93 protein-coding genes and 5 pseudogenes are annotated in these 101,692 nt (G+C 45.6%); 55 read left to right on the plus strand and 43 right to left on the minus strand.

All coding sequences use genetic code 11. The features are described 5' to 3' along the window. Both GCU85_RS10020 and GCU85_RS10335 read left to right on the plus strand, forming a co-directional pair. A pseudogene (locus tag GCU85_RS10020) lies at positions 1-561 on the plus strand (hypothetical protein); the annotation flags it as partial. A 110-nt stretch (positions 562-671) separates the two neighbouring features. Beyond that, complete coding sequence (locus tag GCU85_RS10335) at positions 672-3,452, plus strand: S8 family serine peptidase (RefSeq protein ID WP_328592816.1); 2,781 nt, start codon at positions 672-674, stop codon at positions 3,450-3,452. Between the two features lie 318 nt (positions 3,453-3,770). On the opposite strand, the gene GCU85_RS07975 is transcribed toward GCU85_RS10335, so the two are convergent. The 5 genes from GCU85_RS07975 to asd all read right to left on the minus strand — a co-directional run bounded on the left by GCU85_RS07975 (position 3,771) and on the right by asd (position 8,594). Further along, positions 3,771-5,033 (minus strand): sensor histidine kinase, encoded by a 1,263-nt coding sequence (locus tag GCU85_RS07975; RefSeq protein WP_152810655.1) that lies wholly within the window; start codon positions 5,031-5,033, stop codon positions 3,771-3,773. 137 nt (positions 5,034-5,170) lie between these two features. Continuing rightward, on the minus strand, positions 5,171-5,848 hold the full coding sequence (locus GCU85_RS07980; protein WP_152810656.1) for a response regulator transcription factor: 678 nt from the start codon (positions 5,846-5,848) through the stop codon (positions 5,171-5,173). Positions 5,849-5,980: 132 nt separating this feature from the next. Then, positions 5,981-7,207 (minus strand): pyridoxal phosphate-dependent aminotransferase, encoded by a 1,227-nt coding sequence (locus tag GCU85_RS07985; RefSeq protein WP_218110619.1) that lies wholly within the window; start codon positions 7,205-7,207, stop codon positions 5,981-5,983. A 30-nt stretch (positions 7,208-7,237) separates the two neighbouring features. After that, a complete protein-coding gene (gene rnhA / locus GCU85_RS07990) occupies positions 7,238-7,687 on the minus strand; it encodes a ribonuclease HI (protein WP_152810741.1) in 450 nt (149 codons plus the stop codon). Positions 7,688-7,700: 13 nt separating this feature from the next. Beyond that, positions 7,701-8,594 carry an archaetidylserine decarboxylase gene (gene asd / locus GCU85_RS07995; RefSeq protein WP_152810658.1) on the minus strand — a complete coding sequence of 298 codons (894 nt, stop codon included), beginning with the start codon at positions 8,592-8,594 and terminating at the stop codon, positions 7,701-7,703. Between the two features lie 247 nt (positions 8,595-8,841). Here asd and tadA point away from each other — a divergent pair, with 247 nt between their 5' ends. From tadA to ubiD, 9 genes are all read left to right on the plus strand, one after another. Further along, positions 8,842-9,300, plus strand: coding sequence for a tRNA adenosine(34) deaminase TadA (gene tadA / locus GCU85_RS08000; RefSeq protein WP_152810659.1), 459 nt, complete (start codon positions 8,842-8,844; stop codon positions 9,298-9,300). 48 nt (positions 9,301-9,348) lie between these two features. After that, positions 9,349-9,990 carry a ribosome biogenesis factor YjgA gene (gene yjgA, locus GCU85_RS08005; RefSeq protein ID WP_152810660.1) on the plus strand — a complete coding sequence of 214 codons (642 nt, stop codon included), beginning with the start codon at positions 9,349-9,351 and terminating at the stop codon, positions 9,988-9,990. Between the two features lie 37 nt (positions 9,991-10,027). Continuing rightward, the gene (gene prmB / locus GCU85_RS08010; protein ID WP_235896266.1) at positions 10,028-10,990 is read left to right on the plus strand and encodes a 50S ribosomal protein L3 N(5)-glutamine methyltransferase; all 963 of its coding nucleotides are present in this window, start codon (positions 10,028-10,030) and stop codon (positions 10,988-10,990) included. Between the two features lie 36 nt (positions 10,991-11,026). Beyond that, positions 11,027-11,923, plus strand: coding sequence for a nucleoside triphosphate pyrophosphohydrolase (gene mazG / locus GCU85_RS08015; RefSeq protein WP_152810661.1), 897 nt, complete (start codon positions 11,027-11,029; stop codon positions 11,921-11,923). Continuing rightward, positions 11,920-12,999 carry a tetraacyldisaccharide 4'-kinase gene (gene lpxK, locus GCU85_RS08020; protein ID WP_152810662.1) on the plus strand — a complete coding sequence of 360 codons (1,080 nt, stop codon included), beginning with the start codon at positions 11,920-11,922 and terminating at the stop codon, positions 12,997-12,999. The genes mazG and lpxK overlap by 4 nt, the downstream gene beginning before the upstream one ends. A 29-nt stretch (positions 13,000-13,028) precedes the next feature. Beyond that, positions 13,029-13,826, plus strand: a complete 798-nt coding sequence (gene kdsB, locus GCU85_RS08025; RefSeq protein ID WP_152810663.1) for a 3-deoxy-manno-octulosonate cytidylyltransferase — start codon at positions 13,029-13,031, stop codon at positions 13,824-13,826. 247 nt (positions 13,827-14,073) lie between these two features. Then, positions 14,074-16,053 carry a transketolase gene (tkt, locus tag GCU85_RS08030; RefSeq protein WP_152810664.1) on the plus strand — a complete coding sequence of 660 codons (1,980 nt, stop codon included), beginning with the start codon at positions 14,074-14,076 and terminating at the stop codon, positions 16,051-16,053. A gap of 51 nt (positions 16,054-16,104) precedes the next feature. Further along, the gene (gene gap, locus GCU85_RS08035; RefSeq protein WP_152810665.1) at positions 16,105-17,121 is read left to right on the plus strand and encodes a type I glyceraldehyde-3-phosphate dehydrogenase; all 1,017 of its coding nucleotides are present in this window, start codon (positions 16,105-16,107) and stop codon (positions 17,119-17,121) included. A 278-nt stretch (positions 17,122-17,399) separates the two neighbouring features. Next, positions 17,400-18,857: a 4-hydroxy-3-polyprenylbenzoate decarboxylase gene (ubiD, locus tag GCU85_RS08040; RefSeq protein ID WP_152810666.1), complete on the plus strand. Its 1,458-nt coding sequence runs from the start codon at positions 17,400-17,402 to the stop codon at positions 18,855-18,857. A gap of 330 nt (positions 18,858-19,187) precedes the next feature. Here ubiD and erpA read toward each other — a convergent pair whose 3' ends face one another. Then, a complete protein-coding gene (gene erpA / locus GCU85_RS08045) occupies positions 19,188-19,535 on the minus strand; it encodes an iron-sulfur cluster insertion protein ErpA (RefSeq protein WP_152810667.1) in 348 nt (115 codons plus the stop codon). 193 nt (positions 19,536-19,728) lie between these two features. Here erpA and GCU85_RS10025 point away from each other — a divergent pair, with 193 nt between their 5' ends. From GCU85_RS10025 to GCU85_RS08080, 8 genes are all read left to right on the plus strand, one after another. Further along, positions 19,729-19,890, plus strand: coding sequence for a hypothetical protein (locus GCU85_RS10025; protein ID WP_218110620.1), 162 nt, complete (start codon positions 19,729-19,731; stop codon positions 19,888-19,890). Between the two features lie 24 nt (positions 19,891-19,914). Then, positions 19,915-20,343 (plus strand): 50S ribosomal protein L13, encoded by a 429-nt coding sequence (gene rplM, locus GCU85_RS08050; protein WP_152810668.1) that lies wholly within the window; start codon positions 19,915-19,917, stop codon positions 20,341-20,343. Between the two features lie 11 nt (positions 20,344-20,354). Beyond that, on the plus strand, positions 20,355-20,741 hold the full coding sequence (rpsI, locus tag GCU85_RS08055; RefSeq protein ID WP_152810669.1) for a 30S ribosomal protein S9: 387 nt from the start codon (positions 20,355-20,357) through the stop codon (positions 20,739-20,741). Positions 20,742-21,065: 324 nt separating this feature from the next. Further along, positions 21,066-21,734: a leucine efflux protein LeuE gene (gene leuE / locus GCU85_RS08060; protein WP_152810743.1), complete on the plus strand. Its 669-nt coding sequence runs from the start codon at positions 21,066-21,068 to the stop codon at positions 21,732-21,734. Between the two features lie 337 nt (positions 21,735-22,071). After that, positions 22,072-30,618, plus strand: coding sequence for an RHS repeat-associated core domain-containing protein (locus GCU85_RS08065; RefSeq protein ID WP_152810670.1), 8,547 nt, complete (start codon positions 22,072-22,074; stop codon positions 30,616-30,618). Beyond that, the gene (locus GCU85_RS08070; protein WP_152810671.1) at positions 30,611-31,012 is read left to right on the plus strand and encodes a hypothetical protein; all 402 of its coding nucleotides are present in this window, start codon (positions 30,611-30,613) and stop codon (positions 31,010-31,012) included. Before GCU85_RS08065 ends, GCU85_RS08070 begins: the two co-directional genes overlap by 8 nt. Before the next feature lie 18 nt (positions 31,013-31,030). Further along, positions 31,031-31,888, plus strand: coding sequence for an RHS repeat-associated core domain-containing protein (locus GCU85_RS08075; RefSeq protein WP_152810672.1), 858 nt, complete (start codon positions 31,031-31,033; stop codon positions 31,886-31,888). Next, on the plus strand, positions 31,885-32,796 hold the full coding sequence (locus tag GCU85_RS08080; RefSeq protein ID WP_152810673.1) for a hypothetical protein: 912 nt from the start codon (positions 31,885-31,887) through the stop codon (positions 32,794-32,796). Before GCU85_RS08075 ends, GCU85_RS08080 begins: the two co-directional genes overlap by 4 nt. Positions 32,797-33,036: 240 nt before the next feature. Here GCU85_RS08080 and GCU85_RS08085 read toward each other — a convergent pair whose 3' ends face one another. The 4 genes from GCU85_RS08085 to ubiG all read right to left on the minus strand — a co-directional run bounded on the left by GCU85_RS08085 (position 33,037) and on the right by ubiG (position 35,792). After that, positions 33,037-33,465, minus strand: a complete 429-nt coding sequence (locus GCU85_RS08085) for a hypothetical protein (protein WP_152810674.1) — start codon at positions 33,463-33,465, stop codon at positions 33,037-33,039. A 63-nt stretch (positions 33,466-33,528) separates the two neighbouring features. Next, positions 33,529-34,341 carry an SDR family NAD(P)-dependent oxidoreductase gene (locus GCU85_RS08090; protein ID WP_152810675.1) on the minus strand — a complete coding sequence of 271 codons (813 nt, stop codon included), beginning with the start codon at positions 34,339-34,341 and terminating at the stop codon, positions 33,529-33,531. 57 nt (positions 34,342-34,398) lie between these two features. Further along, the gene (locus GCU85_RS08095) at positions 34,399-35,052 is read right to left on the minus strand and encodes an HAD family hydrolase (RefSeq protein WP_152810676.1); all 654 of its coding nucleotides are present in this window, start codon (positions 35,050-35,052) and stop codon (positions 34,399-34,401) included. A gap of 20 nt (positions 35,053-35,072) precedes the next feature. Continuing rightward, positions 35,073-35,792 carry a bifunctional 2-polyprenyl-6-hydroxyphenol methylase/3-demethylubiquinol 3-O-methyltransferase UbiG gene (ubiG, locus tag GCU85_RS08100; protein ID WP_152810677.1) on the minus strand — a complete coding sequence of 240 codons (720 nt, stop codon included), beginning with the start codon at positions 35,790-35,792 and terminating at the stop codon, positions 35,073-35,075. 223 nt (positions 35,793-36,015) lie between these two features. Between ubiG and GCU85_RS08105 the strand changes: the two genes are divergently transcribed. The 16 genes from GCU85_RS08105 to GCU85_RS08180 all read left to right on the plus strand — a co-directional run bounded on the left by GCU85_RS08105 (position 36,016) and on the right by GCU85_RS08180 (position 49,175). Beyond that, on the plus strand, positions 36,016-36,849 hold the full coding sequence (locus tag GCU85_RS08105) for an ABC transporter ATP-binding protein (RefSeq protein ID WP_152810678.1): 834 nt from the start codon (positions 36,016-36,018) through the stop codon (positions 36,847-36,849). Continuing rightward, positions 36,846-37,625 (plus strand): lipid asymmetry maintenance ABC transporter permease subunit MlaE, encoded by a 780-nt coding sequence (gene mlaE / locus GCU85_RS08110; protein WP_152810679.1) that lies wholly within the window; start codon positions 36,846-36,848, stop codon positions 37,623-37,625. Before GCU85_RS08105 ends, mlaE begins: the two co-directional genes overlap by 4 nt. Positions 37,626-37,638: 13 nt before the next feature. Continuing rightward, the gene (gene mlaD, locus GCU85_RS08115) at positions 37,639-38,103 is read left to right on the plus strand and encodes an outer membrane lipid asymmetry maintenance protein MlaD (RefSeq protein ID WP_152810680.1); all 465 of its coding nucleotides are present in this window, start codon (positions 37,639-37,641) and stop codon (positions 38,101-38,103) included. A gap of 195 nt (positions 38,104-38,298) precedes the next feature. Further along, positions 38,299-38,919: an MlaC/ttg2D family ABC transporter substrate-binding protein gene (locus GCU85_RS08120; RefSeq protein WP_152810681.1), complete on the plus strand. Its 621-nt coding sequence runs from the start codon at positions 38,299-38,301 to the stop codon at positions 38,917-38,919. A gap of 11 nt (positions 38,920-38,930) precedes the next feature. Beyond that, positions 38,931-39,230, plus strand: coding sequence for an STAS domain-containing protein (locus GCU85_RS08125; protein ID WP_152810682.1), 300 nt, complete (start codon positions 38,931-38,933; stop codon positions 39,228-39,230). Positions 39,231-39,330: 100 nt separating this feature from the next. Next, positions 39,331-39,576 carry a BolA family protein gene (locus tag GCU85_RS08130; protein ID WP_152810683.1) on the plus strand — a complete coding sequence of 82 codons (246 nt, stop codon included), beginning with the start codon at positions 39,331-39,333 and terminating at the stop codon, positions 39,574-39,576. A 212-nt stretch (positions 39,577-39,788) separates the two neighbouring features. Beyond that, entirely contained in the window at positions 39,789-41,063 is a 1,275-nt protein-coding gene (murA, locus tag GCU85_RS08135; protein WP_152810684.1) for a UDP-N-acetylglucosamine 1-carboxyvinyltransferase, read from the plus strand. A gap of 19 nt (positions 41,064-41,082) precedes the next feature. After that, complete coding sequence (gene hisG, locus GCU85_RS08140; protein ID WP_152810744.1) at positions 41,083-41,757, plus strand: ATP phosphoribosyltransferase; 675 nt, start codon at positions 41,083-41,085, stop codon at positions 41,755-41,757. Beyond that, complete coding sequence (gene hisD / locus GCU85_RS08145; protein WP_152810685.1) at positions 41,757-43,058, plus strand: histidinol dehydrogenase; 1,302 nt, start codon at positions 41,757-41,759, stop codon at positions 43,056-43,058. The genes hisG and hisD overlap by 1 nt, the downstream gene beginning before the upstream one ends. Positions 43,059-43,060: 2 nt before the next feature. Continuing rightward, positions 43,061-44,185, plus strand: coding sequence for a histidinol-phosphate transaminase (gene hisC, locus GCU85_RS08150; RefSeq protein ID WP_152810686.1), 1,125 nt, complete (start codon positions 43,061-43,063; stop codon positions 44,183-44,185). A gap of 67 nt (positions 44,186-44,252) precedes the next feature. Continuing rightward, complete coding sequence (locus tag GCU85_RS08155) at positions 44,253-45,056, plus strand: Nif3-like dinuclear metal center hexameric protein (RefSeq protein ID WP_407944981.1); 804 nt, start codon at positions 44,253-44,255, stop codon at positions 45,054-45,056. A gap of 98 nt (positions 45,057-45,154) precedes the next feature. Next, complete coding sequence (gene petA / locus GCU85_RS08160) at positions 45,155-45,769, plus strand: ubiquinol-cytochrome c reductase iron-sulfur subunit (protein ID WP_152810687.1); 615 nt, start codon at positions 45,155-45,157, stop codon at positions 45,767-45,769. Next, entirely contained in the window at positions 45,769-47,163 is a 1,395-nt protein-coding gene (locus GCU85_RS08165) for a cytochrome b (protein ID WP_152810688.1), read from the plus strand. Before petA ends, GCU85_RS08165 begins: the two co-directional genes overlap by 1 nt. Further along, on the plus strand, positions 47,160-47,933 hold the full coding sequence (locus tag GCU85_RS08170) for a cytochrome c1 (RefSeq protein WP_152810689.1): 774 nt from the start codon (positions 47,160-47,162) through the stop codon (positions 47,931-47,933). The genes GCU85_RS08165 and GCU85_RS08170 overlap by 4 nt, the downstream gene beginning before the upstream one ends. Positions 47,934-47,949: 16 nt before the next feature. After that, positions 47,950-48,594 (plus strand): glutathione S-transferase N-terminal domain-containing protein, encoded by a 645-nt coding sequence (locus GCU85_RS08175; protein WP_152810690.1) that lies wholly within the window; start codon positions 47,950-47,952, stop codon positions 48,592-48,594. Then, on the plus strand, positions 48,591-49,175 hold the full coding sequence (locus tag GCU85_RS08180; RefSeq protein WP_152810691.1) for a stringent starvation protein B: 585 nt from the start codon (positions 48,591-48,593) through the stop codon (positions 49,173-49,175). The genes GCU85_RS08175 and GCU85_RS08180 overlap by 4 nt, the downstream gene beginning before the upstream one ends. 61 nt (positions 49,176-49,236) lie before the next feature. Here GCU85_RS08180 and GCU85_RS08185 read toward each other — a convergent pair whose 3' ends face one another. The 5 genes from GCU85_RS08185 to hisB all read right to left on the minus strand — a co-directional run bounded on the left by GCU85_RS08185 (position 49,237) and on the right by hisB (position 53,508). Beyond that, entirely contained in the window at positions 49,237-50,649 is a 1,413-nt protein-coding gene (locus GCU85_RS08185) for a deoxyguanosinetriphosphate triphosphohydrolase (protein ID WP_235896268.1), read from the minus strand. 97 nt (positions 50,650-50,746) lie between these two features. Further along, entirely contained in the window at positions 50,747-51,517 is a 771-nt protein-coding gene (hisF, locus tag GCU85_RS08190) for an imidazole glycerol phosphate synthase subunit HisF (protein ID WP_152810692.1), read from the minus strand. Further along, on the minus strand, positions 51,517-52,254 hold the full coding sequence (gene hisA / locus GCU85_RS08195) for a 1-(5-phosphoribosyl)-5-[(5-phosphoribosylamino)methylideneamino]imidazole-4-carboxamide isomerase (protein ID WP_152810693.1): 738 nt from the start codon (positions 52,252-52,254) through the stop codon (positions 51,517-51,519). The genes hisF and hisA overlap by 1 nt, the downstream gene beginning before the upstream one ends. Positions 52,255-52,272: 18 nt before the next feature. Next, positions 52,273-52,914 (minus strand): imidazole glycerol phosphate synthase subunit HisH, encoded by a 642-nt coding sequence (gene hisH, locus GCU85_RS08200; protein WP_152810694.1) that lies wholly within the window; start codon positions 52,912-52,914, stop codon positions 52,273-52,275. Further along, positions 52,915-53,508: an imidazoleglycerol-phosphate dehydratase HisB gene (gene hisB / locus GCU85_RS08205; protein ID WP_152810695.1), complete on the minus strand. Its 594-nt coding sequence runs from the start codon at positions 53,506-53,508 to the stop codon at positions 52,915-52,917. Between the two features lie 289 nt (positions 53,509-53,797). Between hisB and GCU85_RS08210 the strand changes: the two genes are divergently transcribed. The 3 genes from GCU85_RS08210 to GCU85_RS08220 all read left to right on the plus strand — a co-directional run bounded on the left by GCU85_RS08210 (position 53,798) and on the right by GCU85_RS08220 (position 58,058). Then, on the plus strand, positions 53,798-55,135 hold the full coding sequence (locus tag GCU85_RS08210; protein ID WP_152810696.1) for an aspartate aminotransferase family protein: 1,338 nt from the start codon (positions 53,798-53,800) through the stop codon (positions 55,133-55,135). After that, a complete protein-coding gene (locus tag GCU85_RS08215) occupies positions 55,132-56,019 on the plus strand; it encodes a BKACE family enzyme (protein WP_152810697.1) in 888 nt (295 codons plus the stop codon). Before GCU85_RS08210 ends, GCU85_RS08215 begins: the two co-directional genes overlap by 4 nt. A gap of 65 nt (positions 56,020-56,084) precedes the next feature. Then, the gene (locus GCU85_RS08220) at positions 56,085-58,058 is read left to right on the plus strand and encodes an acetoacetate--CoA ligase (RefSeq protein WP_152810698.1); all 1,974 of its coding nucleotides are present in this window, start codon (positions 56,085-56,087) and stop codon (positions 58,056-58,058) included. A gap of 1,195 nt (positions 58,059-59,253) precedes the next feature. Here the strand turns inward: GCU85_RS08220 and rluD are convergent. The 3 genes from rluD to fumC all read right to left on the minus strand — a co-directional run bounded on the left by rluD (position 59,254) and on the right by fumC (position 62,908). Then, positions 59,254-60,420, minus strand: coding sequence for a 23S rRNA pseudouridine(1911/1915/1917) synthase RluD (gene rluD / locus GCU85_RS08225; protein ID WP_152810699.1), 1,167 nt, complete (start codon positions 60,418-60,420; stop codon positions 59,254-59,256). Positions 60,421-60,426: 6 nt separating this feature from the next. Then, positions 60,427-61,380, minus strand: a complete 954-nt coding sequence (locus GCU85_RS08230; protein WP_152810700.1) for a nitrilase-related carbon-nitrogen hydrolase — start codon at positions 61,378-61,380, stop codon at positions 60,427-60,429. Positions 61,381-61,513: 133 nt separating this feature from the next. Further along, positions 61,514-62,908: a class II fumarate hydratase gene (fumC, locus tag GCU85_RS08235; RefSeq protein ID WP_328592818.1), complete on the minus strand. Its 1,395-nt coding sequence runs from the start codon at positions 62,906-62,908 to the stop codon at positions 61,514-61,516. A gap of 289 nt (positions 62,909-63,197) precedes the next feature. Here fumC and GCU85_RS08240 point away from each other — a divergent pair, with 289 nt between their 5' ends. Together GCU85_RS08240 and GCU85_RS08245 are read left to right on the plus strand one after the other, a co-directional pair. After that, entirely contained in the window at positions 63,198-63,914 is a 717-nt protein-coding gene (locus GCU85_RS08240; protein ID WP_152810702.1) for an MBL fold metallo-hydrolase, read from the plus strand. Between the two features lie 159 nt (positions 63,915-64,073). Beyond that, positions 64,074-66,344 (plus strand): ComEC/Rec2 family competence protein, encoded by a 2,271-nt coding sequence (locus GCU85_RS08245; protein ID WP_152810703.1) that lies wholly within the window; start codon positions 64,074-64,076, stop codon positions 66,342-66,344. A 94-nt stretch (positions 66,345-66,438) separates the two neighbouring features. Here the strand turns inward: GCU85_RS08245 and argF are convergent, their stop codons facing one another. From argF to GCU85_RS08270, 5 genes are all read right to left on the minus strand, one after another. After that, positions 66,439-67,476 (minus strand): ornithine carbamoyltransferase, encoded by a 1,038-nt coding sequence (gene argF, locus GCU85_RS08250; protein ID WP_152810704.1) that lies wholly within the window; start codon positions 67,474-67,476, stop codon positions 66,439-66,441. Positions 67,477-67,678: 202 nt separating this feature from the next. Next, positions 67,679-68,542, minus strand: coding sequence for a serine O-acetyltransferase (cysE, locus tag GCU85_RS08255; RefSeq protein WP_152810705.1), 864 nt, complete (start codon positions 68,540-68,542; stop codon positions 67,679-67,681). 41 nt (positions 68,543-68,583) lie between these two features. Then, on the minus strand, positions 68,584-69,180 hold the full coding sequence (locus tag GCU85_RS08260) for a biotin transporter BioY (protein WP_152810706.1): 597 nt from the start codon (positions 69,178-69,180) through the stop codon (positions 68,584-68,586). A 259-nt stretch (positions 69,181-69,439) separates the two neighbouring features. Next, complete coding sequence (locus GCU85_RS08265; protein ID WP_152810707.1) at positions 69,440-70,174, minus strand: class I SAM-dependent methyltransferase; 735 nt, start codon at positions 70,172-70,174, stop codon at positions 69,440-69,442. 42 nt (positions 70,175-70,216) lie between these two features. After that, entirely contained in the window at positions 70,217-71,287 is a 1,071-nt protein-coding gene (locus tag GCU85_RS08270) for an ABC transporter ATP-binding protein (protein WP_407944980.1), read from the minus strand. A 299-nt stretch (positions 71,288-71,586) separates the two neighbouring features. Between GCU85_RS08270 and GCU85_RS08275 the strand changes: the two genes are divergently transcribed. From GCU85_RS08275 to GCU85_RS08310, 8 genes and pseudogenes are all read left to right on the plus strand, one after another. Next, positions 71,587-71,880 carry a DUF1244 domain-containing protein gene (locus GCU85_RS08275; RefSeq protein WP_152810709.1) on the plus strand — a complete coding sequence of 98 codons (294 nt, stop codon included), beginning with the start codon at positions 71,587-71,589 and terminating at the stop codon, positions 71,878-71,880. After that, complete coding sequence (gene moaA, locus GCU85_RS08280) at positions 71,877-72,866, plus strand: GTP 3',8-cyclase MoaA (protein ID WP_407944982.1); 990 nt, start codon at positions 71,877-71,879, stop codon at positions 72,864-72,866. The genes GCU85_RS08275 and moaA overlap by 4 nt, the downstream gene beginning before the upstream one ends. Positions 72,867-72,916: 50 nt before the next feature. Then, positions 72,917-73,030: pseudogene (locus GCU85_RS10410) on the plus strand (DNA topoisomerase); the annotation flags it as partial. A gap of 490 nt (positions 73,031-73,520) precedes the next feature. After that, a pseudogene (locus tag GCU85_RS08290) lies at positions 73,521-74,955 on the plus strand (amino acid permease). Between the two features lie 53 nt (positions 74,956-75,008). Continuing rightward, positions 75,009-75,920, plus strand: coding sequence for a M14 family metallopeptidase (locus tag GCU85_RS08295; RefSeq protein WP_152810712.1), 912 nt, complete (start codon positions 75,009-75,011; stop codon positions 75,918-75,920). A gap of 189 nt (positions 75,921-76,109) precedes the next feature. Continuing rightward, positions 76,110-77,591 (plus strand): Na+/H+ antiporter NhaC, encoded by a 1,482-nt coding sequence (nhaC, locus tag GCU85_RS08300; protein WP_152810713.1) that lies wholly within the window; start codon positions 76,110-76,112, stop codon positions 77,589-77,591. A 442-nt stretch (positions 77,592-78,033) separates the two neighbouring features. Next, positions 78,034-78,711 carry a phosphoribosylanthranilate isomerase gene (locus GCU85_RS08305; protein WP_152810714.1) on the plus strand — a complete coding sequence of 226 codons (678 nt, stop codon included), beginning with the start codon at positions 78,034-78,036 and terminating at the stop codon, positions 78,709-78,711. 82 nt (positions 78,712-78,793) lie between these two features. After that, on the plus strand, positions 78,794-79,669 hold the full coding sequence (locus GCU85_RS08310; protein WP_152810715.1) for a cation diffusion facilitator family transporter: 876 nt from the start codon (positions 78,794-78,796) through the stop codon (positions 79,667-79,669). Between the two features lie 149 nt (positions 79,670-79,818). Here the strand turns inward: GCU85_RS08310 and GCU85_RS08315 are convergent, their stop codons facing one another. From GCU85_RS08315 to rsgA, 13 genes are all read right to left on the minus strand, one after another. Beyond that, positions 79,819-80,511 carry a hypothetical protein gene (locus tag GCU85_RS08315; protein WP_152810716.1) on the minus strand — a complete coding sequence of 231 codons (693 nt, stop codon included), beginning with the start codon at positions 80,509-80,511 and terminating at the stop codon, positions 79,819-79,821. Between the two features lie 47 nt (positions 80,512-80,558). Beyond that, positions 80,559-81,032: a hypothetical protein gene (locus GCU85_RS08320; protein WP_152810717.1), complete on the minus strand. Its 474-nt coding sequence runs from the start codon at positions 81,030-81,032 to the stop codon at positions 80,559-80,561. A 144-nt stretch (positions 81,033-81,176) separates the two neighbouring features. Continuing rightward, complete coding sequence (locus tag GCU85_RS08325; protein ID WP_152810718.1) at positions 81,177-81,881, minus strand: DJ-1/PfpI family protein; 705 nt, start codon at positions 81,879-81,881, stop codon at positions 81,177-81,179. Positions 81,882-82,046: 165 nt separating this feature from the next. Further along, complete coding sequence (locus GCU85_RS08330; protein WP_152810719.1) at positions 82,047-82,394, minus strand: hypothetical protein; 348 nt, start codon at positions 82,392-82,394, stop codon at positions 82,047-82,049. Between the two features lie 212 nt (positions 82,395-82,606). Continuing rightward, positions 82,607-83,131: a peroxiredoxin gene (locus GCU85_RS08335; RefSeq protein ID WP_152810720.1), complete on the minus strand. Its 525-nt coding sequence runs from the start codon at positions 83,129-83,131 to the stop codon at positions 82,607-82,609. Positions 83,132-83,343: 212 nt separating this feature from the next. Next, complete coding sequence (recO, locus tag GCU85_RS08340) at positions 83,344-84,183, minus strand: DNA repair protein RecO (RefSeq protein WP_152810721.1); 840 nt, start codon at positions 84,181-84,183, stop codon at positions 83,344-83,346. 16 nt (positions 84,184-84,199) lie between these two features. Then, positions 84,200-85,162, minus strand: coding sequence for a polyprenyl synthetase family protein (locus GCU85_RS08345; protein WP_152810722.1), 963 nt, complete (start codon positions 85,160-85,162; stop codon positions 84,200-84,202). Positions 85,163-85,292: 130 nt separating this feature from the next. Continuing rightward, the gene (locus GCU85_RS08350) at positions 85,293-86,048 is read right to left on the minus strand and encodes a sulfite exporter TauE/SafE family protein (RefSeq protein ID WP_152810723.1); all 756 of its coding nucleotides are present in this window, start codon (positions 86,046-86,048) and stop codon (positions 85,293-85,295) included. A gap of 19 nt (positions 86,049-86,067) precedes the next feature. Then, positions 86,068-86,268 carry a hypothetical protein gene (locus tag GCU85_RS10035; protein ID WP_218110625.1) on the minus strand — a complete coding sequence of 67 codons (201 nt, stop codon included), beginning with the start codon at positions 86,266-86,268 and terminating at the stop codon, positions 86,068-86,070. After that, positions 86,243-86,494, minus strand: coding sequence for a YgdI/YgdR family lipoprotein (locus tag GCU85_RS10040; protein ID WP_218110626.1), 252 nt, complete (start codon positions 86,492-86,494; stop codon positions 86,243-86,245). Before GCU85_RS10040 ends, GCU85_RS10035 begins: the two co-directional genes overlap by 26 nt. A gap of 145 nt (positions 86,495-86,639) precedes the next feature. Beyond that, on the minus strand, positions 86,640-87,608 hold the full coding sequence (locus GCU85_RS08360) for a polyprenyl synthetase family protein (protein WP_152810725.1): 969 nt from the start codon (positions 87,606-87,608) through the stop codon (positions 86,640-86,642). A gap of 77 nt (positions 87,609-87,685) precedes the next feature. After that, entirely contained in the window at positions 87,686-87,991 is a 306-nt protein-coding gene (xseB, locus tag GCU85_RS08365; RefSeq protein ID WP_152810726.1) for an exodeoxyribonuclease VII small subunit, read from the minus strand. Beyond that, entirely contained in the window at positions 87,984-88,991 is a 1,008-nt protein-coding gene (rsgA, locus tag GCU85_RS08370) for a ribosome small subunit-dependent GTPase A (protein WP_152810727.1), read from the minus strand. Before rsgA ends, xseB begins: the two co-directional genes overlap by 8 nt. Before the next feature lie 127 nt (positions 88,992-89,118). Between rsgA and GCU85_RS08375 the strand changes: the two genes are divergently transcribed. Together GCU85_RS08375 and purE are read left to right on the plus strand one after the other, a co-directional pair. Then, on the plus strand, positions 89,119-90,243 hold the full coding sequence (locus GCU85_RS08375) for a 5-(carboxyamino)imidazole ribonucleotide synthase (RefSeq protein WP_152810728.1): 1,125 nt from the start codon (positions 89,119-89,121) through the stop codon (positions 90,241-90,243). Positions 90,244-90,267: 24 nt separating this feature from the next. Then, positions 90,268-90,819, plus strand: coding sequence for a 5-(carboxyamino)imidazole ribonucleotide mutase (gene purE / locus GCU85_RS08380; protein WP_152810729.1), 552 nt, complete (start codon positions 90,268-90,270; stop codon positions 90,817-90,819). Between the two features lie 319 nt (positions 90,820-91,138). Here the strand turns inward: purE and GCU85_RS08385 are convergent, their stop codons facing one another. Next, the gene (locus GCU85_RS08385) at positions 91,139-92,152 is read right to left on the minus strand and encodes an amino acid ABC transporter substrate-binding protein (RefSeq protein WP_152810730.1); all 1,014 of its coding nucleotides are present in this window, start codon (positions 92,150-92,152) and stop codon (positions 91,139-91,141) included. Positions 92,153-92,473: 321 nt separating this feature from the next. Between GCU85_RS08385 and GCU85_RS08390 the strand changes: the two genes are divergently transcribed. Next, complete coding sequence (locus GCU85_RS08390) at positions 92,474-92,923, plus strand: universal stress protein (protein ID WP_152810731.1); 450 nt, start codon at positions 92,474-92,476, stop codon at positions 92,921-92,923. Between the two features lie 166 nt (positions 92,924-93,089). Here GCU85_RS08390 and GCU85_RS08395 read toward each other — a convergent pair whose 3' ends face one another. The 5 genes from GCU85_RS08395 to GCU85_RS08415 all read right to left on the minus strand — a co-directional run bounded on the left by GCU85_RS08395 (position 93,090) and on the right by GCU85_RS08415 (position 98,017). Further along, on the minus strand, positions 93,090-93,761 hold the full coding sequence (locus tag GCU85_RS08395) for an ATP-binding cassette domain-containing protein (protein WP_152810732.1): 672 nt from the start codon (positions 93,759-93,761) through the stop codon (positions 93,090-93,092). Further along, positions 93,761-94,468, minus strand: coding sequence for an ABC transporter permease (locus GCU85_RS08400; RefSeq protein WP_152810733.1), 708 nt, complete (start codon positions 94,466-94,468; stop codon positions 93,761-93,763). Before GCU85_RS08400 ends, GCU85_RS08395 begins: the two co-directional genes overlap by 1 nt. Positions 94,469-94,616: 148 nt before the next feature. Further along, positions 94,617-95,711 (minus strand): 6-phosphofructokinase, encoded by a 1,095-nt coding sequence (locus GCU85_RS08405; RefSeq protein WP_218110627.1) that lies wholly within the window; start codon positions 95,709-95,711, stop codon positions 94,617-94,619. 53 nt (positions 95,712-95,764) lie between these two features. Beyond that, a complete protein-coding gene (locus GCU85_RS08410) occupies positions 95,765-96,967 on the minus strand; it encodes a PilT/PilU family type 4a pilus ATPase (protein ID WP_152810735.1) in 1,203 nt (400 codons plus the stop codon). A gap of 15 nt (positions 96,968-96,982) precedes the next feature. Then, positions 96,983-98,017 (minus strand): type IV pilus twitching motility protein PilT, encoded by a 1,035-nt coding sequence (locus GCU85_RS08415; protein WP_152810736.1) that lies wholly within the window; start codon positions 98,015-98,017, stop codon positions 96,983-96,985. Positions 98,018-98,252: 235 nt separating this feature from the next. Here GCU85_RS08415 and GCU85_RS08420 point away from each other — a divergent pair, with 235 nt between their 5' ends. From GCU85_RS08420 to GCU85_RS08435, 4 genes and pseudogenes are all read left to right on the plus strand, one after another. Beyond that, positions 98,253-98,936: a YggS family pyridoxal phosphate-dependent enzyme gene (locus GCU85_RS08420; protein ID WP_152810737.1), complete on the plus strand. Its 684-nt coding sequence runs from the start codon at positions 98,253-98,255 to the stop codon at positions 98,934-98,936. Between the two features lie 23 nt (positions 98,937-98,959). Continuing rightward, complete coding sequence (gene proC, locus GCU85_RS08425; protein ID WP_152810738.1) at positions 98,960-99,808, plus strand: pyrroline-5-carboxylate reductase; 849 nt, start codon at positions 98,960-98,962, stop codon at positions 99,806-99,808. A 219-nt stretch (positions 99,809-100,027) separates the two neighbouring features. After that, positions 100,028-100,567: a YggT family protein gene (locus GCU85_RS08430; RefSeq protein ID WP_152810739.1), complete on the plus strand. Its 540-nt coding sequence runs from the start codon at positions 100,028-100,030 to the stop codon at positions 100,565-100,567. A gap of 55 nt (positions 100,568-100,622) precedes the next feature. After that, positions 100,623-101,552 (plus strand): annotated as a pseudogene (locus tag GCU85_RS08435) (FAD-dependent oxidoreductase); the annotation flags it as partial. A gap of 28 nt (positions 101,553-101,580) precedes the next feature. Here the strand turns inward: GCU85_RS08435 and GCU85_RS10475 are convergent. Further along, positions 101,581-101,692 (minus strand): annotated as a pseudogene (locus tag GCU85_RS10475) (integrase core domain-containing protein); the annotation flags it as partial.

A 101,692-nucleotide genomic window follows, 5' to 3' on the forward strand; every position in this document is an offset into this window, starting at 1 on the left:
GACCGCACACGGCTTTTTTCGTGGGACAATATCACCTGGCAAGTGCGCGCCGATGGGCAAGAGGAGGATGAAGAAGTTGATTTATCCGACCCTGAGGCCATCATCCCCGCCCACCCAGGCGAGGCGGGGAAACTAACCCTTGCGGGGATTGATAGCGATGGCGATGGTATCCGTGATGATTTAGAGCTAGCGATTTACGAACGATTCCCTGGTGACCCGCTACGCGATTTGCGTTATTCATTGTATCAGCACGCCCAATCCTTCCAAGAAATGTTATTGGCGACTGAGAGCGGTAACGCCGATCGCATAGAAGCAGCGGGGGATCTGCAAAGTCAAACCGGCGGGTGCGCTTTTTTAGCACTCGATGAGACATATGAAGCCGGGTTGATTGATGAGGATACGCGCTGGAATGCAAATGCTTGGCTAGAAACACTGCTGATTAATACATCGGAGCGGGCGGCAATTTATAGCGATTATAACCAGTACTGGAGTGGACGCATGATTCCCGTAGAGTTCCCTAAACACTGCGATTATTCAAATCACGAACTGATTGGCCTATAGGAGGACGCTATAATGATTAAGCAAATCAAACCGTATGCAGTTAAAGGCCTTCTTTTCATTGCGCTACTGATATTATAGCCTCTACAATAGACTCTTTAAAAGACGATATAATCACTGTTGTTGCTGCTGGAAATGCGAATAATGATTTGCTTTTAAATAATCTTCAAGGGGCGTATGTGCCTACGTGTGAAAGTTTGTCGGCTATATGCGTAGCGGGTACTGATGACGATGATAAAAAAGCTACAGACTCTAATTATGGAGATTTAGTGGGTATATCGGCGCCCTTTGAGGTCGATGTGGATTACTATGCGCTCACTAGCAGTACTGATGTAATTACTACTAAAGTACAGGGTACAAGTATTAGTGCGCCGCTTGTTTCTGGTGCAGCATATGCTGTTTGGGATAAATACCCCAACCTAACCGCTAATCAGGTCAAAGAGCGTTTACTTAAATCTGCGGATAATATTGAAGATAAGTTGGATGCCAAATACAAAGGCAAGATGGGCGCAGGTCGTTTGGATGCGTTTGAGGCGGTGTTTAATGGCAGCTTTGAACTAGCCGATGTGAGTGATGCGGGCGCGGCACAGTTGCCGACTTGGGAAGTACAGGGGATGTGTTCTGCCATTAAAAACAGCGGTATTGATTCGGCATACGCGCGGTCTAATGAGGCCTATTACGATGGTGAGTACGTGGCATGGTGTGATACGACACCAACCGACAGTAATGACGCGTTTGGTGTCGTGGCCGATGATAAATACAATATCACATTTATCAAAAAGCCCGTCAAATTACACCCTGAGGTTGAGACGTTGCCGTTATCGTTTGACTATAATTTTGTGAGCGAAGAATACCCACGTTTTATTGGCTCTAAATACGTGGATGAATTTCGTGTGACACTCACCCCCAAAGTAGGTGAGGCTGACGGCACATGTGCACGTAGTATCGATATTGCAGACAAAGCGGATTGTGAATTAATCCGCGTAAACGTCAATGACAGCGAAATGACATTGGTTGATGGCAAAGAAACGATTCAAGCCCGTTCGTTGCTACTTTCACAAGACGTCGGTCACACGGGTTGGCAAACGGCTTGTCTACAGGTGCCTGTGGGAAAGGGTTTCGATGGCACGTTACAGTTTGAGTTAGCGAACTATGGTGACGCTGCGCTGAACTCTGCCATCTACATAGATAATATTCAATTTGCCTGTGATACAGCAGATAACGCCCCAGTCACTGACCATAACAATGAAACGAGCGCCTATGCGCGTGTAACCTCGTCAGGTGCCGTACTACAAATCGAAGGCAGTGATGCCAAGATTGAGATTCCTGCAGGTGCAATTGCTGAGGGCGAGACACATACGTTTGTTATTCGTATTGTGCCTGAGCCCAAAAATTCAAACTATGACGCCGTAGTGGATTCGACATTCAAAACAGCGAGCGACCACTTTGAGATTACGACCTCAGCCCCTAGCTTGTTAAAACCGATTCGTGTCACGTTGCCGTATGATTTGGCTGAGCTGCCGATCTCAGACTTTGATGATAAAATTGATTTACGACTTGCGACTGCTTCGATTCAAACAGTAGATGGCCAGCGTCAAACCTTATCACCCTTTGCTGCGGTGGAAAAAAGTGATGCAACGAGTGTTGATGACACAGCGCTTACCTATAGCTTTTTAATTGATGAGCTTAATGAGTTGGATTATTTTGTAATAGGGTACGAAGTAAATGATGTCGAAATTGATTTGGTCACAACAATACGTAATCAAACTTATGTGTCTACAAAAAATGGTGACGTCTATGCAAGTACGGCAACAGGCAAGTTTACGCTAGTTCGAAATTTTGGTGGGCAGCAGTTAAAACATTTAGCTGTAGGCGCCAATTCTCAACATAGCATGTTGATTGATGGTTCGGGCGTAATTTATGGTAAAGGTAGAAACAATAGTGGTCAATTAGGCGCAAATTCTGATGCGTTTAGCGAGCCAAGCTATTTGCCTACTCATGATAGACAATACTATAAACCAGCTAGAAATTGTTATCATCTAGGGGCAGGGGATGCACCTGCTACATGGAAATATGTTGCAACAGGCTCCCTTGGTACGCTGGCAATAGATGATAACGATGAAGTTTATATATGGGGCAGTGGACAACGACACCGATTAGGAACGACCTCAACGCATACAATAATTAAATGCCCATTAAAATCTGTGGATATGCAAGGGTTAGGGTTGCAGGCTATGAGCATGGAACACTCGCATGGCGCGGGGATCAGCGCGACAGGCCAAGTCTATACGTGGGGGAGTAATTCGTTTGGTGCGTTAGGTAGAGACTCCTCTTCGCGCGCGCCTGAGCTAGTCAATATTCCAGCTAATACGGGAGATACCATTGCTGACGTGCAAACAGGCTGGGATTTGACGGTTGCGCTTCAGCCTGATGGTAGTATTTGGGCGTGGGGCTCTGATCACAGTGGTGTGTTAGGGAATGGCGAAGGGAGAGCGGATAAAAACCTGCCGACTAAAGTAGAATTTCCGCTAAATGATATGGGTACAGTTGAGCCCGATGATGACGTAGAAAGAAAATTCATCAAAATTTCTGTAGGCAGAGCGCATGTCCTCGCCCTAGAAGATAACGGACAAGTTTGGGCATGGGGTGATAGCAGTAGCGGCCAAGCTGGTGGCAGTGTTGGCAGTGTTATTTCGTCACCGCAAAGGCTTGCTTGGTCGGATGGGACGAATATCAATACAGCCTCTGCTATTTATGCGGGTAGCGATTTTAGTTTGATTTATATAGGGAATCAACTGTATGGTATTGGCTCAAATCTTAGGGGCCAGCTAGGTGGTGCGGCGCATACTGGTGTCGCCTTCCCCAGTGGAACAATAACGATTGGAAGCAATTAGCACTCACCTGTAGATGCTTGCCTTACGCCTGTAAGGTTTAACTGGCGGCTGGTGACGTTTAGCGTCATTGGTTGCCAGTTTTTTATTTTGTTTATCTCGGTAGACTGACTAGCACTGACTTCAGCATTTAAATTATCTTTATTTTTACACCGAATTTGTCTGTATAGGTGGGTTTGGATGCCGTGTTGTTTTGTTAAAGTGGCTTGGAGTGGCTTGGAGTGGCTTGGGGGGTGGCTGATTGAGGGTTGATTAGTCCAGTGGTTTATCGCAGTAAGCGTTTTAGTCAGCCGTTTTAGTCAGCCGTTTTAGTCAGCTACTTTAGGCTTTGATGGGTAAATGCACAATGACTTTAAAGCCATTATCGTTTTCAAAAGACAGTCGTCCTCGGTGCGCGTCAATGATAGCCTTGACCATAGCAAGCCCCAATCCACTACCGTTTTCTGTTTTACGGTGGCTTTCTAGGCGGAAAAAGCGTTGGGTGATTTTGCTGATTTCACTGTCAGGCACACCGTTGCCACTGTCGTGAATGACGAGTTCGGCAACGCTGTTATTGGCGATAGCGGTCAGGGAGATATTGATGTGTCCTGATTCTGGTGCGTATTTTACGGCATTGGTGAATATATTGATAATGGCCTGTGAAATTAATGTCTTATCGCCTGATAATATGATGTTTTTAGCGAGGTCTAGGGCGATGCTTTGTTCCTTTTCTTCGGCGAGGACTTCGTAAAAATCGACCACTTCGTGGACTAATGCGGATAAGTCAAAAGGTGTTTTGCGTTTTTCGACCGCGCCAGATTCTACTTGTGATATGCGCAGTAGTGAAGCAAAGGTATTGAGTAGATTGTCGGTTTCGACTAGGGCTTGTTCGGCTTCTTCTTTGATATCCCCGTCGCTTTTGCGTGCGATAGTCTCTATACTCGCTCTCAGTCGGGTGAGTGGGGTGCGTAAATCGTGGGCGACATTGTTAGACACTTGGCGCATACCTGCCATAAGGTCATCAATTTGGTCGAGCATGTTGTTGAGATTACGGGCTAAATCTTCGATATCATCGTTGTATTGCGTGGTGGGAATACGCAATGTTAAATCGCCCGCCATAATGGCTTTACTCACTCGTGAAATACGGTCAATGCGTTTTATAGAGCGAAAGGAAATAATCAACCCACCGACGATGCCAATAATCAGCAAACTCAATAAAGCCGTTGATAACGCATCTAAAATGTCTTTTTGGCGTTTGGTGGCATCGTAACTATTTTTACCAATAAAGAGTTTAGTATTATCAGGGAGGGTGACGGTTTTGCCGAGAATTTTGCCTTTGCTATCGAGATTATCGGCTGCAATGACTTTGCTTGCAGGAATATCGACAAAATTAATGGGCTCATCGGATTCGGGGATTTGGCTGATATTCCCCGCTACTTTACGCCCACCTTGCTCGATAAAAAAAGCATAGCGTTCAGGCTCTATACCCAGTTGCATACTTTGATAACTGCCGATATACCGCGTGATTTCAGCATTGACCTCCTTTTCTATGCTGCTTTGGATATTTTTTTCAATCGCGCGATAAGCCACTGCGAGCATCGTCATCGAGGCAATAATAAACAGTACCGTATATAACGCGCTTAAGCGAAATATATTGTTTTTAATAAGACGTTTAAATAGCTTAGGATGATGAGTGGACAAGCAGTGACCTTTATCTAAATGTGATCTGATTAAGGCAGTGATTAGCTGTCTATTTTAAGCATATAACCAGCACCGCGAACAGTAACGATAGGTTGGGTATCGATATGTGCATCGAGTTTTTTACGTAAGCGTGAAATATGGACGTCAATGATATTGGTTTGTGGGTCAAAGTTATACTCCCATACATTTTCGAGTAGCATGCTACGCGTGATGACTTGGTTGGGTTTTTTCATAAAATATTCGAGCAAGGTGTATTCGCGTTGCAATAAGTCAACGGGTTGATCGTTGACTTTGACAGTGCGCGATAACAAATTGATTTCTATTGGCCCATTTTTGATGAGTGTTTTGCCGAATTCGGTTTGGCTGCGTTTGGATAGGACCTCGATACGTGCCAGCAATTCAGAAAAGGCAAATGGCTTGATTAAATAATCGTCGCCACCCGCTTTGAGGCCTTTGACGCGTTCGTCCACATCACCGAGTGCGGATAAAATCAGTGTCGGTGTTTTGTTGTCTGAGGCGCGCATGGTTTGGATGATTTTTAGGCCTTCGACCTCAGGTAGCATACGGTCGATAATCATCACGTCATACTTTTCTGTCATGGCGAGAAATAACCCATCTTTGCCGTTGTCCGCGTGATCCACCGTGTGTCCAGATTCTTTCAGCCCTTTGATGACGTAGTTGGCAACGCCCATGTCATCTTCGATTAATAATATTTTCATTGCTTGACCCTTTAAATTGTTTTTAAAATAGTTAACTAAGGTCAATTATAGGTGACTTTCATTAATTAAAGATGGGCTTATTGTGAATTATTTTTAATAAAAATACCAATAATTAATGTTCTGACGCGGTTGTTATTGGCGATAGTCCTTGAGGAAATCGGTCAGTCTGTCCATGGCATCATGGAGGACAGGCACGCTAGGTAAAAAAACCAAACGAAAGTGATCGGGCAAATGCCAATTAAATGCCGTGCCTTGGACCAGCAGGAGTTTTTGTTGGGTGACTAGGTCTAGCATGAGCTGCTCATCGTTTTGAATATTAAAACGCTGGGTATCTAATTGTGCAAATAGATAAATTGCCCCCCGCGGTTTGGTGCAGGTGATGCCCGGAATCTGATTGAGGCGTTCATAAGCAACATTGCGCTGTTCGTGTAATCGATTGCCAGGCGCGGTTAATTGGTAAATGCTGTGGTCATGATTAAGGGCTTCGGCAATGACAAATTGCGCTTGCATATTCGCGCATAAACGCATGGATGCAAGCATATTTAGCCCTACGATATAATCGGTCGCACGTGCTTTGTCACCGCTAATCGTAAGCCAGCCTGCACGAAATCCTGCGAGGCGGTATGACTTGGATAGCCCATTAAATGTAATGACGGTCAGGTCATCCTGCAAGCTCGCGATTGAGAGATGCGTGGCGCCATCGTAGAGGATTTTGTCGTAAATTTCATCCGCAAAAATAATCAAATTGTGCTTTCTAGCCAGTTCGGTGATAGCGACTAACGTGTCTTTGTCGTACACACTACCTGTGGGGTTGTTGGGGTTAATGACTAAAATCCCTTTGGTTTTTTTGCTGATTTTACTTTCGATATCGGCTAGATTAGGTCGCCAATCGTTGTGCTCGTCACACAAATAATGCCGTGCAAGACCACCAGCGAGGTGGGTGGCGGCAGTCCATAGCGGATAATCAGGCATAGGGATGAGCATTTCGTCGCCATCGTCAAGTAGTGCTTGCATCGCCATCACGATGAGTTCAGACACCCCATTGCCGATAATAATGTCGTCAACAGACGTGTTTTTAAAGCCATGGTTCATATTGTGCGCATGAATGGCTTGCCTTGCGGCGAATAAGCCTTTGGATTCACCATAGCCTTGCGCTGCGTCTAGCTGGTCAATCAATGCTTGCTTAAGACGTGTTTCGGCATAAAGGCCAAACGGCGCTGGATTGCCAATATTGAGTTTGAGAATATCGTGTCCTGCGGCGATTAGCGTATTGGCTTTTTCTAAAACAGGGCCGCGAATGTCGTAACAAACATGGCGTAGTTTACGCGACTTATCAATGTTTTTTTTGGGCTGTATCATGCGGTTTACCATGCGTTTTCTATGCGTTTTCTATGCGTCTTGGGTGGTGAGTAGTGTTTCTATGCCTTGATTGGCGAGACTATCTGCCATTTCGTTGCCAGGGTGGCCTGCATGGCCTTTGACCCAGTGCCATTCAATTTGGTGTCTTTTGGTTGCGGCATCTAATTGCTGCCAAAGGTCTTGGTTGGCGATGGGCTTTTTGCTGGCAGATTTCCAGCCATTGTTGCGCCAGACGTGAATCCATTCGGTGATGCCTTTTTTGACGTAAGTAGAGTCCGTCCAAAGCGCCACATTGCAAGGGCGTTTGAGGCATTGTAATGCTTCGATAGCCGCCATGAGCTCCATGCGGTTGTTGGTGGTGTTGTGTTCACCGCCGCATAACGCCTTTTCGTGTCCGCCATAGCATAACAAGGCACCCCACCCACCAATGCCGGGGTTGCCTCGGCATGCGCCATCGGTGTATATGGTGACGGTAGCCATAGTGGTCATGGTGTTAACTGAGCCCCTGGTGGTTTTTGTGTGTCGCTGACGTGTCGCGTGGTGTGTCGCGTTGTGTGTCTTTAGGTGTCGCTAATATCTGTCCTAACTGACACGTCTCGTTGTCGGATTTGCACCAGGTTAACTGACGATTTTTTCGGATTAATATGATGGTTGACCCTAAATTGAACCGACCGATTTCAGCCCCTTTTTCGCTTACGTGTTGACTGCCAGCAAGCTCCATTGGAGTGGCGTTACCATTTGGCGTAATTTCGCCATGATAAACGGTTTCAATGGAACCGACGTTAACGGCACCAACTAACACCATGATAAAGTCATCGTCAGAATTGTCATTGCAAGCGAACTCTAAAATAACGCGCTCATTTTTGGCAAACAGCCCCTGAATATGCTTAAGCAGACTTACCGACACGCTATTTAACGCCCCTGGCACATAGCGCGCACGTTTTAGGTTTGCTTGATAGGGTATATGGATTCGATGGTAATTATGCGGTGCCAGATAGATTGTCGTCGCTTGTCCATTTTCATAACCTTGGCAGTAATCGGATGTCAATAAATCAGTTAAGGCGTAGTGGTGTCCTTTTATCTGAAAGATATTGCCTTCTTGAATGTCGCCAATATGTGCAATTTGTCCATCAACCGGGCATATCCAATCGGTTTCATTACCATAAATTGGGCGCGCATTCGGCGCTAATTCACGGGTAAAAAAATCGAGTAAACTGTCATATTCGGCGATGCGTTGACGCGCCGCATCGTGTAAACTAGCGCCAGTAATTCGCATGTAAAACCGAATTAGCAATGATTTAATCTGCGGCTGGCGAATTCGCGCGCTACGATACATTAGTGCAGAGAGTAGTTTTTTCGGTAAAATACGATGAATAGTTGGGTGCATATGGGTTTTGTTTGTTTTGTTGTCTTTAAGTTCACCCTAAGTGTGCCCTAAGTTTGCCCTCAGTGCGCCCTAAGCGACTAATCTAACAGGAATCGTCGGGTTGTCCTTGGTGAAAAGTAAGCGACGTTTGGCGCGGTTTGGCGCGCTTTGGCACGCTTTGGCACGCTTTGGCACAGGCTACAAGCCTCGTATTGTAACAATGTTTAACCAATTTAAATAGTGAAAAATGAGTGAAAAATGAGTCAAAATGCAATTAAATAATCAGGATGCATATTGGATGGATATCGCCATAAAAATGGCCGAAAAAGCGCAAAATGCGGGTGAAGTTCCTGTTGGTGCGGTGTTGGTTAGCGCGGATAACGAATGTATTAGCGTCGCGGCCAATGGCTGTATCGGGCTACACGATCCGACCGCCCATGCCGAGGTCTTGGCGCTACGCCAAGCGGGTCAGAAACTCGGTAATTATCGGCTGCCAGGTACGACCTTGTATGTGACATTAGAGCCGTGTCCGATGTGCACAGGCGCGTTGGTTCACGCACGGGTTGCGCGGCTTGTTTTTGCGGCAAAGGACTTGCGCACAGGGGCGTGTGGTAGCGTATTTGAATTGCACCAACATCCATCGTTAAACCACAAAATAGAAGCCGTTTTTGCCGAAAATAGCGCCTACATTGCGATGTTGAAAGCATTTTTTAAAGCCAGACGCTAGGGCTTGCTGTTACAATAGGGCGATATTTTGAAAAAAAAGAATCAACCCATGCGAAAAAAAGAAAAACAATACGATGAAGACGGGCTCGTTATCCGAGAAAACAAAAGCGAGACAAAGCGCGAACGTGAAATCATCAAAACCTTTGTAGAAAGTATGCTAACGATAGCGGATGCCAAGTACGATGGGCTGCCCATTGATGCCCAGTTGCGTGCTGCATTGATTGAAGCCAAGCGTCTCAAGGGTAATGCCTATCGCCGCCATTTATCTTTTGTGACGCGCCTGGTGGTCGCCCAAGGCGCGGATGAAATCCAGCAAGCATTCGATAAAATCAATCACCCGTATCGCAATGATGCGACCAAAATCCACCGCATTACGCATTACCAAACGCGGTTGCTGGCGGATGATAAGGCCGCCATTGATGAAATATTGACGTTGTTTAAAGCGGTCGATGTTCAATATCTACGCCAGCTAGTACGCAATGCGAAAAAAGAAAAGCAGCAACAGGCAGAACGCCTCCAGTCTGAAACGCTAGTGCAGCCTGAAGTCCATGATGCGCACCCAACGTCACACCCAGCGTCACACCCAGCGTCGCACCCAGCGTCGCACCCAATGGCACAGCCTAAGCGCCCGCCACCAACGCGCAGCGAAAAACTACTCTATCAATACTTATTCAAACTCGAATTACAATAAAGCACAACACGATTTGCCCAAATAGGAGACAGCGCTAATGCCAGAACCGATGCCAGAGCCGATGCCAGAGCCGATAACCACGTCAATGCCAGCGTTGCAGACGATTTATGATTGGGTTCGTTATGCCACCAGTCGCTTTGCCGACCCAGAAAACACCCCGCCACTGGTATTTGGCCAAGGCTGTGATAATGCCTTTGACGAAGCGCATGCATTGGTACTTGGGTTGTTGAATTTGCCTTTTGACTTGGGTGTGTCTTATTTTCAGGCACAGTTGACACGCGCTGAGTGCGAAAAAATCGCCACCGCGATTGAGGCGCGAATAGACGCCAAAATGCCCGTGCCGTATTTAACCAATCGAACGCTATTTATGGGGTTGCCATTTTATGTCGATGAACGTGTACTGATTCCGCGTTCACCGATTGCTGAGTTGATTGCGGGCGATTTTGCACCGTATATTGATGCCCCAGAGGATTTGCGCCATATATTGGATTTGTGTTGTGGGTCGGGGTGTATTGGCATTGCGTGTGCCAGCCAATTTCCGCAGGCGATAGTAACGGTAGCCGATATTTCAGCGCCCGCTTTGGCAGTGGCTGAGAAAAATATCGCCATGCATCAGCTAGCGCATCAAGTGCTACCGCAGTTGTCAGATGGATTTGACGCGCTCCCCAAAGGTCAATACGATTTGATTATCGCCAATCCGCCTTATGTGGATAGCGAAACCATGGCGAATTTGCCTGATGAGTTTCTGCATGAGCCTGCATTTGCACTGGGTTCTGGCGAGGACGGGTTGGATTTGACACGGCGAATCTTACAAACAGCCGCCGATTATCTGACGCCAAATGGCTGTTTGATTGTTGAGGTGGGTGCCTCTTGGCCATTATTGGAGGCGGCTTATCCCGATGTGGTTTTTCAGTGGCATGAGTTTATGCAGGGCGGCGAAGGTGTGTTTGTGATGACAGCAGATGAGTTAATGGCTTACCGTCCGATGTTTTGTCAGTAGTTTACCGTTCAAAAAATGTTAAAAAAATAGAAATTTATGACCGTTAATATACAGCCTTTGGTCGATTTGATTGCGCGGTTACGCCACCCTGAGACGGGTTGCGAGTGGGATTTGGCGCAGACGGCGAATAGTTTGCTGCCAATGACGCAGGATGAGCTTTACGAGCTATTCGACGCGATTCAATCCAATGAGCCGACCCATGTTTGTGAAGAGCTGGGGGACGTGTTGTTTCACTTGGCATTTTACGCGCGGATTGCCGAAGAGCAAGGTACGTTTAATCTGCAATCGGTTATTGATGCGGTGGTCGATAAAATGGTGCGCCGCCACCCGCATATTTTTGCCGGCAAAGTCTATGCCAATCGAGAAGAGCAAAAAGCCGATTGGCATCGTATCAAGGCAAAGGAAAAAGCCAGCGAAGTTAGCCCATATCCACAGCTATCTGCCATAACAGACGAGGACTTTTTGAGTAAGTCTATCATCGGCAAAGCATCGTTTGAGCAAAGCTTGCAGGCACAGGCATTGCTTGCAACGCTAGGGTTTGATTGGTCTACGGCAAGTCCTGTGGTTGAGAAGATTCGAGAAGAATGCGATGAGCTTGAGGAGGTGCTTGATGAGATGCTTGAAAATAGCCACGATGATACGAATAAGGAAAAAACGTTGACAAAAATGACCGAAGAATACGGCGATTTATTATTTGCGGTGGTGAATCTGGGGCGCAAGCTGTCTATTTCTCCAGATGCTGCTCTTCGCCAAGCGAATCATAAGTTTTTAGCGCGTAGCCAAGCCATGCTCGCAATGAGCGATGGGGCTGATGCATTTGCTGCGCTGTCGTTATCTGAAAAAGAAGCCTTGTGGCAACGTGTAAAGCAGGGCGAGATGCAAGGCGAAAAAGATGAAATACAGGGCGAAAATCAGGGCAGGGTATCTGAGTGAAAAAAATCAACTGGCCGAGGGTTTGGCAACAACGGCGAGGGCTTAATTACCTGTTGTTGCCGCTTGCTTGGCTTTATGCATTAATCAATACCATCCATCGTGGATTGTATGGCTGCAGATGGCGGTCGCGGTATCAATCGCCTAGACCTGTGGTGGTTGTGGGGAATATCCATGCAGGCGGTGCAGGCAAAACACCGCTGGTGATTGGCTTGGGGCGATTGTTGAAGGATAATCAAATCCAAGTCGCCGTCATTAGTCGAGGCTACGGTGGCGATTATCGCCGACAGTGTGCGGCGCATTTGGTGCAGACAACAGACGAAGCAACATGGGTAGGCGACGAGGCGTGGCTTATTCATCATCGGTTACAATGCCCCGTGATTGTGGGGCAGACGCGCCAAGCCGCAATCGAACTGGCGCTTAAAAAACACCCTGAAATACAGGTTTTTTTAAGCGATGACGGGCTGCAACACTATCGACTACTGCCTGATTTAACTGTCTGCGTCATTCCCTATCCTGACGGGCTAGGGAATGGGTGGCGTTTACCAGCTGGGCCGCTGCGCGAAGCGCCTAGCCGATTAAAATCAATGGATTTTGTCGTCAGCAATGGCGGCGCCTCCGAGCGCTATCACTACCAGTTGGCAGAAAATGGCTGGATGCACCTGACCACAGGACAGCGCAAGTATCCCGACGAATTTAGCGCCAATGCCGAGCAAAATTTAGCCATCGCAGGTATCGCCAATCCACAGAAGTTTTTTGACCGTGTAACAGCACAAGGCATTATGGCAAAGACACAATCGCTACCTGATCACGTGGATTACCGCCACATTACGCTGCCGGCGGATAAGACGCTGTTGATGACTGAAAAAGATTGGGTAAAATTACGCCCCGCGCCTTATCCTGATGCTTGGTTTTTGTCTGTTTCTGCGGTATTGTCTGAGGCGTTGGCGGCTGATTTTCTGCGTGCTGTGCAGGCGTTAATGCCAAAAGCCGCCGAGAATTTCGCGAAAAACACCCCAGTTATGGATAGTAAAGACGAAGCTAACCAAACAAACCAAACAAACCACGACACTAACTAATGATTAAATAATCACTAAATAGGTTAACGATGACATTTACCGTAATAATCCCCGCGAGATTGCAGTCCACGCGACTCCCTGAAAAGCTGTTACAGCCCATAGGCGATGATATTTTATTGGCGCATACCTATCGCGCAGCTCAAAAAAGCCAAGCAAAACGCATTGTGATTGCCGCCGATGACGAGCGCATTCTCAGGGCAGCTGTTGCCTGTGGTGCCGAGGCCATATTGACGGACAAAAACCACACATCAGGTACGGACCGCTTGGCTGAGTGCGTTCAGCGGTTGTCGCTAAAGCCCGATGAAATTATTGTGAATTTACAGGGTGATGAACCATTTATGCTCGCCGATTACATTAATCTGTGTGCGGCAACCTTGTTGCACCACACCGAGGCCGTAGTAGCGACTTTGGCGGTCACGCTCGCCCCGTCAATGACTGCATCAATGCTAGCCGACCCCAATGCGGTCAAAGTGGTTTGTAATCAACGCCGTGAAGCGATGTATTTTTCACGCGCGGCCATTCCGTTTGCACGAGAGGGCGCTCCATTTGCACGAGAGGCGGAATTGCCTACTGACTCAGCGAATCTAGCGGCGTGCTATTTGCACCATTTGGGCATTTATGCTTATCGTGCTTCGTTCCTTGAGCAGTATCAATCGTTACCTGAAAGCCCATTGGAGCAAATTGAAAAACTCGAGCAACTTCGGGTGTTGTGGCATGGATACCGCATTGCGGTTGCCTGTGTCGACAAAGCGCCACCAAAAGGTATTGATACACAAGCAGATTTGGATAATGCGCGGCGGTATTGGGCGGCACTCGGTCAAACGTAGGTAACGCGTTAATGCGTGCTAAATTAATGTGCGGTTATCCGATAACGGGCTAATAGGCTAATAGGGCATTACGCTGCGTATCGACTAATCAGCGCCCAATCTCAAGGTCATCGACAATGCCGCATAAATCGGGTGAAGTATGACTTAAACGTGACTTAAACACGATTTAAACTAGATTTAAACTAGATTTATGGGCTGGGCTTTACTATAATCATGGTCATTTGATTTTATCTTAGTTGGAGACACTATGCCTAGCAAAATGCAGCTTGCAAACGCCATTCGCTTTTTAAGTATCGATGCAGTCAATCGCGCTAATTCAGGCCATCCTGGTGCGCCGATGGGAATGGCAGATATGGCAGTTGCCTTGTGGCAAGACCATTTGCGACATAATCCACAAAATCCTGATTGGGTTAATCGAGATCGGTTTGTTTTATCTAACGGGCATGCTTCGATGATGCAGTATGCCGTGTTGCATCTAACGGGTTATGATGTCACGATTGATGACATTAAACAATTTCGCCAACTCCACAGCAAAACCCCCGGTCACCCTGAAAATTTTGAAACGCCTGGCGTTGAGACGACGACAGGGCCGCTAGGGCAGGGGCTTGCGATGGCGGTCGGTATGGCGCTATCGGAAAAAATGCTCGCGGCACAATTTAACCAGCCGGCGTATCCGATTGTCGATCATCATACCTACGTGTTTTTAGGTGACGGCTGTTTGATGGAAGGCGTGTCGCATGAGGTCTGTGCGTTGGCAGGTACATACCGATTAAATAAGCTGATTGCGCTTTATGATGACAATGGTATTTCAATTGATGGCCCCGTTGCGCCGTGGTTTTCGGAAGATGTGCCGAAACGCTTTGAAGCTTATGGCTGGCAGGTGATTCGTGATATTGATGGGCACGATGCAGAGGCCGTATCGGCCGCCATTGCACAGGCCAAAAAAGCAGACAAACCCACCTTGATTTGCTGTAAAACTCAAATCGGTTATGGCTCACCCAAGGCGGGGTCTGAATCCGCGCATGGCTCACCGTTAGGCGAAGACAATCGTGATGTGACGGCCAAGGCATTGGATTGGCCACATAAGCCATTTGTTGTGCCTGATGCGATTTATGCGGCGTGGAACGCGCACGCATTTGGTGAAAGCGCAGAGCAAGCTTGGCAAGATTTATTTGCCCGCTATGCCCAAGCATACCCAGCCCTTGCAAGTGAGTTTTCGCGACGAATGGCAGGGGCATTGCCTACAGAATTTGCAGAAAAGACAGAGGAATTCATTGCCGCGTTGCAGGCAGAAAGCACCGATGTTGCCACGCGTAAAGCCAGCGAAATGGCGCTGGATTTCTTTGCGGGTTTATTGCCCGAAATGGTGGGTGGTTCAGCAGATTTGACTGGCTCAAATAATACCAAGCATCAACACAGTACACTGTTTTCAGATGAAAATCCTGCGGGAAATTATTTTTCCTATGGCGTGCGTGAATTTGGCATGGCGGCGATACTAAATGGCATGGCCAATCATGGTGGGGTAATCCCCTATGCGGGGACGTTTTTGGTATTTTCCGATTATGCAAGAAATGCGATGCGCTTGTCGGCACTGATGAAGCATCGTGTTATTTATGTAATGACGCATGATTCCATCGGTTTGGGTGAGGACGGCCCAACGCATCAGCCAGTGGAGCATTTGGCGTCATTGCGTGTGATGCCAAATATGCACGTTTGGCGACCTTGTGATGCCGTCGAGACGGCAGTTGCTTGGCAGTGTGCGTTAGAAAATCAGCATGGCCCTGCAACGCTAGCCTTGTCGCGTCAGGGGTTGCCCAAAATCGCGCGTGATGAAATGCAGTTAGCGAATATCGACAAAGGCGGGTATGTGATTCGTCAGGGCTCAGATTTAACGTTAGTGGCGACTGGCTCAGAAGTGGGATTGGCGATGCAAACAGCTGCCCAGTTAGCTACAAAAGGCATTGCGGCACAGGTCGTGTCTATGCCATGTTACGAACGCTATCGACTGCAAGACAAACCCTACCAAGACGCCACTATCATGGCAGATAAACCGCGTATCGTGATTGAAGCGGGCGCGACGCTGATGTGGGAAGGCTTGGTCGCGGGTAATGGGTTTGTAATTGGTATTGATTCGTATGGTGCTTCTGCGCCTGCGAAAGATTTATTTGCCTATTTTGGCTTTGATGCCGATATGATTAGCGCGCAAATCGAAACATTTTTAAGCTGATAACAAAGTATAAACAATCTAGAAATAACCGTGGGTTAACGAGGTGAAACAATGGCAATAAAAGTAGCAATTAATGGGTTTGGTCGTATTGGATCGAATGTCGTCAGAGCAATCTATGAATACGGGCTGCAAGATGAAATACAAGTCGTGGCAGCAAACAGCCGAAGCCCTGTCGAATCGATTGCCCACCTAACACGTTACGATAGTGTCCACGGGCGTTTTAATGCCGAGATTACGACGCGTGGTGAAGATACCCTGATTATCAATGGCGATGAAATTCGCTACACACGCCATGCCAACCCTGCGGATTGTGACTGGGGCGCATTGGGTGTGGATGTTGTCATGGAATGTACGGGGATTTTTCGTTCACGCGAGACAGTGCAGCCACATTTTGACGCGGGCGCTAAAAAAGTATTGATTTCAGCTCCAGGTGAAGACGTGGATGCAACGATAGTCTATGGTGTCAATGAAGACGAGCTTAAATCGACCGACCGTGTGGTATCCAATGCCTCGTGTACGACGAATTGCTTGGCGCCTGTTGCGAAAATATTGGATGCAAGCATCGGCATTGAAAAAGGACTGATGACGACAATCCATGCTTATACCTCAGACCAGCGATTGATTGATGCATCGCACAAAGACTTACGGCGTGCACGGTCAGCGGGAATATCAATGATTCCGACCAAGACTGGTGCGGCCAAAGCCGTTGGGCTGGTGTTGCCGTCGTTACAAGGTAAATTTGATGGATTTGCCGTGCGCGTGCCAACACAAAACGTCTCAGTGGTTGATTTGACATTTACCGCGAAAAAAGCCACTTCAGTTGACGAGATTAATGCCTTGCTAAAATCGGCATCAGAAGGCGGCGATAGCTTAGGTAAAGTGTTGGGATACAACACGGAACCATTGGTGTCGATTGACTTTAATCATCGCCCTGAATCATCGATTTTTGATAGTACGCAGACGCGTGTCATTGACGGCAATCTGGTTAAAATCATGACGTGGTATGATAACGAATGGGGCTTTTCGTGTCGCATGATTGATACGGCGATTGCCATGGTGAAAGTATAGCAAGCGCATAGCGAAAACACGGTAAAAGCATCGCACGTATCCGCCGAGCATCGCAAGTATCCACCGATGTGCGGTTGAAACACCCGTTAAGCGCGATTGCGTACTGATGTGGTCTGTGGCGCAGTATACCGCCGTACAGTAGCCTAGACTGCTATCTTAGGCTGCTATCTTAGGCTGTTGTCTTAGGTTACTGGCGGGTACAATGGCATGTAGTGTTAGATGCAGTATTAGATGCAGTATTAGATGCAGTATAGATAAAATTATAGGCAACCCTACCGATGAAAGACTTAAGAGCGTTTATTGAGCAACTCAAATCACGTGGTGAATTGGTAGAAATTGACACACCAATTTCCAGCTACCTAGAAATCACAGAAATCAGCCAACGGACACTCAATAAACAAGGCCCTGCGCTATTATTTACCCAAGTTGACGGTCAGTCTACCCCAGTGCTGACGAATTTATTTGGGACACCTGAGCGCATTGCGATGGCATTAGGCTTGGGCGATGTCAGTGAATTGCGCCAATTGGGGCAGTTACTCGCGAATCTCAAAGAACCCGAACCACCCAAAGGCATTAAAGGGGCGATTGCTATGTGGCCGATGGCAAAGGCGATGATGACGATGCCGACCAAAACCGTTAAAAACGCACCTTGTCAAGCCGTCGTGCTGACAGGTGACGAAGTGGATTTGACCAAGCTGCCAATCCAGCATTGCTGGCCAGAAGATGCCGCGCCATTGATTACGTGGGGCTTGACGGTGACGCATTCGCCACGCAAAGCACGGCTTAACTTAGGAATATATCGCCAGCAATTATTAGGGAAAAATAAGCTCATTATGCGCTGGCTTGCGCACCGTGGTGGCGCATTGGATTATCAGCTATGGTGTCAACAACATCCTGGAGAACCCTTTCCTGTCGCCGTTGCCATTGGTGCAGACCCGATGACAACCTTGGCGGCAGTGACACCCATTCCAAATGGGCTGTCTGAATATGCGTTTGCTGGCTTGCTGCGTCATTCGCGCTCACAGGTGACTACTTGTTTGACCCATGATTTGCTGGTGCCAGCAAGTGCAGAGTGGGTGCTGGAAGGCTATATTTATCCAGACGAAATAGCGCCAGAAGGCCCCTATGGGGATCATACGGGGTATTATAACGAAGTGGATACCTTCCCCGTGTTTACTGTCGAGCGAATCACGCACCGAGAAAATCCCATCTATCACAGTACGCATACAGGCAGGCCGCCCGATGAGCCCGCAATTTTGGGGGTTGCATTAAATGAGATTTTAATCCCGCTCATTCAAAAACAGTTTCCTGAGATTGTGGATTTTTACTTGCCACCTGAGGGCTGTTCTTATCGGATGGCGATTATTAGCATCAAAAAACAATACCCAGGGCATGCCAAAAAAATCATGATGGGCGCGTGGTCGTATTTGCAGCAATTTATGTATACCAAGTTTTTGGTGATTGTTGACCACGATATTGACTGCCGCAATTGGCAAGACGTGATTTGGGCGATTACGACGCGAATGGATCCTGTGCGAGATACCGTGACTATGGAAAATACGCCCATTGATTATTTGGATTTTGCGTCGCCTGTTTCAGGCTTGGGTGGGAAAATGGCGTTAGATGCGACCAATAAAACAGGGGGAGAAACCACGCGCGAGTGGGGTCGTCCGATTGTCATGAATCAAGACGTGTTGGACAAAATTGACGCTATGTGGGATGAATTAGGTATTTGAGGTATTTGACGCGTGTATTTGATGCGTATCAAATAAAAAAAAGAAGGTTGCTCCGCACGTTATGTACCGGCTTTGCTGCTCTTGAACGAGTTTGTTCAAGTGGTTGGCCATCATTTGTGCGGCTTAGGCTTCCAACTAAATGGCTTGCTCACCACCAACACGGGGCCTCCAAGCAATATGCATTAAGGTCAAGAGACTGATGCCTTATTACAAAAACTGCAGAAAACAACCTTAAACTCACTATAGCACAAGTTGCCAGCGAATATCAACGAATATCAACGAATATGCCCTGTGTAACCTTGTGCGATGTCGTCCAGAAGCAGTGGGTATCTAGACTGAAAAAGACGAACCACACCCGCAACTTGTTGAAGCATTAGGATTTCTGACGACAAACTGCGCTCCTTGTAGGTCTTCTTTGTAATCAATTTCAGCGTTGGTCAGGTATTGATAAGAAATGGGGTCGATTAATAAGGTGACGCCCTCGTTGATTGTGTAAGAATCGCCTTCTTCGATTTGTTCGTCAAAGGTAAAGCCGTATTGAAAACCAGAACACCCCCCGCCCGTGATATAGATGCGGAGTTTGAGCTCAGGATTTTGCTCTTCTTCGATCAATTCTCTGACTTTAAGTGCTGCGGATTTAGTGAATATCACGTCTGCTTCGTATGTTTCCACTGTCATGGCTTTGCCTCGGGTAAATTAGATAAACGCTAGTTCAAATTAGTTTAAATTAGTTTAATTTGTTCAATGCTTGCAATGTTTGATTCAAATGCGCATTTGTTGCCGCTTTTGTTGGCGCATTACATTATTAATGCGCGTGTTATTTATGCGGATAATGCCGATAAATGCCCTTAGATATTTAGTCTAAGGTCGCATGAATCAGTTGATTGCTAAGCTACTTGCTAGACTGCTTGTTGTACAGCTGGATAAACGTAGTGCTCACCCAGCTGCTTATCATATCGTTTTTTTTGCTTTTGAGCAATTTAATGCTTGGCATTTTCATTTGTTTTCTGTTAGGATACTCGCCTTATTTTGAGATTTAGTGTGCGGAGAATTTGTAATGAAAACATTCAGTGCCAAGCCAGAAACGGTAAAAAGAGACTGGTATGTTGTTGATGCAGAGGGTAAAACCCTAGGTAGATTAGCAACAGAAATTGCTCGCCGTCTGCGTGGTAAGCATAAGCCAACCTATACCCCTCACGTGGATACAGGTGATTATATTATCGTGATTAATGCCGAAAAAATTCACGTTACGGGTAAAAAGCTTAGCGATAAAATTTATTATCGCCATACAGGCTATATCGGTAACTTGAAATCTGAGACGCTACAAGAGCGACTTGATCGTTACCCAGAGCGTGTTATCGAGACAGCAGTGAAAGGCATGTTGCCTAAAAACCCACTGGGTCGAGCCATGTTCAAAAAAATGAAAGTGTTTGCGGGTAATGAACATCCGCACACAGCCCAACAACCCAAAGCATTAGAAATTTAAAAGGTCAATACATGGAACAATATTACGCAACTGGTCGCCGCAAATCTTCTTCTGCTCGCGTATTTTTACGCAAAGGCAGCGGCAACATTATCGTCAATCAAAAACCACTAGATGAGTATTTTGGTCGTGAGACTTCTCGCATGGTGGTTCGTCAGCCATTAGATGCAGTCAATGGACTGGATTCGTTTGATATTTTCGTGACGGTTTCTGGCGGTGGTAGTACCGGTCAATCTGGTGCTATTCGTCATGGGATTGCTCGCGCTTTGGTCAGTTATGACGAAGTGAATAAATCTACCATGCGTCAAAGCGGATTTTTAACCCGTGATGCGCGTAAGGTTGAGCGTAAAAAAGTGGGATTACGAAAAGCACGTCGTGCCGTTCAGTTCTCAAAACGCTGATACAATATATTTACGTTACGCTACGTTACGTTACGGTTTTCCGTATCTGCAAAAACCCGCTTCGGCGGGTTTTTTTGTGCGCCTAAGATGCGCCTAAGATGCGCCTAAGATGCGCCTAAGATAATAGTGCGCCCAGTAATTTTCCCAGTAATTCGCCCAGTAACGATTATGTCGTTCCAGAATAAATAACTGTACCATAAAGTACGCCATAAAACATGCCATAAAACATGCTATAAGACAATCAAAGATTGCAAGCGGTTGCCGTCAGGCGTATATTATGATGATGACATTTTTTCAATAAATCAGATGACGGGTGATGGTATGATGATAGAAAATTTTGGGGTCATTAATTACACAACGTACTTATTGGGCGTGATTATGATTGTGTTGCTGCCTGGGCCTAATTCGCTTTATGTGCTGGCTTTGTCCGCGCAGCAGGGCGTGCGTAACGGTTGGGCGGCAGCCTGTGGTATTTTTGTGGGCGATGCGATTTTGATGCTCTTGACCGCATTGGGTGCGGTGGCTATTTTGACGGCGTACCCTGCACTTTTCATGACGATTAAAATTATCGGTGCGATTTATTTAGGGTATATTGGGTTGCGGTTAGTCCGCGATGCTTGGATAAATTGGCGACGCCATGAATCCATGTCTGAGGCGGCGATGCAGCCGATTAAAAAAACCAGTCCGCGCAATGCCTTTGCCAAGGCGCTATTGATTAGCCTATTAAATCCCAAAGCCATTTTGTTTTTCTTTTCCTTTTTTGTACAGTTTGTCGACCCGAGCTACCCAAGCCGTTTGTTGCCCTTTTTGGTATTGGCGGTGACCGTGCAGTTTTTTAGTGCGCTTTATCTTGGCGTACTGATTTATTCGGGGGCAAAACTCGCTGACGCATTTCGACGACGCAAAAAAATCAGCAGTGTCTCAAGTGCAGGGGTTGGCGCTGGATTTATGGCGTTTGCTGTTAAACTCGCCCTTGCATCGGCGGGGCAGTAAAATCCATAGGTAAAGTGTAATTTGATTTGATTTGATTTGATTTGATTTGATTTGATTTGATCCTGCTGGTACTGTCAAACGCACGTTGCAAGGATTAACAGGAAATTAATGGTTGTTTAATTAACGAATCGAAATGTTAAATTAATGATAACCGAATTTGGCGAAATTAATTTTCTCTCAGTTTCTTTGGTTTTTTTTTCTATACTTTACATGCGGTTGATAAATCCTTGTTTTTTTTTTTTTTTTGAGTATAATCGTTGGTTTATTTGAGCTGTAAGCAAAGTCATGTTTGTTTCTGCTTAATGGATTTATTGAATTGCTTACTCAAGGAGTCATTATGACTAATGCTACCAAGTGTCTCGTCAAACTCATTTCCCTTTCTTTATTGCTTTTGCTGAGTCTTTCAGCTAATGCGCAAACGCACTATCAATCAATCATTGATAGTGATAATAATCCTAGTACGGGTTGTTCAATTACGGTGACAGACAATGATGGTGTGTTACAGACATTTGAGGGTGCCGAGTATGCGGTGGTTTCTTCGTCAATAGCTGGCAACCCTGAGCGACTGACTCAGCAATCTGTTTTGGCGTGTAATCAAGGTGCCTTTGATACGTTGCAAACCGATCAAATTGTGCCTAATGCACCCGTTATCAATGGTGAGGTTGAGCAGTTATCTGCGGCAATACCGTTGTCAGGTCAAATTAGAGTTGGCTTTGTTGCATCTCAGCAGTCTGATTTTGCCCAAGGCGATGTGGCATTCGCAGCGCCATTATACCAAGTGTTGCCAGCGCATCATGGTATTACGCCAGATACTGATAAAATTCCAACTTACACGGGCTTGGGTATTGTTTTGTTGGTGTTTGCGGTATTTTTGATGGCAAATCGGCGCTTAAATAAATCCACCAGAAATCTATTGATGGTGTTTTTTGTATTAGGTATCGGGAGTGTTAGTTACATACAGGCAGAAATTCGTTTAGATACATCGCCTAGGCAGTGGGACGGTGTCAACGTATATGTAACGGATACCACGGGCGATAGTGCAGTCATAGAAACAGACATACTGAGTGCTTATTTGATTGCTAACACCAATCGATTTGCTGTAAAAATCGTCGTTGATAGTGAGGATGAAAGTGATGGTGGTAGCGATGATGGTAGCGATGATGGTAGCGATGATGGTAGCGAGAAAACGGGCAATCGTGTATTGACGGTTGATGTGACGGAGCCTGATGCTAATGATCGCGTTACGGTATCTGGAAGTACGGATTTTATTTTGGGGCAGTCAGCGTCTCGAGTTGAGGTAAAGCACGCTGATAATACCCCTATTTCAGCAGATATTGATACGAGCGGTGCTTTTAGTGTATCTATGGTGGCAGCAGTCGGTGATGTGCTTGAAATTTACCCAGTGGTTGATGGTGTGGCAGGAGATGTTGTTAAGATTACGGTACAAGGTAGCAATGACAAAAATATTACCTTGCCACCAGATCCAGAGACAGTGGTTCAACCATTGGACTATACACAATCAATAACGACTTATGATAAAACAAAATTCTTGTATGAAGGCGATGATCCAATCCAAAAGGGTGTCGAACCCGATACAATCTTGCCTGAAAGGTCCAGTCTGTTATGGGGCATGGTTTATGATAGAGATAGGCAGCCGCTTTCGGGCGTTAATGTTGAGATAAAAGACAGGGATCAATATGGTTACACGCTAAGTCGATCTGATGGTCAATGGGATTTAGTTATCAATGGCGGTGAGCGTGTCGTCATAGAGTACAGTAAACAAGGATATCTGCCCGTGCAACGTGTTATCGATACGCACTGGCAAGACAGTCAATCAACTGACGATGTTGTTTTAATCCCACTGGATACTCGTGTGTCCTCAATCGAATTAGATAGTCGGGTTTATCAGTCACACACCAGTTCTGTTACTAGTGATGGAGACGGGTCTCGTCAAGTACTCATGATATTTCCAGGGCAGACAAAAGCGACAATGATCATGCAAGACGGCAGCGAAAAGCCGTTAACTGAAAATATCAATATTCGTGCGACCGAATACACCGTTGGTGAGAGTGGGCGTCTAGCGATGCCAGGTGAGTTACCGCTGGGATCTGCTTATACTTATGCTGCTGAACTAAGTGTTGATCAGGCAATTGAGGCGAATGCGAAAAGTGTACAATTTAACCAAAAAATCCCAATCTACGTGGATAACTTTATTGAGTTTAGTGTTGGTACAGGTGTGCCCATTGGCTACTATGATCGAGAAAAAGCCGCATGGGTGCCGTCTGAAGATGGCGTTGTAGTTAAAGTCCTTGCAATAGAGAATGGTCAAGCAGTCCTTGATGTTGATGGTGATAGTATCGCTGATGGTGAGGATAAGCTATCTAGATTGGCAATCACTGACCAAGAGTTAATGGAACTAGCGAGAGTCCATGGCGCAGGAAAAAGTCTATGGCGTGTCATGGTTGATCACTTTACACCGTGGGATTGGAATTGGCCTAATTATCCGCCTGGTCCTCCAGAATTTGATAGCCCACCCCCACCTGATCTACCGCGACCTCAAGAATGCGACCCTAGGTTGCAAAACTGCGAATTGGTTTGCCCGAACACAAAGACGGGGTGTGTAATTGATATCGAAAAGCAAACACTTGGCGAAAGCATTCCATTAAGAGGATCCGAGCATCAATTAACCTACAATTCCAATATGCACGCGTGGCAAACAGCCCGAGAGCTGATATTTGATTCGGTTATTATCCCAGTAATACCAGGTAAGTCTGAAGATAATCAATTTTTTCCTGAAGATTTGATAAAAGCGTCCGTTGAGATTGTTTTTGGCGGTGAAAAAATAACGAAAGAGTTTAATAATCCAACATTTGGTTTGAATTATGTATTTAGTCCTCAGTCGTTTGATTTGAGCCATTATCGATTAACTTCAAATTGGCAGATTATTGATATAAAAGTAACTTATCACTGGCGAACAACTTTTGTACAAATTCAGACTACAGACGGCAGTATTAGCTCAGATAATTTTTTTGCCTCAAGTTTTGCGCGTTTCCGAGAATTACTCACTGCCTCAGGCGGTTCTGTTTTAGCGAGTGAAACTAGAACCGTTTTACGTAGTAGTAGCTACCAGATATTCCCTACTATTGCATCAACGACAAATCGAGAAGCGATGAGTACAGGTTATCCAGAGAAATGGCGCATCAATTCACATCATTTTTATGACACCGAAAATCAGCAGCTATTTAAAGGCTCGGGACAGGTCTATGGCGGAAGCTCCCTGCTCCAAAGTTACACAGATATTGATGGTTTGCCTCAGGGGATCAACTCCTTTGCGCTAAGTAGCTACGGTAATGAAAGTGTATTTTTGTATGTGAAAAGTGGCGAATTGTATCTTTATAATTTGGCATCAAAAAATACAGAGAAAGTCACTGTGCCTGGTGAGGTTAGCCAGGTCCTATCAATCAATCGAGTTGTCGGGCGACTTGATGTCAGGAATTATCATACTTTTGCAATAACGCATGATGGTAGGCAGATATACCGAGTTTCTGGCAATGTGGCTACTCCTTATGCCGGACATTCACCTATAGATGATGCCGATGGTTTATTGATTGGGGATTTTCGTTTTAAAGAAGTTTCTGACATTAAAATCCATCAGGATGGTTCTTTATTTATTGCAGATAGAGGGGCGCATAGCGTATATCGAGTGTTGCCAGGTGATAATCGTGTGTATCGTGTTGCTGGAACTGGTGTTGCAGGTTATAACGGCTCAGGATTATTTGGGACTAAGTCACAATTGAACTCACCAGGCGGTCTTGCTATTTCAGGCAAAACAGGAGATGTTTATATAGCAGATACAAAAAATGGTTTAGTTAGAAGACTTAAGGATGACGGTCATCTGTATAACCATGCAGGCACTAACTATGTGACAACGAACGATGTTGGTAAAAAGAAAAAAGATCAAATTGCCTTTGCACCAGAAAAAATATTTTACTTAGAAAGTCAGGATACTCTGGGTGATTACGTCGGTACAGTATATACCTTATCAAATCAAGAGGTTTTGAGAGTGGGGGATGATTGGACTTCGAAAATTGCAGAGGATACGGAAAATCAAGTATTATTCAGAGACTCGAATCGTAAAAATTATTTCCTTAAGGACGGCAGAGCGCATGTGTATGGGCGGACATTGAGTCGATTTACAAATAAGAATATAGTTATTCCTGATGCGGGTGGTCTAATCGTTTATGAATTTAATCCTCGAGGTCGGCACTTAAAAACGTACGATACAGTAACTGGAGATGTGATATATGAGTTTTCATATGATGACCAAGGCTTATTGATCGGCATTAAAGATGTCGACGGGTTGATTACTAAGGTTGTGCGGAATCAAAAAGGAGAAATTAATGAAATCATCTCACCTTATAATCATGTTAATACCTTGTCATTGGATTTGAATAATAATTTAGTTGAAGTGGTTAGCCCAGGAGGCGTCACTTATGAGATGAAATATGGCAAGCCGGGTGAGCTCGTAGAGTTCATTAATCCTCTAGGCTTGAGTGACCGATTTATTTATAACAGTGATGGGAGACTAATACAAAATATACAGGCTCATGGAGGAGGCGATACGCTTGAAGGTAGCCGGACAGAAACGACTTCAGTGGTTAAATTAAAGACTGCTGAAGGTAGAGAAACCTATTATCAGCGTGATTATAGTGAACTCACAGATAAATCAAAAATTGTACAAACTGTCACTTATGCTAATAATGAAGCAGTAAAAAAAGATATGGTTCAGCAGGGGCCAAATTTTAGGGTAGTTTCTCGCTATGAAGATGGTTTTGAATTGAGTGAAAAATATGCAAGCCTCAATGGGTTTACAGGCTTTAGTAAATTGGCACATTCTCTTCGGATTCATCAAGGAGATAGTTCTATGTCGCTTTATAAGCTATCTTTTGACTATATGTATAATGAAAAAGACAATCGAATAGGGGGGTTTGAGGAATTTACTATTATAAAAGGTCCTAGCATAGATTATCTCTGGAATTATCAATTCATCAACCGTTATGGTACTCGAAAGTGGGTCAGTAAATCCAATGCTAATCGTGAAACCACTACAGTGGTCGGCAAATTACAGCGTCCGCTGTCATATGAAATACCGGGTATCTATCCTCATCAATTTGCGTATGATGAGTTTGGTCGAGTAATCGAGACTTCGCAAGTCGGCAATATTAATACGAGACGCACCCGTTATGATTATTACGATTCAGGGAATGCCAATGGTTCCCTTAAATCAGTAACGAATACTTATGGACATACAACAAACTATGAATATGATGACAAAGGTTATCTAACTAAAACAATTTTGCCCGATGGCAGAGAAATTGGTTATCAGTTTAATGCGATTGGTCAGTTAATTGGTTTAAGACCGCCAGGGAGAGGAAATCATGAATTTGCATTCAACTACGCTGAAGACTTAAGTCGTTACAACCCTCCTATTGTTTCAGAAGGTGAGACAGTGACGGTATATAACTATAATCTAGACAGGGAATTAGTGCGCGTAGATTTGCCTAACGATCAATCAGTTGAGCTAACTCGAGATAGTTTGGGGCGAGTGACGGCAGTAAATAGTGAGGCAATGAAGGTTGACTATGACTATGCTCCTGGGTTTAAATTGGCCAGCAAGCAGACAAATCACGGTGAAGGAATTCACTATCAGTGGCATCTAGGTCTTGTTGTTGAAGAAATGATAACGGGGTTTATTGATGCAACTGTTGGAACGGGCTATAACGATAGAGTGTATGGAGTAGTCGATACAATTTCTGTTCAGGATAATAAAATAGATTTTAACTACGATAAGGATTTGTTGGTGCAAAATATTATATCCGAAGGTCTTGACTTCAAAATAGAAAGATCTGATAAAAATACACTGCTTAATCGTGCTATGCTGAATGCAGAAAGCAATGTATTTGAAACATCCTACGAATATGATGGATTTGGGCAGATAGCAAATGTCGATAACAAGATGACTCTGACAGAAAGTGCCGATAAGGAAATTGCATTTAAATTTAGCCCTGAAGTACCAGAGCTTGTCGGACTAAGCTTTAATGTCAGGGGTTCAGCTAAGGGTATTGATCGATTGTTTATTAATGATGAGAAAGTAGGTTTTTATGGAGAAGATAAAGAAATAATGCAGTTTGGTGGCATTAACCCGAGTCGTGATCGATTTAGTGTTGATTTAGAAGAGGGTCTGACTGAAATTAATGTAAAAGCAATGGTTGATGGAAAGGAATATACTGAAACTTATCCTGTCCGTGCGGCACTTGGTAGCATACTCTTGAATAGAGGTGTTACAACTAAGGTTTTAGGGGTAGCTGCCCAAAACACCAGTAATTTAGACTGGCATTTGGCCAATGATAGTAATAGACCAAGAGGCAAATCATTTTATGCGATAGAGGCAAATACGGGGAAAAGCTACGATACCCTTGATTTGTTTCTTCTTGATGGTACGAATTCTGACTACGGAAATTGGCGTCAAACGACAGCTATGTATGATCAGGGCTTTTGGTCTTTTGCTGATAATGCAATGAGTGTTGGCATCCAATTCGGTAGGCCGGAGCAGATTAGCCATGGGGCGAGAGCGAAATATACTGCGCCTGACGGCTCTAGTAAAAATTATATAGGCAACCCATATTTCGATACTAATGAGCCATTTATGGGGGGTACAGTGGATACAATTATTGCCAGTGGAATGAGTACAGATAATACCTTACTGCTAGTTCGACAAGAAAAAGGAGATCGTTTAGCCAAGCTACAAAAAATAGAAAATGGTACACTTTTGAGTGAAGAATCTTTTGAGACGATTGATGAAAATGCGGTGTACTTAACTGTAACGGGGGTTGCAGAAAATGATCATGGCATTTGGGTTGCCTGTTATCAACGAATTCTTGGGGTTCGCATTCCTTGTTTGATGAAATATGAATCAGGGAATCTAGTTCATGTCGATGCCTTTAAAGAAAAGGCGGTGTGGTTATCAGAAAATTCTGTTTCGTTGAACAAAGAAATGCTTTGGCGGTATGATGTTAGGGGTATTTCAATCTTTAGTCCCGAAGGGCTTCCTGATGTTGATTACTATGCAGGTGAATACGTTGAAGCAACAATAGCGGTGACAGAGAATACGGTTTGTTATGCGGGTTGGTGTTATAATTTGAGTGATACGAATTCACTGCCTACCTTGTATGGTGTTTCTATTAAAAATCTACCTGATTATTGTTTGAATTTGTTGGGATATACAGAATATAGTGAGGCGAATCATCTCACATTTCAAAAGTACCAAGGTAACCTGTGGTGGTTTGCTACAGCTCACTCTGGGGACACTGAAAAAGGATGTCCAATTGTAACCAAGAAGCCAGACTATTTAGATAGTTGGGAAGAAACTTTAGTGAAATATGATGATAGCGAGGTTCCGCGGTATTATATTAATAACAACAGCACAAAACACCTATTTAATCACAATTACAGAAAACTACGGAGTGAACATACATCGGAAGGTGCGTTTAGGCGTTTTGAGTTTGTCGTGACAGAAGAAAGCGAAGTGGGTCAAGAAGAAGAACAAAAAACAATCAATCTCAGTGCGTTTGACTACACCTACGACGAGGGTGGTCGCATCACAAATATCACCGAGACAGAGCCCAATAAAACGATTGAGCGCGAGTATGCTTATAACAGTGTAGGGAAGTTGGTGAGTGCGACAGTCGATGGCGTTGAGACGACATGGGGTTACGATGCCAACGGTAATCGTACGCATGAAAATGGTGTTGAGGTAGCGACCTATGATGCCCAAGACCGTTTGACGGCTTATAAAGGCAATACGTATGCCTATAATGCGCTGGGTCAGCTGACGGCCAAAACTGCCCCGACAGGGACGACGACTTACGATTACGATGTGTTTGGTAATCTGCGCCAAGTGAGTCTGCCGAGTGGCGATGTGATTGATTACGTGATTGACCCGAATAACCGCCGTATTGGTAAGACGGTCAATGGGCAAACCACACAAAAGCTACTGTATATAGACCAGCTAAACCCGATTGCAGAGCTTTATGCAGATAATACGGTTAAAAACTTATTTATCTATGCTGAGAAGTCACACGTGCCTAGCGCGATGGAGCGCTATGACGAGGGCGGTAATTTGATTGGCACGTATCGCCTCATTAGCAATCATTTGGGTAGCGTGGTGCAGGTAGTTGATACCGAGACGGGCGAGATTGTCCAAGCAATCGACTACGATGTATGGGGCAATGTGTTGAGCGACACCAATCCGAACTTCCAGCCGTTTTACTTTGCAGGTGGGTTGTACGACACGGATACGAAACTAACCCGATATGGCGCACGCGACTACGATGCGCAATTAGGTCGCTGGACAGCCAAAGACCCAATCGGATTTGCAGGCGGACTGACTTCGTTGTATGATTATGTGGGTGGTGATCCGGTTAACTTTATTGATCCGAGTGGGGAGTTTGGGGTTTGTTTTGACTTTGATAGTTTTGCAACTCAAATTGAGGAAAATCGATTTGATACAGAGGCAATTTTAGCAACACTAACAGCTCAATTAACTATAGGAGAAATGCCTAAAAGCCAAAAAGAGCTTCGGAGGCATGCTGGTGGAGGAAAGGGGGCTAGTAAAACAACTAATCAGCTAAGTCGAATGCAGGTTCGGTTGAGAAAACTTGGAGTGAATACTCGTGTTTTGAGAGATTTTGGTAGGGAAAAAGCAGTTTCATCATTGTCTAGAGCGACTGTTGGTTTGTTAATATTTGAAGGATTTTATAACTGGGGAACTATAGGAAAATCTGCTTGGGATAATACAAGTATTAGTGGATGCGGATGTGAATAGTGATAAAAAAGCTTTTTTAAATAAGTTCAATCAAATATTTGAACGAGCAGTAGATGAAAATGAATTAATCATTGATTTAGTGCCGACGAAGTGGTTTGAGGTGGCAGAGTGGAGCGCAGGATACGATTTGTTCTATGATGACCTGGACTACCTATCAATGGCAGGAGAAATAGATTTATCTGATTGTTATATTGATGAGCTGACAGTAGGCGAGTACTGTGAAATTTTGGTACGGTGTCAGGATATGGGTTTATCAGAGGATATATGTTTTATTAATGAAAGTGTAAAAAAAATAAAACGAAAACTATCCCTTGTTCAGAGGAAATTAGAAGCAATAGCATTTTTTGGTCTTCTTTTGTTAATAGTAATTTTATTGGTCAAAACGAAAACATAGACGACTTACGATTACGATGTGTTTGGTAATCTGCGCCAAGTGAGTCTGCCGAGTGGCGATGTGATTGATTACGTGATTGACCCGAATAACCGCCGTATTGGTAAGACGGTCAATGGGCAAACCACACAAAAGCTACTGTATATAGACCAGCTAAACCCGATGGCTTCACTGCATCCGAATCAGCAGGTTAAGCAGTTATATATTTATGGGGAGCGCAGTCATGTGCCTAGTGCGATGGAAACCTATGATGAGCAGGGTAATCTCACGGGTAAATACCGTTTTATCACCAATCATCTGGGCAGTGTCGAAGCAGTGGTTAACACCGACACAGGCGTCACTGCACAGCAAATCGACTACGATGTATGGGGCAATGTGTTGAGCGACACCAATCCGAACTTCCAGCCGTTTTACTTTGCAGGTGGGTTGTACGACACGGATACGAAACTAACGCGATTTGGTGCGAGAGATTATGATGCTGAAATTGGTCGCTGGACAGCCAAAGACCCAATCGGATTTGCAGGCGGACTGACTTCGTTGTATGATTATGTGGGCGGGGATCCGGTTAATTTTATTGATCCGAGTGGATTGGAGGGTATGTGGGATTCCATAAAAGATTTTTTTGGAGGAGCCACTTCTGCTGCAACCCCAGGTGGTGCTGTCGTTGATACCATAGGAAGCACCTTGACGGAATCTAGGAATCAATATTTGGGATATTGCCAAGGATATGTTAATTTTCGAAACGGTGGAGGTATACCAGGCGATGGTCCTCCTAGATATAATCCCACTGAATTTGAAAAAAATTTCTATGATTGGGCCGATGAAAATTATACTGAAGGAGATACTGCCGACGACTTATTAGATATTCATAAGAGATGAATATAACAGAAAGTGAAATAATGATTGCAACTCATTTATATGTTTACATGTTAATTTTAGCCCTAGTTGGATATACTGCTTGTATTTATTTTAATTTACATAGGGCGCTATCAACTTTTTTTAGCTATTACATCTTCTTTGCACTAATAGTATGGGGAGTTATTGTTTTTATTTATAGGAAGCATGTTGGTTCCTATAATGAATTTAATGCATTCTCAAGTATGGAGATTTGGCAACTCAGGACAGTTGATTTTCTTCGTATGACATTTCCTAAAAATCATTTGAATTATCGTGATTTATTTGTTTTTCCTTATATTGGTGTGTTTTCGTGGTTAACTACTTTGTCTTTGATGGCGACTTTTTTTAAATTTAATCATATCATTAGATTAAAGGTATTTTTTTTAGCAAAACTTCCTTCTGTGAAGATTAAGTATGTTTTTTTTGCCGTTATCGCTATTGTTGTTTGGTTTATGGTATATGCAGGGATATGTTTTTGGTTAGATAGATGTGCAGAAGATGAGAGTACTAACCCATTTAATAGTCGAGAAGCTTATCTACTAATTAACTTTTGGAATTTCACGGGACGATATTTAGAGATTTTATTGGTTACACATTACATTATTTATTTATTTAACAATAGTTTTAGACCGAATTTAACATTAGTGCCTTTTTTGTTTTTCTGGCTAGTTTCCCCTACTTTTTTTACTGTATTTTTTCTGCAAGATATTTTTAATACAGTAGTTATTCACTCTTTTTTAAAGATAATAGCGATGCTTTGTTTATTATTTATTGCGCTGTGGGGTTATAAAAAAACAAGGGAAAAAAGCATTTATTTCATGATTATGCTTGCGCCATCTTATTCAATGCTTTTTATGGTTTTTTTTATTCAATGGACCGAGTATATGTGATGTTTAGAGACCTCGCCTTTGTTGTTAAAGTTCAGAGCTAGAGTTTCCTAGGGGCTGTCGTGATAAACGGCAGGCGAGATTGTCTAAGCAATCGACTACGATGTGTGACGTTTCGCATCCTTGCTCCACTGCAACGCAAAGCGTTGTCCAAAACGACTATCCTGTCGTTTTGTGGGGCAATGTGCTTTCTGACACCAATCCTGATTTCCAATCGTTTTATTTTGCAGGTGGGGTGTACGCTTACTCAGTGATGTACCCATGAGATTTGATTAGCATGCTGCTATCAAATGGCTTTTCGCAGGTGAATTTTTCTTTTAATGTTTTTTGTCGTGACATGTCTCCGCTGATAGAGGCATTAAATTGGCAGACAATTTCATCGCCCGATAGCAAGATGAAAACCAGCGTCATGGTCTGCATGTTTTGGTAGATGCTGGATGTTTCTTCGAAGCTAAATTCGCTGGTGCCATTGAGCATGTATTGGTTTTTTGAGATGGGCGTGATGTCGTAGTTGACGTTAAAATCACCTAATATTTGTTGGCAGTTTTCAGTGGATGAGCAGACGGTTTCGGGTGCGCCATCGGTGAAATATTTTCCTGTATAGTTTGTGCTGCAACCGATAAGTGTCAAGGCAGTGGCGACAAAAGCATAATGGATTGTTGTTGGTTTCATGATGAGTATCCTGCGTGTTTTTATGGTGTGGATGAGTACGCTTCGCTGTTCAGCGGTCAGTGTTTATAGCGCGTGCATTGCATTGATAATGTGCCCGTTGGCATAGGGGCGGTCGAGCAGCGTGAGGATATTTTGGGCGATGCTGGCGGACATGGGGTCTGGCCATGTGGCGTCGGCATTGGGGTAGGCAGCGCGCGCGAGTTGCGTATTGACCCAACCCGTGTTGTAGCCGTAGGCAAATAGATTGGCGCTGTCACCATGCTCTAGTGCGATTTGTTTGACGGCTTGCATTAGGGCTGATTTGCTGCCTGCATAGGTGCTCCAATAGGCGGTATTTTTTGCGTATGCCTCTTCGTGATCGGCGAATAATAAGGTTGGGCTAGTGGATTGTCTGAGTAAAGGGAATAAGGTTTGTGTTAACCAAATAGAGGCCGTGTAGTTGACTTGGATTTGTTTGATTAACGTGTCTGGTGGGGTTTGCAACAGGGCGTATAGTCCATCGAAATGCGCCGCGTTATGAATAATGCTGTCCAAGTGCGGAATATGCGCGGTCAGTTGTTCGTGTGCGATAACGTAATGGTCGTAATTGGCACCCGCTAAATCGATGGGCAGTAACAGCGGTTCTTTGGCGTTAGGCAGCGTCATGATTTGATTGAAGGTGTTTTCAAGCGCTGCGATGGAGTTGTCTAGTAAAATAACCGACGCGCCATAGGCCGCCGCGGCGTAACTGAGTGTCAGACCAATGCCACGGGTTGCGCCAGTAATTAGGATATAGCGGTGACTGAGGTCTTGTGGCGCTTCGTTGAGCGCAGACAGCAGCTGCGGCAATGAGATGTCATCGGCTTTTGGGGTGTTTTTGAAGATTTCTGGTTTCACAATAAAGTCGTTGTTAATTAGGTTGTCATTTGAAAATTAAAGCGTAAAAATTAGAGACTAAAGATAATCAAGGATTTGTAGCGGTGTGTTGGCGATATGCTCAGCCTGCCATTCGCTAATCGGAATGTCGGCACCAATATAGCCATAAGCGCAAGCAATGGTTGACATGTCTGCATTGCGACCAGCCTCGATATCACGAATGCAGTCGCCAACATAAACGCAGCGTTTGGGGTCAACATCCATCATTTTGCAGGCCAGATAAATGGGGCTAGGATCAGGTTTGGCAACAGGCAATGTGTCACCGCAGACAATGGCTTGGGCGCGTTGGCTGATGCCCAGCTTTTCAACGATGGCGGTTGTGCAATCGGTGGGTTTGTTAGTGACAATACCCCACGGCAGATTTGAGGATTCGATGCGCGTTAGTAGGTCTTCAACCTCATCAAAATACGTGGTGTGGACGGTGTTTTGGGTGAGGTATCGGTCTAGATATTCGCGCCGCAGTGTGTGAAAATCTGGGGTTGGATAATCACCAGCAAAGCCAATTTCCAGCAATCGCGTCGAGCCATAAGAGACTTGCTGGCGTAATAATTCAGAGGCAACCAAGGGGCGCTGATAGTGTGTGAGTAAATCATTGAGGGTTTGGATTAAATCGGGGGCCGAATCAATCAGTGTGCCATCTAAATCAAATAATATTGCGTCAAATCGTTGCATGGGTTACCTGTTGGAAGTTTTTACGTTTTTTTGAACGCAAATAAATAGTTAATATCGGTGTCTTGGCTTTCGACAAAATCTCGCTGCAATGGTCGATAGCGAATGCCACGTATCGCAACGGGTGCGAGGCCTGCATCCTCTGCCATGCGGCGCATTTCTGACGGGCGGATGAATAGGCGATAGTCGTGTGTGCCTTTGGGTACCATGCCGAGGACATATTCAGCCATGCCGATGGCAAGTAGTTGGGCTTTGCGGGTACGGTTGATGGTCGAAAAAAGGAGCACCCCGCCAGGTTTGGTCAGATTGGCGCAATCATGGATTATTTGACTTGGGTTTTCGACGTGCTCTAGCATCTCTAGGCAACAGACAATATCAGCAGCAGGTGGGTTTTCAGCAATGAAATCGGTGGTGCTGATACAGCGGTAATTAACCCGAGACAGTGTCTGCTGTTGATGGTGTTTGGCGGCGTTGATGACTTGGTCGGATACATCAATCCCCGTGACATTGGCGCCTAGTTGGTCTAGGCTTTCAGACAAAATGCCACCGCCACAGCCGATGTCAATAATGGCTTGGTTTGCAATTGGGGTCAGCGATTGCAAAAAGGTCAGGCGAATCGGGTTGATTTGATGTAGCGCCTTAAAAGGGCCGTCGTGCGCCCAAAATTCATCGGCGAGCGCGTTAAATTTGTTGATTTCGCTTTGTGTATGTGGGCTGACTGCTGTGTGGCTTGTGTTGTTCATATGATTGGGTGAGTGTGATTGGTGTAAGTGGGTAAGTTGGTAAGTGTGATTGCGCAAGTGGTAAAATAGCGATGCTGAACGGGTGCGTTTATGACAATATGATTATTTTACTGAAAAAACCCACGTTTGTGTGTAATTGTCACCGTCTTTTTTAATAAGCTTTGCTATAATAGCGCTTCGATAGGATTGTTTATGCGTGAATTGTTGATTATTTGAGGCACTATTGATTATTGAAATTAAAGACTTAGTTTTTCGTCGTAAAAATAATTTGATTTTCGACGGCGTCAATCTACGCGTCAAAAAAGGTGCGGTAACAGCCATCATGGGGCCGAGTGGCACGGGTAAAACCACGTTGCTCAACTTGATTACAGGGCAGTTAAAGCCAGATAGCGGACAAATTTTCGTGTTCGGTGAGCGAGTCGATACCATGACAGAGCGCCAATTAACCCAGCTTCGTAAAAGTATGGGCTTTTTGTTTCAAAGTGGTGCGTTGTTTACCGATTTGTCGGTGTATGATAATGTGGCTTTTTCATTACGCGAGAATACGAATTTGGACGAATCACTGATTCGCACGGTGGTGTTGATGAAATTAGAAGCCGTTGGCTTGCGTGGCGCGATGCATTTAATGCCTACTGAATTATCCGGCGGAATGCGGCGGCGCGTGGCATTGGCGCGCGCGATTGCCATGGATCCGAGCTTGATGTTTTATGATGAGCCGTTTGCTGGTCAAGACCCGATTTCGATGGGGATGCTCGTGTCTATGATTCAATCGCTGAATAAATTACTGGGGCTGACGAGTGTGATTGTGTCCCATGATGTCATTGAAACGGCAAGTATTTGTGATGAAATTTGTATTTTGTCGGAAGGCAAAGTCAAGGCATTTGATTCGCCTGATGCACTCCAACAAAGTGAATCGCCTTGGGTATCCCAGTTTATGCACGCCAAAGCAGACGGCCCTGTGCCTTTTCATTATCCAGCGATACCTTACGAAGACGCGCTAATGATGGCTAAATCAGCAGGCAAATCGACAGGTGAATCAGCAGGTGATAGTAAATGATTAATCGATTGCAACGTATCGGTCGTTGGGCGATTGGGCTATGGCTAGGCTGTGGCAGTGCCTTTATTCTACTGTTTGAAATGCTAGTGAGCTTGTCTAAGCTGGCAAAGCGTTTTCGCTTGGTGATTATGCAGGTCTATCATCTGGGGGTGATGTCGTTGCCGATTATTTTGGTGTCTGGGCTTTTTGTCGGGATGGTGCTGAGTTTTCAGGGTTATAACATGCTTAAATTGTTCGGTGGAGAAAGCGCCTTAGGGACAATGGTATCACTGTCGTTATTGCGAGAATTAGGGCCAGTGGTCACGGCGTTGTTATTTGCCGGTCGTGCAGGTTCGGCGATGGCGTCAGAAATCGGGTTGATGAAAACCACCGAGCAAATATCCAGTATGCAAATGATGGCAGTCAATCCCGTTGAATACATTTATATGCCACGATTTTTAGGGGCGTTGATTGCGATGCCGTTATTGGCGGTTTTGTTTTGTGCGGTGGCGATTTTGGGTGGGCACTTTATCGGTGTGGTGCAATTAGGCGTCGATGTCGGTAGCTATTGGAATGGTATGCAATCTAGCGTTAGTTTTGAGAAAGATATTTTACAAGGCGTATTGGTTAAAAGTACCAGTTTTGGTTTAGTGGTTGCCTTAGTTAGCGTGTATCAGGGGGCAAATTGTTATCCCAGCGCTGAAGGCATTGGTCGCGCAACCACAAAAACGGTTGTCATTGGTTCGCTATGGGTGCTTGCCGTGAACTTTTTATTAACTGCATTATTTATTAGGTAGGATGGTTAAGGCAATGAAAAAAACAGTAGTCGCTGAAGCGTTGGTTGGTGTGTTTGTGGTGTTAGGTATTCTGGCATTGGTGTTTCTGGCGTATAAAGTCAGCTCGGTCAACCAAGTTGGGCGCCAAGGGTCATATACTTTGTATGCCGAGTTTAATAGCGTGAGTGGGTTAAAGGTCGGCTCTCCAGTTATGCTGTCAGGGGTCAAAGTGGGGCAGGTTGCCACGATTGAGGTATCACCAAGTAACTATAAAGCCCGTGTTGAAATGCTAATCGATAGCCGCTACGACCAATTGCCGTTTGATACTAGTGTGAGCGTGTTGACGCAAGGGCTTTTGGGTGAAAAATACCTAGGTCTTGATATCGGCGCAGATGACGAATATTTGGTTGATGGTGATCAATTTGACTTTACCAAATCGGCGATTGTGCTAGAGCGCTTGTTGGATCAATTCTTTTTGCGTAGCAGCCAAGGTCAGTGAATTCAGTCAATCTCTGCCAGTATCTGCCAGTATCTGCCAGTATCTGCCAGTATCTGCCAGTATCCGCCAATTGACTATTGGTACGACAGTGTAGTCAGGTTTTTGGCCTATAATAAATTAACCAAATTGTTCCAAATTCAAGGCGTAATTTCGTTAGCATAGACGCTAATTAACAAGGAAAATTCAGGAGTAATAATGAAACAAGTAGTGATTAAAAGCATGGTTATTGCCACATTGTGGGCGAGTATGGCAGCAAGTGCATGGGCGCAATCGGTGGATGACGCGTTGACGGTCGTCAAAGCGTCTGTAGAGGTGATGCTGTCAGACTTAAAGGCAAACAAATCAAAATATGCTGCCGACCCTAGCGCGTTGAACCAAACGATTGATGCCAAAGTTCTGCCGTATTTTGATGTGGATGCGATGGCGAGGTTTGTGTTAGGGCAGAGCTGGAAAGACGCTAGCGAAACCCAGCAGCAGGATTTTTTGACCGAGTTTAAGCAACTCATTATGCGTTCGTATTCATCGAGTATGTTGGATTATGCCGATGCTCGTGTGGACTATGGTGAGCCGAGTCCGCTACGAAAAAATCGCACTAAAATCCCCGTGACGGTGACCAATGCCGTCGGTGAGCGCTATGCATTGGAGCTGAGCTTGCGTTATCGACAAGGCGAATGGAAGGTCTATGATGTCGCGCTAGATGGCTTGTCTGTTGTGACGAGTTACCGAAGTTCATTAGGTGAAGAAGTCGCGCAAAAGGGGTTGCAGCAGGTCATCGATGAAATTAAGGATTTAAACGCACGCGGTGCGGTTAAATAGCGTAGTTAACGATGGTGTATCAGTTGCCTGACCGCATAACGGTCGAAAACGCAAATACCGTACTCGCGCAGCTATTGTCACAGCAAAATGGTGCGCAAAATGGCGCTCAGGCGGCGCAATCTGAGGCAGCACAATCCACGCCAGTGGATTTGTCTGGCCTGACGCACTGTGATAGTGCGGGTATTGCGGTGTTGATTGCCGCCAAAGCACACTTTCGCGGTCAGAATAAGTCACTGGACTTTGTCAATCCATCGCCTCAAGTCATTGGCTTAGCGAAATTTTTAAAAACAGAACGGTTACTTTTTGGTTAATTGAATAGGCGCTGTCTAATCCCTGTCGTCGGGCTTTGGGGCAGTAATTTTCCGTTTTTTTATAGCTTTTTTGTCCTATTTGCGGTACATTTTACGACTTATGAAAACACAAGAAATCAAATCAGTTATTGAGACGAGTCTATCGACTGACTTTGTCGCGGTAGAATCGGCAGATGAGGTACACTTTTACGTGACGGTGGTTTCTACGGTATTTGAGGGTGTGCCAATGATTAAACAGCACAAAATGATTAAATCATTGTTTTCCGAAGCCATAGAAAATGAAAGCATCCATGCGATGTCATTAAAGACCTACACCCCAGAAAAGTGGCGTGATCTGTCCAGTTGAGTGTATCCTTGGGTGAGGGTGTCCTTGGGCGTCTTATGGGTGCCTTACGGGCGTCTGATAGTTGCTTTAGACGCCTTATCAATCGATTTCTGCCATCTAACCATCAATCAGCTTGAAAACCTAGCCAGTCGATGGTTTTTTGTGTTTATTGACCTCACTAACACGCCAACACGCGAATACGCTAACATTTGAATACGCTATAAAGGAAAATAATGGATAAATTACAGATAACAGGTGGCATACCTTTACAAGGTACGGTAACTGCCTCTGGGGCGAAAAATGCCGTGCTGCCAATTTTGGCGGCAACGCTGTTAACCCCAGAGGCCTGTCAAATCGATAATGTCCCTTCATTGCGTGATGTCTATACCACGCAAGCCTTGCTTGAGCAGTTTGGTGTTAAGGCCGTTTTTTCGCCAAACCACCTTGGGCAAGGGCAGTTTAGCACCAATGCAGCGACAATTACACACACAACCGCGCCTTATGATTTAGTCAAAACGATGCGTGCTTCGGTGCTTGTTATGGGGCCGCTACTTGGGCGGTTCCACGAAGTGTCGGTGTCGTTGCCTGGCGGTTGTGCGATTGGTGCGCGTCCGATTGATCAGCACCTGAAAGGGTTTGAAGCAATGGGCGCACAAATCACAATCAATGAAGGCTATGTCCAAGCCAAAGCACCCAAAGGGCTAGTGGGCGCTAGAATTGTGATGGATATAGTTACCGTCACAGGCACCGAAAATTTACTGATGGCAGCCGTGCTAGCAAAAGGCACCACGGTGCTAGAAAATGCCGCACGTGAACCTGAGGTCGATGATTTGGCAAATATGCTAAATGCAATGGGCGCGAAAATCACGGGTATTGGGTCGGATACCTTGGTGATTGAGGGCGTTTCTCAGCTACGAGGCTGTCAGTATTCCGTCATGCCAGACCGCATCGAAACCGCAACATTTTTGGTTGCGGCGGCAATGACGCAAGGGTTTGTTAAAGTAGAAAAAACAAATGCAAAAATATTAGATTCAGCGCTCGCCAAATTAAAGCAGGCGGGTGCAGAGGTGGCGGTTGGTCCTGATTGGATTTCTTTAGATATGCGCAATAAACGCATCATGAGTGTGGATATCCGTACGGCCCCATTTCCTGGGTTTCCGACGGATTTGCAGGCACAGTTTATGGCGCTAAATACCTTAGGCACAGGCGCTTCGACAGTGGTTGAGACGATTTTTGAGAATCGTTTTATGCACGTGCCTGAGCTGATTCGTTTGGGCGCAAAAATATCGGTGGATGGTCGATCTGCAGTGATTGAAGGGGTTGAGGAATTACACGCGGCGCCTGTTATGGCAACCGATTTGCGGGCGTCTGCTTCGCTTGTTTTGGCGGCATTGGCAGCCAAAGGAACCACGGTAATCGATCGCGTCTATCATCTTGACCGCGGATATGAGAAAATAGAAGACAAGTTAAGCCAATTAGGCGCAGATGTTTGCCGCCTTGCATCATAATATGCTTGAAAATGTGGATATGATAGACAATAATTTTTCTTCTCGTCCTACCGATTCATTGGTAATTGCGTTGGCAAAAGGACGGATTTTGAAACAGACACTGCCGTTATTTGAGCAGATTGGTATCGTGCCAACCGAAGATGTTGCGCACAGTCGCAAACTAATGATAGCGACAACAAATCCCAAAATTAAGCTATTGATTGTTCGCACGACAGATGCCCCGACCTATGTGCAGTATGGGGCGGCGGATTTGGGGGTTTCGGGTCGTGATACGTTAATAGAACATGGCTATACTGGCATTTTTGAAATGCTGGATTTGGGGATTGCGCGGTGTAAATTAATGACTGCCGTGTTAGAGTCGGTCGCGCATTTGCCCGAAAAACGCCTGACAGTGGCCACAAAATATGTCAATAGTGCGCGCAAACATTTTGCTGAGCAAGGCGTTCACGCCGACATTATCAAGCTGTACGGCTCGATGGAGTTAGCGCCGATTGTTGGGTTGGCTGACTGTATTGTCGATTTGGTCGATACAGGTAACACACTCAAAGCAAATGGGTTAAAGCCCTTAGATACCGTGTTAGAGGTGAGTACGCGTCTGATTGTCAATCGCGTCTCATTGAAAATGAAAACTGACCTAATTACGCAATTAGTCGCCGATCTGCGAACGGTTGTTAGCAGTCGTGAGGAGGCATAATGAATATCCGAAAAATCAAATTTCAGCCCAAAAAGCCTGATGAAATTAGTCGGTTGGTTGCTTGGGAATCGGACTATGGTCAAGAAGTTGAGCAAGTCGTAAAAGACATCATTGGCAGTGTCCGCCACATGGGTGACAAAGCCTTGGTAGATTACACTGAAAAGCTTGATCGGCATTTGGTTAATGATGTAAAGCAGTTGCGCGTTAGCCAAGAGCAATTGGTGGAAGCATGGGAGTCGATTGGTGATGAGGTGCGCAAGGCGCTTCAGCTGGCAAAAAACCGCATCAGTGAGTATGCCGAACGGCAAAAAATAACAAACTGGCAATTGACCGAAGCCGACGGCAGTATTATGGGGCAAAAAATCACCCCGTTAGATAGTGTTGGGCTGTATGTTCCTGGTGGGCAGGCGGCCTACCCATCATCCGTATTGATGAATGCCATTCCTGCAAAAGTCGCTGGGGTATCGCGTTTGGTGATGACATCGCCTGCGATGGATGGTGAGTTGAATCAATACGTGCTTGCTGCGGCGTTTTTGTGTGAAGTGGACGAATACTACACCATTGGCGGGGCCCAGGCGATCGCGGCATTGGCTTATGGCACAGAATCAATCAGTCCTGTCGATAAAATTGTTGGCCCAGGTAATATTTTTGTGGCAACAGCAAAACGGCAAGTCTTTGGTCAGGTGGATATCGATATGATGGCCGGGCCTTCTGAAATTGCTATTATCGGTGATGGGTCAGCGCCCGCTAAGTGGGCAGCAGCCGATTTATTTTCACAGGCTGAGCATGATGTTAATGCACAGGCGATTTTGATTACAACGAGCGAAGCGTATGCAAACGAAGTGGTTGAAGCGATGCGGAGCATGCTCAATGACATGCCAAGGCGTGAAATCATCGAGCAATCAATGACAGAGCGGGGTGCCGTGATTTTGGTTGATGACATTGAACAAGCCGTTGCCGTGGTTGATTTGATTGCCCCCGAACACTTGGAAATACTGACGGAAAATGCGATGGATATTGCACAGCGCGTCAAACACGCAGGGGCGATTTTTGTTGGGCCGTATAGTTGTGAAGCGTTAGGCGATTATGTGGCAGGGCCTAATCATGTGTTACCAACCTCGGGGACGGCTAGGTTTTCGTCGCCTTTGGGTGTTTATGATTTTCAGAAACGCAGTAGTCTTATTTACTGTACGGCAGACAAAGCCAGTGAATTGGCTAAATCGGCTAAGCGCCTCGCTGAAACCGAGGGGCTGCCAGCGCATGCCCTTTCTGCACAATTACGCATTCAATTTGAGTCTTAGTCATGACAACATCGAATCATTCAGCGACGCCTTCAACAACGCCTTCAGTAACGCCTTCTTTGGTCAGTTTATTTACAGATAAAGTACAAACCATGCAGCCTTACCATGTCCCTAAAAGTAGCGGCATGATAAAGCTCGATGCGATGGAGTCTCCCTATAAATTGCCAGAGCAAATGCGCCAAGCCTTGGCGGCGATATTGACACATGTCAATATTAATCGTTATCCTAATTCGAGTTCTTCGTCTTTGGGGGCGGCGATTCGCAAGGCGTTTTCGCTGCCCGCTGAGCTATCACTGATGATGGGAAATGGCTCGGATGAGTTGATTCAAATTGTGCTGATGGCGCTCATGCGGCCTGGCGCAAAGGTGCTTTCGCCAGTGCCCAGTTTTGTGATGTATCAACAAGTGACCGAATTATTGGGGATGTCTTTTGTCGGCGTGGATTTTAATCCGGATTTTAGTTTGGATGAAGCCAGTTTTTTGGCGACAATTGCGCGTGAGCAACCAGCGGTTGTCTTCTTGGCTTATCCGAATAACCCGACGGGCGTTATCCTGTCGCGTGCGTTGATTGAAAAAGTCTTGCAAACCAGCAACGGGTTTGTTGTCATTGACGAAGCGTATAGTGCGTATGCAAGCGATAGCGCCTTAGACTTGGTGGCGCGATACGAAAATGCGATTTTGATTAGAACGCTGTCCAAAATTGGTATGGCGGGAATCCGTCTAGGCTATATGTTAAGCCATCCGTCAGTCGCTGGTTTTTTTGAAAATGTACGAATGCCATATAACATCAATTTGTTTACGCAGGCGACTGCACGCTTTATGCTGGAGCAAAAAACGTACCTAGCGGATTGTGTTAACCATATCGTCGCTGAAAAAGCGGCGCTTTATGACTGGCTTTCAGCGCAAGCTGGGTTGGTTGTTTATTCCTCAGAAACGAATTTTTTGTTAGTGAGAGTCGATAATGCGCCTGAGGTGTTTTCACGGCTACGCGATGATTATCAAATTTTAGTGAAAAATCTCGATGGGCAGCACCCAATTTTAAAAAATATACTGCGAATTACGGTTGGGTTGCCCGCAGAAAATGCCAAACTCAAAGCCGCATTGACTGAAATCTTGACGATTGACTAATGGGAAGTTGTTTGATGAAGAATGGTTTGATGGGGAGATTTTGGTGGGTTAAGTCATGACTAAATCGATTACACAAGCGATGCTAAGTGAATATTTGGCCGATTTATTGTTGGTCGATCGTTACCAAGATTATACGCCAAATGGCTTGCAAGTAGCGGGTAAAAAAAACATCCAACGAATCGTCTTTGGTGTAACGGCTTCGATGGATTTGATTGAAGCGGCGATTGCAAAGCAAGCAGATGCCATTATCGTGCATCATGGCTATTTTTGGAAAAATGAATCACCCGTTGTAACGGGGATGAAACAACGGCGTTTAAAAGCCTTATTGCAAAACGACATCAATTTATACGCCTACCATTTGCCGCTAGATGGTCATGAGCAATTAGGCAATAACGCGCAGTTGGCTGGACTATGGCAGATTGATAATCCTGCCCCTGTTCGGACGGATAGCCTGTTGTGGATAGGCGATATGCCAAATGAGACTTTGGGCGAGGCATCGGATGGTTTGTCGAGCGGCTCATCGAGCGATTTATTAGGTAGCAGTTTGGCTGACTTTGCTGACCGTGTGGCCTCAACCTTGGCGCGTACTCCGCAGGTAATCGCGGGTGGTGAACACCGTATTCAGCGCATTGCTTGGTGTTCTGGTGCGGCACAAAGCATGATTGAAGCAGCCAAAGCCGAAGGTGCTGATGCCTTTGTCAGTGGGGAAATCTCTGAGCAAACGGTGCATTTTGCCAGAGAAAATGGCATACATTATATCGCGGCAGGCCATCATGCGACCGAGCGTGGTGGTGTGTCCGCATTGGCGCAACATTTGCAGGCAATTTTGGCGTTGGATTGTTGCTTTATTGATTGCGCCAACCCAGTTTAATTATTAAATGAATCAATAAAATATAAAATAACGCTTATTTTTATACGCAATATTCGGTAAAATGGGCGAGTTTATTCTACTTTGAGCAAGCAAAAAACATGAAAAAACCCATGAAAAATTCTGAAAAGGTGAATCATGCGAGGCGTAAAACACTTGTTATCGCGTCGTCGGCATTAGGTGGCGTTGCAGTGGCAGGGGTGGCGACACCATTTTTAGGGTCTTGGATGCCTAGCGAAAAAGCCAAATCGGTTGGTGCGCCCATTGAGATGGATATCAGTAAATTGCCACCTGGTGCGCAGCAAAGAGCCGTATGGCGCGGTAAGGCGATTTATGTGCTGCGTATGACAGAGCCGATGTTAAAAGCCGTTAAAGAGACTGAATCGAGCGGTCTGCTATTAGACCCCAATTCAGAAGCCAGTGATTTGCCCGAGACGCTTAAATCAGAGCAAAGTCGTCAATTGCGTGACGATATTATGGTGTTAATCGGTGTTTGCACACACCTAGGCTGCGCGCCGACGCTGCAAGGTGTCGATAAAGGCCAATCGCATACCCCTGGCTGGTTGGGTGGTTTTTTCTGTGCCTGCCATGGTTCTAAATACGATTATGCTGGTAGGGTTTACCGTGGTGTGCCTGCGCCCAAGAATTTGCCCATTCCGCCTTATCGGTTTGAAAATGATGGCTTGATTGTTATCGGCGAAGAGGAGACAGTGTGATGCAAAAAAATGAGACCACACAAAATAATGTAGTTGGTTGGATTGATAAACGATTCCCCTTGACCAAGATGTGGAACGAGCATCTCGCCGAGTACTACGCACCGAAAAATTTTAATTTCTTTTACTATTTTGGTTCACTGGCGTTGCTTGTTTTGGTCAACCAAATTGTGTCAGGTATTTGGCTAGCCATGTTTTATAAGCCCGATACGGCGTTAGCTTTTGCTTCGGTAGAAGGCATTATGCGTGACGTGCCGTTTGGCTATTTAATTCGCTATATGCACTCAACAGGTGCTTCGGCATTTTTTGTGGTAGTTTATTTGCACATGTTTAGGGCATTAATCTATGGTTCGTACAAAAAGCCACGCGAGTTGGTGTGGATTTTTGGTATGTTAATCTTTTTGTGCTTGATGGCTGAGGCCTTTATGGGCTATTTGTTGCCGTGGGGGCAGATGTCCTATTGGGGCGCGAATGTGATTATTTCGCTCTTTAGTGCCATCCCGTTTTTGGGTGAGTTTGTCGTACAGTTTATCCAAGGCGATTATTACATCTCCGATGCGACACTGAATCGATTTTTCTCGTTGCATGTTATTTTATTGCCATTAGTCTTGGTGATGCTGGTAGCCGCCCATATTATTGCGCTGCACGAAGTGGGTTCGAATAACCCTGACGGTGTGGAAATCAAAGCCAACAAAGACGAAAATGGCATTCCCAGAGATGGTATTCCTTTTCATCCTTATTACACCGTGAAAGACTTATTCGGCGTGGGTGTTTTCTTGATTATTTTCTGTGCGATTATGTTTTATGCGCCAGAAATGGGTGGCTATTTCCTTGAGCACCCCAATTTTGAGCCCGCCAATCCAGTCGCAACACCCGATCACATTGCGCCAGTTTGGTATTTTGGGTCATTTTATTCTATCTTACGGGCGGCGACATTCGGGTTGGACTGGGTGTTCTTTGCTGGTCTTGGTGCGGCGTTATTGCTTTTCGGTGTTTATCGCCTAACGCAAAAACAATCGATCAAAGCCACGGGTGTGGTATTAGGTCTCGCGGTTTTGATGTTTATCGCAGCAGCAACGGGTGTTGAGGTCAGTGCGAAGCAATTGGGTGTTATTCTGATGTTTGGTGCAATTATCTTGTTGTTTGTTTTACCATGGCTTGATACAGAGCCCACCAAATCCATTCGCTATCGCGGGCCTATTTTTAAAGTAACAACCGCACTATTTGTCATTGGATTTTTGTTGTTGACTTGGTTAGGTGGCAAAGAAGCGACTGGTCCTGCGTTGCTAACGGCGCAAATACTGACATTGTATTATTTTGTTTATTTGCTAGTGATTTTGCCGATTTTGCCCAAAATCGATCGTTGTAAACCCGTGCCAGAGAGGGTGACCAAATGAAAAATGTATTGAAAATAATGGGCTTGTTGCCTATGCTTTGTCTGAATATTGTAATGGCAGCGGGCGGGGCTGATTGGGTGCCTCACGATAAATTCCCTGCCAATATGTCAAATAGTGAGTCAATTCAGCGCGGGGCTAAATACTATGTAAATTATTGTTTGGCTTGTCACTCATTGGAATTTCAGCGCTATAATCGCATTGGTATGGATACGGGTCTAGACGAAGATGTCATCAAAGACAATCTGATTTTTACAGGGCAATCTGTCTCGCAAACCATGTTGAGTGCAATTCCAGACGATGATGCACAAGAATGGTTCGGCAAGGTTCCGCCTGACTTGAGCCTCATTTCGCGTTCAAAAGGCAGTGATTATGTGTATAACTATTTACGGGCTTTTTACCGCGATGATAGCAAACCGATGGGTGTCAATAATGGGGTCTTCCCTGATGTCGGTATGCCACATGTATTGGCGAGCGTCGAAGGGGTCAAAGAAGCCATCTACGATGAGACCGAACAGTGTAAAACGGTCGATGGCGAGTCTGTGTGCGAAACCCATAAAACATTAGCTGGCTACACAGCGCCAGTTGGTGGGACGGTAAGTCCTGATGAATATGACGCAATGGTGTTTGATTTGTCACAGTTTTTGTATTACGTGAGTGACCCGTCAGAGATAAAACGTCACCGTATTGGCCCTTGGGTATTAGGTTTTTTGATTTTGATGACTTTCGTGCTTTACCTGTTAAAACGGGAATATTGGCGAGACATTCACTAATTTTTTGAGAGTATAAATGAATTTATTAAGTCATATACGCGCTGGGTTAACGATTGTTACTGACCCAGTTACTGTTGCGAGTCATCGAGTGCGACTGATTGTCGCCGAAAAATCGGTTGAGGCGGAGATGGTGTCTATTTCGCTTGACGATCCACTCCCAGAGGATTTGATGACCTTAAATCCGTCTGGACGAGTGCCAACCTTATTAGACCGCGATTTGGTGTTATTTGACGAGCGCGTTATCTCTGAGTATTTGGACGAACGCTACCCACATCCAGCGTTAATGCCCATTGAGCCCATTGTCCGAGCTAAGCTCCGCTTGCTTGTTTATCGCATAGAGTCTGAATGGTATTCACGGATGATTGAATTAGAGTCTAACAGCTTGTCGGCTAACAAACGCAAACAAGTGATAAAAGAATTAAGAGACAGCGTTTCACAACTTTCTCCCTTGTTTAAACAGGGCGATTTCTTGCTGTCTGATAGCATGAGTCTACTGGATTGCGCGGTGCTACCTGTGTTGTGGCGACTGCCGCATTTTGGCATCACGCTGCCCGAGGCGGCGGTAAATAATCTAAAAGGCTATGCGGCGGATATGTTTGGTCGAGAAGGCTTTAAAAACGCATTATCAGACTACGAAAAAGAGTTGCGCAAAAAAGGATGACCTCCAATAAGCCTTACCTCATTCGTGCGATGTATGAATGGATGTGTGACAACGCTGTCACGCCATATGTTTATATCGACACAAGGTGTTCGGATATTGGGTTGCCTGATAACTTGCGCGTTGAAAATCCATTGGTCTTAAATATCTCACCTGCGGCTTGTGTTAACTTGGTATTAGATAATGCGGCGATTACTTTCCAGGCACGTTTTTCAGGTCGCGTTTTTGATGTTTTTTTGCCAATTGACAGCATTATGGCTATATTGGCGAAAGAAACAGGCGAAGGCTTGCAGTTCCCTGCGGTGGCCGCGGAAGCGGGTGTTTCTTCCGATTCGCTGGCTTCGGATCCCCAAACATTCGATTCCCAGGCATCGAATCCCCAGGTATCGGATTCGTTGGATGCTGTGGATGGTGCGTTAGGCGCAGAATACAATCAAAAAAACAGCCATCAAGATGGCCGCCAAATGAAACCAGCCGCCAAAGCACGCTCATCTAAACGAGGTGAGCCAAAGCGGAATGAATCAAAGCCGAATGAATCAAAACGGAATGAACCAAGGCGTAGTTCGCTTAAAATTATCAAATAGTCGTCAATCAATCGATGTGCTTGAGGCGATGTGGTTGAGGTGAGTCGTCTGATGCGATGAGTCAGAGTTTAATGCCAGTTAGTTTTTGATGTAACGATACCGCATAAGAATCAGTCATTCCCGAGACAAAGTCGCCTATGCTGAGTGTGCGCTGATAGGGGCAAGTGGCGATTTTTCGTTCAGGTCCGATAAAGCGCGTCGGCAGCAAATTAAACAGCATATTGCTGGCGGCTTTGGCATTGCTAGGATTGTCTGCGTGTTGCGCCATATCTTCTATCATGCTACAAAACATTTCCATTAAATCGCCTAGAATTCGATAGCCTGCCATCTCGGTTTCAACGACTTGCGGATAATTGTAGATATTTTTCTCCGCAAACTGGGTCAATGCATTCAATGCGTCGTGGTCAGGGATGGCTTTAACGATAGATTGTGGGTAGTTGCCAGCCAACAAGCGGTCTTCGTTATCGATAAATGCCTCAACAGCTTGGTGCAATAAGTTGCCAATCGCTTTAGCCCGTAAGAAACTGATTTGGTCGCTACGGCTACGCATTTGTTGAAAACGCAAGTGGTCATAATTGCCTGCCAGTGGTTGCAGTAGGCCGATTGCGTCGTGATAAGAAACGGCTTTGACTTGGTGTGCATCTTCAATATCGATAATGGCATAGCAGATATCGTCAGCAGCCTCCATCAAATAAACCAATGGATGCCTTACCCAAGCCTGCGCGGCGGTTTGGATGATGCCCAGTTCATTGGCAATTGCCTGGAAATACGGCACATCGGCGATAATGAGACCGTTTTTTTTGGTCGCGATATTGTTGGGGTTGTAGTGCGCGCGTGTACACGGATATTTGCAAAAAGCGCCCAGTGTCGTTTGCGTGAGTTGCAAGCCACCCGCAATATCTGGATTTTGTAACCGTGTAACGATGCGAAACCCTTGGGCATTGCCTTCAAAATGCGTTAAGTCAGCCTGCTGAGCGGGAGTTAGCTGCTGGCAAATAGCTTGCCCAACTGGGCGTTCGGTGAAAAACGCGCGGATAGCGGCTTCGCCAAAATGCCCAAACGGGGGGTTGCCAATGTCATGCGCCAGACAAGCTGCTGCGACAATGCTACCAATGTCCTCTGGTGTGATGTGTGTCAGGTCAGTGTGTTTTTGTACGATATGCTTGCCAACCAACGTGCCTAGGCTGCGCCCGACACTGGCGACTTCTAAAGAATGCGTCAGACGGGTTCTGACGTAGTCATTTTTGGCCAGCGGAAATACTTGAGTTTTGTCTTGCAGTCGTCTAAACGCTGATGAAAAAATAATGCGGTCCACGTCTTTTTGAAAAGCCGAGCGGTCGTGTTCTTTGGCGCTTTGTGTTTTGCCTAATCGTTTGTCCGTCAGTAGGTGTTTCCAATGCATCATGGGTGTATTAGTGCCGTTGTCATTAGTGCGTCTGAGTGCGCGCGTGAATTCGTATGCGTAAATTCGCATGAGTGAATTCGTTGCAAAGGGAGCATGAGGGGACAATGATATCAGTTAATCCGTTATGGTGGTTATTGCTTGTCCTGTTATTTGTTATATTCATCATCTAAATGAGTCTAACTTCGATGCCATTTTCTTGTAGGTAATGCTTGGCTTCGGAGATGGTATAGTCACCAAAATGAAAAATACTGGCCGCAAGGACGGCATCGGCCAACCCAAGTTGAATGCCATCGACTAAATCTTGTAAGTTCCCTACGCCACCCGAGGCAATAATTGGGATATCAACGGTTTTTGCGATGGTGCGCATTAAGGCATTATCGAAGCCGTTTTTTGTTCCATCTCGGTCCATTGAGGTCACCAACAATTCCCCCGCGCCTAAATCAGCCATTTTTTTCGCCCATTCGATGGCATTAATTCCCGTTGGTTTGCGTCCGCCATGGGTGAAGATTTCCCATTGTTTGGGGTCGTTATTTACTTGCTTTGCATCAATGGCAACGACAATACATTGATTGCCAAAAAAATCACTTGCCGATTGGACAAAATCGGGGTTAAAAACCGCGGCGGTATTAATCGCTACTTTGTCAGCGCCTGCATTGAGTAATCGACGGATGTCTTCGATAGTTTTGATGCCACCGCCGACAGTCAGCGGTATAAAGACTTCGTTTGCCACTTGTTCGACAACATGAACGATGGTGTCTCGGTTTTCAACGCTGGCGGTAATGTCTAAAAAACAAAGTTCATCCGCGCCTTCGTCATTGTAGCGTTTGGCTGCCTCTACTGGGTCTCCAGCGTCACGGATATTGACAAAATTAGTGCCTTTGACCACGCGGCCATTATCAATATCAAGGCAAGGAATAATACGTTTAGCAAGTCCCATTACTGCGCCCCGAGCGTCTTGGCGAGCGCACACGCCTCGGCTAAGTCAATTGCACCGTCGTAGATGGCACGGCCAATAATGGCGCCATAAATTGGCGTTGGGTGTGTGGCAAGGGCTTTGATATCTGCTAGACTAGCGACGCCGCCCGAAGCAATGACAGGAATACGCACTTTGCTGGCGAGGTTGGCGGTTTGTTCAACGTTAACGCCTTGCATCATCCCATCGCGCGCGATGTCGGTGTAAATAATGGCCTGTACGCCGAGGTTTTCGAATTGCTTGGCCAAATCAATCGCACTGACATTAGACACGTTGGCCCAACCGTCGGTGGCTACCATGCCGTTTTTGGCATCAATGCCGACCATGACATGCTGTGGATAAGCGGCGCATAACTCAGTGACGAATTCGGGGGATTCAACGGCTTTGGTGCCAATGATGACGTATTTTACGCCTAGGTCGATGTAGCGTTTAGCGGTGTCTATGCTGCGAATGCCCCCGCCGATTTGTACAGGAATTTGTGGGTAAGCTTTGACAATGTTGGCGATAACTTCACCATTAACGGGTTCGCCTGCAAAAGCGCCGTCTAAATCTACCAAATGCAGGCGTTCGCAGCCTGCATCGACCCATTTGCCAGCCATTGCAACGGGGTCGTCAGAAAAGACGGTTGAATCTTCCATGCGGCCTTGTTTTAGGCGTACACACTGTTGGTCTTTTAAATCAATAGCAGGGATGGGTAGCATAATGACTCCTGGCGTTCATTAAGGATTCCAATGCACGAAATTTTTGAATAATTGTAAGCCAGTATCGGCACTTTTTTCTGGGTGGCATTGGGTTGTGAAAATATTGTCTTTGGCAAGTGCTGAGGCAAAAATCTGTCCATAGTCACAAGTACCCACGGTAATACTATCGTCTGTCGGGGCAAGGTAATAACTATGCACAAAATAAAAACGACTACCGTCAGGGATGTGTTGCCACAGCGAATGGGGCTGCGTTTGTTTAACCGCACTCCAACCCATGTGAGGGATTTTTAATGGAGGGTTGCGTCTGGGCATCTCATCAGAAAAGCGTTTGCAGCGTCCTTTGAATAAGCCGAAGCCATTCACGCCGCCATTTTCTTCGCTGTATTCCATCAGTAATTGTGGTCCGATACAGATGGCGAGAAAGGGTTTTGTTTGGGCTGCGGCTTGAATCGCGTCGTAGAGTCCGTTGTCGTGGATGTGCTGCATGCAGCCTGCGATTGCGCCCTGTCCAGGCAATACAACGCGGTGAGCATTATTAATGTCTTTGGCTTGGCTACTGACCATGACACGGGTGTTGGCATCGCTAACATGCGAGATGGCTTTGTGCACCGAGTGCAAGTTGCCCATGCCATAGTCAACGACGGTGATGGTTTGCTGCATTTATAGCGCACCTTTGGTGGACGGGATAGCATCTATCATGGTGTCATCGATGGTAATCGCTTGTCGTAATGCGCGGGCAAAGGCTTTGAAGATGCTCTCTGCAATGTGGTGCGAGTTTTTGCCACGTAGGTTGTCAATATGCAGGCTGGCTTTGGCGTGGTTGGCAAAGCCTTGAAAAAATTCAGCGACCAGCTCGGTGTCGAATTGTCCGATCTTCTCACTGGGAAAGTCGGCAAAAAAATACAAACCTGGACGACCAGATAGGTCAATAACCACACGGCTGAGTGATTCATCTAATGGGCAGTATGCCGAGCCATAGCGGGTAATGCCTTTTTTATCGCCTAAAGCGTCATTCAGTGCTTGTCCTAGCGCAATGCCGATGTCTTCGGTGCTGTGGTGGTCATCAATGTGCGTGTCACCCTTGCAATGCACGACCAATTTGATCTGTGCGTGGCGTGCGATTTGTTCGAGCATATGGTCTAAAAAACCAACGCCCGTATTGATATCTGAGGTATCAGATGACCCTAGCTGGAGCGCTAGGTGAATGTTGGTTTCGTTGGTATTGCGTGTTATGGTGGCTTGGCGAGGTGTCATAATCAGTTTGCCTATTAGTTTATTGTCTATTTAATGCGGTTAATTATAAAATAAATTTAACGCGAGGTCTTGCTCTTTAGGTTATTTTATTCGTATTTCCCTAGTAGCGCACTTAGTGGGATGGTATAAAGTAGCGCGTTAAACGGGCTATTGATTAACGGGTGTATAGCGTGCTAAGTTGGTAGTTAGTTAGCAATAATACGTTTGATTGTTATTTTTGCTTGCATTTAGCGGCAAAAATCATTTTAATAATAGCGAGTTAATTCAACTTTTTTTGGTAATTATCTATATGAGCCATGTTTTTCATCGAAGTTTGCAACAAACTTACCCTGTCGCCGTATCGGGTGAAGGCGTCTATGTCATCGATAACCAAGGCAAGCGCTATATTGATGCCTGTGGCGGGGCGGCGGTGTCCTGTTTGGGTTATGATTATGCGCCCCTGAAAACGGCAATCAACGCGCAAATAGACAAGCTCCCTTTTGTCCATTCGTCATTTTTTACCACCGACATTTTAGAACAAGCAGCCGAAGCGCTAGTCAACGATACAAATGGTGTAATGAGCCATGTGTATTTTGTTTCGGGTGGTTCTGAAGCCATCGAAGCCGCAATCAAAATGGCGCGCCAGTATTTTGTTGACACAGGCAAACCCAGTAAACGCTACTTCATCGCGCGCAAGCAAAGCTATCATGGTAATACGCTAGGTGCGTTGTCGTTAGGGGGGAATGAAGCAAGAAAGGCACCTTATAAGGATATTCTCATTGGCGCAAACCATATTTCTGCTTGCTATGAGTACCGTGAAAAGCAACCCGATGAAAGCGCAGAAGCCTATGGGCTGCGTGCTGCCAACGAATTAGAGGCAGAAATTTTACGCCTAGGCGCTGAAAACGTCGCCGCGTTTGTTGCCGAAACGGTCGTTGGGGCAACGGCAGGGTGTCTGCCACCAGCGCCGACTTATTTTAAGCGAATTCGTGAGATTTGTGACCAATACGATGTACTGCTGATTCTCGATGAGGTAATGTGTGGTATGGGGCGTACTGGCACATTACATGCCTATACCCAAGACGGAATCACCCCTGATATTCAGGCAGTTGCCAAAGGCATTGCCGCTGGCTATCAACCACTGGGCGCGGTGTTTATGAAAGCCTTTATTGTCGATGCAATCCGACAAGGCGCTGGTTTTTTTCAGCATGGGCATACCTATATTTGTCACGCCACTGCGGTTGCGGCAGGCTTGGCAACGCAGCGTATTATCAAATCTGAAAATTTATTGGATAATGTGGTCAAACAAGGTGATTACTTGAGTCAACGCTTGCACGAACAGCTAGCGGATAAGCCCTATGTTGGGGAAATTCGTGGACGAGGATTGTTTAAAGGGATTGAGTTGGTTGCCGATAAAGCCAGCAAAACACCGCACGATGCCTCATTGCCGATTGCTTCACGTATTCGCGCAGTGGCGATGGACAATGGACTGATGTGCTATCCAATTGCTGGAACGATTGATGGCGTCAATGGCAACCATGTTTTGCTGGCGCCTGCCTATATTATTCAAGCGCATGAGATAGATGAAATCGTTGATAAACTAGAAAAAACGATAACAACAGTAATGGACGGAATCGCAACAAAATGAGTGCATCATCGCCGTCATTAGCGCCATCATCATCGCCGTCATTAGCGCCGATGGTGCTAGCAGTAGCGCCGAACGGTGCGCGTAAACAATATGACGACCATGCCGCATTACCACTAACCGCGGATGAACTCGCTGATACTGCGGTGAACTGCTTGGCGGCGGGGGCTTCTATGATGCATCTTCATGTGCGTGATGCGAATTTGGCGCATAGCATTGATGCAACACGTTACAATGCGGCATTTGATGCCATTCGTCAGCGCGTCGGCGAGGAACAATTATTTTTACAAGCAACAACAGAGGCAGTGGGTCTATTTGATACAGCCGCTCAAATGGCCGCTGTGCGAGAACTGGCCGCAAAACAAGCAGGGCAAGCGACATTTGGTGTATCAATCGCGGTTCGCGAGATGATGCCAGTGATAATTAGCGATTCCGTGATTGCGGATTTTTTTGCTTTTTTAAAAGACAGGACTATTTTGCCACAACTTATTTTGTATGATACGTCAGATTGTCAACGCTTACAGGATTTGCTGCATCGCCATGTATTACCTGGGCGAGCTTATCCTTGTTTGTTTGTGCTAGGGCGTTATGCCGATAATCAACAGTCGGATCCTAGCGAGTTATTACCCTTTTTTGCTAATATGACGGGTATCTCGAGCTGGATGGGTTGTGCATTTGGGCGCAAAGAATCTGCAGTAGCGGCGGCATCGGCGCTACTCGGTGGGCAAATGCGGATTGGCTTTGAAAATAACCTGCATTTAGCCGATGGACGATTGGCGGCGGATAATGGTGAATTGATTGCGCAAACCGCTAGCCAATTAGCGCGGTATCATCGACGGATTGCGACCTATGAGGAAACGAAAGCCCTCATGACCCCAGACTGGTAATGAAAATGGTGATGAAATTGATTAGCCCGACGCATTTTATTGTATAACAACGTAAATAACACACTATGCAACTTTGGAGCCCTTCAGCAGAAACAATCGACGCAGCACAGTCGACGCAGTTTATTAAAGCAATAAACAAAAAATATGAGGTAAATATCACTGATTTTCATCAGTTGTATGATTGGTCGATACGCAATGATTTGGACTTTTGGTCTGAGTGTTGGGATTTTTGTGGCGTGATTGGCGATAAAGGCGGGCGTGTCATCAGCGATGCTGACGCATTTTACCATCGTCGCTTCTTCCCTGATGGCCGACTTAACTTTGCCGAACATTTTTTGCAAAATCGTAGCGAGGATATCGCCATTATTTTTCGGGGCGAGGATCAGGTTGAAAAAACCATGACCTTTGCCACGTTGTATCGTCAGGTGGCGCAGCTTAGGCAGTTTTTAATCGCACAAGGCGTTGGCAAAGGCGATTGTGTTGCAGGGGTGTTGCCCAATATGCCAGAAACGGTGGTGGCGATGCTGGCGACGACATCATTGGGGGCGATTTGGTCGTCGTGTTCGCCCGATTTTGGTGAGCAGGGGTTATTAGATCGTTTTGGACAAATTGCCCCCAAAGTCTTATTTGTGGTCAATGGCTATTATTACAACGGGAAGTCTTTTGATTGTCGTGAAAAATTTGCAGCCGTTGTCGCAGCATTACCCAGTGTAAAACAAACCGTTGTTGTCGAGTATGCTGGGGATAACACGGCATTGGGTGGTGCGCGGTATTTGACGTTTGCCTCGGCACTGGCTGAATATCAGGCCGACACCATCGAATTTGAACGCTTTTCGTTTAACCATCCCGTGTATATTTTGTTTTCATCGGGGACAACGGGTAAGCCCAAATGCATTGTACACTGTGCTGGTGGCGTATTGCTACAGCATCTAAAAGAGCTCAAACTCCATGCCGATGTTAAATCAGGCGAGCGCCTGTTTTATTTTACGACTTGTGGTTGGATGATGTGGAATTGGTTAGTATCGGGGCTAGCAGCGGGTGCAACACTTTGTTTATACGATGGTTCTCCCTTTATTGACCAAGGCAAAGTACTGTTTGATTATATCGACAAAGCCAATATTAACCATTTTGGCGTGTCGGCCAAGTATATTGATGCGTTAAATAAAATCGACTTTTCGCCCGAAGATCACTATCACTTGGGTAGCCTGCGTTCGATTTTATCAACAGGTTCTCCGCTATCAGGGCATAGCTTTGACTATGTGTATGACAAAATAAAAACCGAGGTGTGTTTGTCCTCGATTTCAGGCGGGACGGATATTGTGTCGTGTTTTGTGTTGGGTTCACCCACGTTGCCAGTTTATCGAGGTGAAATACAAACGCGCGGGTTGGGTTTGGCTGTTGATGCATTTGACGATGCTGGTCATCCCGTTCGCAGCGCCAACAATGCCGATAATGCCAGCAACGCCGATAACGCCAAAGGTGAACTCGTCTGTAAAAAGCCCTTTCCTTGTATGCCCATCAGATTTTGGCAGGATGTGGGTGACGAAAAATACCACGAGGCTTATTTTTCGCGGTTTAATGGCGTGTGGTGTCACGGTGATTTTGTTGAAATCACCGTGCATCATGGATTGGTTTTTCACGGGCGTTCAGACAGCATTCTAAATCCGGGGGGCGTAAGGATTGGGACGGCTGAAATTTATCGTCAGGTTGAAAAAGTCGCCAACGTGGTTGATTCGGTGGTGATAGGCCAGCAGTACGAAGACGATATCCGTGTGGTGTTATTTGTCCAGCTGTGCGATGGGGAAAAGCTATCTGATGCGCTAATCAATGAAATCAAGCAAACCATCCGCCAAAATACCACGCCGCGCCATGTGCCTGCGGTCATTTTGCAGGTCGATGCCATCCCCAAAACCAAAAGCGGCAAAGTCGTGGAGATTGCGGTGCGTGACGTGGTGCACGGTCAGCCCATTAATAATCTGACGGCGCTCGCCAATCCTGAGGCGCTAGATGCATTTAAAAACCGCCCTGAGTTGGCCTAGTAAAGGGAAAGTAGGAGCTGGGTGGTTAAATGTATTTGTTTGCGTAGATTTTATTATTTATATTTTTGATAAAAAAATAGAAATCAGATGAATTGCACATATTGAATATTAGGCGTTGCTTTGACTGCAATAGTAACAGGCATATTAATACCAATAATGTTAAATGAAATGAAAGAATTTGCTAAAAATTTGGTTTGTAGAGGTAATCCTCCCATTTTTAAACGCATTTAAAAGCAGAGGGTACGCAACCATTATCGGTGCTCTGCAGAGAATAAAATTTACGATTTAAAGATGGTAACCATTTGGGCTTTTCATGGTATTATTGCTGTTTCAATAGATTACTTCTTGTATGCATATAATTAAAAGGACTCCATTTTTTGTTGAGCAGATCAATGTGCGAGAAAACTAACTATCAGAAAGAAAAATAACATAAGGGCTAATAAGCTATGAATGAAAATTGGGTAGACATTTATTATTTTACATTCGCCACTTGGGTCTATTTTTATTTCTATATTTCTTATTGGGTATTGTTATTAAATAATAAATTCAATAACGAAGAAAAACGATCTACTTGCTACAGACGACATACGATATCAACCTGTATTGTGCTTATTTTTATCGTAGTAAATACATTTAGTGACGTGTTTGATGGTATTCGATTTTCAGACAGAATACCGATGATTTTATTTTCTCTTTTTTTAATAGGCTTGATTTTTGTGTTTTGGAAAATTAGGGAGAGAGTGTGATTTTTTGTATCTTATTTATTATTCTTTGGGTGATACACTTATTTACTGTTAATTTGTTTTTAAATAACTTATTAATTAGAGCGGCGTTAAAGAAAAACAATCAGCAAGATAGCAAAATTCACTCCAAATCAGAGACTCTTCTTACCTTAGTCGTGGTTTTCGCTTTTTTTTATTTCATGATAGGATTTGCGTACGCAGGTTCGCTTGTCTGGGAAAATAGGCTATCGCTTTTTCAAGCGAGCTTTCTTCTTATTGTTACGGCATTGATTAGTCCATTGATCTTTAGAAAAAAAATAAAAACAATAAGAGGGGCTTTTTGCTCAACTGGCTAACGCACGCATGAGCGGCGAATACATGGCAGACGACATTAGCGAAACCGTCGGGGGGCTCTCATTTTTAACCGCGTTTAAAAGTAGCTGTTATGCAGCTACTAGTATTTGCTTTTCTGCTCACGTGATTTCATCATCGAAGTCACCGTCATCGTCATGGCTGTCATCACTGTCACCGTCATCTAAACCGTTATCTAAATCCTCATCTTCATCGATTTCATAAAACAGGGGGATATCCGCAAAGGTCAATGCGTCATCCGTATCATCTGCTTGGTCGTTAGGCAGTGTTGCGATAAGGTCGCTCATGTCGGCAGGAATTTCGGTCTCAAATGTCATGAGCTCGCCAGTGCTAGGATGGATAAAAGCCAACGTCCTCGCATGCAGCGCTTGTCTGGGAAAGCCCAAGATGCGTTCGCGGGTTTCGGCATCCAGCCCTTTGGGGATGCGCTGGCGTCCACTGTATAGCCCATCGCCGATGATAGGGTGGCGAATGTGTGCCATATGTACACGGATTTGATGGGTGCGCCCTGTTTCTAATTGGCATTCGATGAGTGTCAGTCCTTTGAAATGTTGCAGGATGTGGTAATGGGTAATGGCTTCTTTGCCGCCTGGCGTGATTGCCATGCGTAGTCGGTCATTGCCTGAACGCCCAATACGGGCATTGACCGTGCCGCCACCACTAAATTGCCCCGCGACTAATGCGACATAATGGCGCTTAACCGAACGAGATTGTAGTTGCTGCACGAGGCTAAATTGCGCTTCGATGGTTTTGGCCACCACCATGACGCCGCTGGTGTCTTTGTCTAAGCGATGGACAATCCCTGCACGCGGCACGTGTTGACATTCAGGGAAATGATACAGCAGCGCGTTGAGTAGCGTATTATCGGGGTTGCCAGCGCCAGGGTGAACGACAAGGCCAGCGGGTTTATTGATGACAATAACGGCAGCGTCTTGGTAAATAATCTCTAGGTCAATTGACTGGGGTGTGTGGTCGCATTGGGCTTTGCTAATGAGTTCGCCTGTGATGGTATCGCCCAGATGCACACGTTGTTTGGGTGTGCTGGTTGCTTGGTTTAGCTGTACATCCCCTGATTTGATTAGTGTTTGTAAATGGCTGCGGGATAGATCGGGTAATAGGCGCGCTAACGCCACATCAAATCGCAAATTATCTAGCGATGCATCAATAATGAAATGAATGGGTTGCGCAGTATGCTGTGAGGTGCCTTGTGTGGTTTCTTTGATGCTCAAGTCGGCTGTACTATCTAAGGGGGATTTTGGGTTAGGCATTATCTGTTATCTTTGGTGGCTGTTAGACGAGGTGTTAGGTAAAGCGTCGTCATCACGGATGATATCAGGAATCCCGAGCTGTTTAATTAGCCGTGCGGTTTCACCGAGCACTAAGCTCACATTGCTATCACGGACGGTTGGTAGTAACGCACGGGCTTGACGCACCTGCTCAAAATCTAACACGGCGCTGATGAGCGCTGGCGCTTGGTCGGCTTGTGCTAACACTTTGCCAAAAGGATCTAAAATTCGAGAACCGCCCCAAAAGGTTAGATCTAGCTCGGTGCCTGTTCGATTGACCATGACAGATGGCGCACCATACATCATCGAGTAAAAATGCATCGTGCTACTCCAACCATTGGGGTTATCGAATGCTTCGCCGACTGCTTCAACACCAGAGCTTATCGGTGAGACCAGCAGTGTTGCACCGTGCAAAAATGCCAAGTGTGTCAGTGCGGGGTTCCACAGGTCGGCACAAATTAGCAAACCCATACGCCAATCAGCAGTCAGTGATTTGGTGTCAACAAAGCGACCTTGGGCATAGTATTTGGTTTCAATCAGTTTGCCATAAGAGGGCAGGTTGATTTTACGGTGGATGTAAACGAGGCGACCATTTTGATAGACGCCTGCCGCGTTGTAGAATTGCGCGGCTGGGCCTTCTTCGATAAAGCCAACAATAATGCGCATGTCCCCTGCGAATTGAGATAAAGCGACTAATCTAGGGTCGTCTCGTTTCATGGTGACTGCTAATAAATTTTCAGCGCCGTAATGCCCCACGAGGCTTAGCTCAGAGAAGACGAGCAAATCGATGTTTTCGGCTTTGGCTTGTTCGATATAAAATCTGTGCTGTTCGAAATTAGCAGACAAATCGCCGGTTATTGAGGCAAATTGTGCCGCACCGATATGAATGTTACTTTGCGTTTTATTTTGCGCGTTATGCGCGAAATGGTTGGTCTGAGTCATACATTGCCTATTGCTTACCTATTGCTTACCTATTGCTTACCTATTGCTTACCTATTGCTTATTGCAAACAGATTGGTTGATTGAAATAATTTACCCTAATTATCTCCTAATTGTCCCCTAATTGCGAGGCGGATTAAGATAAACTGCCAACCATGTTGCGGGGCTGCACCCATTCGTCAAATTGTGCTTCGGTTAGCAGCCCGAGCTCAATGGCGGCCGCCTTTAAGGTGGTGCCGTTGTTGTGCGCGGTTTTGGCAATTTTGGCTGCATTGTCATAGCCAATATGCGGGTTTAGCGCGGTGACTAGCATTAATGATTTGTCGAGTTGCTCTTGGATGCGCGGGTAATTCGGCTCGATACCGATTGCACAATGTTCATTAAACGAGACACAGGCATCTGCGAGTAACTGAGCAGATTGCAGTAGATTAGCCGCCATCACGGGTTTGAAAACATTGAGCTCAAACTGCCCTTGGGTGCCAGCAAAGGTAATGGTGCTATCGTTGCCAATGACTTGCGCACAGACCATGGTCATGGCTTCGCATTGCGTGGGGTTGACTTTGCCGGGCATGATAGATGACCCTGGTTCATTCTCGGGGATAAGGATTTCACCGATGCCCGAACGTGGACCAGAGGCGAGCAAACGAATATCATTGGCGATTTTATAAAGCGCGACAGCTAGCTGCTTTAACGCGCCGTGTGTTTCTACCATGGCATCGTGTGCGGCTAGGGATTCAAACTTGTTTTTGGCGGTTTTAAAGGGTAGTCCCGTAAATTCAGCCATATACTTGGCTGTTGCGATGTCATAGCCTTTGGGTGTATTTAGCCCAGTGCCAACGGCGCTGCCACCAAGGGCTAATTCGCTGAGGTGAGGCAACGTATTGTTGATGGCTTTAATCGCAAAATCGAGCTGGGCGACATAGCCTGAAAACTCTTGGCCAACCGTCAGTGGCGTGGCATCCATGAGGTGCGTGCGTCCGATTTTGACAACCTCGTTAAATGCAGTGGCTTTGGCATGCAAGGTGTCGCGTAAAAGGCTAATACCAGGTAAGGTGGTTTCAACGACTTTTTTATACGCCGCGATATGCATGGCGGTGGGGTAGGTGTCATTTGAAGATTGCGATTTGTTGACATCATCGTTTGGGTGTACGGTAGGTTTTTCACCTAACTGCCCACCAGTTAGCACTTGTGCGCGATTGGCAATGACTTCGTTGACATTCATGTTGGACTGTGTGCCAGAGCCTGTTTGCCAAATAACCAGCGGAAATTGATCATCGAGTGCGCCAGCGAGAATTTCATCACAAACTTGCCCGATTAAGTCCTTTTTATCCTCGGGTAATACGCCTGCATCCGCGTTGGCATAGGCCGCTGCTTTTTTTAAATAAGCAAATGCATAGATGATTTCCTGCGGCATAGAGCCTGCTGGCCCGATTTTGAAATTATTGCGTGAGCGTTCTGTCTGTGCACCCCAATATTTATCGGCGGGAACTTTGACCTCGCCCATCGTATCGTGTTCGATTCGGTAGTTTATGGTATTCATGTTATGACCTTTGGTATCAAGTGATTATCAATGATTACATTTGATTTTTCGTTTTGGCGGTATGCCGCAAAAAAAAATAAAAAAAGCGTTAAAAAGACCCAAATTGAGTTGGGGCAGCCATAAAAATGGTTGATGTTTGATGGTTATTGTCATTAAAAAATACACAAAAATCAATGAGAATATTGCCTAGACCATTATTTGTTGGGGTTTTGTGATACGATAAAATCATCAATGAGTGGCTAACCCACTGTAAATCAATCGCAAAGATCTGGAGGACTCAATGACAACCACTGTATTTACCTTTACCGTCGATGGGGCGGATAACTTGCTGCATATTGTGGCCGATAGTGCCTGTCGCGAGGCTTTTATTATCGACCCTGCTTGGGATGCGTCTGCCATCATTCAACAACTTGAGCAATATCAGCTAACGCCTGTTGGGATTTTACTGACGCATACCCACGCCGATCACACCTCCGCGGTCAAACCACTGCTCGCCAAATACGACATACCAGTTTATGTGAGCGAGGCAGAGTATGCCGTTGGGCGCATTCATTTGGATAAGCCACATTGGGTGCGCGATGGTGATTGCATCAATTTGGGGGCGCAGAAAATTGAAGTGATTGCTACGCCAGGCCATACGGCAGGCGGTGTGACGTACAAAACCAATAACGCGTTGATTGTGGGTGATACGTTGTTTATTGACGGTTGTGGTCACTGTGATTTTCCTGATAGCGATGCGCACCAGCTATTTGATAGCTTGCAACGCTTAAAAAGTTTGGCGGATGCATTATCAATTTATTGTGGTCATGATTACGGGCAGCAACCCATTGATTCATTGGGGCGTCAGAAACAAACTAACCCCTATTTGTTGATTGAGGACCGAGCATTTTTTGTGGCATTTCGGATGCATTTGCAAAGCCAGTACCGTTCGATTCCGTTTGAACCCAGCAGTGCCGAAGCAATGCAACAAATTTATCAGCGCCACGCGCCATTTTAACGGGTTAATAGACACCTTTTAGGTAGGCTAGTTTTTGTCAGTCGTTTTTAAAGGGGTATCTTTGAAGGGGTATCTTTAAAGGGGTATCTTTAAAGGGGTATCTTTAAAGGGGTATCTTTAAAGGCATAAACAATTGAGCAAGCGATAGCGAAAATAGTAGTGAAAGTAGTAGCGAAAATAGTAGCGAAAGACAGTCGTGAAATGAAGGCAGTGACCGTGTTAATGCGAGCAATGCGAAGCGTTCCTGACGTGGTTTGGTTACTGAGTGCCCAAGCCATTACGTTAATAATTTGTCTATATGGCGCTTGGATTCCAAATGATTGGGCGGTGTTGCTTGCCTTATTGGTCGGTGCAACCGCTTTTTACCGTGGGTATTTCCTTGTGTTGGGATTGTGTCTGGCGGTAGTGGCATTGGGTTGGCAGACACAGTATCCTGCGACAACGTCCTTGGATAACTGCACCTTTTGGGCGACGGTCAAGGCCAGTGGCAAAGCCACTAAGCGCGTACTACTCGCGACAGAGCCAATTGACTGCGCAGCGGCATCGGCAGGTGCATCGGCGGCAGGTACATCGGCAGGCACATCGCAATTATCACTGGCAAAACAAACGCTGCTATTATGGGATAATACGTCACAGTTTGTCGACCAGGCGGATAAGCGATGGCAATTGACGGGGCGGTTAGTGCCAGTACATTCTCGTGTCAACGCCCATGATTTTGATTATGAGAAATACTTGATTAGCCAATCGGTGTATTATGAATTAAAGTCATTCAAAGTCCTTGCTCACGATGACCGTGCCAACACCTTGGTAAAATGGCGCCATGCTTTGCGCACGCAATTTGAACGACACTTAGCGCCCAATAATGCCGCCATCGTCACCGCGTTGGTGACAGGCAGTCGTGATGAATTGTCTCGGGCGCAAAAAGACACGATGCAAAGCACGGGGACTAGTCATTTATTAGCCATCTCTGGGTTACACGTTGGGCTAGTTGGGTTATGGACGTGGGTGATTGCACAAGGGCTTTGGGCTTTATTTACCCGAGGTGCTGGTCGTGTCTTGCCGATACAAGTTGGTGCCGTTGTTGCGCTGGTGGTTATCGTGGCCTATGCGGCGTTAACGGGCTTTGATACGCCAGTCAAACGCGCAACCATTATGTTTTCATTGTTGATTATCTCTTGGTTGATGCGGCGGGAGTTGACGATACAGAGTTTATTGCTGGCCGCGGCGATGGTTTTATTGGTGGATCCTTATGCCTTGCTCTCGGTGGGGTTTTACTTATCGTTTATTGCGACCTATGTGGTGATGTGGTGCGCAAGACTGAGCTGGCCGCCGTTTTTGAAAATTCTGATGATGCAGTTATTGATTATGTTGGTACTGTTGCCGATTGTCTGGTTAACCTTTGGTTATATCAGTTTATCGGCTTTGGCGGTCAATTTGCTGGTAATTCCGTGGCTGACTATGTGGGTGCTACCGTGGGCATTGTTGGTTGGGGTGGCGAGTGCGATTCACCCCGTAGTGGCCGCACCGATTTGGCTGCTGTTGGACTTTTCGGTAACCGCCATGTGGTCAGTAATCAGCGCGTTTGATGAATTGGACTGGATATTGTCGCCTACGTTTCGTCCAAGCCTTTATCAAGTTATTGGGTGGGTTTCGCTTTATCTTGTGGTGCTTTTGTGTTGGCGGGCTAAGCAAAAAAAACCGCATCGCCGTCAATTTGATTTGCTGTGTGGTTTGTCGGTGCTACTCGGGATGCTAGGGTTGTTTTTATGGCCAAACTTATCGATTCGTCAGCAAGGCGAATTTTGGCTGGCGGACGAGCGGCAAACCAGTGTCCTCGTTCACAATGGCAGCGAAGCAATAATCATTGACCCAGGGCGGCGTTATCGTCAGATTAATACCGCAGAAAAATGGCAACGGCTGCTAAGCGCGCAGCAATTAACGCTAGACACCATCGTATTAACCGATGATAAAATTAGTAAGATATCGGCAACGGCAACACTGTTGGCGGCATTCCCAGAGGCAACAGTCATTACGCTAAAACCGATGGATTTGCCGTTTGCGGCCAGCTACTGCCAGCCCGTTTCGCTTGTCAATATTCAGCTACGCATTGACATGACAACCAGTGCTTGCCGTGGTCAAATCCAGTGGTACGATGAGACCTTTAACCTGCTGACAGATGAAAAAGCTAAGACTGAGGACGTTAACGCACCACTGGATACGCATGCCGCTTATGCGAATTCTGTATATGCGAATTCTGTTTATGCACATGCCGTTTTGCGTTGGCAGGGGGCTAACTATGATGCCCAGCGCTTAGGGCAGGTAAGGCTTGTGCGACATTTAAGCGGCAAAACGGCTAATGGCGACAGTCCAGTCACACTGCATTATGCGCGACAAACGGCAAGGGCTTGGCGGCATCGTGTTATGCCTTAATGCGGTGTGTTACCTGTTGAGTGAGGTGCTCGGCTGTTCTAGCCGATTGTTTTAGTCGATTATTTTAGTTTGCGGCGTTTTAGTCCATAACGTTTTAATCCATAAAGGATAAATCAGCAACCAGCGTTGCAACCATCATGGCTTTGATGGTGTGCAGGCGATTTTCGGATTGGTCAAAGACGATTGATTGTGTGCTTTCAAACACGCTGTCACTGACTTCTAAGCCCATTAACCCATACTGCTCAAAGATTTTTTTGCCGATAATGGTTTCATCGTTATGAAAGGCGGGTAGGCAGTGCATAAATTTGACCGCTGGATTGTGTGTTTTTTCTAACAAGCTATCGTTGACTTGAAAATCACGGAGCAGTGCGATACGCTCTCCCCATGCCGATTCAGGCTCACCCATCGAGACCCACACATCGGTGTGCACAAAATCACACCCCGACAAGGCGTGGTCTTTGTCTGCGGTGATAGTGATTTTAGCACCAGATTGCTGTGCAATTGTCTGGGCTTTGTCGATGATAGATTGATTAGGTCGTAGGGCGTCAGGGCATAACAAACGAACATCCATGCCCATGATGGCGCCCGCCAGCAGCGACGTATTGGCCATATTAAATCGGCAGTCTCCGACAAAACAATAAGCAATGTCGCTAAGGGGTTTGTTGCTATGTTCGCGCATGGTGAATAAATCAGCCAGCCCTTGTGTAGGATGAAAATCATCGGTCAGTCCATTGTAAACAGGGACGCCAGCGTATTGCGCGAGTATCTCAACCTGTGCCTGCGAGTAACCACGGTATTGAATGGCATCATAGACGCGCCCCAATACTCTGGCGGTATCTGCCATGGATTCCTTGTGACCGATTTGGCTGCCAGAAGGGCCTAAGTAGGTGACGTTTGCCCCTTGGTCATGGGCGGCGACCTCGAATGAGATACGAGTCCTTGTTGAGGCTTTTTCAAAAATAAGGGCGATATTTTTCCCTTGTAAATACGGTGTTTCGGCCGCTGTTTGTTTCTCGTGTTTTAGGTGTGCCGCGAGATTTAATAGCTGGGTGATGTCCGCTTGTTGATAATCAATTAGCTTGAGTAAATGTTGTTGATAAAAGGGGTTGTGATAAGTGGTTTGATGATTCATTGGATATTGGGGGTTATTTGAAGGTAACAGATAGTCATTTAATGGTTTTTAGTGGGTGCTTGAATGAGTGTTTGAATGAGTGTTTGGCTGATTGTGTAGACAAATCTTTAAAAATCTAAACACAGTCTAAACACGCGCTAAACGCAGATGCGCTTGGTACGTTAAGCCAACAAGTTGCAATTAGCGCCTGAGAAATGTCGGGTTAAATGCCATGACCAAAATGGATAAACTGCGATAAGTCAACGCCTTCGAGGACATTTTGATTCATGTCTTGGCTGGGGTGTTGGGTTTTGTTTTGTCCGACTTTAATCGCGGGTACGCCAACCACGGTTGCATTGGCAGGTACGTCTTGTAATACAACGCTGCCCGCGCCAACTTTGGCATTAGCGCCGATTTCGATGTTGCCCAAAATCTGAGCGCCACAACCAATTAAGACGCCACTACGCACCTTTGGATGTCGATCACCGCAGTCTTTGCCCGTGCCCCCCAGTGTAACGCCTTGCAAAATAGAGACGTCATCGCCGATAACCGCGGTTTCGCCAATAACAATGCCTGTGGCATGGTCGAACATAACGCCTTGACCAATGCGCGCAGCAGGGTGAATATCAACACCAAACACAGCCGAGCTGCGGCTTTGGATATAAAGCGCTAGGTTTTTGCGGTTTTGTTGCCAAAGCGTATTGGCGACTCGGTGGATTTGTATAGCGTGATATCCTTTTAAATACAATAAAATAGTTAGCGTTTGATTGATTGCAGGGTCGCGTTCGTAAACGGCGGTGATATCATAAGCAGCCGCATCGGCGATTGCTGGGGCTTGTTCGTAAGCGTCTAAAAAGAGTTCGTATAGCGTAATCATTGGGAGTACGCCATCACTCAATTTGTTGGCTGCCATAAAACTCAACGATGATGGTAAATTGTCGTGTTTTAGGACAAAGGCATGCACAAAACTGGCGAGCAAGGGTTCGTCTTGAATGACCTGCTCGCCTTCTTGACATAAATGCTGCCAAACACGCTGCGGTGACGCGGTGTGTGGTGTTTCTTTGGCAGCGTTTGTGTGTGCTTGCATGGGTGTGTAGGGGTTAATTGTCCAGCGCCTAGTTATTGTGGCTAGTTATTGGCGCTGTTTGCTGCGCGACTTTTAGACACCCACTTCCAGACCAAGGGCATCACCGCGCAAGCCAAAACGATCTTGACAATCTCGCCTGGGATAAAAGGGATGATGCCAGCAGCTAACGCTTTTTCAACACCGATAAGCAAACTAAGCCACGCGCCACCAAATAGATAAATAACGGCAGTGCCTAGCGTCATGGCAAAGGCGGTGTGTTTTACGGTCCGATCCCAGCCTTTTTCAGCGAGCAGGCCACATAATGCCGCGGCAAAGACAAAACCAATGAGATAGCCGCCTGTGGGACCGACCATATAGGGAATGCCAGCGCCTGTTGCAAAGACGGGCAAGCCCAATGCGCCTTGCGCTAAATAAAATAGTACCGTTGATGCACCTAAGCGCCAGCCAAAAGCCATGCCAATCACCAAGACGGCAAAAGTTTGCATGGTAAAAGGAACCGGGATAAATGGAATCGACAGCTTGGCCGATAGGGTGAGTAATAAACTACCCGCAATGGCTAAGCCAACCTGTACGGGCAGTGAATGGATTGATTGAGGCAGTAGCGTGTGAGTTAGCGTTTTGGTGATAGTCATTGACATAAGGCTCTCCAGTAAAGGTAATGCGTTAATTAAGTTAATTAAAGTACGAGTTAATTAAAGTACGACATGAATTCCAGTACGTATAACAACCTATTCTACCGATAATTTCCACTAAAATCATCACTAAATTCGCTATTTTTACTTCGGTTGCTTATGGTTGCTCACGGTTGCTTATCTTTATTGTCTGTTGGTTGTTTTTTCTGGGCGAGTTATCGGCTGAATTGCTTGCAGGTGTTTTTGCCCATTTCTTAGCGACGCTTTAGCTATTTTGGGGTAAATAAATATCAAAACGGGTGGTTTTGCTTTGATATGTTAAGTCAGGTGGGCAGTTGGCAAGCGGTGGTGCATAGGATGGTCGCTTTACGATAATGCGTGCGTTGTTTTTTTGTGCATTAATCAACAAGGTGTCGCTATCGGCATCATCGCCAACGGTTGCGTGTAGTACTTGCATGGATTTTTTTACGAGGGCTTTTTTTTGCCGCGGTGGGTACATCGGGTCGAGGTAAATACACGGTGTGGCAAAGTCTTTAACCAGTGTATTGGCATCGCCGAAGCGATAATCGATGTGGGGTGGTGTCTGTGTGTGATGTTGTTCATTGGTTTGTGCGGATATACGCGCTAAAGCGCGATTGACCATCACATAGAGCAATGGATGCCGCTCAATCGCGGTAATCTGTACGCCACGCCCAGCAAGCATAAAACTGTCCTGCAGTAATCCAGGTGTGGCGTCTAATAGCGCTTGCGGTAGTTTGCCTTTGATTTTGATGGCGTTTACTAGTGGTTCTTTGCCGAGGTAGTGGTTGCGGTGGCGGTATTTGCCCGTACCAAAGTCAATGGCTAAATTGAGCGCGGGATGCTCGGTATGCTGTAGGTGAAAAACGCCATCGACACAATCGAGCTGCCAGCTTGCGGATGCGCTAATAACATAGTGTTGCGACAAGAATTGTGCGGTGCTAGCATCAATCGCTGGCGTGAGTTTGAGCGTGGTTAGCATGGTGATAAAGGATAATCAGCTTCTTATCAATTGATTATTGATTTAGCATACACAGGTGGCCATGCCGCAATTAAAGGTGACCAAATGATCAGCTTGGATGCGAAAATGTACCGTTTCACCCACGGCGTAATTTGCATGGCTAGAAAAGTTGGCAATCAAGTTAATGTCATTAAAATTAATCTCGTAAAGCGTGCTGGCACCATGGAAGTATTTGCTGACGACACGACCTGCCAGCGGAGAGTGTTTGTCCTCCACAATGTCGTCTGGACGCAGTAACAGGCAAAGCTCGGTACCAATGGGTTCGATAAAGGTTCGGTCGCTATGGATGCTGCCAAACGCACAGTCTAGCCGCTCGGGTGCCGAGATTCGTGCGCTCACCATAATACCTTGCCCGACAAAGTTGGCGACAAAGGGCGTTTTGGGTTCGTGATAAATGTTGTAAGGTAAATCCCAATGAATGATTTTGCCCTCGCGCATCAGGCCAACATGATCCGAGACGGCAAATGCTTCGCGTTGGTCGTGTGTCACCAGGATAACTGAGATATCAAGTGATTTTAGTAGCTTACCTAAATCTCTAACGAGGCGTTCGCGCAGATTGGCGTCCAAACTCGCAAAAGGCTCATCCATCAGAAGTAGCGCGGGTTTAGGGGCAATGGCGCGCGCGATGGCAACCCGTTGTTGTTCGCCGCCTGATAGTTCGTGGGCAAAGCGTTTTTCGTAGTGGGGTAATCCCACCATTTCCAATAGTTCATTGACGCGTATGCGGATTTGTTGCGAGGTGAGCTGTTTTTTAATCCCAAATGCAATATTGTCAAAAACGGACAAATGCGGAAATAGCGCGTAATCTTGAAAAATCATACCGAGGTGGCGTTTTTCAGGCGGGATGACCTGTTTATCCGAAGACAACAGTTGTTGGTTGACGATAATTCTACCTGTGTCTGGTGGGTAAAACCCAGCGATAAGGCGCAGTAGTGTCGTCTTTCCACAGCCGCTCGGACCGAGCAGTGTGGCAACCTTGCCTTTGGCTAGTTGAAAATTGATATCGTGTAAAACGGGTTTGTCGTCGTAAGAAAATGTGATATTTTCGACAGTTAAAAACTCATGCATAGTCATACCTCGAGAAGTATTGTAGAATTAAAACACAGTGGCGTAAACCTTTTTCAAATTGCAATGCGATTTATCTGTGGTGGCAGCGCAAGAAGTCGGCTGTTTTCGTCATTGGCATTACATTGCTATTACATTGGTATTAGTGTTGCCTTTGTTATTGGTATTGGTTTTGTGTGTTGGTCTTGATTTATTACGGGCGAGCGAATTGTGATAGACTAAATTTTGCCAGACTAGATTGTAGGCTAGATTGTAGGCTAGGCTTTGCGCTAGATTTTGATTTGCTTAAACGCGAGGTGATTGAACGAATGGATAAAACAACAGAAATAAAAGCAGCGGTTTTTGATCAGCTAGTCAGCCATTTGCAGGCGCACCCTGAAATTCAGAATATTGATTTGATGATTCACGGGCAGTTTTGCCGTAATTGTCTGTATAAATGGTATCACGCAGTCGCAGAGGCCCAAGGCGAAAGTCTAAGCCTTGAAGAAGCGCAAGAAGCCATTTATGGCATGCCTTATGCTGACTACAAAGCAGTGCACCAAACGCCAGCCAGTCCTGAAAAATTGGCGGCATTAGAAAAAATACACCAGACTAAGAAATAACCATGTTTATCGACGCGCACGGACGTGAAATTACGTATTTGCGGATTTCGGTGACTGACCGTTGTGATTTTCGCTGTGTTTACTGCATGAGCGAAGACATGACGTTTATGCCGCGTTCGCAGTTATTAACGTTAGAAGAAATAGCGAGGCTTGCCAAGATTTTTGCTGAGAATGGGGTGCGCCGTTTCCGCTTAACGGGTGGAGAACCACTGATTCGAAAAAACCTAGTTTGGTTAGTAAACGAATTATCAGGCTACCCGAATGTGCAAGAATTAGCAATCACCACCAATGGATCGCGCCTTAGTGAGCAAGCTGCGGCATTAAAAGCCGCAGGCATTACTAAGCTAAATATCAGTGTTGATACGCTAGATGTAGATAAATTTAAAGCCATTACTCGCATCGGACATTTGCCACAGGTTCTCAGTGGTATTCTTGCGGCTAAAGCGGCGGGTATTGGCTCGATTCGCTTAAATAGCGTGATTATGCGCGGACAAAACGATGATCAGATTTTGCCGTTAATTGCGTTTGCACGCCAGCATGCGTTAGATATCGCGTTTATCGAAGAGATGCCGCTAGGGGATATTGCGCATAATCGAGAAAAAACGTTTATTGCCAGCGATGAAATTCGGCAAACGATTCACCAGCGTTATCCACTGACCGAAGCACTAATAAAACCCCACGGCGGGCCAGCGCGATATTGGGTCTATGACGATGGTACGCAAGGTAAAGTCGGGTTTATTTCACCGCAGAGTTGTAACTTTTGCGCAACGTGTAATCGAGTCCGATTGACGGCTGAAGGGCGTTTGCTATTATGCTTGGGGCACGAGGATAGTCTGGATTTGCGTGCCTTTTTACGCAGCGGTAAATCTGATTATGAAATTGCCCAAGCTATTCAGCAAGGATTGCAGAAAAAACCAGAAAAACATGAGTTTACCGTCCAAGAGTCCCCAGTAGTATTTCGCCATATGAGCCATACCGGCGGTTAGACCTAATATTGTTTTATTTTTTGTCGTGTTAGCGCAAAAAATGCCGTGCAACTATGGTGATTCGCCAATCAGAAATTGGCTATTTTTGGGGGTGTAGTGCATTTCCTAATTGCTGGCATAAACAAAGATTAACTGCGGCTGAGCTGGCTGCTTTGCCTGAATAACGAGTAAATCAGCGCCGACGGTATTTTTAGTATCGAACCCCACCTAGCCGCAGTCTAGCCTGCGGCCATCACCAATTCATTTAAGACAATAAGTAACAAATAGTTAAATAATAAGTGGCTGGTTTTTCCATTAGTTCCTGTTGCGTTATGCTTGATTTTTTTCTAGCGGTGATGAAAAAAACATTGACTTATTATTACAGCAGTATTAAATTCGCTTAAGGTAGCAATCGTAAATCTTTATAACATTTTGGTTTGGTTTATATGCTGCAATTAGCATGACCTAACTCGCATGGGCTAACTCGCATGGTCTAACTGGTATGTTTTAATTAGTATGGTTTTACGTATGCACCGTGATTAAAGCGTGAAATATTTGTCAACAAAGTTGTTTGTTAAAAAATACTATTTAACCCGTCGCTAAAGGGCTTTATGACTTTAGTCGATTTCACTTAGGATATTCTACTTAGGATATTTTACTTAGGAGATACGTCGTATGAATGCAACGCAAAAGCAGTTGGGTCTGTGGACTGTTGTTTTACTTATCTTTGTGCCGACTTTCGGTTTTCGTAATATTACCAATAATAGTGTCGTGCTAGGCGCGACGGCCATTCCATCTTGGCTTATTGTTGCGGTATTGTTCTTTTTACCCTTGTCTATTATCATTGCCGAGCTGGCCTCAAGCAGCAGTAGCAAAGGCGGTGGCATATATAGCTGGATTGCATGAACGCTGGGCATTTATCGGAACCTGGTCTTATTTTGTGGCGGGTTTGTTTTACTTGCAGGTCGTTTTTTCAAAAATTCCCATTATTATTTCTTGGATGCTATTTGGTGAAAATCGATTTACGGATGATATGGCCAACTGGTTACCGATTTTGGGGATAGGGTTTGCGATCGCTTTGACTTGGGTGGCAACCCGTGGCGTACAAAAGTTCTCGAAACTGAGTGATTTAGGGGGTGTTTTTACGATTATCATTACCGTTTTATTTATTGTTTTTGCGATGCTGGGTAATTGGACAGGCACGCCATCACCGACTGAAATCACGGTTGAAACCATGACGCCCACCTTTGATTTGGGCTATTTCTCGACGTTTTCATGGTTGCTCTTTGCGGTGGCTGGGGCCGAGGTCGCGGGTACTTATGCCAAAGAAACAAAAAATGCCAAGCGCAATTTCCCGCTGGCGGTGTTGATCGCGACCTTGATGATTGCGTTGGCTTATGTAATCGGCTCAGTGGCAGTGAGCCTAGTGGCATCACCAGACGAAATGAAAGCCGCAGGGCTTGCCGATTCGGGATTTGTTGTCTATCAGCTTTTGGCAGAGCAATGGGGAATGAATGGAAAAATCGTGGTACAACTTTATTCCGCTATTTTCTTAGTCACTGGTATTGCCGCTTATATCGTATGGATGGAATCGCCCATTCGTGCGATGTTTACTGATGTGCCTGCGCACACGTTCCCTAAGTTTTTAACCAATACCGACGAAAATGGTATTTTGAAAAATGCCTTGTGGACACAGTGTGCTATTTTGGTGGTGCTGATTGCGGTGCCGATGCTGGGTCTTGGTGGTGTCGAAGGGCTGCTTAGATTGCTAACGGATTTATCTTCACTGTCACTGGTGATTCCTTATTTGGTCTTGATTGCGGCTTATATCGCGTTTAAACGCAGAGAGAGAAACAAAGAAGATTTTGTTATCGTTAAATCCAAGCTTTTTGCCATGATGATGGCCGCCGTGTGTTTGACATTAGGCACGGCAGGCTTCTTTGGGGCTGGGCTGGCGTATGTTGATAGTACGGAACCCTTTGGCAAAATTTTGCCCGAGTTGCTGAAGTTATACGGTGGTCCGATTTTCTTGATTTTGGTTGGTATGGGCTTGGTTGCGCTCAATAAATCACGGAGCAAAAACAAGCTGGATAACGTGGTGACAAGCTAATCGTGCCTAATTAATGATAGAAAAGCACTAAAAATCTAACGCTTAGAGGGATTATGAATCAACTGTCGACTTATCCAATCGGCACCTCGGGCAAACCATGGGGTGCTGCCGAGGTGGCGCAGTGGCGAGCGCAGCAACAACCAAGCCGCCATTACCAAGAGGATGTGGTTAGCGTCATCGAGTCGCTACAAACAGACTGGGATGTAACGACCTATGGTGAAATTCAGTATGGTGATGATTATTTTACGCTGTATGCGCTGCAATCGAAAGATTGGGATCCTGACTTGCCCTGCGCGTTAATTACAGGTGGCGTGCATGGTTATGAAACCAGTGGGGTGTTGGGTGCGCTACGGTTTTTGACGCACGATGCCAACGCCTATACGGGGCGCATGAATCTGCTGGTTATTCCTTGTGTTAGCCCGTGGGCGTATGAACGCATTCAGCGGTGGAATTACGATGCGGTCGATCCTAATCGTTCGTTTATTGAGTCCAGCCCAGCGCAAGAGGCAGCGGCACTGATACACTTTCTCAAGCCCCTAAAAACTCAGTTTATTGTCCATATTGATTTACACGAGACAACGGATACGGATGAATCAGAATTTGCGCCAGCCAAAGCCGCCCGCGATGGTGTGGTATTTGAGCCATGCCCCATTCCTGACGGGTTTTACTTGGTCGCGAATGCCGCCAAGCCTGTGCCAGATTTTCAGGCCGCTATCATTGCTGCCGTGCAGCATGTGACGTATATTGCCGTTGCAGATGAGAATGGCTGTTTAGACGGGACACCTATGGCAGCAAGGGGTGTGCTGAATTCATCGGTACAAGGGGTTTGTGCTGATGTCACCAATGCGGCTTATACGACAACGACCGAAGTCTACCCCGATAGCCCTATGACAACGCCCGAGCAGTGTATCAAGGCGCAAACGGTGGCCGTCTGCGCTGGACTGGACTTTGTATTATCGCGCTAATTGGCGCATTAATTCATTAATTGGCGCACAAATTGGCGCACAAACTTAGCAACTTAAGTATGTATTAACCCTGCTGCGATGACAGTAGTGCGCTTGGTGATGAAGTTGATGGTTTCTTTGTGTTGTTTTTATTTTGTATCGTTTGTAATGAGTATTGGGTTTTTTAACTAATTTTAATGAGGTTGTATTATGGAACAGTCTACAGAATCGGTAAAGTCTCCGAGTTTTTTATTGGCGATGATTTCGCTGTTGTCTTTGGTGGTCGGTATTGGTGTGTCGATTGTCATGTTTGGTCTGTCGCCACATATCCCCATGCTTTTCGGTGTGGCTGTTGCCAGTACCGTGGCGCTATTTGCGGGTAGCAAATGGGAAGTCGTACAAAAAGGCATGATTAAAGGGATTACCCATGCTTTACCCTCGATTATTATTTTGATGCTCGTGGGAATTTTAATCGGCGTATGGATTTTGGGTGGCGTGGTACCGACCTTGGTCTATTATGGGCTGAAAGTTTTTTCTCCTGGTATTTTTCTGTTTGCCTGTGCCATTATCTGTGCGATTTCATCGAGTGCCACTGGAACTAGCTGGGGAACGACAGGGACGATTGGCGTGGCGCTCATGGGCGTGGGTGCGGGGCTCGGTATTCCACTACCAATCGTTGCAGGTGCGGTGCTATCGGGTGCGTATTTTGGTGACAAGATGTCGCCACTGTCAGACACCACCAACATGGCGCCAGCCATGGTCGGGGTCGGGCTTTATACCCACATACGCCACATGATGCCGACTACAGGTGTTTCGTTTGGTATTTCGTTGGTGGCTTATATTGTGATTGGATTTTTTTATACGCCAACAGGCGGAGATACAACGCGTATCGACACTATTTTGACCTTACTCAATGACCAGTTTACCATCCATCCGTTGCTGTTATTGCCGCCTGTGATTGTAATGGTATTGAGTTTTCGTAAAATACCCGCCATCCCTGGTATTGCTGCAGGGGTGGTTGCGGGGTTTGTCTGTGCTATCGTTGCACAAGGGGTTGATTATCCGAGCACTATCCAAGCCGCGATGAGTGGTTTTGAAGCAAGCACCGGTAACGAGGATGTCGATAGTTTGCTCACCCGTGGTGGGTTGGAATCCATGTCCTATACGATTAGCTTGATTATCGTGGCGATGATGTTTGGTGGTGTTATGCAAGCCACAGGGCAAATCCAAGTCATCGCCGAGCGTATTTTAAAACTGGCGCGTTCAACGGGTTCATTGATTGCGACGACGGCCTTTACGGCGATTGGGACTAACTTTTTATTATGCGACCAATATATGACGCTGGTGTTAACGGGGCGTATGTATGAGTCTGAATATCGTGATCGGGGGCTTGCGCCTGAAAATCTCTCGCGGGTTACCGAAGATGCGGGTACGGTTACTGATCCGCTCGTACCTTGGGGGTCTGGTGGTGCTTATCAATCAGCGACTTTAGGTGTGCCGACTATCGTTTACGCGCCATTTGCTATTTTTTGTTGGGTGTCGCCTATTGTGACCATTTTGTTTGGTTATATGGGCTGGACAATTAAGCCGTTGTCTGCTGCGTCTAGCACGCTAAGCAATGATGAAGATGATATTGAAGCAAAAGCCGCCGCAGTCGTAGAAGCAACAGTAGAGACAGTTAAGAAAGCCTAGCGGTTAATTCGAATCTGACTGACGAATCTGACTGGCGAATCTGACTGAGCCCTAGCCACGCTGACCACGAGAGGAATCCGAGAGAGGAATCCGAGGGATTATTCAGCGTGCTGGGCTTGGGTGATTTTTCAGTATGTAGTCAAAAATTAGCCAGTGATTAGTCGACGATTAGTCGGCGATTAGCCAGAAGTTGCTTGGCGATAGGTTGCTGCGATAGGTTGGCAATTGACCCGCTTTTCAGCAGGGTGTATGTAGCGGTTCGTTAACGACATTATTCAATCAGGTTATGTCGAGGTTGATTTTTTACCGCGTCAGCGCGTAAAATGCGGTACAATTGGTGCAAAAGGGTGCAAAAGAGTGCAAAAGAGTGCAGAAGCCATGAGTTGAATAGGCGGGTGCTTTATCCATGCGAGCGAACCAATCAAATGAACCAATCAATCAAATGAATCAATCAAACAACACACAGCAACCGAATCAATCGATTAATTTACCCAGCGCGGACGTGCGTATTAAAATTTGTGGTATCACGCGGCAGCAAGATGCTGAAGCGGCGATTGCTTGTGGTGCAGATGCGTTGGGGTTTGTGTTTTATGAGAAAAGCAAACGGGCAGTGACAATCGCTACCCTCGATTGGCTGCACACGTTGCCACCGTTTGTCCAGTTAACGGCGCTATTTGTTAACCCTGAGGCGGACTGGGTTAGCTCGGTAATTACTGGCTTGCCAATTGATGTGCTGCAATTTCATGGCGTGGAGCCTGAGCCGTTTTGTCGCCAATTCGGTAAACGCTATATCAAGGCGGTACCAATGGAAAATAAATCCGCCCAAGACGCCATGCAGTTTATGGCAGGCTATCCAAGTGCGGGGAGTTTTTTGCTGGATAATTATGGCGAACAAGAAATCGGCGGTTCAGGTACGCAATTTGACTGGTCGCAAGTCCCTGATGCTATTGGTAAACCGCTGGTAATTGCAGGTGGGTTAACCCCTGATAACGTCCAGCCCGTTATCTCACAGGTGAAACCTTACGCGGTTGATGTCAGCTCTGGTGTCGAGTCTAGCCCTGGGATTAAGGATAAGGAAAAAATCGCTCGTTTTGTCACCGCGGTTAAATCGGCAATTTAAATGCGCACCCTGTTGATAAAGCAATATGACATTGATAAGGCAATATGGAACTGATAAGGCAATATGGAACTGATAAGGCGATATGAAAACTGAAAACATCGCAATCAATACCATTTTGTTAAGCCTATTGAGTAACGCCGCTTTGGTGATTATCAAATTAGTGGCTGGTATATTCGGGCATTCCTACGCATTGGTGGCGGATGCAATCGAGTCACTGACGGATATGGTGAGCGAGGTGCTGGTGCTGTTTGGGTTAAAATACGCCAACAAACCCGCTGATGATAATCACCCGTATGGCCACGGAAAAATAGAGCCGTTAATTACCTTTGTTGTGGTTGCTTTTTTAGTGAGTGCAGCGGGAATGATTACGTATCAAAGTATTGTCAATATTCGCACACCGCACGAAACGCCAGCGGGCTGGACGTTATGGGTATTGGGCGGCATTATTGTTTGGAAAGAGATTGGCTATCGCTGGGTTAGTCATCGCAGTGAATTAACGCACAGCACGTCGTTAAAGGCCGCGGCTTGGCACCATCGTAGCGATGCATTGACCTCGGTGGCGGCCTTTGTCGGTATCTGTGTTGCCCTGTGGATGGGTGAGGGCTACGAAGCCGCTGATGATTGGGCGGCACTGGTTGCTGCGGTAATTATTCTTTATAACGCGTACTTGATTTTTCGCCCAGCGCTAGGCGAAGTCATGGATGAACATTTTTATGATGAATTAATCGACGAGGTACGCCATCATTCGCTGTCGGTTGACGGGGTTATCGCCACCGAAAAATGCTTTGTGCGAAAATCAGGTATGCGCTACTATATTGATTTACATGCAATTGTTAATGGTGATATCTCGGTGCGCGCAGGCCATCAAATATCCCACGACTTAAAAGACCACTTGCTAGCAAAAATCCCCACCATCGCAGATGTATTGATTCACATCGAGCCCGAAGAAAACGAGTAGTGCTAGGTTAGATACCGGTCTGGCTATGGCAAGTGCGGGATTTTGAAACCGCTTATTTGTCCGCCTACCGTAAATTTATATAGCTGTAATATCTTCATTTTCAAACAGTCTGACCGCATTACGTATAGCCATTGTTAGCGGCTGGCTTTTTATTTTTCAATTTCATAAACTCCTGTCTCAGTAAGTATAAATTTTCCAAAATCAGTTTCTTCGTATTGCCACAATCGTTCTTCGAAGGTCTCAATTAGTTCTAATTCCTTAGTTTCACTGTCAAGCCTGAACAGTTTATTGTTTCCCATATTCGGGATATAAACGAATTTTCCCTTTACATGCAGGCTTTCGGGGTAGCACAAGGGGTCGTACTTATCTTCCCAAGTGTATTCTCCAATTCTGTATATTTCTTTTCGTTCAGAGATTGAAACTTGGGTAACTGTCTGCCCTGTCGGAAACGCAAGCCAAAGAAAATCTGGAAATTGATAGGCAATGTCGTAAATCGGGTGTCCTTGGCCAACTTCGTCAGCATCCCACTCAAGTATTTTTTTTGCGTTCTTGTCAAATCCGTGAATTATTCCTTCTGGGCAAAAACAGAAGTATTGGTTTCCATTTTCGTCTTTTGTCGATTCATAGTTTTCTATAGCTAAGGGGAGTTGGGCTTCGATTGATTTGTAATTATTTCCAAATATCTGTGTTGCAAAATATGCTTTGTCGACTTGCCGAAGCTCTCTTGATTCACCAAATGCAAAAAAATTGGGTTCTCGATTATTCCAGATGATAGTTAATATTTCGAACTTGCCGATGTAAATCCCTGTGCTTTCTTTGCCTATAATTTTCTTTAATTGCATTTTGTTTTTTTAGTATGTTGCACAACCATTGTTAGCTACTGGTTTTTTCATGGAATAGTCTCCATTCCTGCGAACTTAAATTCACCATTTACTTTTTTGAAATGGACTCCGAATTGTACGCCTTCATGCCCTGGAGCTAATTCGTCTTGTTTGTAAATTGTCCAAAATGCTGTTATGTCAGTTCTGTGGTCATTCCCTCTAACCAATATTAATTTATCACTTTTGGTTGCTCGTTGATATGGTTCGCTGTTTTTAATTTTCTCAAGGTGATTTTTTAGAAAAGCTTTCTTGTCAAATATGTAAGGTGAATCTGTCAAGTCGGGGTAGTCTGAACAAATGATGCAGTAAATTCTGTCAGTTGAGATATTAGTTAAGGTATCCATATCGTCTGTCTCGATAGCAACAAATAACGTTTCGAAAGTCTTAACAACTTTCAAGCTGTCGGTCGAACTTATGTCCTGTCCGAATATGGAAGTCGGACTGAATAGCAGAATGGCTAATATTTTAATCGTCTTTTTCATATTATGCCCAACGGTCGTGGCTATGAGCAGTTGGGGATTTTTGCCCTAACTGTTCAGTTTAGCACTGACCTTTATTTTATTTACTATCTTTCAAATATAGCACTTTTGCCCCAATTGCTTATAGCCTTTGTTGGTGGCAGTTTTTTATTTTCCACGTTTGAGTTTTATAAGTGATTGTACGTTTTTTACAATGTCCCAAATTGTCAAATCCTTTTTTGCCTCTTTGCTAAGGATTTTTTTAGCCAACTCAATTGTAGGATTATCTGCTTTATTTATATTTCCTGAATTAAAAGGTGGTTTTGGGTCATACTCTATAAATAATTGATAGGCTTTGGCTTTTTCATCTCCGATAATTTGGCTTACTAAATACAAACTCATATCAATTCCTGCTGAAACACCTTGTGCTGTTATGATTTTACCTTCTTGAATATATCTTTCGCTGGTAGGAATTGAGCCATATTCTTTTAATAAATGAATCACGCCCCAATGTGAGGTAGCTTTCTTGTTTTTCAGTAAACCCGCCGCTGCTAAAATTATTGAACCAGAACATACAGAAGTTGTCCAAGTTGTTGTTTTGTCAATTTTGTTAATCCAAGATAATAAATTGGTGTCTTTTGCTTCTCGTATAAACCCAACAACTGAACCAGGGATGAGTAAAATGTCAGCTTTATCAATTTCGGTTATGTCATACTCAGCAACTAATTTTAGGAAGTGTGTGTCAGAAACGATTACACCTTTTTCTTTAGCTACAAATTTTACGCTAGCGTTTGGAAGTCGGCTTAAAACTTCATAAGGTCCGATTGCGTCTAGTGCAGTTAGTCCGTTGTAGATATAAATTACTATGTCCATTATTTACTCTGTTTTCTTCTTGTAGCTGTCGGTTTAGTGAAATTGCCACCAACATCCGAATAAACGAACATTCGTTTATCGGGGCTATAGGTTATACTAAAAGTTCGTTTATTCGTCATATTAAGGGTGATAACGCTAATTGTTGGTTGTCACTGTCTGATGCGATTAAATCCGCGATAGGCGGGTTAGTAGCCTATCTAGGCCGCCACCGCTGTATTTCTTTTTGATTTCGCCATCGACGTAAATCACGTTATAGGGCAGGGTGTCGACATCGGCGAGCCACGGACTATTTTTTTTAAAATCGAGTAGGCCCTTTTGGTTAATGAGTAGTTTGCCAAATCGCCAGCCTTGGTCAATGGTATCATTTAGGGCATCGCCTGCGAGTGCGTTGTCGATTTCCTCACCCCATTCTTGGCAGGCTGGACAGTCGGTTTTACCGAGGATTAAGATGCTTTTGGGGGCGGCGAGAAAGTCGGATAAATTCTCTGCTGTTAAATTTTCGAGTGTTGCCATATTAAAATGCTCCGCAAAATCAGTTGAATAAAAAAACACGAATCGAAAGCAGTCGAAATCAATCGAAATCAATCGAAAGTAATAAACGGGCAGTCAGTCCACCCGTTTATTATTGGTGTTGCATATCGATTGCGCGTTATCGATTGCATGTTATCGATTGCATGTTATCGCGTGTTGCCTAGTACGTTTTTAGGTGTGTTGTAGGCATGCTATTAAATAGCGAAATCATCGCCTTTTTTCCAGTCAGCACCGCACAATCCGCCTGATTTTAGGGCATGGATAGCCCGTAGTGTTTCTTTGGGACTGCGACCAAGTGATAAGTCGTTAACCGAGTACGAGCGGATAATGCCTTGGTCATCAACAATCACGGTGGCGCGATAGGCAATGCCGCTGTCTTTTTTCAATACTTTGAATTTTTTGGATAGTTTGTGGTTGGTGTCGGCAATGACTGGGTGCGTGATTTCCTGCTCAAACGTCTCACGGTCAGCGAACCAGCACTTGTGCGAGTGCCATGAGTCGGTTGATGCACCAATGATGGATACGCCTTCGTCTTCAAATTCTTCGAGTAGCGCTTCAAATCCACGAATTTCGGTCGGGCAGACAAAGGTAAAGTCTAATGGGTACCAGTACAATACGTACCATTTTCCTTCGTAGTCATGTGATGAAATGATTTTTTCTTCGCCGTTGACATAGGCTGCGCCTTTCCATTCTGGGGCTTTTTTACCGATCATGCTCATTGAATTTACCTCGTAAGTTAGTTGTGGATAAAAGATTCACTGTTTTCGCTTAGGTACACATTCGCTTAGGTCTACACTAGCGCCGTGATTTTCGCTATATTAACCAATGTACAGCACACTGGCTAATTGAAATTATGTATTATACAGATTGTAAATTGCAATGATAGTGTTTTACGGTGGGGTAAATTCAAAAAATGCGGTGTATTGCGGGGTTATGATTGATACTTTTTTAAGTCACTAAAAATAGCCCGTGTTTTCAGTGATTTTTGCCCGAGTAATGGTTTGAGCAGATAGGTCGTCACGGCTTGTGCGCCTTGGGCGAGTGTTTCGTCTGTTTCGCCGTGTGCTAGGTGTTGAGCCGCCAGTAATTGGGCGCCATGAATCGGTAGGCATTCACCCGCTGGCCGCCTGTCTGCAACCCCCATTTCGTGTGATAGAAAATAGTCTTTGTCGGCGCTGATGGGTTGCTGCGTGTCGTAGGTGGTTGTTAAGTCAGGGATGTTGGCAAACTGGTCAATCAGGGCTAATTCTAGCTGCCGCAGGGCTAGATGTGTTTTTTGTTGTGCTAATCGTGCGAGAAACGTTTCGTATTGGGTGAAAAGCACGGGTACAGGGAGTTGGTCAGGTAAAATATAGAGCAAAAGCTCGTGCGCATACTGATAAAACATGAAATATTCAGGCGATTGATAGCTGCCCCGGGCATGGATGCCAGTACCCGCCAAGTCATCCGAGCGATTATCTGATTGGTCTTTTTTGTAGTTGTTTTCGTAGTTGTTTGAGCGTGTGTCTGATAGATTGCTTGCCACGCGCGCGGTACTTGCGTAATGCCTTTCTAGGTGGTCTAGTTTGCTGAGGTTAGGTTTTAGGGTTAAGTCAACGAGCAAAGGCTGTGCAGGCTGTAATAGCGCACGTTTGTTAGTTTTTTGGTTTTTTAATCCTGAGACAACGGCGTTGATTTTGCCGTGGTTTTGAGTCAGTAGATAGACTAAGGCGCTATGATCACGATAAGGGCGTTGGTGGATGAGATAAGCCAGTTCTTGGTAAACGCGCATGGGTTGTTGTGGGTAATTATTGCGGGCGCGTTACAGTCAAATCGCATAAATCCTCAAGGGTTGCCTTGTATGGCGTATCAGGTAAACGAGCGATAGCCGTTTTGGCTAAATGGGCGTAATGCGTTGCACGAGAGAGCGTGTATTCGATGGATTGCGTTGTTTGTAAAATATGGATAACGTCGTCAATGGCACTGCGGTCGCCTTGTTGAATAATCGTTTTTAGGCGCGATTGGTGTGCAGGGCTAGCGTTTGATAGGGCATGAATGATGGGCAAGGTGACTTTGCTTTCGGCCAAATCATCGCCGATATTTTTCCCTGTTTGTTCAATGTCACCCAAGTAATCTAATACATCATCTGCAATTTGAAAGGCATAGCCCAAATAATAGCCATAATTGGCGCAATCATCAGATAATTGAGGCTGTTCAGCGAGTAGCGCAGAAAAACGGCACGCAGCGGCAAATAAAACGGCGGTTTTTAGCTCGATGACTTTGAGGTAATCGGCTTCGCTGAGCGCCAGATTATTCACATGCATCAGTTGCAAAATTTCACCCGTTGCTAAGGCATTGGTCGCATCAGACATGATTTTGGCGGCTTCTAACTCTTGGGAAATCATTTGAAAAGCCCGCGTGTATAAAAAATCGCCGACCAACACAGCCGCTGAATTACCAAACGCCGCGTTGGCGGTAGGGCGATTGCGTCGTGCCTGAGATTCGTCGACAACATCATCGTGCAATAGCGTTGCGGTGTGGATAAATTCAACCGCTGCGGCTAGGGTGAATTGCTGTTTACCACGATAGCCCATCGCTCGCGCCAGCAACAGCAGCACCAACGGGCGAATTCGTTTGCCACCACTGCTGATAATGTATTCGCAGACGGTATTGCTGAGGTCAGCGTCGGATTTGGCGGCCTGTAAAATACAGCGATTTAATTCGTCGCGATCATCGCCTAGGCTGTCCCATAATTGATTGATTGTTTTCATGTGCGTATTGTGTCGGAAAAAGCGCGCCTAAACAAGTGCCGTCATCCATTTTTTACCTGGCATCAGCAAAACATTCACAAAGTCGAGTTACAAAGCCGCCAAAAAAAGGTAGCCAAAAGCTAACCAACACTTAGCCAATACTCACATAAAGTGTCCGTGCCAGCCCAATAAGGCAAATGCTAGCAAGCCCTAGTCCAATGATACGTAAGAATTTGGCTTTATCGACTTGGAGAATTTTTTTGTGCGCCTTTTCACCCAAGATATGCCCAATCGCCATAAAGGGCAGCGTGTAGAGTGCCCAGTTTACGTTTAACGGCGTTGCCGTCACGATAAACCCTAGCATTTTAATCAGCACCAGTAAAATCCACAGGCAAAACAGCGTCGCCCGTAGGCGAATGGGCGGTAACGATTTGGCGAATACGGCGATAATGAGTGGCGCACCGATTAATGACGTGCCACTAATGTAACCGCCGCCTGCAAGCAAAGCATAATCCAGCCCAGGGACACGGATACGTGGCGTGGTTTTCATCAAATACGAGATAGCATAGGCCAAAGTAATCAAGTAAACGCTAATGTTTAAGACGGTTGCTGGTAAATTTAGTAAGCCAATTACCCCAATGATTTTAAACGGCAAAATCACAATAAGGGTTTTGCCCAAATAACGCCAATCGATATGCTGATAGCTACTGACAAGGCTAATGCCAGCGGATAATAATAAGTGTAGCCCAATAATCGGAATAATTTCAACAGGGTTGTCGATGATGAGTAAAAAAAGCGGTAGCGACAGGGCGGCACCACCAAACCCTAGCGCGGTCCTGACAAAACCGCTCCAAATAAAAATCAGTAGCACAAGGGCAATTTGCCAAACAGGGAGAGCATCAATCATGGCGGTTAGGCATTAGCGGTTATCCTTTGTTTGTTAAGGTGTTCTGTTGATTTGTGGTGTTGTGGTTGTTGGGTTGTTGGGTTGTTGGGTTGTTGGGTTGTTGGGTTGTTGGGTTGTTGGGTTGTTGGGTTGTTGGGTTGTTGGGTTGTTGGGTTGTTGGGTTGTTGGGTTGTTGGGTTGTTATTGCGGCGCGTTTATTTTCTGCGGGTATAAGGCTCAATCAGATAAATTGCGTCTTTGCTGAGTTCATAGCGATTGCCATCGAGATCCCTGATGAAATAGCGGTCGTCTTTCAGTGTCGGCTCTTTGTCGCTGTAAAATCGCTGACCATTGGTTGTTTCGATGCGATAAACCGTGCGCTCATTGCTAAACGGATTGCTACACCCCGTCAACAGAGCCAATGTTGACAATAGGATACATAAACTGCGAAATAGGTGGTGTTTCATAAGCGCCTCGTCACGGTTAGCGGTGAATGGATGATTGGTGAATGGTTATTGACGGTATTATATGCTATTTTGATGGTTTTAAGTAATTTGGATTCAGCCATACGATGCAATTATACGATGCAACAGGTAGGGATGCATCAACCCACTATCGATTGCGACTGAGTATGTCGCCAATAATGCGACCCAGCGGGGTGTTTGTTGCTATTTCGCCAAATAAGTCGCGTAAAATCGTCTGGACAAGCTTGGTTTGTTCGTCAAACGCATGTTGCGCACCCGCCAATCCGAGTAAACTGACATAGGTGACTTTGTTGTTGTCGTCGTCGGAATGCGTTGGTTTGCCGAGCATTTCAGCGGACTGTGTTACATCTAAAATATCGTCTTGTATTTGATAGCATAATCCCAACGCGCTACCGAGTTCGTTTAGTGCGTGGGTTTTATTCGGGTCAGGGTGGGGCTGATGTGCGTAGGGTAGCAATAAGCAAGCCTGGATAAGTTTACCCGTTTTGCGACGGTGTAATTCACTGAGCAAGTTAATATCGACTGAGTCAACAGCCAATGGCGTATGCGGCGTCTGCGCTTGTCTGGATAAGAAAATATCCATGTCTTGTCCGCCGACCATCCCATGAAATCCTGCGTGCTCGCCGAGTACGGCAATGTGATTTAAGGCATAAGGGGACTGGCTTTGTGCTAAATGCTGAAATGCAAACGTATTTAAGGCATCACCAGCCAAAATGGCAGTGGCTTCATCAAAAGCGGTGTGACAGGCAGGTTTGCCACGGCGCATGTCATCATCATCCATGCTGGGTAAGTCATCATGGATGAGTGAATACGTATGAATACATTCGATGGCAAAGGCGATTGCATCAACGGCTTTTAAGTCGATACCAAAACTATCCGCACAGGCATAGACTAACGCAGGTCGTAGTCGTTTGCCCGCATTAAAAAAACTATAGCGGGCCGCAGAAAAAACCTGACCAATGACAGGCGCCGAAGTTGGAAAGTGTGCGCTGGCATAGTCATTAAAACGGGTTTGATAACGTAATAACCCTGTCTGTAAAGTCGTGGGCTGAGGATTGCCGTAAGAAACGTTAGGTGGTGGGGTTGTTTGCTGCATCGCTAGGGTTTTGGTTGCCGTTTTTAGTTGCCGCTGTGGTTGCCGCTGTGGTTGCTTTTCTCGCTTTGTTCACTTTTTTAGTCGTTGTTTTCGTTACCACCTAAGGCATCGTTGTCGTTTTGCATCAGGCCTTGTATTTTTTGCTCGGTCTGCGTCAAAATGTGTTGACAGTGCTTGACTAAGCTAACGCCTGCTTCAAACTGTTTGATGGCCTCTTCTAGTGGCAGTTGATTGTCCTCTAATTGGGTGAGGATGTGCTCTAATTCGGCGATAGCGGTTTCATAGTTTTTGCGCGCTTGTGTGCCTTGTTGCGTGGCTTGTTGTGAAGATTGTTGTGAAGACTCTTGTGGAGACTCTTGTGGTTCAGTTATTGGTTCAATCATGGGCTTTTACTTCGGCTAAAATCTGTAAAAAACTATTGTAACGCAATTCGCTGACTTTGTGTGCTTGTACGGCATTTTTTAAGGCGCAATCGGTCTCGTGTTGGTGCGAACAATCTCTGAATTGGCACTGCCCTAAGAAGGGGGCAATGTCTGGAAACCCCTTGGTAATAATTGATTCATCAAGGTGATAGGTGTCAAAGCTGCGTACGCCTGGGGTATCCAAAATGGTGGTGTTGGCATTTAAGCGATACAACGTGGTATTGGTGGTGCTATGACGGCCTAACCCTGAGGCATCAGAAATACTCATCGTTTGAATAGCTAAGTCAGGAATGAGCGCGTTGATTAGGCTGGATTTGCCGACGCCAGATTGCCCTGCAAATACGCTGGTTTTCCCCGCCAAGTGTGTATGCAGTGCGGCAAGGCCATCGCTTGATTGGGTGTGGCCTTTGACCCAAGTCACACGGGGTATCGCTGCATAAATTTGGCGGATACGCTCAACGTGTTCGATGTGGTCGCTGTCGGTAAGAATGTCCGTTTTGTTAAAGAAAATCAAACAATCAACGCCAATGTGATTGGCCGTGATTAAGTAACGGTCAAGGAGTGAGGTTTGAAACATCGGCGTGTGGGTAATGACCACGACTAACTGGTCTAGGTTGGCCGCAAATGGTTTGGCGCCGCGGTAGGTGTTTTGTTTTTCTATCACCGTACGGCGTGGCAAAATAGCTTCGATGACGGGTGTTTGGCCGTCAATTTGGGTGATAAGGACTTCATCGCCTGCGCAAATGGCGCCGATATGTTGACGCCAGTCGCAAGGAAGCAAAGGGGCATCTGATGCAGTTTGCACAATCACGGTAAAGCCCATGTGGCTAATCACGGTGGCTTTAATTGCCCCTGCCTGTTGGAGCTCGGCAATGCGCTTGGTGCGATTTTCAGAGACGGTGGTCTGTTGTTTGATAGAAAGCGTGTGCTTTGATTGTCTGGTGGTCGGTTTTTTAGCCATATTTTTATTGTTTTAGTCAGGATTATACTATAAATGGCGACAAAAAAGGCTTAATTATGTTATGCTTTTGCGCAGCTTATTCTTAACTTATTCTTAACGTATTGATTCGGGAGCTTGTCGTTTAGCCATGTCAAAAAAAATAGGAATCCTCGGTGGGGGGCAATTGGGGCGTATGTTTTTACAAACGGCTTATGATTACCCTTTTGAATACGCGGTATTAGACCCTGCGCCTGATGCACCCTGTCAATCAATGACCTCGCATTTTGTTATAGGAGATTTTGCTGACTATGATGCAGTGATTGCGTTTGGGCAGTCCTGTGACGTGATTGGCATTGAAATAGAACACGTCAACACTGCGGCATTAGCCGCCCTAAAAGCGCAAGGCAAAACCGTCATCCCACACCCAGAAGCACTGACGATTATCAAAGATAAAGGACTGCAAAAAGCCTTCTATACCGAGCACGGCATTAAAACACCGCCATACTATCTCATCGATGATGCCAGCGGCATTGACGTAGACAAGATGCCACCGCCTTTTGTACAAAAGCTACGCCAAGGCGGCTATGACGGCAAAGGTGTCCAATTAATTCAGACAACCGCGGACTTAGCATTATTGTGGGATGCGCCTTCAGTCATCGAAGCATTTACCGAGATTGACAAAGAAATTGCCGTTATGGTCATCAAAGACCAGCAAGGAAAAATGGCGGTTTATCCCGCAGTTGAGATGGTTTTTGACCCTGATTTGAATTTGGTGGATTATTTATTTGCGCCAGCGAGCCTGAGTGAGAAACAGCTAGAGACGGCAAATAGCCTCGCGCAGTCAGTTGTTCAGGCATTTGATTGTCCTGGTGTTTTTGCCGTTGAGTTGTTTATCGATACGGCAGGGACTGTTTGGGTGAACGAAACAGCACCGCGCGTGCATAATAGCGGACATCATACGATAGAAGCGGCTGATTGTTCTCAGTTTAGCCAGATGCTTCGTGTCTTGGCAGGGTTGCCAGTGGGGTCGTCAAATTTACGTGAGTCTGGTGCAATGATTAACTTGATTGGTGCGCCAGGTTATGAAGGTGAAGCCGTCATTGAAGGGCTTGCCCAACTGAGTGAATTTCCCAATACCTATTTACATTGGTATGGTAAATCGATGACTAAGCCTGGGCGCAAGATGGGGCATATTACTGTATTGGGTGAGCAAACACAGGTTGCGTCGATTATTGAAAAAATCAAAGCAACCGTTCGCGTAATCAGCCGTTAACGCATAAAGAAAAAGGAGAACATCATGAATCAAACTGAATCAACGCGTGAATGTCAGCCCAAAGTCGGCATTATTATGGGCAGCCAAAGCGATTTGCCTAAGATGCAAGCGGCTGCTGAACTATTAGATAGTTTTGATATCGCTTATGAGTTAACGATTGTGTCGGCGCATCGTACGCCACAGAGAATGGTCACCTATGCACAAACGGCACAAAGCAGAGGGTTGCAGGTCATTATCGCAGGCGCAGGTGGCGCCGCCCATTTGCCAGGCATGGTAGCGTCGTTGACGACGTTGCCTGTAATAGGCGTGCCGATTCATTCGAGCAATTCGGTCAGTGGGTGGGACTCTATCCTGTCAATTTTGCAAATGCCCAATGGGATTCCTGTGGCAACCGTGGCATTGGATGCGGCTAAAAATGCAGGGATTTTAGCGGCGCGTATTTTAGGCGCGCAAGACGATGTACTTACGCAAAAGCTACAGGCGTATCAACAGACTATGCAGGAAAAAGTCACCGAGTCGATTCAAACGGTAGCAAAAACCTATCCGTGTGGCTTTGACTCGGCGTCGGATTTGTAGAGAGTGGCGGCAGCGTAGGCGTAAAAAGTCGCGTAGCGTAGTCAATAAACTGTTGTCAAAATAATTATCGCGCTAGTTATTTCGCTGCGCTAGTTATTTCGCTGCGCTAGTTATTTCGCTAGTTGCTCGCTCCAATCATGATGAATGACAATGAGTGACAATAAAAAAAGCCCTGCAGTGCAGGGCTTTTTTGCTTTGCCCCGCGTATCAGCGGGGGGGAACAACTCGGTTATTAATTTCAGCCTTTTAATCTCAGCTTTTTAACTTCAAGTTGTTGCAGCGGCAAGTTGTTGCAGCGGCAAGTTGTTGTAGCGGTTGATTAGCGAATCGGTGCCGCGTACATCAATCCACCATCGTTCCATAACTTATTGAGTCCACGCTCAATTTTAAGCGATGAATTTTTGCCCAAATAGGTCTCAAAAATTTCGCCATAATTGCCGACGGCTTTGATTTGATTAGCGCACCATGCATTATCTAGACCCAGTGATTTTTCGCCCAAATCGGTGTTGACGCCGAGTAGACGTTGGATTTTTGGATCTTCAGATTTTTTCATCTCTTCAACGTTGGCTTTGGTGACGCCTAGCTCTTCGGCGTTGACGCTACAGTTGCGTGACCAGCGTGCGATATCCGCAAATTTATTGTCGCCTTCTCTGACGGCAATGGCAAGCGGCTCTTTAGAAATGATTTCAGGCAAAATGATGTGCTCATCTGGATTTTCCATGCGCGAACGCTGTACATAAAGTCCAGATGCATCAGATGAATAGACATCACAGCGGCCTGCTTCGTACGCCGATTTAACCTCGTCTGATTTTTCAAAGATGACGGGTTTAAACTCCATGCCGTTGGCATTAAAATAATCCGACATGTTTGACTCGGTCGTGGTGCCTGTGTTCGAACAAACGGCAGCGCCACTGAGCTCTTTGGCGCTGGTTACGCCTAAATCTTTGCGGACCATGAATCCTTGACCGTCGTAATAATTAACACCGACAAAATCAATGCCGAGCCCATCGCGTGATAGGGTTTCGGTTGTAACACGGGCCAGTACATCAACTTCACCAGATTGTAGCGCCGTAAATCGTTGCTTTGAAGACAATGGTACATACTGTACTTTGCTGCCGTCGCCAAAAATGGCAGCGGCTAATCCGCGGCAGTATTCTGCATCTAAGCCATGCCACTCGTTGTTGTCATTAGGCGCGGCAAAGCCAGGTAATGCCTGGACAACGCCACACTTTAACATGCCATTGCTCTTGATGGCATCTAACGTGCTACTGGTTTGGGCTGCAGCAAATGTTGTGCTGGCTACGGCGGTGATGGTAAGTAATGTTTTTTTCATGGTAGTATGACTCCTTATTGGTTTTTAGTATACTTATCTTACTGATTATTGATGGTTGCACAACTATTTTTTTTGCATAACGTCATTTTTTTGGTGTCAAACCGGTATCAACTGCGTTAGGTCAGGCGTTTTCAGGCGATGAGTTTGGACGGTTGATTAGCCATGCAATGGGCGGAAAAAAAAGACATTAAAGCAACCCAATGCCATGAAAAAATAGCGATGGAAAATCAGCGATGAAAAAATCGGCGACGGAAAAACCGTGTTAAAATAATAATAGACAAGTTACAATAAGTCGATAGATCGATAACACAGGGGGATGCCATGAACTATAAACATATCTTGTTTGTTACAGATTTAGAAAAAGACAGTCAATCAGTTGCCGATAGAGTCAATGAATTACTAGAGAGTTGTCAAGACGCCAAATTGTCAGTGGTACACATTGTATTGGATAGCATTATTGCCAGTGGCTATGAAATTATGCCGCTCTTTAACTATGCGGATGATGAGGAAAATATCCAAGAAAACGCCAAATCATTAAAGGCGTTTTTAAAAGCCACCGATTTAAAAGCAGATCGCTCTGAAGTCGTATCGGCATTATCAACGGCAGCAGGTATTGGTGATTATGCCAAAGCACACGAGGTTGATTTGATTGTGATAGGTTTGCATAAAAAATCAGGATTGTTGAATTCGTTGTTGGGTAATACGGCATCAGCAGTCATTAATAGTACCGTGTGTGATGTGCTGTCGGTGGTGATTTCAGGCGCAGAATAACGCAGAATACCCTAGAAAGTTTTCAGTTAACACGTTTTTTATCAATCAGTTACTTCTGTTGTCGTTTAGTGGGTTGTCGTTTAGTGGGTTGTTGGTTGTAGAGAGGTTGTGTGGCGGGCTGACTAACGGGATATCTAATGACCTAACTAATCGCTTAACTAATCGCTTAACTAATGGCGTCAATCAGGACGTTTAGGTCGAGTTGCTGCGTTTTTTCAACGAGCCTCCCTTTTCTAAGGACAATGATTTCATCACGACTGGGTTGGAATAGGCGCTTTAATTGCGCTAAATCGTGCAGCGTCAGGATGATTTTTTTTCCTGTGTCAGCGAGATGGTTGATAACCGATTCGATGGTTTGATTGGTGCTTAAATCAACGTTGGCGCTGGGCTCGTCAATGAGGTAAAGCGTGGCTTCTTGTAACAGCAGACGCGCCAGCGCAACCCGTTTTTTTTCGCCACCTGAGAGGGTCAGTGTATTTTGGCTGAGCAGGTACGCTAAATCCAATTGCTGGATAATATCGTTTATTCGGGCGTCAAAATAATCGGCGCGACAGACCTGGCTCGCGCGAATAAATTGTAAATTTTGCATCACGCTGCGATTTAATAAAATCGGTTGCTGTTGCAAGTAAGCTTGTTCGTTTAAAACGGGCGCTTTGATAGTGCCGCTACTGGGTTGGTTAATCCCATGAATGAGCTTGAGTAACTGTGTTTTCCCTGCGCCGTTATGGCCGAGTAAGAAGCTGATCCCAGTGGCTTGAAAAGTCAGATTAAGGGCATCTACGACAGACTTTTCGCCATAGGATAGCGTTAACTTGTTAAGGCAAATAGGGTTTAACATTAATAAATGACTTTGGGTTGATAGCGTTGATGCAAAAAAAACAAGGCGGCATTGAGCGTCAACGCAATGAATAGCAAAATAATACCTAAGCTAACGGCTAATGCAATTTCGCCCTTGCTCGTCTCTAAGGCGATGGTGGTGGTAATCGTGCGCGTGTGATGGAGAATATTACCGCCGACTAGCATCACGGCACCAACTTCGGCTAGTCCGCGCCCCAAGCCAGTGACCGTTGCACTAAGTAGTTCAAAACGTGATTCGATAATGACGGTCTGCATGCGCTTAGCTGGGCTGATTTGCAGGGAATAAAAAAGCTCGTGTAGTTGTTGATATTTCAGGCGAAAGTGCTGTTGAAATAGTGCGCAAACAATCGGGAAAATCAGGATGGTTTGTGCAACAATCATGGCGCTTGGGGTGAAAAGCCATTGCAAAAAACCCAAAGGTCCACGATGCGAAAGTAGCATATAAACCAGTAAGCCCACTAGAACAGGGGGTAGCCCCATTAACGCGTTCAGCATGACAATCCAGGCTTGGGTTAAAGGCCCATTTCGTGTCGCTAAAAAAGCCGCAGTGGGTAAGGCGAGGATGACAGAAATCACTAAAGCAGTTAGTGATACTTGCAATGTGAGTGAGACGATTTCAAGCAGCAGTGCATCTGCGGAAAGTATTTTGTGAAATGCCTCTGCAAAGACGTCGAAAAACCAGTTCATAGCCGATGGGTGAGCCGTTGGGTAAGCCGATGAGTGGGTCGGGTCGTTAAATCGTGTATTACCATGCTGGTTTGTACTGGCGTCTGTGATTGCATTTATGACTACATTTGCGACTGACTTTAGCTAATGCGGTCATGACGACTGCACATTATGTGTCAATGCGGTCGCCAAAATGAATGCCTAAATTTCTGGCCGTGGCGACTAACTGATTTGTCGAGGGCGTTATGCACTTTATTTTTTTGGTCGCTTCCTCTAAGGTTACGCCAATAATTTCGCCATCTCGCAACGCAACCATGGTACCAAACTGTTGTTGATTTACTTGCTGTATCGCAAATTCACCATAGCGGGTGCCTAACACGCGATCAAAATGTGTTGGGGAGCCACCGCGCTGCAAATGTCCAAGGACGACAGCACGAATTTCCTGCTTTAAATGCGGTGCCAGCGTTTGCTCTAACTGGTGTGCAATGCCGCCGTAGCGTGGCGCGTCGTGGCCTTGTCCTACAACGCTATGCTGACCATCGATGGCTTTTGCCCCTTCAGCAACAACGATGATGGAAAACTGGCGCTGCTGTTTTTGCCGCATGGCAAGACTTTCTAAAATAAAATCATCATGATAGGGGATTTCAGGCAATAAAATGACATCCGCACCACCTGACACACCCGATTGTAAAGCCAGCCAGCCCGCATCGCGCCCCATCACTTCGCAAATCATCACGCGATGGTGTGAATATGCCGTCGTATGCAGTCGATCAATGGCTTCCATGGCAATGTTGCATGCACTGTCGTGACCGAAAGTAATATCCGTAGCGTATAGGTCGTTGTCAATGGTTTTGGGGACACCAACTACCGCAATGCCCATGCCTTTTAAGCGCTTAGCAATTCGCATTGTCCCATCGCCACCAATCATAATAATGGCATCAATGCCGTATTCGTCTAGCCGCGCTTTGAGTAAGTGGCTTTTATCTGCGTAGTCGGTATTGCCGTCTTTGCCGTCAATAGGGAAACGGAATGGGTCAGCGCGGTTGCTGGTGCCGAGTATTGTGCCACCTTGTGGTAAAATCCCACGGATGGTATGCATGTTGAGTGGGATAACCGAAGGGTTATCAGACAACAGACCACCAAAGGCATCAGGAATACCAACAACCGTCCAACCATGCTGGTAAATCGCCGCCCGCGTGACTGCACGGATAACGGCATTTAGCCCCGGACAGTCCCCGCCCCCTGTGACAACACCGATTTTCAATGCTGGGCGCTCCAATAGGCTGAACGATTACATGCTGTATGCCGCATGGTGATTTAGGTGCTTGATTTGTTGAAGCTACCCCAAGTTTGTTTATGAGAGTTTTCTTTAACACTCTCTTCAACATCCCAATCATCGTGTGCTTCAGTTTGAAACTCTGGGGGGAGTTCGCGATTGGATTCTGTACGAAGGCGCATGCGGAAGTTATGTGGGGATTCAGCGTATCTTAGTGCTTCTTGGTAGGTAATTACATCTTGTTCGTACAAATCTAAAAGGTAGCTATCAAAAGCGATAACACCTTCGCGTAGCGTGGCCCTTGCCATGGACTCATCAATTTCATTAAATCGACCTTCACGAATTAGAAATTTTATGTGCGGAGTAATACTCATGATTTCAAGTGCGGGGATGCGCCCTTTTTCATGTGCTTTGTTCAGCAGTCTTTGAGTGACAATAACTTTCAGGTTTTCTGATAAATCCAGTAGTACTTGGTCACGACGTTCGCTAGGGAATTGATTTACAATCCTTTCTAAGGTTATTTTTGCTGAGGTGGCGTGCACGGTTGCGAAAACCATATGACCTGTTTCAGCGAAAGCAAGGGCTTGCTCCATTACGTCTCGGTCGCGGATTTCTCCGACCAGTACTGCGTCAGGTGCTTGCCGTAGTGCTGATTTCATTGCTTCGGCATAAGATTCAGTATCAACACCAACTTCACGCTGAGTAATAATTGATTTTTTGTTTTGGTAAACAAATTCGATAGGGTCTTCTACGGTAATAATATGGTCGGCACGGGTCTCATTGCGGTAATCGATCATGGCGGCAAGTGAGGTCGATTTACCAACCCCCGTAGCCCCAGTGAAGAGCACTAACCCACGATTTAGTAAGGCGTATTCTTTGAGCAGTAAAGGGATTTTTAAGTCTTCAATGCTGGGGATTTTAATTGAGATAAGACGCATCACTAGACCGATTTCACCACGTTGTTTAAAGACGTTGGTTCGCAGGTGCGCAAGCCCAGGGTATTCGAGCAAAAAATTCAATTCGCTGTGCTTCATAAACTGCTCAAATTGCCTTGCTGTCATTAATGATTTTGCGATAGTCTCTGTGTCATTTGATTTTAAAGTTATTTCTTTTATATACCGTACTGCACCGTCAATTTTTAGTGCAGGGTGGGCATTGGCGTTGATAATAATGTCTGAACCTTTCTGCTTATGCAGCAGCTTGGTCAGCTTGGTAATCAGCTGTGATGCTTCTTGCGGTGTCATTTTTTCTCCTAAAATTTAAAAACTATCTTTGATAGCAGCTCTATGCCGTGCTTCCTCATAATCAACCACCCCTTTTTGAACTAGTTCTTTTAGGTGTTGATCTAATGTTTGCATGCCATAACCACGACCAGTTTGTATTGCCGAGTACATTTGCGCGACTTTGTCTTCACGAATGAGGTTTCTGATCGCAGGTGTCCCGACCATAATTTCCCAAGCAGCGGTCCGTCCGCCGCCGATTTTTTTAAGCAGCGATTGTGCCACAACTGCACGAAGAGACTCAGAAAGTATTGAGCGCACTAGCTCTTTTTCTGATCCAGGGAATACGTCAATGATACGGTCAATGGTTTTGGCGGCAGAGCTGGTGTGCAGTGTGCCAAAGACTAAGTGTCCTGTCTCTGCCGCGGTTAACGCCAGGCGGATAGTCTCTAGGTCACGCATCTCACCGACTAGGACGATATCAGGGTCCTCACGCAGCGCAGAGCGTAGCGCATTAGAGAATGACTTAGTGTCACGGTGGACTTCGCGTTGGTTAATCAGACACTTTTTGGACTCGTGGACAAATTCAATGGGGTCTTCGATGGTCAAAATGTGTTCGTTTTTTGTTTCGTTGAGGTGATTTATCATGGCCGCAAGCGTGGTTGACTTACCCGAGCCTGTAGGACCAGTTACAACGATTAATCCTTTGGTCACGTTAATTAGTTCCTTAAAGCTTTCGGGGCAACCAAGCTGCTCTAAGGTTAGGATTTTATCAGGAATGGTCCTAAAAACAGCGGCTAATCCACGGTTTTGCTGAAACACGTTGACACGAAAACGCGCGATGCCTTTGAGCGTGATGGCAAAATCCGCTTCCCAAGTGTCTTCGAAATCACGAATTTGGTCATCGTTCATTATTGTGTAAATCAAATCACGCACTTGCTCGTCGTCTAACGGATCAACGTTGATACGACGGACATCGCCGTCAACGCGAATGAGTGGCGGCAACCCAGCGCTGATATGAAGGTCAGAAGAACCTTGCTGGTAAGAAAACTTTAATATCTCTTCTAGTTTCATGGTGCTATCCCTACTTTTAGTTTGTTCATTCAATATGTCTAAATTAAGGGATATAATACTTTATTTAGAGAAAAATCTCACCTCAAAATGTAAATTTTGTTAAATTGGCTTAAGTTATTGCCCCGTTTTATGGTCTCGTTTTAGTGTCTAAACGATAGACTAGTTCCATGGTCTATTTTGCTAAACGGTTTAACTTTGCTATCCTAGATGAAATAATTAGACAAAGATAAATTAAATGATTACTGAACGGTTAGCACAGCTACAATCCGATATAGCAAAAATTAGTGAGCAAAATAGCCAAACACGGCCACTGCTGCTAGCGGTCAGCAAGTGTCAGCCCGTTGCAAGAATACGCGAAGCAGTTGCCGCGGGGCAGTACCATTTTGGCGAAAACTATCTGCAAGAAGCCATCGATAAGCAAGCCATTATTTCAAATGCGAATATCGTTTGGCATTATATCGGTGCGATTCAATCGAATAAAACCAAAAAAATCGCGGCGCATTTTGATTGGGTACACACCGTCTCGGATATAAAAACCGCAAAACGGCTGTCTGGACAAAGACCAGAAGGACAGCCTGCACTACAAATTTGCTTGCAAATTAATATTGATAATGAAGCCAGCAAAGCAGGTATTTTGCCTGATAAGGCAGCGATATTGACTGTGGTAAAAGCGGTTTCAGCGTTGCCGAATATTCAGTTACGCGGGTTGATGTGTATTCCTGCGCCCAAGACAACACCCGAAGCAGAACGCGCGACGTTTGAGCAAATGCAGGCCTTGTTAGGTTGGCTACAGTCTGAGGGATACCCACTCGATACCTTATCGATGGGCATGAGTGATGATATGGCGAGCGCGATTGCTTGCGGGGCAACGATTGTACGGGTGGGGACGGCGATATTTGGTGCGCGGTCTGCGGCATAACGAACAAACAAAAGGGGTATCATATGGAAAATAAAGCAATAAATAGCGCTTATCAATACGCGTTTATCGGTGCAGGTAACATGGCGCAGGCAATGATGGCGGGTTTGATTCGCCAAGGTCTAGCGCCAGCGCGTATTATCGCCAGCACGAAAACCGTCGCGTCAAGTGAGAAATTAACGGCCTCATTTGGTGTGAAGGCCGTGCAGGACAATAGCCTTTGTTTGGACGCTGATACAATTATCCTAGCCGTTAAACCACAAGTACTAAAAGCGGTATTAAATGAAATAGATCGGCAGAAATTACAAGAAAAACTGGTTATTACTGTTATTGCTGGTATTCCAGCGGCGTTTTATTATGACTTGATTGGTAGTCGCTTGCGGTTAGTGCGTTTAATGCCGAATACGCCTTCGCTGATTGAGGCGGGGATGACAGGCGCGTTTGCTGGGGAGAACTGTTCTGCCGATGACAGAGAGACGGCAAAGACATTATTACAAGGTATCGGGCAGTGTCTATGGGTACAAACGGAGCAAGGTATTGATTATGTCAATGCGATTTCAGGCTCAGGGCCTGCGTATTTTTATTATTTTATTCAGTGTATTGCAAAGAAAGGTGAGGCGTTGGGGCTGTCTTACGAAGACGCAGAGACGTTGGCAATACAGACTGCATTAGGGACTAGCCAATTGTGCTTAGAACAATCAGATGGCAACCCCGAGCGGTTACAGTCGTTAATTGACCAAGTGACGTCTAAGGGGGGGACAACCATAGAGGCCATTGATTCATTTAAACGCAATAATCTATCGGCAATAGTGGATGAGGCGATTCAGGCGTGCTATGACCGCGCACTGGCGATTGGCGAAACGTATACGAAATAGACCAAGGAATAGACCGATTAACTACGGGGTTAATTACGACGGGATTAATCGCGGGGTTAATCACGGGATTAATCACGATTTAACCAAGTTCTTACCAGATAAATGACGAGATAAGGTAAAATAGCCCCATAGGTGGTGAAGTAGTATACTAAATAGCATACTAGGTACTATGCCAAGCACTATGCAGTTGTAACAATAAAAGCAAGCAGGTTAACATCGATGACAACACAACAAATTTTACTGATAATAATAGCCGTGGTGCAAATTACCTTGATATTGCGATTCCACTTAGAGTGGAGCAAAGTCGATGCCTTTATGCAGCCAGCAGCCACAATACGCAAGCTGACTAACCCGTTGGTGTTGCCTGTCAAAAAGCAATTGCCTTATGCGGTAAAGCCTTGGGCGGCGATTATTATTGCAATTGTGTTGACTTTATTAGCTTTTTTTCTTTTTTATTCAGATAGTGTGATGGTTTTGGTCGTTGGCTCGGTCTTAACGCTATGCAAAAATTGGATGCTATTTTTAAAGTACGGCATTTTCCTTTATGTCATTGGGTCTTGGTTGCAGATGCGCGAGTTTGCAAGAGCTAATTATTTTTTAGACCAAATTTTCGCCCCCGTTTTACGCCCGATTAGACGCATTATACCGCCTTTGGGGGGATTGGATTTTTCGGCAATTGTCTTGTTAATTGGGTTGACGATTGCGCAGGCTCAGCTTAATATGCTGGGTGCTTTTCTGTTGTCGCGGTTAGGTCAATAATTATTTTTATGCAATGGTTTGTTTTTTCTTGTATTATTTCGGGAGTTGATGGGTGATGAAGTATCCACAAACATTTGATGTCATTGTTGTTGGTGGCGGACACGCAGGCACCGAAGCAGCGGCGGCCGCCGCACGAATGGGTGCCAGTACGTTGCTATTGACGCAAAATATCGAAACCCTAGGCATGATGAGCTGTAACCCTGCGATTGGCGGCATTGGCAAAGGTCATCTGGTCAAAGAAATTGATGCGCTCGATGGCTTAATGGCGCGCGCCGCTGACCGCGCAGGCATACAATTTCGCACGCTAAATTCAAGGAAAGGTCCAGCGGTTCGTGCTACGCGTGCCCAAGCCGATAGGCAGCTTTATCGCATGGCGATTCGTCAAATGCTTGGCGAGCTGCCGAATTTAACCCTGTTTCAGTCGATGGCAGCAGGCTTATTGTTAGCAGGCGAGCGCGTTATCGGTGTGACATCGCAGCAAGGCATTGCGTTTCATGGAAAAACAGTCGTTGTGACTGCTGGGACGTTCTTGGGCGGGCGCATCCATGTGGGGTTAAACAATTATCAAGGGGGGCGTGCAGGCGATGCCGCCTCGCTAGAATTATCCAGTGCATTACGCGATTTGCCTTTTACTGTCGGGCGACTAAAGACGGGTACGCCTCCACGAATTGACGCCAATAGCATTGATTTTACACAGTGCCAAGTGCAGCCAGGTGATTCACCAAGACCTGTGTTTTCATTTATGGGGAGTGCCAGCGATCACCCGCGGCAAATTGCATGTTGGATTACCCATACCAATGAAAAAACGCATGATATTATTCGAAAAGGGCTCGATCAATCACCGATGTACAGTGGAGAAATTGATGGCGTTGGGCCGCGTTATTGCCCGTCAATCGAAGATAAAATCATGCGTTTTGCCGATAAAACATCGCATCAAGTGTTTTTAGAGCCCGAAAGCCTAACCACCAACGAAATTTATCCTAACGTGTAAGAAATCCTCGCGTTGTTTACAGTTAGGTTAACTCAAAGTAGTGACTAAGTATCTCATAAGGTGTTGCGTTGTTCAAACTTTTGTGCGGTTTGACAGTATTGTAAAAATTGATGAATCGATTTAATTCCAATCGT

This window comes from Ostreibacterium oceani (assembly GCF_009362845.1).
Taxonomy (GTDB): domain Bacteria; phylum Pseudomonadota; class Gammaproteobacteria; order Cardiobacteriales; family Ostreibacteriaceae; genus Ostreibacterium; species Ostreibacterium oceani.

Bases quoted from the DNA above. Each gene is read 5' to 3' on its own strand.
- GCU85_RS07975 (WP_152810655.1), bottom strand. From the start codon at position 5,033: ATGACGATGCTCGCAGTGGCTTATCGCGCGATTGAAAAAAATATCCAA.
- GCU85_RS07980 (WP_152810656.1), bottom strand. From the start codon at position 5,848: ATGAAAATATTATTAATCGAAGATGACATGGGCGTTGCCAACTACGTC.
- GCU85_RS07985 (WP_218110619.1), bottom strand. From the start codon at position 7,207: ATGATACAGCCCAAAAAAAACATTGATAAGTCGCGTAAACTACGCCAT.
- rnhA (WP_152810741.1), bottom strand. From the start codon at position 7,687: ATGGCTACCGTCACCATATACACCGATGGCGCATGCCGAGGCAACCCC.
- asd (WP_152810658.1), bottom strand. From the start codon at position 8,594: ATGCACCCAACTATTCATCGTATTTTACCGAAAAAACTACTCTCTGCA.
- tadA (WP_152810659.1), top strand. From the start codon at position 8,842: ATGCAATTAAATAATCAGGATGCATATTGGATGGATATCGCCATAAAA.
- yjgA (WP_152810660.1), top strand. From the start codon at position 9,349: ATGCGAAAAAAAGAAAAACAATACGATGAAGACGGGCTCGTTATCCGA.
- prmB (WP_235896266.1), top strand. From the start codon at position 10,028: ATGCCAGAACCGATGCCAGAGCCGATGCCAGAGCCGATAACCACGTCA.
- mazG (WP_152810661.1), top strand. From the start codon at position 11,027: ATGACCGTTAATATACAGCCTTTGGTCGATTTGATTGCGCGGTTACGC.
- kdsB (WP_152810663.1), top strand. From the start codon at position 13,029: ATGACATTTACCGTAATAATCCCCGCGAGATTGCAGTCCACGCGACTC.
- tkt (WP_152810664.1), top strand. From the start codon at position 14,074: ATGCCTAGCAAAATGCAGCTTGCAAACGCCATTCGCTTTTTAAGTATC.
- gap (WP_152810665.1), top strand. From the start codon at position 16,105: ATGGCAATAAAAGTAGCAATTAATGGGTTTGGTCGTATTGGATCGAAT.
- ubiD (WP_152810666.1), top strand. From the start codon at position 17,400: ATGAAAGACTTAAGAGCGTTTATTGAGCAACTCAAATCACGTGGTGAA.
- erpA (WP_152810667.1), bottom strand. From the start codon at position 19,535: ATGACAGTGGAAACATACGAAGCAGACGTGATATTCACTAAATCCGCA.
- GCU85_RS10025 (WP_218110620.1), top strand. From the start codon at position 19,729: ATGAATCAGTTGATTGCTAAGCTACTTGCTAGACTGCTTGTTGTACAG.
- rplM (WP_152810668.1), top strand. From the start codon at position 19,915: ATGAAAACATTCAGTGCCAAGCCAGAAACGGTAAAAAGAGACTGGTAT.
- rpsI (WP_152810669.1), top strand. From the start codon at position 20,355: ATGGAACAATATTACGCAACTGGTCGCCGCAAATCTTCTTCTGCTCGC.
- leuE (WP_152810743.1), top strand. From the start codon at position 21,066: ATGATAGAAAATTTTGGGGTCATTAATTACACAACGTACTTATTGGGC.
- GCU85_RS08065 (WP_152810670.1), top strand. From the start codon at position 22,072: ATGACTAATGCTACCAAGTGTCTCGTCAAACTCATTTCCCTTTCTTTA.
- GCU85_RS08080 (WP_152810673.1), top strand. From the start codon at position 31,885: ATGAATATAACAGAAAGTGAAATAATGATTGCAACTCATTTATATGTT.
- GCU85_RS08085 (WP_152810674.1), bottom strand. From the start codon at position 33,465: ATGAAACCAACAACAATCCATTATGCTTTTGTCGCCACTGCCTTGACA.
- GCU85_RS08095 (WP_152810676.1), bottom strand. From the start codon at position 35,052: ATGCAACGATTTGACGCAATATTATTTGATTTAGATGGCACACTGATT.
- ubiG (WP_152810677.1), bottom strand. From the start codon at position 35,792: ATGAACAACACAAGCCACACAGCAGTCAGCCCACATACACAAAGCGAA.
- mlaE (WP_152810679.1), top strand. From the start codon at position 36,846: ATGATTAATCGATTGCAACGTATCGGTCGTTGGGCGATTGGGCTATGG.
- mlaD (WP_152810680.1), top strand. From the start codon at position 37,639: ATGAAAAAAACAGTAGTCGCTGAAGCGTTGGTTGGTGTGTTTGTGGTG.
- GCU85_RS08120 (WP_152810681.1), top strand. From the start codon at position 38,299: ATGAAACAAGTAGTGATTAAAAGCATGGTTATTGCCACATTGTGGGCG.
- GCU85_RS08125 (WP_152810682.1), top strand. From the start codon at position 38,931: ATGGTGTATCAGTTGCCTGACCGCATAACGGTCGAAAACGCAAATACC.
- GCU85_RS08130 (WP_152810683.1), top strand. From the start codon at position 39,331: ATGAAAACACAAGAAATCAAATCAGTTATTGAGACGAGTCTATCGACT.
- murA (WP_152810684.1), top strand. From the start codon at position 39,789: ATGGATAAATTACAGATAACAGGTGGCATACCTTTACAAGGTACGGTA.
- hisG (WP_152810744.1), top strand. From the start codon at position 41,083: ATGATAGACAATAATTTTTCTTCTCGTCCTACCGATTCATTGGTAATT.
- hisD (WP_152810685.1), top strand. From the start codon at position 41,757: ATGAATATCCGAAAAATCAAATTTCAGCCCAAAAAGCCTGATGAAATT.
- hisC (WP_152810686.1), top strand. From the start codon at position 43,061: ATGACAACATCGAATCATTCAGCGACGCCTTCAACAACGCCTTCAGTA.
- petA (WP_152810687.1), top strand. From the start codon at position 45,155: ATGAAAAAACCCATGAAAAATTCTGAAAAGGTGAATCATGCGAGGCGT.
- GCU85_RS08165 (WP_152810688.1), top strand. From the start codon at position 45,769: ATGCAAAAAAATGAGACCACACAAAATAATGTAGTTGGTTGGATTGAT.
- GCU85_RS08170 (WP_152810689.1), top strand. From the start codon at position 47,160: ATGAAAAATGTATTGAAAATAATGGGCTTGTTGCCTATGCTTTGTCTG.
- GCU85_RS08175 (WP_152810690.1), top strand. From the start codon at position 47,950: ATGAATTTATTAAGTCATATACGCGCTGGGTTAACGATTGTTACTGAC.
- GCU85_RS08180 (WP_152810691.1), top strand. From the start codon at position 48,591: ATGACCTCCAATAAGCCTTACCTCATTCGTGCGATGTATGAATGGATG.
- GCU85_RS08185 (WP_235896268.1), bottom strand. From the start codon at position 50,649: ATGCGAATTTACGCATACGAATTCACGCGCGCACTCAGACGCACTAAT.
- hisF (WP_152810692.1), bottom strand. From the start codon at position 51,517: ATGGGACTTGCTAAACGTATTATTCCTTGCCTTGATATTGATAATGGC.
- hisA (WP_152810693.1), bottom strand. From the start codon at position 52,254: ATGCTACCCATCCCTGCTATTGATTTAAAAGACCAACAGTGTGTACGC.
- hisH (WP_152810694.1), bottom strand. From the start codon at position 52,914: ATGCAGCAAACCATCACCGTCGTTGACTATGGCATGGGCAACTTGCAC.
- hisB (WP_152810695.1), bottom strand. From the start codon at position 53,508: ATGACACCTCGCCAAGCCACCATAACACGCAATACCAACGAAACCAAC.
- GCU85_RS08210 (WP_152810696.1), top strand. From the start codon at position 53,798: ATGAGCCATGTTTTTCATCGAAGTTTGCAACAAACTTACCCTGTCGCC.
- GCU85_RS08215 (WP_152810697.1), top strand. From the start codon at position 55,132: ATGAGTGCATCATCGCCGTCATTAGCGCCATCATCATCGCCGTCATTA.
- GCU85_RS08220 (WP_152810698.1), top strand. From the start codon at position 56,085: ATGCAACTTTGGAGCCCTTCAGCAGAAACAATCGACGCAGCACAGTCG.
- rluD (WP_152810699.1), bottom strand. From the start codon at position 60,420: ATGCCTAACCCAAAATCCCCCTTAGATAGTACAGCCGACTTGAGCATC.
- GCU85_RS08230 (WP_152810700.1), bottom strand. From the start codon at position 61,380: ATGACTCAGACCAACCATTTCGCGCATAACGCGCAAAATAAAACGCAA.
- GCU85_RS08240 (WP_152810702.1), top strand. From the start codon at position 63,198: ATGACAACCACTGTATTTACCTTTACCGTCGATGGGGCGGATAACTTG.
- argF (WP_152810704.1), bottom strand. From the start codon at position 67,476: ATGAATCATCAAACCACTTATCACAACCCCTTTTATCAACAACATTTA.
- cysE (WP_152810705.1), bottom strand. From the start codon at position 68,542: ATGCAAGCACACACAAACGCTGCCAAAGAAACACCACACACCGCGTCA.
- GCU85_RS08260 (WP_152810706.1), bottom strand. From the start codon at position 69,180: ATGTCAATGACTATCACCAAAACGCTAACTCACACGCTACTGCCTCAA.
- GCU85_RS08265 (WP_152810707.1), bottom strand. From the start codon at position 70,174: ATGCTAACCACGCTCAAACTCACGCCAGCGATTGATGCTAGCACCGCA.
- GCU85_RS08270 (WP_407944980.1), bottom strand. From the start codon at position 71,287: ATGACTATGCATGAGTTTTTAACTGTCGAAAATATCACATTTTCTTAC.
- GCU85_RS08275 (WP_152810709.1), top strand. From the start codon at position 71,587: ATGGATAAAACAACAGAAATAAAAGCAGCGGTTTTTGATCAGCTAGTC.
- GCU85_RS08295 (WP_152810712.1), top strand. From the start codon at position 75,009: ATGAATCAACTGTCGACTTATCCAATCGGCACCTCGGGCAAACCATGG.
- nhaC (WP_152810713.1), top strand. From the start codon at position 76,110: ATGGAACAGTCTACAGAATCGGTAAAGTCTCCGAGTTTTTTATTGGCG.
- GCU85_RS08305 (WP_152810714.1), top strand. From the start codon at position 78,034: ATGAATCAATCAAACAACACACAGCAACCGAATCAATCGATTAATTTA.
- GCU85_RS08310 (WP_152810715.1), top strand. From the start codon at position 78,794: ATGAAAACTGAAAACATCGCAATCAATACCATTTTGTTAAGCCTATTG.
- GCU85_RS08315 (WP_152810716.1), bottom strand. From the start codon at position 80,511: ATGCAATTAAAGAAAATTATAGGCAAAGAAAGCACAGGGATTTACATC.
- GCU85_RS08320 (WP_152810717.1), bottom strand. From the start codon at position 81,032: ATGAAAAAGACGATTAAAATATTAGCCATTCTGCTATTCAGTCCGACT.
- GCU85_RS08325 (WP_152810718.1), bottom strand. From the start codon at position 81,881: ATGGACATAGTAATTTATATCTACAACGGACTAACTGCACTAGACGCA.
- GCU85_RS08330 (WP_152810719.1), bottom strand. From the start codon at position 82,394: ATGGCAACACTCGAAAATTTAACAGCAGAGAATTTATCCGACTTTCTC.
- GCU85_RS08335 (WP_152810720.1), bottom strand. From the start codon at position 83,131: ATGAGCATGATCGGTAAAAAAGCCCCAGAATGGAAAGGCGCAGCCTAT.
- recO (WP_152810721.1), bottom strand. From the start codon at position 84,183: ATGCGCGTTTACCAAGAACTGGCTTATCTCATCCACCAACGCCCTTAT.
- GCU85_RS08345 (WP_152810722.1), bottom strand. From the start codon at position 85,162: ATGAAAACAATCAATCAATTATGGGACAGCCTAGGCGATGATCGCGAC.
- GCU85_RS08350 (WP_152810723.1), bottom strand. From the start codon at position 86,048: ATGATTGATGCTCTCCCTGTTTGGCAAATTGCCCTTGTGCTACTGATT.
- GCU85_RS10040 (WP_218110626.1), bottom strand. From the start codon at position 86,494: ATGAAACACCACCTATTTCGCAGTTTATGTATCCTATTGTCAACATTG.
- GCU85_RS08360 (WP_152810725.1), bottom strand. From the start codon at position 87,608: ATGCAGCAAACAACCCCACCACCTAACGTTTCTTACGGCAATCCTCAG.
- xseB (WP_152810726.1), bottom strand. From the start codon at position 87,991: ATGATTGAACCAATAACTGAACCACAAGAGTCTCCACAAGAGTCTTCA.
- rsgA (WP_152810727.1), bottom strand. From the start codon at position 88,991: ATGGCTAAAAAACCGACCACCAGACAATCAAAGCACACGCTTTCTATC.
- GCU85_RS08375 (WP_152810728.1), top strand. From the start codon at position 89,119: ATGTCAAAAAAAATAGGAATCCTCGGTGGGGGGCAATTGGGGCGTATG.
- purE (WP_152810729.1), top strand. From the start codon at position 90,268: ATGAATCAAACTGAATCAACGCGTGAATGTCAGCCCAAAGTCGGCATT.
- GCU85_RS08385 (WP_152810730.1), bottom strand. From the start codon at position 92,152: ATGAAAAAAACATTACTTACCATCACCGCCGTAGCCAGCACAACATTT.
- GCU85_RS08390 (WP_152810731.1), top strand. From the start codon at position 92,474: ATGAACTATAAACATATCTTGTTTGTTACAGATTTAGAAAAAGACAGT.
- GCU85_RS08395 (WP_152810732.1), bottom strand. From the start codon at position 93,761: ATGTTAAACCCTATTTGCCTTAACAAGTTAACGCTATCCTATGGCGAA.
- GCU85_RS08400 (WP_152810733.1), bottom strand. From the start codon at position 94,468: ATGAACTGGTTTTTCGACGTCTTTGCAGAGGCATTTCACAAAATACTT.
- GCU85_RS08410 (WP_152810735.1), bottom strand. From the start codon at position 96,967: ATGACACCGCAAGAAGCATCACAGCTGATTACCAAGCTGACCAAGCTG.
- GCU85_RS08415 (WP_152810736.1), bottom strand. From the start codon at position 98,017: ATGAAACTAGAAGAGATATTAAAGTTTTCTTACCAGCAAGGTTCTTCT.
- GCU85_RS08420 (WP_152810737.1), top strand. From the start codon at position 98,253: ATGATTACTGAACGGTTAGCACAGCTACAATCCGATATAGCAAAAATT.
- proC (WP_152810738.1), top strand. From the start codon at position 98,960: ATGGAAAATAAAGCAATAAATAGCGCTTATCAATACGCGTTTATCGGT.
- GCU85_RS08430 (WP_152810739.1), top strand. From the start codon at position 100,028: ATGACAACACAACAAATTTTACTGATAATAATAGCCGTGGTGCAAATT.